Origin of the sequence: Sphingomonas sp. R86521 (genome assembly GCF_042466235.1) — a bacterium.
Lineage (GTDB): Bacteria > Pseudomonadota > Alphaproteobacteria > Sphingomonadales > Sphingomonadaceae > Sphingomonas.
The window spans coordinates 402,513-510,731 of record NZ_JAXHBY010000001.1 but is presented as its reverse complement, the minus strand read 5'-3'; the positions used below and the strand labels follow the sequence as shown (position 1 = coordinate 510,731).

Genomic DNA, 108,219 nt, shown 5'->3' with positions numbered 1-108,219 from the left:
CGTATAGCGAGGCACTGGCCGCCATCGGGCGCGTCGACGAAGCGTTTGTCGTGGCGCAGGACATGGTAACGCGAGATCCGCACCTTGCGCCGCTGCATCACTGGGCCGGGCACCTTCATTGGTGCCAAGGTCGGCGACCCGAGGCGCAGTATCATGCCGCGACCGCATGCACGCTGGCACCCACCAATACATTCTATGCCAGTAGCCTCGCGCAATATCACGCTCCGGTCCGATGGGCGATCGCCCGCAACGCTCGCTGGGTCGGGCGCCGCATCAGCCGATGGTTGCCCCGCGCCTAGCGCACGACGTCGCCGGTCACGATGCGATTCCAATTGTGATCGACCGAGAGACCAAGGCGTCTGTGCAGTTGTCCGCGACTGATACGCGCGTCGACGAAAGTAGCTCGCCTGCCACTAGGTTCGACGGGCATACGATCGAAGTGCTTGCGGAAGCATCTACGTCCGACATCTGCAATTTTTAGGTGCTTACGGCCGCGCGTCGACCACATCCTCGACGCGTGGCGCGACGCGGTCGAAGACGGCGCTGACCAGGGCTTCGGCGATCCAGCCTACTGCGGCGCCGGCGACGAGGTCGGTGAGGTAGTGCTTGCCGTTGACGGGCTGGGCGGCGGCGATGCCGGTGGCGAGGAGGGCGGCGGGGACTGCGGCGCCGTCGACGTCGCGCGAGACCGCGATGGCGACGGCGACCGCGCCGGCGGTGTGGCCCGAGGGGAAGGAGGTGAGGTCGTGGTCGCGGCTTTCGCCGGGTTCGAACACCGTCTTGCCGTCGTCGATCGCCTTTTCGGGGCGGGCGCGGTCGACCGAGCGCTTGACGGCGGTCTTGACCGCGGTGGCGACGACGTGCGCGGCGAGCATCCGGACGCCGCCGCGGACGAGGTCGGGACGCTTCAGCGCGAGCCCGACCACCGCGGTGCCGACCGAGGTTGCGATCATCTGGGGCTGGTCGCCGAGCTCGGCCAGGAAGCCGGTTGCCTTCACCAGCGGCGTGTCGCGGTGGCGGGCGGCCTTGTGGGTGGCGCGCTCGTCCGCCGCGACGACGGTCTTCACGGCCTGTTTCGCTGTGGTCATTCCTTGCCTTCCTTCATTTCGCCGCGGACCTGCCCGTGCGCGAGCAGCGCGAATATGCCAGCGCCGCCTAGCAGATTGCCGAGGATCGCCGGCAGCACCAGCCCGGCGAGCGTCTGTACGACGCCGGTGTGGCCGGAGAACAGCAGCAGGAACGCCTCGACCGACCCGACGATCGAATGGCTGAACCCGGCAACCGCGACGACATAGGTGATGGCGACGATGACCTGGAACGCCTGGTCGCGCGCATTCGGCAGCGACCAGGCGAGGATCGCGATCATGAAGCCTGCGGGGATCGCGTTGACGAACGTCGCCATCGGCGAGAGTTCGGTGATGCCGGTCGACACCGCGATCATCGCGTCGCGCAGGTCGGCGTTGCCGAGCAGCCCCGCGGCGATCGCGCCGCCGGTGATCGCGGTGCCGGCGAGGTTGGCGGCCAGCACCACCGCCCACAGCCTTAGCGTGCGCCTGAGCGCCCAGCCCGATGGCTTGGTGACCAGCGGCAGCATCGCGGTGATCGTGCTTTCGGTGAACAGCTGCATCCGGCCGAGGATGACGATCAGGAAGCCGATCGGATAGCCGAGCGACACCACCAGCTCGCGCCACGGCGTGTCGGGAAGCGCGGCGTGCAGCGCGCCCTCTGCGACCAGCGAGCTCGAGATCGCGAGACCCGCCGCGAGGCCCGAAAACGCGAGCGACGCCAGCGGGCGGTCGAGTTCCTCCTCGCCCGCTTCGCGTACCGCCTGGTGGAGGTCCTTGGCGTCGGCTGCTTTCAGCGAGTCGACGTCGTCTTCGGGGGGGTGATCGGCCATTCGGTCATGCAACGGACGGCGCGGCGCTTTGCTCCGGGGCGTGATGCCGTTAGAGCGCGCGGCGATGAACGATCCCGCCACCATTCGCCGCCTGTATGGCCGTCGCCAGGGCCACAAGCTGCGCGCCGGCCAGTCCGCGCTCGTCGAGACGACGCTGGCCGAGCTGTCCGTGCCCGAGACCGGGGCGCTTGATGCGGAGACCCTGTTCGGAGATTCGCGGCCCTTGCAGCTCGAGATCGGGTTTGGCGCGGGCGAGCATCTGGCGGGACAGGCGGCGGCGCATCCCGAGACCGGGTTCATCGGCTGCGAACCGTTCCTCAACGGCGTGGTGGGCGCGCTGGGGCATATCCGCGATGGTGGGCTTGAGAATGTCCGGCTGCACATGGGCGATGCGCTGGAGGTGATCGAGCGGTTGCCCGATGCGAGCCTGTCGCGGGTGTATCTGCTCCATCCCGATCCGTGGCCGAAGGCGCGGCATGCCAAACGACGCATGGTCAACCATGGGCCGCTGGACGCGATCGCCGCCAAGCTGATGCCGGGCGCCGAATTCCGGCTGGGGACCGACGACCCGACCTATTGCCGCTGGGCGATGATGATCATGAACCAGCGCAGCGATTTCGAATGGCAGGCGAAGACCCCGCAGGACTTCCTGGTGCGCCCCGACGACTGGCCCGAGACTCGGTATGAGCGCAAGGCGCGGCGGCACGGGCACGAGGTCTGGTATTTCCGCTACATCCGTCGTTGACTGCTGCGACGCCATAGCCAGCCGAGCACCCGGCCGGCGAGCGCGGGGAGGCCGGGGCGGAGCAGCAGCCAGTCGCGGATCGGGGCGCCTTCGGTGGCGCCGATGACCTGTTTATAGCCGCTGTCGCCGGAACCCCAGTCGACCCGCCGCGCGCCGCGGGCCATCGCCGCGACGAGGTTGCGCCAGTAGAGCAGCTTGCCCGGCGAGTGTTTCGCGAAGGCAGGGTCGTAGCTGTTGGCGACGGCGTAGAGCAGGTCGCCGGTGTCGATGTCGAACGAGAACGCCGCGGGTGCGCCGTCGATGGTCAGCAGCGCGGCGCGGAGCATGTCGGCGAGCACCGGATCGGCGACCGCCGCGCGCCAGAATGCGCCGTGGCTGTCGGTGAACTTCATGTCGCTGCGGTCGGTTGCGGCGAGCCAGCTCTTTTGCTCGATCGCGGCGAGTGCGTCGAAGCCGGCGGGCCAGTCGGTGCCGGACAGGAATCGCCAGTCGGGTAACCCATGCGCGGCGAGGTGCTTTTCGTGGAAGCGATTTTTCCGGAGCGTCGAGGCGCGTGGCCAGGGATGGCCATCGACGACGGGGTCGAGGTCGAGCGTCCAGCTGGTTCCGAGCTGCCGGTCGATCGCGGTCCAGCCGGCAGCGCGCGCGGCGGCGATCAGTGGGGTCGCCGCCGGGTCGCCGTCGAGAACCGGGCCGATGCGCAGACCGTTGACCGAGCTCGCCAGCGTCGCGAGCGCGACCTTCAGGACGGCGTCGCCGGTGCCGAGCGCGAGGCCGAAGCTGCGGAACGGCCAGTAGCAGCCGGGGACCGTGGCGAGCCTTAGCCAGCGCGGACCCGCCGCGGTGAACGGCAGCGCCAGCACGGGCGCGTCGTGCTCGCCGACGAGCAGCGTGCGCGCCTGGCCTCCGTAGGCTGCCAGTGCGGCGGCATACCAGCCGTAGCGCAGGAAGGCATGGCTGGGCGCCGCGCGATCGGCGACGGTGTCGATCGCGGCGGACAGCCCGACCACCACTTCCGCGACAATCGCCGGCGGCAGGCGCACGAAATCGGCCAGGAGGATGGGCTTCGTCACCCCTGCCCCTTAGCCGATGCGGGTTACCAAGTCGTGGAAAGCAACCGGCGGCCCTACTAACCGGACCGACTTCCTTCGTGCCGCGTTTGCCCGCATGATGGACTCCATGCTCGAAATCCCCGCAATCTCTACGATCGCCCAGACCATCCAGCTGTCGCTGGCGCCGGTGTTCATGCTGGCCGGCATCGGCCAGTTGCTCAACGTGCTGGCCGGGCGGCTGTCGCGGGTGATCGATCGCGCGCGGGCGCTGGAGCAGCTGCACCCGAGCAGTTCGGGGCCCGAGCATGACCGCCACGTGTCGGAGCTGCGGCTGCTCGACCGCCGCATGACGATCATCAACGCCGCGCTGTTCCTGTCGGTGACCAGCGCGATCATGACCTGCCTGCTGATTGCGTTGCTGTTCGTCGGCAGCCTCGCGAAGCTGCATCTCGGCCGCTATGTCGCGGTGTCGTTCATCGCCGCGATGATCCTGCTGATCGCCGCGCTGGTCGGGTTCATGGTCGAGGTGCGGATTTCGCTGCGCGCGTTCCGGATCCGGCCGGAACTGCTGGAGAAGATGCGGTGACCCCTGCGCGGACCATGATCGAGAAGCGGTTGCTGCAGGCGGTGATCGCGGTGGCGTGCCTGTTGCCGTTGATCGTCGGTGGCCAGGGCATCCTGCACGGCCCGGCGCCGTTCGGGCACCTGGCCGAGGTGCCGCGCGATCTCGACAGCCATTTCCGGTATATCTCGGGCATCTTCTTCGCCACCGGGCTGGGGTTCGTCAGCTGCATCCCCGATATCGCGCGCAAGGGTCCGCGGTTCCGGTTGCTGGGCGGGCTTATCTTCGTCGGCGGATGCGCGCGGCTGGTGTCGTTGCTGGCGGTCGGCGTGCCCTCCAAGGGGCATGTGCTCGGGCTGGGGATGGAGACGATCGTCGTGCCGCTGCTGATGCTGTGGCAGTGGAATTTCGCCCGGCGCGCGACCGCCAACCTATAGCGCGAGGCGGCTGCGCTTGAGGCGCAGGGTGACGATCAGACCTTCGGGTGACCAGTCATGGTCGATCGCGCCGCCGAGGCCGCCGATCACGCTGCGCCGGACCAGCTGGCTGCCGAACCCGGCCGGTTCCGCAGGCTTCACCACCGGCGGGCCGCCGCGTTCCAGCCAGGTCAGCACGATATGGTCGGCCTCCGACGTGCTGGCGATATCGAGCGTGCCGGTGGGTTCGGACAGCGCGCCGTATTTCATCGAATTGGTGGCGAGTTCGTGGACCACCAGCGCGATGCCGGTCGCTGCGGACTCGCCGACGCCCGAACGCTCGACAGCGACGCGTATCCGGCCCTTGAAGGCGCCGAGGTCGTCATAGGGCGCGAGCAGGATCGACAGCAGGTCGCCGAGCAGCGCCGCGGCACCCTGCTTGGCGGCCAGCGGCCGGACCAGATCGTGCGCCCGCCCCAGCGCAGTCAGCCGACCGGTGAGTTCGCGCGCCATGTCCTCAGTCGTGGTGGTCGACCGCGAGGTGATGTTGGTCAGCCCCGATGCGATCGCGAGCAGGTTCTTGACGCGGTGGCTCATCTCGCCGGCGAGCAGTTCGCTGCCTTCCTCCGCCTGTTTCCGACCGGTGACGTCGAGGAAGATGCCGTACATCGTCCGACCGACGATCCCGGCATCCTCGCCCTGGCCGCGCGCCGCGATCCAGCGGACTTCCTCGTCGATCACGATGCGGAAATCGGTCTCGTAGGGGCCAAGCACGGCGCGGGTCGCGGCGAACGCGGAGCGCACGCGGTCGCGGTCCGCGGGATGGATGTGCGACGACAGTTCCTCGAACGTGACCGCCTCGCTCCACGGCATGCCCCAGAGTTCAAAGCCGTGCGCATCCATCGTCAGCAGGTCGGTATCGACATTCCAGGACCACAAAGCGACCCCCGCAGCGTCGACCGCCAGACGCAGATGGTGCGGCTTCCACTCATAGGTGGTTGATCCAGATGCCACGGCGTCCCCTTTTCAATTTCATCCTCTCTACAGACGCACGTCGGCCGGTAACAAGTTATTACCGGCCGGGGGGGGCGCGTGATCGCTAGTCGATGGTGCCGGTCTCGATCAGGTGGCGCACGTCGTCCGCGACCTGGTTGTTGGCGCCGAGGCGTTCGATCAGCTGGGCTGCACGGCTGCCGCGGAGGCCTGCCGTCGTCAGTTGGCCAACGCGGACATAGGTGTAGACGCCGCTGACCGCGAATGCCGATGCGTGCGCGATATGCGGCTTCTGTGCGGCGTAGGCGGCGAGGAACGCGTCCGATTCGAGGAACGCGCGTCGAGCAAGCGGGGTTTCGAAACCGAGGTCGAGCACGGCGATCAGTGCGCGCTCGGCGGGGACCAGATGGTCGACATTGGGCGCCGGTGGTGCCGGGTCGGCATTGTCATAGCGGTCGGGCAGATGCAGCCGGAGCCGCACCACCGCCGGGTCGGCGGCAAGCGTCTCGGCGAAGCGGGTCACGGCATCGCCGAACGCCGCCGTATCGGTACCACGTGCGCCGAGATGGACATGGATGCGATCGATGCCGTCGTCGCTGTTGGGGATCGGATCGGGGATGCGGTCGACCAGCGTGCGCGAGCCGTTCGGCAGCGCGTAGGCGACGGTGGCGGCGAACATGTTCTGTTCGTCGGCGAACAGGATGTGGCTGGCGGCGTTGAAAGTCTCCTGGTCCGCCTTCGATGCGAACCCGATCTCTACGCCGCCATCGAGTTCATAGTTGGGGAACGCCGCGATGCCGTCGATCGCGGGCCACAGATGCGCGTCCTGTTCGCGGTCCAGATGCATCTGGACGTACCAGCCGAGCCCGGGGATGCGCGAGCACAGCGGACCATGGACGTCGCGCCAATAGGTCGCGAACACGTCGTGCGGCACGCGGGGGCGGCGCAGCACGGTGGTGTAGCTGTTGATCGCGATGCTCGCGTCGCGCGCGGCGTAATCGGTGTCGGTCGATACCTTCGACATGGCGGTTCCTTCGGGATTGGGCAGAATGGACAGCGTCTCAGACCGCGCTGCGGGTCCGGAGCCGGGCGACCAGCAACGTGAAGACCGCCGCGAGGATGGCGATTCCGGCGGCGACGTAGCCTACGCTGGCGAGACCCCAATGCTGGATCACCGACCCGCCGATGATTGCGCCGAGGCCGATGCCGGCATTGGCCATCGAGACGTTGAGCGTGCCGGCCAACGCCTGCGCATGGCTGGCCGACTGCATCACGCGGACCTGGCAGATTGGGTAGAGCGCGGTGTTGGCGATGCCCCAGACCGCCAGTGCGACCGCGAGCCAGGCATGCGAGCCGGCGACCAGGGTCGTCGCGGCCATCCCGATCGCGAGCACCAAGGATGCGATCGCGGTGACCATCAGCGGTCCGCGCCCGACGAACTGGCCGCCCAGCCAGTTGCCGCCCAATCCGACGATGCCGAACCCCATCAGCCACCAGCCGACCTGTCCGACCGGGATCCCGGCGATCTTTTCCAGCGTGTCGGCGAGATAGGTGTAGGCGGTGAACATCGCGGTGAACACGATCACCGACAGCACGACGTTGCCGAGGAAATACGGGTCCTTGAGGATCCGCGCCTGCTCGGCGAGCTTTACGCGGGCCGGGCGCGCGAGCGTCGGCATCACCACCAGCAGCAGCACCGCCATCAGCAGCGACAGCCCCGACAGGCCCCAGAACGTGCCGCGCCAGCCGAACGCGGTCGACGCGAGCGTACCGAGCGGGATGCCGAGCACCATTGCGCCGGAAATCCCGAGATAGACGTTGGCGACCGCCTTGCCCGATTTCTCAGGCCCGGCGAGCTCGCCGGCGGTCTCGCTCGCGGTGCCCCAGAACACCGGCAGCGCCAGCGCGGGCAGGAAGCGTGCGAAGCCGAGGATCCAGATATCGGGCGCGGCGGCGGCGAGCGCGTTCGCGCCCGCGAAGATCAGCAGGATCGCGACGAACAGCCGCTTGCGTTCGAAATGCGACAGCATCGCGGTGAGGAACGGTCCCGCCAGCATGACGGTGAACGCGAACAGCGTGACCAGCTGGCCCGCGGTCGAGATCGAGATGTTCAGATCGCGCGACAGGCTGGGCAGCAGGCCGACGATGATGAACTCGGTCGTGACGATCACGAACGCGGAGATCGCGAGTAGCAGCACGGCGAGGCCGTGGCCTGCGGTCTTCTGACCGGGGGGCGCGGTGGTATTGGGCATGGTCGAAACGGGGGGCATTCGTAAACTCCTGCAATGCCCCCCTCTACGCGCGACAAAATCCTGGGTTTCACGGTGTTATTTCTCGTCTATCGAGACATAAATTCCAGAGTGGAGCGCGGCATGATTCCTTCCGAGCGACTGAAGGGCATCGAGGCCTTTGTCTGCACCGCGGATGCCGGCAGCTTCACCGCGGCGGGGGCGCGGCTGAACCTGACCAATTCGGCGGTGAGCAAGAGCGTCGCGCGGCTGGAAGCGCGGCTTGGCAGCCGGCTGTTCGAGCGGACCACGCGGCGGCTGACGCTGACCGATGTCGGCGCCGCGTTCTACGACACCTGCGTCCGCGTGCTCGGCGATCTGGCGGATGCCGAGGCGGTGCTGGCGGCGCATCGATCGGAGATCGTCGGGCGGCTGAAAGTCGACGTGCCGGTCGCGTTCGGACGGATGCACGCGATGCCGCTGCTGCTCGCCTTTGCCGAGCGCCATCCCAATTTGCGGCCGAGCATCACCTTCACCGACCGGAAGGTCGACATCGTCGAGGAGGGGATCGACGTCGCGATCCGGATCGGCGCGTCGGATGCGAGGGGAGAGACGCTGGGCCACCGTCACCTGGGCAACGAACGCGTGATCTTCTGCGCCGCGCCCGCCTATCTCGAGCGCCGCGGGCGGCCGCAGTCGGGCGACGACCTTTCGAACTTCGACTGCGTGCTCTACGGCCGCGCCGATGGCAGCACGATTCCGTGGCGCTTTGCCAACGGTACCGGCGGTGTCGAGGAGCGGACGATGACGCCGCGGATCGTGCTGGGGAGTGCCGAGGCGCAGGTCGGCGCGGTCAAGGCGGGGTTCGGGATCGCGCAGCTGGCGACCTGGCTGATCAAGGATGACCTCGCGCGCGGCGATTTGGTCGAGATTTTGCCCGAGGCCGCGACCGTCGGGCTGCCACTGCATCTGGTCTGGCCGCGCAACCGGCAGCTGACGCCCAAGGTCGACGCGTTGCTGGAAGTCCTGACGGCGGGGTTGCAGATCGCCTGATTTAAACGCTGGCCTCGCTGCGAAACGATCGCGATACCGGTCGTCGACTTCGATGATCTCGCCGTCGTCATTCAACTGCCCGGGAAGGTATCGCGTTGAAGAAATTGATCGTGTCGGTGTTGCCGATCGTCGTTGTTCTGGCCGGATGCAGCAAAGCGCCGGATGCGGGCAACGGCTTGCCGGTTCGGGGCGGCGACGCGGCGCAGATGTCCTATGGCTACACCTATCGTTTCGCGTTGCCCGGCGATGTCGTCACCCAGGCACAGGACCGCCATATCGCACTGTGCGACCAGCTGGGGACCGCGCGGTGCCGGATGCAGGAGATGCACCGCAACGCAGGGACCGGAAGCTCCGCGGGATCGACGCGCTTCGTCGTCGCGAGCGGCGATGCGCGCCGGTTCGGGCAGGCGCTGATCGCCCCGGTGACCGCGCTGCAGGGAAGCTTGACCTCTCGCGAGTTCGAGGCCGAGGACGTTTCGAAGCAGATCGCCGATGCGCAGGCCAAGGCGGGGGCGAAGGACAGCGTCGCCAACCGCACCGCGGTCGCCGAGGTGCAGGACCGCGTCGCGACGTCGTCGATCTGGGCGTATTACGACGGCAAGACGAGCTTTGGCGAACAGCTGGGCGGTGCATTCGGCGAAGCCGGCGAGACGATGCGGTCGAGCATCATCGCGCTGATCTATGTCCTGTCGGCGGTGCTGCCCTGGGCGCTGGTGCTCGGCGTGTTGTTCTTCGTGATGCGGGCAGCGTTCCGGCGGGTCCGGATGCTTTTCCCGCGGGCGTACGACAGCCGGTCGCGGCGCCCAGTCACCGAGGCCGATCTGCCGCGGGACGACCGGGTATCGTGATGGTCGCGCTGGCGGTCGCGCTGCTGGCGGCGGCGAGCCCGGTCGAAGCGCGGGCATCCTATCCGCTCGACTGCAGCTATGTCGCGCGGGACGGCGAACTCCAGTCGCATGGGCCGTGCGCGCGGATCGAGGACGATCTTCCGCGGATCGACCCGGCGCATCTGGCGCGGATGGCGTTCGAGCATGGCCTGGCGGAAGTTCGCATCGACGGGTTCGGGATCGCGTATGTCCGGCGGGACGGACGCGCCGTCCGCGTCTTCATGCTCGACAACGGCGGCGATTATTTCCGGGAGGGGCTGGTGCGCGGGCTGCGGCATGGCAAGCTGACCTATTACGATCATGACCTGCGGCCGGTCATCGCGACGCAATATGACTGGGGCTATCCGTTCGATCACGGTCGCGCGGAGGTCTGCACCGGATGCAAGGCGGTGCAGGTCGATGCCGAGCATCAGGCGATGGCCGGCGGGCGCTGGGCGGTGATCGACCGCACCGGTCGCGTGATTGCCACCAAGACCGATCCCTCCCCTCTTCCGTTGGCGAAATAGACGATGATGGTCCTGTTCGCTGCGGCGGCGATCTGTGCCGCGACCGCGCCGGCCGCGGCGTCCGACGACCCGCTCGAAATTCCGGCGATGACGATGCCGGCGCTGCCGAAGCCGGGTCGCGTCGCGGCGTCCGCTGCCGGGTTCGCGCCGGCGGGATGGAAGGTCGAGCGATCGGTGCGCGCCGACCTGAACAGCGATGGCCACGGCGATTTGGTCGCGGTGTTGCGGGGTGCGGACGCGCACTGCGTGGTCGGCGCGGATCGTGGCGGCGGGCCGCTTAACACCAATCCCCGAGTGCTGATCGTGGCGTTCGGGGGCGCCGCGGGATACAGCCTGCGCGTGGTCAATGCCGCGGTGATACCGCGCCTTGAGGACCCGTACAGCGACGATCCGTTCGACGACGGCCTGGCGGTCCGCGGCGGCGTGATCCGGCTGACGCTGGGGGTGTGGCGCAGCATGGGCGGCTGGGGGACGAGCACGAACACCCTGTCGTTCCGCTGGGACGGCGCGCGGTTTGCGCTGATCGGGTTCGACCGCGACTATACGCATCGCGGCAGCGGCGAGACCGAGGTGTTCAGCGCGAACTACCTGACGCGGCGGGCCAAGGTCACCACCGGCACGATCGAGGACGAGGGGCCGGGAAAAGTCCGCTGGAAGACGCTGCCCGCACGCGCGCTGCCGACGCTGGACACGATCGGCGACGGGCTGGAGTTTGCGGAATCGAATCACTGAGCGGCCGTGCGTAAGGCGTGATTTTGCGATAGCCGGCGACCAAATCCCTATCCGAGGAGGCCTCCATGGGCCGGATCATCAAGTTCGTCGTGATCGTCATGCTGGTATCCGGGGTGACGTCGTTCCTGCTGACCGCGCTCGCCGCGGGTGGGCAGCGGCATCAGGCGGATCCAAGCTTCATCTCCGTGGTGTTCGGGATGACGGCCGGTATTGTCTTCCTGTTGTTCAGCGGTACCCGCCGCGTGCCGCTGGCCGACGAGGCGACACGCCGTGCGGTGTTGGCAGAACCGACCGCCGCCGCGGGGACGGCGCGACTGTTGGTGGTGCGGGAAAGCAAGATGGGGATGATGATCGGGGTCGATGTCGAGGTCGACGGCGCGGTCGTCACGCAGCTGAAGAGTCCGCGCTTCGCCGCGATCACGATATCGCCCGGACGCCGGGTCTGCGTCGCGATCGCTCAGGGCAAGCGGACCGCGCCGCTGGTCGTCGACGTCGCCGACGGCGAGACCGCGGTGGTGCGGATCACCGCGGGTCTGATGGGCATGAAACTGGCGCGCGAGGACGATACCCCGGCGTTGCGTGCCACGCTCGCCAAGGTCGCGATGGTCGCGCCGGCGTAGCGGGATGCGCTAGGCGGCGCGGGCTTCCAGCGCGCTGGCGGCCTCGGCCATCAGCGTCGCGATGATGTCGGCGACCGGCTCTTCCTTCTTGACCATGCCGACCGACTGGCCGGCCATCACCGAGCCGTGTTCGATATCGCCGTCGATCACCGCGCGGCGCAGCGCGCCCGCCCAGTAATGTTCGATCTGCAGCTGCGCCTCCATCATCTCGACGCGACCGGCGTCGAGATGCCCGGCGACCTCGCGCTGCTTGGCGGTGAAGAGTTCGCCGCCGGCGTTCTTCAGCGCACGTACCGGGATGACGGGCAGGCGCGGGTCGAGCTGGACGCTGGCGACCGCGTCGCGCGCCGAGGCGCGGATGAACGCCTTCTTGAAGTTCGGATGCGCGATCGATTCGGTGCCGCAGACGAAGCGCGTGCCGAGCTGTACGCCCGCCGCGCCCTGGTCGAGATAGCCGGCGATCGCCTCGCCGCGGCCGATGCCACCGGCGACGAACACCGGAATCTGGTCGGCGATCTCGGGCAGCATCTCTTGTGCCAACACGCTGGTCGAGACCGGGCCGATATGGCCGCCGGCCTCCATCCCCTCGATCACCAGCGCGTCGACGCCGCTGCGGATGAGCTTCTTGGCGAGCGACAGCGCGGGGGCGAACGCAATGAGCTTGGCACCGGTGGCCTTGATCGCCTCGATGCTGCCCTTTGGCGGCAGGCCGCCGGCGAGGACGACGTGCGTGACCTGGTGCTTCGCGCAAACCTCGATCAGCGCGAACAGATCGGGGTGCATGGTGATCAGGTTGACGCCGAACGGCTTGGTCGTGAGCGCCTTGGTCGCGGCGATCTCGGTATCGAGCAGCGCCGGGGTCATCGCGCCGCACGCGATCACGCCGAAGCCGCCGGCGTTGGAGATCGCGGAGACGAGGTTGCGCTCGCTGACCCACGACATCGCGCCGCCGAGGATCGCGACCTGGGACCCGAGGAACGCCGCGCCGCGCGCCATGCGGCGGGCGAGTCTGTCTTCCCCGACGGTGTTGCTGGGGCGGGCGGTCGTGTGCGTATCGGTCATTGCCGCCACATGCCCTCCCCTAGCCCCTCCCGCAAGCGGGAGGGGGACTTAGTTCACGCCCCTCCCGCAAGCGGGAGGGGAAAAGTGATTCAGGCCGCGTCTTCGGCGTCGAGGCCGTAGGCGGTGTGGAGTACGCGGACGGCGAGTTCGGTGTAGTCCTCCTCGATCAGCACGCTGACCTTGATCTCGGACGTCGCGATCGCCTGGATGTTGATGCCGCGTTCGCCGAGCGTGGTGAACATAGTCGCGGCGACGCCGGCGTGGCTGCGCATGCCGACGCCGACCACCGAGACCTTCGCGACGCGGGTGTCGTGGACCACGGTGGCGTAGCCGATCGCGTCCTTGGCCTTGTCGAGAACGTCGAGCGAGCGCGCGAGGTCGGCGGCGGGGACGGTGAAGGTGACGTCGGTCGACTTGGTCCCGCCGTTGGCGTGCGCGACGTTCTGCACGATCATGTCGACGTTGATCCCGGCGTCGGCGAGCGGCGCGAAGATCGCGGCGACCGAGCCCGGCCGGTCGCTGACCTGCGTCAGGGTGATCTTCGCCTCGTTCTTGTCGTGCGCGATGCCGGTGATGAGCTGGCGTTCCATGTCGTCGATTTCCTCTTCGCCCACGATGAGCGTGCCACGATGTCCGTCGTTGGTATCGCCGTCCTCGAACGAGGACAGCACGCGCACGCGCACGTTTTCCTTCATCGCCAGGCCGACAGAGCGAGTCTGCAGAACCTTGGCGCCGACGCTGGCGAGTTCCAGCATCTCTTCGTAGGTGACTTTGCTCAGCTTCCGCGCGCGGGGCACGATCCTGGGGTCGGTGGTGTAGACGCCGTCGACGTCGGTATAGATGTCGCAGCGATCGGCCTTCATCGCCGCGGCCATCGCCACCGCCGAGGTGTCCGAACCGCCACGGCCGAGCGTCGTCACGCGCTGCCCGGCGGCGACGCCCTGGAAACCGGGGATCACCGCGACCACGCCGTTCGCGAGGCTGGCGTCGAGCGCGGCGGTGTCGATCTCGCCGATGCGCGCGGAGGCGTGCGCGTCGGAGGTGTTGATCGGGAGCTGCCAGCCGAGCCAGCTGCGCGCGGGGACGCCGGCGGCCTGCAAGGCGATCGCGAGCAGGCCACTCGTAATCTGTTCGCCGGCCGAGACGACGACGTCGTATTCGCGGGCGTCGTAGAGCGACGAGGCTTCGCGGCAGAAGTTGACGAGGCGGTCGGTCTCGCCCGCCATCGCGGACACGACGACGGCGACCTGGTTGCCGGCATCGACCTCGCGCTTGACGCGCTGGGCGACGTTTCGGATCCGTTCGATCCCGGCCATCGACGTGCCGCCGAACTTCATCACGATACGGGCCAAATGCGCAAATCCCTTTGGGTCGAAGCGGCGGCCCTGATAGGTAGCGCGCATGATACTGGCAAGCGACACCCGCGCGAACGCAACAATCGATCCGAAGGAAGCCGCGCATTTCGGGGCGATGGCGCAGGACTGGTGGGACCCCAAGGGTTCGTCGGCGATGCTCCACAAGCTGAATCCGGCGCGGTTGCGGTATATCCGCACGCAGGTCGATGCGCATTGGGGCGGTGATGCGACAAGCTTCGCGCCACTGGATGGGCGCAGCGCGCTGGATGTCGGGTGCGGTGCGGGGCTGCTGTGCGAGCCGCTGGCGCGCCTGGGGGCGGCGGTGACGGGGATCGATGCCGCGCCCGAGAACATCGCGGTGGCCGAGGCGCATGCGGCGCAGAGCGGGCTGGCGATCGACTACCGTGCGTGCGGGGTCGAGACGATGACCGGGCAGTTCGACCTGGTCACCAGCCTGGAGGTGATCGAGCATGTTACCGATCCGGCGGGGTTCGTGCGCGGGCTGGCGGGGGCGATCGCGGAGGGGGGGCTGCTGATCCTGTCGACGCCGAACCGGACGCCGTTGTCGCGGCTGGCGCTGATTTCGGTGGCGGAGGGGACCGGCCGGATCCCGCGCGGGACGCATGACTGGAACCGGTTTTTGACGCCCGAGGAACTGACCGCGCTGCTGGTCGCGGCGGGGTTGCGGGTGGTGGATACGCAGGGGCTGGTGTTCTCGCCGGGGACCGGGTTTGCGCTGGGAGATTCGGTGGCGCTGGATTATTTCCTGACGGCTGTGAAGGGTTGAGGCCCTTCCCCGCGGGGGCTGCCGGTGAGGGGTAGCGCTTCCCAAGCGTGTTCCTCCGCGAAGGCGGGGGCCCAGGCTGTTCCCCCGCCTTCGCGGGGGAACACGTTGGTGTGGGTGACGCTGGCCGTTCTGTTCGTGGCGCTGGCCTTGCTGCGTCCGGTGGATCACGACGAGAGCCAGTATGTCGCAGCCACCGTACTGACCGCGCATGGGCTGCTGCCGTACCGTGATTTCGCGTATCTGCAGACGCCGTTGCAGCCGTTCCTGTTCGCGCCGATCGCATGGATCGCGGGGCCGTGGACGTGGCCGGCGCTGCGGATCGCCAATGCGCTGCTGGGGATGGTGGCGGTCGGGTTTGCGCATGCCGCGATGCGCGCATCCGGAGTGCGGCCGCGGGTTGCGCTGGGTGTCGCGGCGCTGTTCGCGAGCTGCGATATCCTGCTGTTCGGGATCGGGACCGCACGCAACGACGCGGTGCCGGTCGCGTTGCTCGCGGCGGCGATCTGGGGCTACGCGCGCGGCGGTATGCCGGTGCTGGTCGGGGCTCTGCTGGCGGGGGCTGCTGCGGCGAAGATCTCCTATGCGCTGCCGGCTGCGGCGTATGGGCTCTATGCGCTGACGCACCGCGGGCATCGGCCGGCGCTGGTCGCGCTGGGGGCGGCGCCGGTGCTGGCGTTGGTCGGCTGGACGTTTGCGCTGAGCCCCGAGGGTTTTTTGTTCGGGACGCTGCATTTCCCCGCCTTGGCGCCGGCGGAATTTTACGCCGCGCGGCCTTGGAAGCTGTCCTGGGCGGGCAAGGCGGTCGATACGCTGAAGTTCCTCGCGTTGGGGGCCGCGCTGCCCGCTTTGGTCGTGGTGGCGCGCGATGCGTGGGCGAGGCGGCGGCTCGGGTTGCTCGACTGGCTGATCGTCGCGGGGTTGGTCGCGGCGCTGCTGCCGTTTCCGACGTGGCGGCAATATCTGCTGCCGGTGCTGCCGCCGCTGTTCGTGCGGCTTGCGATCGCCTGGCCGGCTGGTCGCCGGTCGGCGGTGATTTTCGCGGGGTTTGCGTGCATCGGGATCCTGCCGACGATCTTTGCGATTGCCGAGCCGGGCCGATTGTCGCTCGCGCAGGGCCTGCGCGATGGTGCGGCGCTGGGACGGGTGCTCGACGCGCAGCATCTCACCGGGCCGATCGCGACGCTGTCGCCGGAGATTTTGCCGATGGCGGAGCGGCTGCCCGATCCGCGGTTCGCCGCGGGGCCGTTCTATTTCCGCAGCCATACGCTGCTCGATGCCGCCGCCGAGCGCCGGCTGCGGCTGATGTCGCGTGATCGTGCCGCGTTCGAGGGCGGCGGCGTGATCCTGACCGGGGGCGAATCGGAGGCTACCGCGGGCGACCCGGCGCTCGACGCCGCGATGGTACGGGGTCGCCGGATCGGCGGCGCGGGACGGTTCAGCCTGTACGCGACGCCCGCTTCGCCACCACCAGTCCGGCGTAATAGTCCATGAGCTCGACGGCGTGTTCGCGGTCGCTGCGGACGCGACCCGCGGCGACGCGGGCGGCGCGGCGCAGCATCACCGCATCGCGGGCGTGGAGCCGAGCGATCGCGTCCGCCGCGGCGCCGGCGTCGCGCGCCGCGTAGAGTTCGCTGGTCAGCGGATCGGCGACTTCGGCACAGCCGCCGGTGTCGGGGACGATCAGCGGCAGGCCCGACGCCATCGCCTCGGACGCGACCAGCCCGAACGGTTCGGCTTCGGAGCCGTGGATCAGCGCGTCGCAACTGGCCATGATCCGCGCGAGGCGTTCGCGGTCATAGACCGGCGCGAACATGCGGATGTGCGGCGATCCGCCGATCCGCCGCTCGATCGCGCGGCTCTGCGCGCCGGTGCCGATCAGGATCAGCCCGATCGGCAGCGTCGTCCCCGCGCGGGTCGCGGCGTCGACCACCAGCGGCCAGCGCTTCTCGCCGTGATGGCGGCCGAGCCCGAGCAGCAGCATCGCATCCTCGGGCAGGCCGCATTGCGCGAGCAGCGAGCGGCGCAGGCGGGGATCGCGCAGGGTCGGCGAGAAATGCCCGCGATCGATCCCGAGCGGCATCGCGGCATCGATCCGCAAGCCCCGTGCGCGCAGCCGTTTTTCCAGCGCCGGGCCGTTGGTGACGACGGCGTCGTACTTGACCAGGAACTTGCGCATGTAACGGCTGTACCAGGCGAAGCCCTGTTCGATGCGGTCGTGGCTGGCGACGCCCGAGAACCAGCGCTGCGCATAGGCGGCGATGTTGTCGTTGTGCATGAAGAACACCTTCACCGCCCTGCGGTCCCAACCGCCGGGCCAGTCGCCGACGAACCAGGCCGGTCGCCACGGCGAGCAGCTTTCGACGACATCGGGGTCGAGATCGTCGAGCAGGTCGTGGATGACGCGTTCGTCCCAGAACAGCCCGTAGTTGCTGTCGAACGGCATCGGCGGGGATTTGAGATAGATCACCCGGCCGCCGCCCGGGCGCTCCTCGATGCGGTCCTCGCGGCCCGGCGCGACGACGATCAGTTCGTGGCCGAGATCGGCGAGGATGCCCATCTTGCGGTCGACATAGGTGCGCACGCCGCCCCCGGCGGGCGAATAGAATTCGTTGACGTCGACGATCCGCATCGCCGACTCAGCCCGGATCGACCGGGCCGAAGCCGCTGAGGCCGCGGAGATATTGCAGGCGGATGTGCGTGACGGTGATCCCGGTGCCGACATCGATCAGCGCCTGTTCGACCTTCGGACGCGAACGGCCGAGTTTCACATTGCTGGGGAAGCCGGCGCCGTCGCTCCAGAAGCTGAACTTGTTCTTGCCGTCGCGGTTGTGGACCAGCAGCAGCGCGTAGCGGCCGGGGCGGGCGACGCGCATGCACAGCGCGATCGCGCCGGCGGCGGGCGTCGGCACGCTGATCCGGCGGAAGGTCTTGCCGGCGGCGACCAGGTCCTTGTCGGGCTTGAGGAAATCGGCTTCGTCGGCGGGGTAGAGTTCGAGCTTCAAGTCGCCGGTACGGTCCTTGAGGCCGGTCGCATCGACCTGGATCGCGGGGCCTTCGCTGGCGCGGCAGGCGGCGGCATCGGGACCGAGAACCTGTGCCGCGGCCGGGGACGACGAGATTAGCAGCGCCAGAAGCAGCGACTTCATGCGGGCTTCCGGGTGGCGAGCGCATGGAGGCTGAACAGCGCGAGCAGCACGACGTGGACGAGCAGCGTCAGCGCGGCGGTGAACGCGATCAGTTCGGACAGCGTGCGGTCCTGCCCGATCAGCAGGATCGCGAAATTGGCGAACAACAGGTCCTTGTTGGGGACCAGCGGCAGCCGCGACACCAGCAGGCGCCCCGCGGCGAGGAACAGCCACATCCCCACAGAGACTCCCGGCAGCGCGTAATGCCAGGCGAGCGCGATCAGCACCGACCCCGTCAGCAATCGCACGCAGTGGACCCCGAACACCCACCACAAAGCGCGCTCCGGTAGCGAGAATATCCGCGTCGAGAAGATCAGGAACGGCAGCGACATCGCCAGCGTGATCGCCGCGGAGCCGAGCACGATGCGGAACTGTTCGGGGTTGAGCAGGCTGCGCCCGAGCGGCAGCGCGACCGCGATCATCGCCAGCGTGATCGCATTGCCGGCGATCGCCGACAGGATGCTGACGTCCTTCACCGCACCGAACGGTGCCGCCACCATCTTCGCATGGCTCCGTGCCCAGGCGTAGAAATAGGCTTCGCCCGAATAGCCGATCACGACCTCGTTCGCGATCCGCTTCTTGACCAGCGCGACCAGCCCGCCGAGCGGGATGCCCCAGAGCCGGCGGAAGATGAGATAATCGGCGGTCGGCAGCGACATGTAGAGCGCGGCGAAGCAGAGGTAGAACCGTGGGTCATGCGGCAGCGAACGGCCGAGTCCCGCCAGCCCCTGCCCCAGCAGTTCGCGCAGCAGCCCGGCGATCATCGCGAGCGTCAGCACCCCGCCAATGATCGCGGGCCAGCGCAGCCGCACCGTCTTCAGCGGTTCGAGCCCGGCGATGTCCGCCGGACCGCCAACCGCCGGTGCCATCCGTGTGTCCGACATGCGAGTCGCCAATCGATCGTCCTCGGATACGCAAGCCACCACGCCTGCAGAACGCTTAGAGCCGAGTTTCGTGGCAAGCCCGTGAACATGGTTTCATTCGGTCGCGATTCCCGCTCTAGCCAGCGGCCATGCCTTCGTCCGCACGCCATATCCTGACCTATGCCCGCGACCTGCGCGGCGGCGGGGTCGAGCGTGCGCAGCTGCGGCTGGTGCGCGGGTGGATCGCCGCGGGGCGCCGCGTGACGCTGTTGCTGGGGTCCGATGCGGGGCCGCTGGCGCACGAACTGCCGGCGGGGGTCGAGATCGTTACCGGGATGACGTGGCGGACGCTGTCCGGACTGGTACGCGCGGCCGCGCCCGACATCATATTCTGCCCGGGCAATTTCTACACCGGGCTGGCGGCGTGGCTGCGGTTGCGGCTGGGGCGGGAGTGCCCGCCGATCGTCGCAAAGATGTCGAACGCTGTAGTCCGTGCCGATCACGGCGCGGCGATGCGGGTGGTGCATGCCGGCTGGCTGGGGACGCACGGCGGGTTTCTCGACCATCTGGTGGCGATGACTCCGGCGACGGCGGCGGAGGCGGCGGAGGCGTTGCACATGGCAGGGCGGGTCAGCGTCATTCCCAATCCGCCGGTCGCTGCGACGGACAGCGCGGGCGTGCTGCCGGGGATGCCGGCGCGCTATGTCCTCGGCGTCGGGCGGTTGGAACCGCAGAAGCGGTGGGACCGGTTGATTGCCGCGATGGCGGTGCTGCCCGACGACGTCGATCTCGTCATTCTCGGCGAGGGGACCGAACGAGGTGCGCTAACCGCGCAGATCGCCCGGTTGGGTTTGGCCGGTCGCGTGCATCTGGCCGGGCATGCCGCCGATCCGCTGCCGGCGATGGCGGGTGCGGCGGTGCTAGCGCTGACCTCCGACTATGAGGGGGTGCCGGGTGTGCTGCGGGAGGCGTTGTCGGTGGGCACGCCAGTGGTCGCGACCGAGTCGAGCCGGGCGGTGGCGGAGATTGTGTGCGACCCGGCGTTCGGGACAATCGTTGGGCTTGATGACCGCGCCGGGCTGATATCGGCGCTGCGCCATTGGTTGACCACGGACCGGCCAGCTCCCGTCGCGCAGCCGGGGGGGGATTCGGTGGATCGCTACCTTGCGCTGTTCGACCAGTTGGTCAGTCGCTAGCCCCCCGTCATCCCCGCGGAGGCGGGGACCCATATCCTTCAAGGTTAGCCAATATGGGTCCCCGCCTCCGCGGGGATGACGGAAGGGGGGTTATGCCGCCGCCTCGCCTGCGGCGTCCGCCTTCTCTTCTTCACGCTCGGAACGCCGCTCGAGCGCGGTCTTGATCATCGCGGTCATCGGGTCGGCGAGGGCCAGGCCGAGGATGCCGAACAGCGCGCTCGCCATGATCTGCGCCCCGAGCGTGAGTGCGGGCGGCAGGTCGACGGTGCGCTTGGCGACCATCGGCACGATCACGTAGCCGTCGATCGTCTGCACCACGAGATACGTGCCGATCGCCCAATAGCCGGTGTCGACGCCCGCGCTGAACCCGACCGCGACCATCAGCACGCCGGTGACGATCGCGCCGACATTGGGGATGAACGCCAGGATGCCCGCGATGATGCCGAGCAGCATCGCCATCGGCACGCCGCCGACCGCCAGCGCGATGCCGCTCGCGACACCCTCGACCGCCATCCCGAGCAGGCGCCCGGCGAGCAGTTTCCGCAGCGTGACGCCCATCTTGTCGAGCGTCCGGGCGAATTCGGGACGCAGATCGGTCGGCACCATCCACGCCAGTCCGCGCGCATAGGTGCCCGGATCCATCGCGATGAACAGCCCGAGGATGAGGATCATGAACATGCTGGTGATCGCACCGATCGCGGTGCCGACCCACGACGTCACCCGCCCTACCGAGCCGAGCGCCTGCTTGACGATGCCGTTGACGTCCGATGCACCCGGCATCAGCCCCTTCGAGGACAGATAACTGGTGAAATGATTGGCCTGCGATTCGAGCGTCGAGCGCAGCTGCGTGACCTGTTCGGTGACCTGCACGCCGGTCAGGACGAACGTGCCGACCAGGAACGCGAAGGTCAGCAGCACCACGATCAGCAACCGCCAGCCGCGCCCGATCGGCAGGACCCGCCCGAGCAACCGCACGCCGCCATCGAGCAGCGCGGCGAAGACGATGCCGGCGAAGATGATCAGCAACGGCTGGACGAGCACGATCGACAACGCGATCGTGCAGGCGAGCCCGAGCCAGATGATCGCGCGCTTCAGTTCCTTGCGCAGGAACGGATCGCGCATCTCGACCGGGCTGAGTTCGGTGCCGGCTTTGTCGTCAGCCATCCTAGTTGGCCGTCGCGGGGTGGAGCGAGGTGCCGGCGCGGTTCGACCGGAGCGATCCCCACCAGGTCAGCGGGTTGAAGTTCGCATCGCCGTCGAGGCTGAAGGTGATGAATTCCGCGCGACCGCCGAGGTTTTCGTAGGGCACCGGACCGCCAAGCCCGAGCTGCGACAGTTCGAACCGGCTGTCGGCGCTGCGATCGCGGTTGTCGCCCATCAGGAAGACGTGGTTGGCGGGGATCGTCACCGGGCCGTAATCGTCGCCCTGGCTGTAGCCGAGCTCGATCGTCTCGTAATGGCGACCGTTCGGCAGCGTCTCGGTGATCGTCGGCAGGCGGCACATCATCCGGCCGTCGGCGAGCGTCTCGCGCGCGCCGGGATAGTCGATCTCGGCGCACGGGCTGTTGGTGTCGACCGGGATCAGGGTGTCGTGGATCGGGCCGCGCTTCACCGGCACCCCGTTGAGGATGACGACGCCGCCGCGGACTTCGAGGCGGTCGCCCGGCAGGCCGATGACGCGCTTGATATAGTCGTTGTGCGTGCCCGGCGGGGTGACGATGACGACGTCGCCGCGGGTCGGCAGCGATCCGAACAGACGCCCCTTCATGAACGGCACCGCGACGCTCCAGCTGTCCTCGGGCTGGTGCAGCACCACGCCCCTGAAGATCGCGACCGGGTTGGGGATCGTCGGCGAGACGAACGACCAGCCATAGGCGAACTTCGTCACCACCAGGCGGTCGCCGATGCGCAGGCCCGGCAGCATCGATTCGGACGGAATGTAGAACGGCTTGGCGATGAAGCTGTGGAAGCCGAGCACGACCAGGATAAGCCAGAAGATACCCTTGACCTCGCCCCACCAGTCGGTGCCGCGGCGTCTCGTCTCTACCGGCGTTTCCACCGGTGGCGGCTGCAAGTCCGTCGTTCCGGGCGTTTCGCTGCCGTCCAACACCGCTTCCTTCATCGATTCGCATCCGGGTCGAGGGGTATCGCTTCGATGATCACAAAGGCCTGCGCCCAGGGATGATCGTCGGTCATGGTCAAATGTACGCGGGCGCCGTGGCCTTGCGGCACCAACGCGTCAAGCCTCGCCTTGGCCCCGCCGGTCAGCACGAGCGTCGGTGCGCCACTGCGGGCGTTGACGACGCCGATATCCTTCATGAACACGCCGTCGCGAAACCCGGTGCCGACCGCTTTCGAAAAGGCTTCCTTGGCGGCGAATCGCTTGGCCAGCGTGCCGGCCTTGGTGAAGGGGCGGCGGGCGGCTTTCGCCTGTTCGACGGCGGTGAAGACGCGGGTTTCGAAACGGGCGCCGAAGCGGTCGAGCGACGCCTGGATACGGTCGATGTTGCAGAGGTCCGAGCCGAGACCGAGGATCATGGCTGCCCCGACAGGCCGTCAACGTAGCCCCCCCGTCACCCCAGCGAAGGCTGGGGTCTCGCGCGGCAAGCGTGCGGGCCGTTGCCGGGAGACCCCAGCCTGCGCTGGGGTGACGGGTTTGGCGGGTCACCGCGCCGCGTCCATCGCGTCGCGCATTTGGCGGACCGCGTCGCCGAGGCCGACGAAGAGGGCTTCGCCGACCAGGAAATGGCCGATGTTGAGTTCGCGGACCTGGGGGATCGCGGCGATCGGTGCGACGTTGGCGTAGGTCAGGCCGTGGCCGGCGTGGACTTCGATGTCGTTCTTTGCCGCCAGCGCGGCGGCGTCGGTGAGGCGGCGGAGTTCGGCGGTCTGCGCGTCGCCGTCGAGTTCGGCGTAGCGTCCGGTGTGGAGTTCGACGACCGGCGCGCCGAGTCGGATCGCGGCGTCGATCTGGCGTGCGTCGGGTTCGATGAACAGCGACACGCGGATCCCCGCATCACGGAGCGCGGCGACCAGCGGCGCGAGCCGGTCATACTGGCCGGCGGCGTCGAGCCCGCCCTCGGTGGTGAGTTCCTCCCGCTTTTCGGGGACGATGCACGCCGCGTGCGGGCGATGGCGGAGCGCGATCGCGAGCATCTCATCTGTCGCGGCCATTTCGAGGTTGAGCGGGATCGTCAGCTGGTCCGACAGCCGCGCGATATCGTCGTCGGTGATGTGGCGGCGATCCTCGCGGAGATGCGCGGTGATGCCGTCGGCGCCCGCTGCTGCGGCAACCAGCGCGGCGCGGACCGGGTCGGGATAGCCCGCGCCGCGCGCGTTGCGGACGGTCGCGACGTGGTCGATGTTGACCCCGAGCCGGAGCGAACTGGTCATGCCGCCCGGCTCCCCGGCTTGATCGCGGGGATCGCCTTCAGTTCAGCCGGCAACATGTCCGCGGGATAGGTCGGCACGTCGAGGCGGATCAGCGGGAAGAACGGCACGCCCAGATCGGCGGCACCGTTCGAGCGATCGACCAGCGCGCCGGCGGCGACCGTGACGCCGCCGGCGCGGCCGATCGCGGCGATCGCCTCGCGCGAGCTGAGCCCCGTGGTGACGACATCCTCCATCATCAGCACCTGCTGGCCGGGTTCGAGCCGGAAGCCGCGACGCAGTTCGAACACGCCGTCGGGACGTTCGAGGAACATCGCCTCGACGCCGAGCGCACGCGCCATCTCGTGCCCCGCGATCACCCCGCCCATCGCCGGCGACACCACCGCGGCGATCCGGGCGCGGAGGTCCGCCGGGATGCGCTCGACCAGCGCCTGCGCCAGCCGGGCGCCGCGCGCGGGGTCCATCAGGACGCGAGCGCATTGCAGGTAGCGCGACGATCGCAGCCCCGACGACAGGATGAAATGCCCCTCCAGCAGCGCATCCGCGGCGCGGAATTCGGCCAGGACCGCGTCTTCGTCCATCATCGTCTGGGTCATGGTTTCGGTCATGGAAGCTCCTGCGCGCAACGTCCCCGCTGATACGAGCCGCCCGCCGGCCGCGCAACGCAAGCCACGGGGCTTCGGCAAAATTCGTCTGCAACGGCGCTTGAGGCCGATGCCGCCGCCGCGTATAGGCCTTTGGCAAAAGGGGCAGGTGCGTGCCCGCAGACCCATCGCAATTGGGTTTTCAGCCATCGCAACAGGGGTCTAGGATAACGATGCGCAAAATGGGGATCAGAGGCATTGCGATGGCAGCGGGGCTCGCATTGGCGAGCCTTGGCGGCGTCGGACAGGCGGCCACCACCGCACCCAACCCAGCGCCCCAGGCCGCCGCAGCGCCGGCCGGCGTCTCCAATACCGCCCCGACCACGGCAGCCGCGCCCGCCACCGCCAAGCCCGCCAGCCCCGAGCTGGCGCTGGACGGCGCACCGGCGATGTCCGTCCTGCCGCATATCGGCCAGCCGACCAACGGCGTGTTCGGGTTGCAGACCCAGGTCACCAAGAACGGCGTGTTTGCGCACTGGATGCACGATTCGATCCTGATGCCGACGATCACCGCGGTCTGCGTGCTGGTGCTCGCGCTGCTGTTCTGGGTGATCTTCCGGTTTCGCCGCAGCGCCAACCCGGTGCCGTCGAAGACCAGCCACAACACCTTCATCGAGATCATCTGGACGCTGGCCCCGGTCGTCATCCTGGTGCTGATCGCGGTGCCGTCGATCGGGTTGTTGCAGGCGCAGTTCAAGCCGGCGCCGTCAGGTGCCGTGACGCTGAAGGCGATCGGCAACCAATGGTACTGGACCTATCAGTATCCGGACAATGGCGGCTTCGAGATCACCGCCAACATGCTGAAGGAAAAGGACCAGGTCGCCCCCGGTGAGCGCGCGCGCACCGACGCCGACGGTCCCCGCCTGCTTGCCGCGGACAACCGCATCGTGCTGCCGGTGGGCGTGCCGATCCGGCTGATCACGACCGCGAACGACGTGATCCACAGCTGGGCGGTCCCGGCGTTCTGGATCAAGCTGGACGCGATCCCCGGTCGCCTGAACGAGACCAGCTTCACGATCGACAAGCCCGGCGTCTATTTCGGCCAGTGCAGCGAATTGTGCGGGGCGCGCCACGCGTTCATGCCTATCGCGGTCGAAGCCGTCCCGCCGGCGCAGTTCGCCGCCTGGGTCAAGGCCAAGGGCGGGACGATGCCGACCCCGGGCAAGGCTTCCGACAAGGTCATCCCGCAGCCCGGCGCCGATGGCTCCGCGGCCAAGGCCGGCGAGGCGGCTGCCGCTTCGAACACCACAGGGCCGGTCGAGAATGCGACCGTTGCTGCCCCCGCCACCACGCAGGGTGCGACCTCCAACCCGGCCGGTGCCGGCAACGCTGGACAGTGATATGACCGACACCGCGCTCCACCCCAACGCGTTCGTAGCGCATGACGCGCACGGGCATCACGACGCCGATCACAAGCCCGCGTTCTTCGCGCGCTGGTTCATGTCGACCAACCACAAGGACATCGGCACGCTGTACCTGATCTTCGCGATCGTCGCGGGGATCATCGGGGGCGGCATTTCCGGCCTGATGCGTGCCGAGCTCGCGCAGCCGGGCATCCAGTATCTCGGCACCTGGGCATCGCTGCTCCACGGCGGGCCGCAGAGCCTCGACCAGTCGCTCCATCTGTGGAACGTGCTGATCACCGCGCACGGCCTGATCATGGTGTTCTTCATGGTGATGCCGGCGATGGTCGGCGGGTTCGGCAACTGGTTCGTGCCGCTGATGATCGGATCGCCCGACATGGCGTTCCCGCGGATGAACAACGTGTCGTTCTGGCTGCTGGTGCCGGCCTTCACGCTGCTGCTCGCCTCGCCGTTCTTCGGTGGTGCGGGTAACGGCTGGACGCTGTACGCGCCGCTGTCGACGTACGGCGAGCCCGGACCGTCGACCGACATGGCGATCCTCGCGCTCCATCTGGCCGGCGCGTCGTCGATCCTGGGGGCGATCAACTTCATCACCACGATCTTCAACATGCGCGCGCCGGGCATGACGCTGCACAAGATGCCGCTGTTCGTGTGGTCGATGCTCGTCACCGCGTTCCTGCTGCTGCTGGCGCTGCCGGTGCTCGCGGCCGCGATCACGATGCTGCTGACTGATCGCAATTTCGGCACGACCTTCTTCGACCCCGCAGGCGGCGGCGACCCCGTCCTTTACCAGCATCTGTTCTGGTTCTTCGGCCATCCCGAAGTCTACATCATGATCCTGCCGGGCTTCGGCATCGTCAGCCAGATCATCTCGACCTTCAGCCGCAAGCCGGTGTTCGGCTATCTCGGCATGGCCTACGCGATGGTCGCGATCGGCGTCGTCGGGTTCGTGGTGTGGGCGCACCACATGTTCACCACCGGGCTGAGCGTGAACACCAAGATGTACTTCACCGCCGCGACGATGATCATCGCGGTGCCGACCGGCATCAAGATCTTCTCGTGGATCGCGACGATGTGGGGCGGTTCGCTGACCTTCAAGACCCCGATGGTCTGGGCGATCGGCTTCATCTTCATGTTCACGGTCGGCGGCGTGACCGGCGTGGTGCTCGCCAATGGCGGCATCGACGACTACATGCAGGACACCTATTACGTGGTGGCGCATTTCCACTACGTGCTGTCGCTGGGTGCGGTGTTCTCGCTGTTCGCCGGGTTCTATTACTGGTTCCCGAAGATGTCGGGCAAGATGTACAACGAGTTCCTCGGGCAGCTGCACTTCTGGATCTTCTTCATCGGCGTGAACGTGATGTTCTTCCCGATGCACTTCCTGGGGCTGCAGGGCATGCCGCGGCGCTACCCGGACTACCCCGACGCGTACGCGATGTGGAACGGCGTCGCGACGCATGGCTATGAGATCATGGCGGCATCGATGGTGGTGTTCTTCGTCAACCTGATCTGGAGCCTGGCTGCGGGCAAGCCGGCTGGCGACAGCCCCTGGGGCGAGGGTGCGACGACGCTGGAATGGACGCTGTCCTCGCCGCCGCCGTATCACCAGTTCGAGACCCTGCCGAAGATCGACTGAGGCGGACAAGGGCCCTCAGGCCCCCGCCCGGCCGGCGGGCAACGCCCCGTCCGACGACATGGGATCTACTCCCATGTCGGGCCAGCCGAGAACGAGACGCCCCGGGGAGACCCGGGGCGTTTTTCGTTTCGCGCTTCGTCATCCCGGGCTCGTCCCGGGATCCAGGGTAACGGGCGGTACCCCCGGAACTCTGGATGCCGGGACGAGCCCGGCATGACGGAGTGGGTGGGGACTGGCGCTCAGCCGGACCCGGGTCAGATGCGGCGTGTCGCGAACCAAAGCGTGCGGGGTTCGCGGCGCCATGGATGCCGGAACAGGTCCGGCATGACGGGCGGAGCGACCGGCGAAACCGCGCCTTCCCCCAGACCCTTACGCAGCGTATAGCTCCCCGATCATGACCCCTGCCGTCCCCCTGCTGCCGCCGGCCGAATGGCGCGATTTTCTGGCTTTGACCAAGCCGCGGGTGATGACGCTGGTCGTCTTTACCGGGTTGTGCGGGATGCTGGCGGCGCCGGTCCCGATCCATCCGGTGATCGGCTTCGCGGCGATCCTGTGCATCGCGCTGGGCGCAGGTGCCGCGGGGGCGCTCAATCAGTGGTACGAGGCGGATATCGACGCGATCATGCGGCGGACGCAGAAACGCCCCCTGCCCGGTGGCCGGATGGATCGCCAGTCGGCGTTGCATTTCGGCGTGGGGCTCAGCGCATTCTCTGTGCTGTTCATGGGGTTCGCGGTGAACATGGTCGCCGCGGCGATCCTCGCGGTGTCGATCCTGTTCTACGTCTTCATCTACACCGTGTGGCTGAAGCGCCGGACGCCGCAGAACATCGTCATCGGTGGCGCTGCCGGCGCATTCCCGCCGCTGATCGGCTGGGCCGCGGCGACCGGCGACATCGCGCTGCTGCCAGTGCTGCTGTTCCTGCTGGTGTTCCTGTGGACGCCGCCGCATTTCTGGGCGCTCGCGCTGTTCGTGAAGACCGATTACGCCAATGCCGGCGTGCCGATGCTGCCAGTGGTCGCGGGCGAGCGGGTGACGCGGACGCAGATCGGGCTCTACACGATCCCGATGGCGGCGGTGGCGATCCTGCCCTGGCCGCTGGGGCTGACGGGGCCGATCTATGGTATCGCAGCCATCCTGCTGACCGGATGGTTCGCGCTGCTCGCGGTGCGCGTGGCCAGCCGCACAACCCATGTCGATGACGCGATGAAGCCGGAGAAGGCCTTGTTCAAATATTCGATCCTGTATCTGTTCGCGACGTTCGGTGCGCTCGTGATCGACCGGTGGTTCGCATGACCCCCGACGAACCGCGCGGCTTGCCGCCAATCACCGAGGAAGTTATCCGCCGCCGCCAGCGTGGCCGGGCACGGGTGATGGCGTTGCTGCTCGGCGCGTTCGTGATCCTCGTCTTCGCGATCTCGATCGCCAAGATCCAGGCGGGGATGCCGCACGGATGAGCATCTCGCGGACCAACCGGACCGCGTTGTTCGCCGTCCTCTTCGTGTGCTTCATGACCGGGCTCGCCTGGGCCAGCGTGCCGCTGTACCGGCTGTTCTGCCAGGCGACCGGGCTGAACGGCACCACCGGGCGCGGGCTCGAAGCGCCGGGGGCGGTCGATCGCCAGGTCCGGGTCGACTTCGACACCAATGTGAAGCCCGGCATGCCGTGGAAGTTCGTGCCCGAGAACCGGTCCGATACCGTCGCGATCGGCGCCCGCGACATGGCGTTCTTCCTGGCGACCAACACCTCGTCCGCGCCCGTAACCGGCACCGCGACCTTCAACGTACAGCCGGCACAGGCCGGCAAGTATTTCCGCAAGATCCAGTGTTTCTGCTTCACGCAACAGACGCTGAAACCCGGCGAGACCGCGCGGATGCCGGTGATCTTCTATGTCGACCCCGCGATCCTCACCGATCCCGACGCCGCCGACATCCAGACGATCACGCTGAGCTATACGTTTTACCCGGTGGATTCATCGAAGGTCGCAAGCTAGAACGACCACAGGGATAGAGGAACAGGGACACACGATGGCCGGCGCGAAGAACCACGACTATCATATTCTCCCCCCCAGCATCTGGCCGCTGGTCGGATCGATGTCGGCACTGGCGATGGCATCGGGCGGGATCATGTGGATGCACGAGGCCGCGCATGGTGGCTGGCTGTTCCTGGCGGGCCTCGCGGGTGTGCTGTTCACGATGTACAGCTGGTGGGCCGATGTCGTGCGCGAGGCGCATCACGGCGATCATACGCCCGTCGTGCAGCTCCATTTCCGCTATGGCATGATCCTGTTCATCGCGTCCGAAGTGATGTTCTTCGTCGGCTGGTTCTGGGCGTTCTTCGACTTCTCGCTGTTCCCGACCGCGATGACGTTCGCCGACGGCACCGTGACCCGCGCCGTCGAGGGCGGTGCCGCGGTCGTCGCGCAGTGGCCCCCCAAGGGGCTGGAAGTCATCGATCCGTTCGAATTCCCGCTGCTCAACACGCTGATCCTGCTGACCAGCGGCACCACGGTGACGTGGGCGCACCATGCGCTGATCCACGACCAGCGCGGCGGCGAGAAGACCGGGCTGTGGGGCCTGATCGGCGTCGGCAACCGCGACGGCGTGCTCAAGGGGCTGTGGCTGACCGTGATCCTGGGGCTGCTGTTCAGCTCGATCCAGGCGTACGAGTATGTCCACGCGCCGTTCCCGTTCAAGGGGATCAACTACGGCGCTTCGTTCTTCATGGCGACCGGCTTCCACGGCTTCCACGTGCTGATCGGGACGATCTTCCTGATCGTCTGCCTGGTGCGCGCGTACAAGGGCGACTTCACCCCGCGCCAGCATTTCGGGTTCGAGGCGGCGGCGTGGTACTGGCACTTCGTCGACGTGGTGTGGCTGTTCCTGTTCGTGACCGTCTATGTCTGGGGCGGCTGGGGCGCGCCCATCCACGCGGGCTAGGTACATATGCTCCCCTCCTGAAAGGGAGGGGCCGGGGGTGGGTGGATCCTTGGCGCAACCGTCGCGAGCCTCAGGACCCACCCCCAACCCCTCCCTTTCAGGGAGGGGAGAAAGTCGCGACATGACTGACACCCCCGATACCCCCGACCCGCTTGCGAACGCGCCGTCGATCGTCGACGTCGCGCTGAAGGGCCTCTGCCCGCGGTGCGGCAAGAAGACGCTGTTCGCCGGGTATGCGCGGTTCGCCGACCGGTGTTCGAACTGCGCGCTCGATTTCAACGGCTTCAACGTCGGCGACGGGCCGGCGGCGTTCCTCACGCTGATCCTCGGTGCGATCGTCGTGGCGATGGCGATCACGCTGGAGCTGACGCTGCATCCGCCGTTGTGGCTGCACATGCTGATCTGGATTCCGGTGACCGCGGGCGGCGTCGTGCTGTCGTTGCGGGCTGCCAAGGGCGCGCTGATCGCCGCCGAATTCCGCAACGCCGCGCGCGAAGGACGGATCCAGCCGTGAAGCGCGTGCCCGTCGTACCGACGATCCTGGTCGCGCTCGCGGTGGCGGCGATGATCGCGCTCGGGGTGTGGCAGCTGGTCGACCGGCTGCCGAAGAAGGAGGCGTTCCTGGCGCAGCTGGCCGCCAACCCGGCGCGGCCGCCGATCGCGTTCCCGCGGTTTCCCGACGATACGCTACTGTTCCGCCGCGCGAGCGGGTTCTGCCTGCAGCCGACGAGCATCAAACTCGCGGGCGCCGGTGCATCGGGCTACCGCGCGATCGCGCAGTGCCGCACCGGTGCCGAAGGGCCCGGGATGATCGTCCAGCTCGGCACCACACGCGACCCCAACGCCAAGGTTGCGTGGACCGGCGGCGCGGTCAGCGGGTTCGTCAGCCATGCGCCCGATGGCCGGTCGCTGATCGGATCGCTGTTCGATCGCCACCCGCAGGCGATGATGCTGATCGCCACTACCCCGCCCCCGGGCCTTACCCCGAACGGTCGACCCGACATCGCCTCGGTTCCGAACAACCACCTGGCGTACGGCGTGCAATGGTTCCTGTTCGCGGGGATCGCGACCGTGATCTATGTCCTCGCGGTTGTGCGGCGGGCGCCGCGCCGCTAACCGCAACACCATGCGCTATGTCAGTACCCGCGGGAACGCGCCCGTCCTCGGTTTCGAAGCGGTAACGCTCGCCGGCCTCGCCTCCGATGGCGGGCTGTATTTGCCCGAGACCTGGCCGACACTGTCGCGCGACGAGATCGCGGGTCTTGCTGGACTCTCCTATGTCGATACCGCGGTCGCAGTGATGATGCCGTTCGTCGGCGATGCGATGACCCGCGACGAGCTGCGCACGCTGTGCGAGCAGGCGTATGGGCGGTTCGCGCATGCCGCGGTGACGCCGCTGGTGCAGCTCGACCACGACCAGTGGCTGCTGGAGCTGTTCCACGGCCCGACGCTGGCCTTCAAGGACGTCGCGCTGCAGCTGCTGGGGTTGCTGTTCGAACGCTTCCTGACCGGCAGCACCAAGCATGTCACGATCGTCGGTGCGACCAGCGGCGATACCGGGTCCGCGGCGATCGACGCGCTGGCGGGACGCGCCGGGATCGACGTGTTCATGCTGCATCCGGCGGGGCGCATCTCCGAGGTGCAGCGCCGGCAGATGACGACGGTACTGAGCCCGAACATCCACAACATCGCGATCGAGGGCAGTTTCGACCATGCCCAGGCGCTGGTGAAGGCGATGTTCAACGACCGCGATTTCTCGACGCGGTTCACCTTGTCCGCAGTCAACTCGATCAACTGGGCGCGGTTGATGGCGCAGGTGGTGTATTTCTTCTACGCCGCGGTCCGCCTGGGCGCGCCCGATCGCGCGGTCGCGTTCTCGGTCCCGACCGGCAATTTCGGCGATGTGTTCGCAGGCTATGTCGCGGCGAAGATGGGGCTGCCGGTCGCCAAGCTGGTGGTCGCGACCAACGTCAACGACATCCTCCACCGCGCGCTGTCGAACGGCGATTATTCGCAGACCGGCGTGACGCACACCCCGACGCCGTCGATGGACATCCAGGTCAGCTCCAACTTCGAGCGACTGCTGTTCGATCTGGGCGGTCGCGACGGCGCGGCGCAGGCGGCGCAGATGACGGGGTTCGAGGCATCGGGCGCGATGCGGTTGAGCAATGCGCAGTCGCAGGGTGCCGCCGCACTGTTCGCGAGCGACCGGGTCGATTTCGACGACATGGCGCTGGCGATGCGCTGGGCGTACGAGCGAGCGGGCCAGGTGATCGATCCGCATACCGCGATCGGGCTGGCCGCGGCGCGCCGGTTCGACGGCGACGTGCCGATGGTGACGCTGGCGACCGCGCATCCGGCGAAGTTCGGGGACGCGGTGGAGCGTGCGATCGGGCTGCGGCCGCCGCTGCCGTCGCGGCTGGGCGACCTGTTCGAGCGCGAGGAGCGGCTGGCCACCCTGCCCGCGACGTTCGAGGCGGTGACCGCGTATATCGCCGACCGCGCGACGCCGGCGAGTTGAGGGCATGAAGCTCGACACGCTGATCGGCGAACCCTGGGCGGATTACGGCCTGGTCGATTCGGGGCATGGCAAGAAGCTGGAGCGCTATGGCCGGTTCCGCTTCATCCGCCCCGAACCGCAGGCGATGTGGGCCCCTGCCGCCGACGACTGGCAGGCGCACGGCGAGTTCGTGCCCGGGTCGGACGAGGATGGCGGCGGGCGCTGGGAGTTCCGCGAGCCGGTGCCGCGCGAAGGCTGGCCGCTGCACTGGAACGAGGTGGCGTTCACCGCGCTGACGACGCCGTTCCGGCATCTCGGCTTCTTCCCCGACATGGCGCCGGTGTGGAGCTGGATGCGCGAGCGCACCGCCGGGATGGCGGCGCCCGACTGCATGAACCTGTTCGGCTATACCGGCGTGGGGACGCTGGCGATGGCGGCGAGCGGCGCGAAGATGGTGCATGTCGATGCGTCGAAGAAGTCGGTCGAGGCGGCCAAGGCGAACGCCAAGCTGTCGGGGATGACGGATGCGCCGGTGCGCTGGATCGTCGACGATGCAGCGAAGTTCGTCGGGCGCGAGGTGCGGCGCGGGCGGCGGTATGACGGCATCCTGCTCGACCCGCCGAAATACGGGCGTGGGCCGGAGGGCGAGGTGTGGCGGCTCGAGGAGGATCTGCCCAAGCTGATCGCCAATTGCCGGCAGCTGTTGGACGCCGAATCGCGGTTCCTGTTTCTGACGGTGTATGCGGTTCGGATGTCGGCGCTGGCGATCGGGGAGATGCTGCGCCAGCTGTTTGCGGATTTGCCGGGGACCGTCGAGGCGGGCGAACTGGGTGTGCGCGAGGAAGCGCGGGGGCTGGTGCTGCCGACGGCGATCTGGGCACGGTGGAGTAGGTAACCGTCATCCCGGGCTCGACCCTGGACCCAGGGTAACTAGAGCTGGCGTTTGGGGCTCTGGGTCCTGACTTTCGTCAGGATGACGGAGGGGGAGCGAGCGCTAGATCCGGTCTACCGAATGCACCGCGTCTGCTGCGCGGAGGGCGGCCATCAGGCGCATCAGTTGCTGGATGTCGTGGACCTCGACGTCGATCTCGTTGGTGTGGAAATTGGTGTCGCGGGTGTCGAGGCGCAGGTTGATGATGTTGGCCTTGTGGCCGCCGATGATCGTCGAGACCACGCCCAGCGAACCCGGCTCGTTCTTCACCATCACCGAGATCCGCGCGACCGCGCCTTCGGTCTTGTCGCCCCAGGCGACATCGACCCAGTCGGTCTCGTTCTCCGAGCGCTCAGCGAGGTCGGTCAGCACGCGGCAGTCGATCGCGTGAACCTCGATCCCGGCATCCGGACGGCGCAGGCCGACGATGCGGTCGCCGGGCACCGGGTGGCAGCAGGTCGCGAGGTCGTAGGCGACGCCGGGGGTCAGCCCGCGGATCGAGATCGCGCTCGATTGCGGCGCCAGCGCGTGAACCTCTTCGGTGCCGGCCGAGCCGGGCATCAACGCTTCCATCACCGCGTTGTCCGACAGCGTCCGCCGCGCGATCGCGACCATCAGTGCCGATTCGTCGGACAGTTTGAGGCGTTTCAACGCCTGCGGCAGCGCCTCGCCACCGATCGGCGCAGGCAGACGCGTGAGGATGTCGTCGTAGAGCTTGCGGCCCAGCGTCTCCTGCTCGACGCGTTCGGTGTGGCGGAGATGGCGGCGGATCGCGGCGAGCGCCTTGCCGGTGGTCGCGACGTTGAGCCACTGCGCCTGCGGGGTCTGGCCCTTCGAGCGCAGGATCTGCACCTGGTCGCCATTCTCGATTACGGTCGACAGCGGCACGACGCGACCGTTGACCTTCGCGCCGACCGCCTGGTCGCCGAGATCGGTGTGGACCGCATAGGCGAAGTCGATCGGCGTCGCGCCCTTGGGCAGCTGGATCAGCTCGCCCTTTGGCGTAAAGGCGAAGATGCGATCGGCGTACATCGCCATGCGGGTGTGCTCAAGCAGCTCCTCGGGGCTCTCCGCGGTGTCGAGGATCTCGACCAGGTCGCGGATCCAGCTGACCTGATGGTCGCCACCGGAGATCTGCTGCTTGTAGGCCCAATGCGCGGCGAGGCCGTATTCGGCCTGCGCGTGCATCGCCTCGGTGCGGATCTGGATCTCGATCCGCATGTTCTCGGCATGGATCACCGAGGTGTGCAGCGAGCGATAGCCGTTGCGCTTCGGCGTCGAGATGTAATCCTTGAACCGCCCCGGCACCATCGGCCAGCGGCGGTGGATGATGCCGAGCGCGCGGTAGCAATCCTCCTCGGTCGGGACGATCGCGCGGAACGCCATCACGTCGGACAGCTGTTCGAAGCTGATGTGCCGTTCGGACATCTTGCGGAAGATCGAATAGGGATGCTTCTCGCGCCCCGAAATCTCCGCCTCGACACCGGCGCGCGACAGCGCGAGCTTCAGCCCCGTCGCGATCTTGTCGATGCGGTCGCCATCGCCGCTCTTCAGCTGTTCGAGGCGGCGGCCGATCGATTCCGCGGCTTCGGGCTCGAGCTGTTCGAACGCCAGCGTCTGCATCTCGCGCATGAACTCGTACATGCCGATCCGCTCGGCGAGCGGCGCGTAGATGTCCATCGTCTCCTTGGCGATGCGACGGCGCTTCTCGGGCTTGGCGATGTGGTGCAGCGTCCGCATGTTGTGCAGCCGGTCGGCAAGCTTGACCAGCAGCACGCGGATGTCGTCGGACATCGCGAGAAGGAATTTGCGCAGGTTCTCGGCGGCGCGCTCGTTCTCGGTCTGCGCCTCGATCTTGCTGAGCTTGGTGACGCCGTCGACCAGCCGCGCGACCGACGGTCCGAACAGCCGCTCGATTTCCTCCGGGGTGGCGACGGTATCCTCGATGGTGTCGTGGAGGATCGCGGTCGCGATCGTCTCTGCATCGAGGTGGAGATCGGTGAGGATGCCCGCGACTTCGATCGGATGGCTGAAATAGGGATCGCCGCTCGCGCGCTTCTGCGAGCCGTGCGCCTGCATCGAAAAGACATAGGCGCGATTGAGCAAAGCCTCGTCGGCATCGGGATCGTAATCTAGGACGCGATCGACAAGTTCATACTGGCGCAGCACGCGACCCTGATGGGGCCGCGTGCCGCCAGATTGCAATAGTTTGTTGGGATTCAGCGCGATGCGGTTGTCGATGCGGTTGTCGCAGGCGCGGCGGCATGGGCGTTGCACTGGGCGAGAGCGCTCGCGTCATAGGCCTCGCCGCGGACCGTGAAGCTGCCGAGCTGGCCGACCTGTGCGGCGAGCTGGCGGCAAAGCAGCTGGTGCCGGTCGGCGGAGCGCGCTGCGACATAGCTAGTGCCGTCGAGCCGCCAGGTGGTGAGATGCGTGACGTAGCTGGGGGCGGTCGGCTGGGCGACGGGGACGGCGACATAATAGCCGCTCTGCGCGGTGGCGGCGGTCGCCAGTGCGAGGCCGAACGTCGCCAAAGTCATACGAAAGACGCGAATCATGGTCGGCTCCTCATCAAGTTTCAAATTGATACTGACCTTGTTCATTCTAAGTTGCAACTGGAAACGTATAATCCGTTATCGGCTCGCAGGAATGTGCGATAGGTTCGGCGTAAGAGGATGCGACAATGGAAAAATTGTGGGAACCGTCGATGGAGTGCAGCCTGCCCGCGGCGCTGGCGGCGATGGGCGAGCGCTGGTCGTTCCTGATCCTGCGCGGGTCGTTCTACGGACTTCGCCATTTCGAGGAATTTCAGAGCCAGCTGGGGATCGCGCGCAACATCCTCGCCAACCGCCTGGCGCGGCTGGTCGAGCACGGCATCCTGGCCCGGCACTCGATCCCCGAGGACCGCCGCAAGATCGCCTATCGCCTGACCGAAAAGGGCGATGCGCTGCTGCCGACGATGATCGCGTTGCGGCAATGGGGCGAGCGGTGGGAGACGGGCGTGCAGGCGCACCCGATCCTGATAGATGCGCGCGACCGGCGGCCGCTGCTGCCGGTGTCGGTGCAGGCGCAGGACGGGCGGGTGCTCGCCAAGCGCGACCTGATCTGGGCGCGACCGGGCGAACTGGACGAGGACCCGGCGAAGGATCAGGCCGCGGCTTGACAGCCAAAGCCGGTCGGTCGAGGTGATTTTCACGGGGTCGGTAGCGGCGCCAATCAATTCAGGAGAGATATGATGGCAAACATCGATGGTAGCTGGGATTGCGTGGTCAAGTCGCCGCTGGGTGACCAGAAGACCGTCCTGACGGTCAAGACCGACGGCGCGACGTTCACCGGGTCCAATTCGGGCGCGATGGGGTCGATGGACGTCGAGGGCGAGGTCGACGGCGAGACCATCACCTGGAAGCAGAGCATGACCGTGCCGATGCCGATGACGCTCGACTGCAAGGCGAGTGCCGAGGGCGACGTGCTGACCGGGACCGTCGGCGCAGGCGCGTTCGGCAGCTTCCCGATGTCGGGTACGCGCAAGGCCTGAGTGTCGCCGGCGTATTGCCGACAGCCTATTACTTACAAAAAGGGCTCGTCCTCTCCCGGAGGGCGGGCCTTTTTCGGTTTGATCGCAACCGTAACGGGTTTTTAGGGTGGATTGACTTAGATCGACGCGAACAAGATCTGGATCGCTCCATGAACCGTCTTCCCCTGATAGCCCCCAACCCGCCGCGATTGAGCGAGCATCTGGCTGCGCTGCGTCGGCTCGAGGCGTCGGGGGTGTTCAGCAACAACGGACCGGAGGTCCAGCGGTTCGAGGCGGATGCGACGCGCGATCTGTTCGGCGGGCATGGAGCGAGCCTGGCGGTCGGCAGTGCGACGCTGGGGCTGATGATCGCGATCCGGGCCGCGGCGGGGATGAACCCGAAGCCAGGCACGCTGGCGCTGATGCCCGCGCTGACCTTTGCGGCGACCGCGCATGCCGCGGCGTGGGCGGGGCTGACGCCGTTGATCTGCGACGTCGATGCCAACGACTGGAGCGCCTGTGCCGCCGCGGAGGAGCGTGCGCTGGCGGCGTATGGCGACCGGATCGGCGTGGTGGTGCCGTATGCGACGTTCGGCAACGCGATCGATCTCGACCGCTACCAGGAATACCGGCGGCGCTTCGGGGTCGGCGTGGTGGTCGACGCAGCCTCGTCGCTGGGGACGCGCGACGCGACGGGCGAAGGGTTCGGCGCACGCGCGCCGTTCGCGATCGTCCATTCGATGCACGCGACCAAGACCTTTGCGGTGGCCGAGGGCGGGTTGATCCATAGCGGTGATCCGGCGCTGATCGCGACGTTGCGGGTGATGGCGAATTTCGGCCTCGACGGCAGCCGCAGCGCGACGCTGCCGGGGATTAACGCCAAGCTGCCCGAGATCCTGGCCGTGATGGCGCAGGCCAAGCTTGCCGAGATCGAGCGCGTTGCGGATCATCGTGCGGCGCTGGAGGCGGCGTACCGGGACGCGCTGACGGGGCTGCAGCTGCAGCGGGTGTCGGGGATGCGGCGGGCATCGCAGTTCATGCCGGTGCTGTTGCCCGCACATCTGGCTTCGGCGCGCGATGCGATCTCGGCGCGGGTCGCGGAGGACGGGGTCGCGACCGGACGCTATTTCAGCCCGCACTTGGGCGAGCAGCCGTGGTTCCAGGCGACCGCGACGATCGAGCCGACGCCGGTGGCGGATGCGTTGAGTGCGCGGATGCTGTCGCTGCCGCTGACCGATGCGATGACGGTCGAGGACGCGGTGCGCGCGGCCGAGACGCTGCAGCGGGCGTGTCGCGAGGCCGACCGGATCGCACCGACGGCGAGCGCGGCGCCGCGGATCGCGTCGATCGTCGTCATCGGTGGCGGGCCGGCGGGGACCGCGATGCTGACCGCGGCGACCAAGCGGGGACAATTGCCGGCGCTGGCGGCGTCGGGGCTGGTGGTGGTCGAGCGCAGCGACGCGATCGGCGGCGGGCAACTCGGCCGCTATGCGATCACGTCGGATTCGACCGCGCAGACATTCCTGACCGCGGTTCGCGACAACGCGCATCCCGAGCTTGCGCAACTGGTCGATCATCCGGCCGGGCGGGCGGTGGCGGCGCATGCGGGTGCGCTGGGCGTGCCGCTGACCGAGGTCGGACCGTTGCTGCGCGCGACCGGCGACCGGCTGGCCGATATCGTTCGTGCCAATGGCGGCAGCGTGCTGACCGGACACGAGGCGATCGAGGCGCGGCGGGTCGGCGCGCTGTGGAGCGTGACGCTGCGAAGGCTGTCCGACGGGCATGTCTTCGAGCAGCTGGCGCACAATGTCGTGATCGCGACCGGGGGGCACCAGCCGATCGACCGGCTCGCGTTGCAACGGGTCGGGGGAGCGTCGCTGGCCGATCTGGCGGACGGGCGGCTGGTGCAATCGGACGAGGTGCTGACGCTGGGCGGGTTCGAGCGCGTCGCCGATATCCTGTCGAGCAGGCGCGCGCCGCGGATCGCGGTGGTGGGGGGATCGACCAGCGCGCTGACGACGATCGCGCTGTTGCTGAAGGGCCGCCCTGCCCTGCCGCTGGGCGCGGGCGCGATCACGCTGCTGCACCGGCGGCCGCTGCGGCCGTTCTATCCGTCCGCCGAGGCCGCGCTGGCCGAGGGGTTCGCCGATTTCGGACCCGAGGATATCTGCCCGGTATCAGGGTTCGTGTACCGGCTGGCGGGGTTCCGGCTCGAGGCCCGCGACCTGGTCGTGCGGATGCTGGGGATCGATGGCCGCGCGCCCGATCCGCGGGTCGCGCTGCACCGGATCGCCGAAGACGACGACGCGGCGGCGCAGGCGATCATCCGCGACGCCGACCTGGTGGTCGCCGCACTCGGCTATCGTCCGCGGGCGATGCCGATCGTCGACGACAGCGGCACGATCGCGCTGGCGGCGCATGACGGACGGCCGATGGTCGACAGGCATTGCCGGATCGTCGATTCGGCGGACCAACCGATCCCCGGACTGTTCGGCATCGGGCTCGCGGCGGGCTTCGTACCCTGGGGCGCGCTTGGCGGCGAATCGAGTTTTTCGGGGCAGGCCAACGGCTTGTGGCTGTGGCAGAACGATGTCGGGCAGATGATCGTTGACCAGGTGCTGGCGGACGAGGCACGAGCCGCGGCGTGACCGCCCCCACCATCAGCGTCATCATGGCGGCCTATAACGGTGCCGCGCTGCTGCCCGAGACGCTGGCGACGCTCGACGCGCAGACGTTCGGCGATTTCGAGGTGATCGTGGTCGACGATCGGTCGACCGATTCGACGCGCGAGGTGATCGCGGGCTGGCCTGATCCGCGGGTGCGGCTGATCGCGCTGGAGCAGAATGGCGGCCCGGTTCGGGCGCGCAACCGGGCGTTCGCCGAGGCCCGCGGGCGCTATATCGCCGCGCTGGATCATGACGATCTGTGCCATCCGGAACGGTTCGCCCGCCAAGTCGCGTATCTGGATGCGCACCCCGATATCGTCCTGCTCGGCACCGCGGCGAATATACTGGAGGACGGCGTCGTCAGCGCGTCGCGCTATGCGCCGGTCACCACGCCGCATCTGGTCGCGTGGTTGAGCCGGATCGAGAACCCGCTGGTGTGGTCGTCGGTGATGATCCGCGCCGACGCCGCGCGTAGACTCGATCCGTTCACGCGGCCCGACATCCTCTATGCCGAGGATTTCGACCTGTATCACCGGATCCAGCCGCTGGGCCGGATCGCGCGGCTCGACACCCCGTTGATGGTGTATCGCAGCCATCCCGGTGGGATATCGAAGCGCTTCACCGACACGATGGAGGCGAATACGCGGCGGGTGCTGGCGGGGGCCTATGCGCCGGTGTTCGGCGATCGCGCCGAGGCTGTTGCGGGGCTGGTCGCGGAGCATCTGATGGCGAAGCGGCCGGTGCCCGATCGCGCGGCGCTGGCGATGCTGGGCGAGGCGCTGGCGGCGTTGCAAGCCGACTATCTGGCGAACCACGACTGCGATGCGCAGGATCGCCGGCTGATCAAATGGGAGACCGCGCTACGCTGGGCGCAGGTCGGTCGCACTGCCTTGCGTGCCGGGACGATCACGGTCGCCGATGTGATCGCGGTGCGGCCCGAGCATCTCGGGCTCGGCTATGCCGGGGTCGAGGCGCTGATGTGGTCGGGCCTGGTCGGCGGCGCGAGGCGGATCGGCGTTCAGACCTTGGCGGCGAAGATCATCCGGCCGGGTCCGAGCCGCGCGAAGACCTGATCGAGGTCACGCTCGCCGACCGCGAAACAGCCCTGGCTGCGGCCGAGCATGCCGTGCGACGCGATCATGTCCTTGTTCGCGTACCAGGCCGAATGGACCACGATCGCGCGGCCGAGCGCGTTGTCGTTGGTCGGATCGAGCCCGATCAGACGCTGCGACCGGCCATGCTTGCCGACATAATAATCGTCGGTGACGAACGCGCCCTGCGACGAGGCGTTGGAGCCGAAATCGTTCGAGAAACGGCGCAGGAAGCCGCTGTGATCGGGGTCCGAGCCGCTGCCGTGCGAGACCAGCAGCGACGAGCTGCGGCCGCTGGCGAGATCGACGAGGTGGAAGCGCGGCTGCGACGAGGGCGCGGCGAAATCGGCGATCGCGATGCGGTCGTGACGCTCGACCCGGCTGCCGTGGCGACCGAGCGCGGCAAGCGCCTGGCGGAGCAGTTCGGGGCGGACGACGCGCGACGAGGTGATCGGCGCGGCGGGGACGCTCGGCAGCGGTGGCTGGCTCATCGGGCGCAGATCGCGCGACGTCAGCGCCTGGCCGAACCGGGGAGTCGCGGACACCGCACCCGGCAGCGCGAAGGCGCCTGCGAGGACCAGTCCGTTCTTCAGCAGCGCGCGTCGGTCGCGCACCGGATCATGCTCGTCGTGCATTGAAACTCCCGAAAAGCCCCGTACCCATGACGACCGATATAGCGCATTTTTCCTGAAAATTCCGCAACCATATCCGCCGGTTGCATGGTCCGAGGCTCGTTCTGGCGCGAGTCCGGCCCGGTTGGTCGAGACTCGACAGTCGCGGCACATTTGCCGATGTTGTGCGTTCCGGGCGCCGGAAACGGAGATATCATGGTTCGCACATCGCTATTCGCCGTCGCATTGCTGCTCTCGGCGGCGTCCCCGGCGGGCGCGGCGGGGACGATCGAAGAGGCCGCGACGTCGCTGTCGCCGAACCGGTTCGTCTGGAACGATCCCGGTGGCGTCGAGCCGCTGACCATCGTCATCAGCCTGTCGGCGCAGCGCGCGTTCGTCTATCGCGGCGCGCAGATGGTCGCGGCAACGGCGATCTCGAGCGGCCGCGACGGCAAGGTCACGCCCCCCGGTACCTATCCGATCCTGCAAAAGGCCGCGGTGCACCGATCGACGATCTACGGTGCGTCGATGCCGTACATGCAGCGGCTGACCTGGGACGGCATCGCGCTCCATGCCGGCAACAATCCGGGCTTTCCCGCTTCGCATGGCTGCATCCGGGTGCCGGTAGAGTTCGCGAAGAAGCTGTTCGCGGTGACGTCGCTGGGGACCACGGTGACCGTGACGAACGATTTCGAGGATCGCGCGGCCGGCTCGGCGATGCCGTGGGTCGGGCCGTCAGGCTGAGGCCAGCGCGCCGATCGGCAGACCGAGTTCGACCAGGCGCGCGCGGAATGCGGCGGCGTCGGTGAAGAGGACGGCGTGCATGCCGACTGCTTCGGCGCCGGCGACATTGGCCGCGTTGTCGTCGACGAACACCGCCTGCTCGGGTCGCAATCCGAATCGGTCGAGCGCGAGGTGGTAGATCGCCGCGTCGGGCTTCACCAACTTCTCCTCGCCCGACACCACGACATCGCGGAAGCGGTCGAACAGCGCCGATTCGCGCGCGCGGAACGGCGGCCAGAATTCGTGGCTGAAATTGGTGATCGCGAACAGCGGTACGCCGGCCTCGTCCAGCTCGTGGACGATCTCGTGCATGCCGGGCACCGCCCCGCCGATGCTGTCGACGAAGCGTGGGCCCCACAGGGCGATCAGGTCGGCATGCTGCGGATACAGCGCTGCCAGCTCCGCCGAGGTATCGGCGAAGTCGCGGCCGGCATCATGCTGGAAATGCCAGTCGGTGGTGACGACATCGCGCAGGAACGCATCGAGCGCCCGATCGTCATCGATCAGGCGCTCGTAGAGAATCCGCGGATCCCAGTCGTACAGGACGCGACCGACATCGAAGACGACGGCGGTCGGAGCCGGGCTGATCAGCCCTGGCGCGCCTTGAAGCGACGGTTCGTCTTGTTGATGACGTAGGTACGGCCACGACGACGGATCACGCGGTTGTCCCGGTGGCGATCCTTGAGCGACTTCAGGGAATTGCGGATCTTCATGATCGATTCGCTTCTTTTCAATTCTAGGTGTGCGGAAAGACGGGATCGCCTAATGGCGGGGGGTGTTCAAGTCAAGCAAACGGACGCCCGAAGCCGCCGCCGGAACCCGCCGGGACGATTCGCGCGTTACGAATGCACAACAGTAGAATGGGAACCGCCCGATGACCATGCGTTCAATCCTCGCTCTGGCCCTGACCGGAGCCGGTCTGGCGGCGTGCACCACCGTATCGCTGCCGCCGACCGAGGTGCTGCGCTATCATCTGGGCGAACCGATCGACCGCGGCACCGTGGCAGTCCAGCCGCTGTCGACGGGTCCGGCCAGCCTGGAGTTCAAGAGCTATGCCGCCGCAGTGCAGGGCGAGTTGCTGAAGTCCGGCTACGGCGTGCCGGCGACCGGTGCCAAGCCGCAGTTCATCGCGACCGTCGGCTTCACCCGCACCACGCAGGCAGGACCGCCGCGCCAGTCGCCGATCAGCATCGGGCTGGGCGGTGGCGGCTTCAGCGGCGGCGGGCGTCGTGGCGGTGGCGGCGTCGGCCTGGGCGGCGGAGTCGGCTTCCCGATCGGCGGCGGCGGGCGCAGCGCGATCCTGGTCACCGAACTGTCGGTCACGATCAAGCGCAGCGCCGACCAGTCGCCGGTGTGGGAAGGCCGCGCGCAGAGCTTCGCCGATGCGCGCAAGGCCGATGCGACGACCGATATCCAGGCCGGAAAGCTGGCCCGCGCGCTGTTCACGGGGTTCCCCGGCGAGTCCGGGCGCACTATCCAGGTCAAATGACCATCACGCTCAACGCCGCGTTCGACAGCGGCAACATCCGCCTCAACCAGATCGACGGCGACGTCGTCGATCTGGAGATCGTCCGCGACCGCGATTCCGACTTCTACCAGTGGTTCTATTTCCGCGTCGCCGGCGCTGCGGGACGGACGCTGACATACCGGATCGTCAATGCGGGGGCGTCGGCGTATCCGTTCGGCTGGCCGGGCTACAAGGTGCGCGCCAGCACCGACCGGGTCGCGTGGCGGATGATCGAGACGCGCTATGCCGACGGCGTGCTCGAATTCGACTGGAGCGGCGACAGCAGTCTCGTCTGGTTCGCCTATTTCGCGCCGTACACGATGGAGATGCACGAGGCGCTGGTCGCGCGCACCGCGCTGTCGCCGGTCGCGACGCACCGCGAACTGGGCGTGTCGCTCGACGGGCAAGCGATCGATTGTTTCACGATCGGGTCGGGGCCGAAGCAGGTCTGGATCTATGGCCGCCAGCACCCCGGCGAATCGATGACCGAGTGGTGGATGGAGGGCGCGCTGGAGCGGCTGACCGACACCTCGGATGCGATCACCGCGGCGCTGCTCGACAAGGCGACGTTCCACGTGGTGCCGAACATGAACCCCGACGGCACCCGGCGCGGGCATCTGCGCACCAATGCGGCGGGGGTGAACCTCAACCGCGAATGGCATACGCCGACGCCCGAGCGCAGCCCCGAAGTGCTGTGCGTGCGCGATGCGATGGACGCGACCGGCGTGGCGGTGGCGATGGACATCCACGGCGACGAGGCGATCCCGGCGAACTTTCTCGCGGGGTTCGAGGGAATCCCGTCCTGGACCGATGCGCACGGCGCGAAATACTATGAATACGGCCGGCGGCTGGCGGCGCACACGCCCGATTTCCAGACCGAGAAGGGCTATCCGAAGTCAGCGCCCGGCACCGCCAATCTGTCGATGTCGACCAACCAGCTCGCGGAACGGTTCGGCGCGGTGTCGATGACGCTGGAAATGCCGTTCAAGGATCATGATCCGAACCCGGATGCCGCGTTCGGCTGGTCGCCCGAGCGATCGAAGCAGCTCGCGCATGCGATGCTCGAGACGCTCGCCGACATGATCGTCGAGATCTGAGCGTCGTCCCCGAGCTGCCGTCATCCTGACGAAAGTCAGGACGCAGGGTAACAGGGCGCGGTCCTTCGTGGCTCTGGGTCCTGACTTTCGTCAGGATGACGGTTAGATTCGAACCGCCCCCTTTTACCGACATCGCAGGAGCTCGAATGCCGAAACTCGTCCTGATCCGCCACGGCCAGTCCAGCTGGAACCTCGAAAACCGTTTCACCGGATGGTGGGACGTCGACATGACCGCCAAGGGCGAGGCCGAGGCCAAGGCGGCGGGGGAGCTGATGGCTGCCAAAGGGCTTGATTTCGACCAGACCTTCGTCAGCCTGCAGACCCGCGCGATCAAGACGCTCAACATCGCGCTGGAGGCGATGGGGCGGCTGTGGCTGCCGGTCGAGAAGGACTGGCGGCTGAACGAACGGCATTATGGCGGGCTGACCGGGCTCGACAAGGCCGAGACCGCGGCCAAGCACGGCGCCGAGCAGGTCCATGTCTGGCGGCGCAGCTTCGACATCCCGCCGCCGGTGATGGAGGACGGGTCGGAATTCGATCTGTCGAACGACCGTCGCTATGCCGGGATCGCGATTCCGAAGACCGAGAGCCTGAAGGACACCATCGCGCGCGTGCTGCCGTATTGGGACGAGCGGATCGCGCCGGCGTTGAAGGACGGCCAGCGGGTGCTGATCTCGGCGCACGGCAATTCGCTGCGCGCGCTGGTCAAGCATCTGTCGGGGATTCCGGATGATGAGATCACGGGGTTGGAAATCCCGACCGGGCAGCCGATCGTGTATGAGCTGGATGACGCGCTGAAGGCGCTCGATCGCTATTATCTGAGCGAGCGCTGAAACCTTCGTCATCCTGACGAACGTCAGGACCCAGGGTTACCGAGCGCCGCTCTTGTGACCCTGGGTCCCGGGTCGAGCCCGGGATGACGATCCTGGATAGGTTGCCCCTGCCCCACCGCGGCGCTAGGCACGGGCGCTTCTCGGCATTGGGGGCGAAATGGCGCTGGTCGGCATCATCATGGGTAGCACCTCCGATTGGGAGACGATGCGCCACGCCGCGGAGACGCTCGACGCACTGGGCGTGGCGTACGAAACCAAAGTGGTTTCCGCGCACCGCACCCCCCAGCGGCTCTATGATTACGCAAAATCGGCGGCCGATCGCGGGTTGAAGGTGGTTATCGCCGGCGCAGGCGGCGCGGCGCACTTGCCCGGCATGGCGGCGGCGATGACGCATTTGCCGGTGCTGGGCGTACCCGTCGAATCGAAGGCGCTGAAGGGCATGGATAGCCTCCTCTCGATCGTGCAGATGCCCGGCGGGATCCCGGTGGGGACGCTCGCCATCGGCAAGCCTGGTGCGATCAACGCGGGGCTGCTCGCCGCGGCGATCCTCGCGACCTCCGACGATGCGCTGGCCACACGGTTGAAGGCATGGCGCGCGGCGCAGACCGACGCGGTCGCGGAAGACCCGGCGTGATGCTGCGCCCCGGCTCGACGATCGGCATCTTGGGCGGCGGACAGCTCGGGCGGATGCTCGCGATCGCGGCGGCACATCTCGGCTATCGCAGCCATGTCTACGCGCCCGAGGCGACTGGCCCCGCGACCGAAGTCGCCGCCGAATGGACGCAGGGACGGTTCGAGGATGCCGACGCGATGCGCGGCTTTGCCGCGCGCGTCGATATCGCGACGTACGAGTTCGAGAATATCGACCCGCAGGCGGTCGCGTCGTTGTCGGAACGGGTTGCTGTGCACCCGCCGGTCCGGGCGCTGGATGTCGCGCGCTATCGCCCGCATGAAAAGGCGCTAGTGACCGAGCTTGGCGGGCGCACCGCGCCGTACCGCGAGGTCGCGTCCGCCGCCGATCTGGCGCGGGCGCTGGGCGAGATCGGCGCGCCGGCGATCCTGAAGACGACGTTGTTCGGCTACGACGGCAAGGGCCAGGTCCGGATCGACGACGTCGGCGAGGCCGAGGCGGCATGGGCGGCGCTGGGCAGCCCCCCTGCCCTGCCGGCAGGCGTGCCCGCGATCGTCGAGGGCCGGATCGATTTCCTCGCCGAATTCTCCGTGGTGCTGGCGCGCGGCCGCGACGGGCAGGTCGTCACGTACGATACGCCGGAGAACGTCCATCACGACGGTATCCTGGCGACGTCGTCGGTGCCAGCGCGGCAGGCGATCCTCGACCAGGCCGCCGAGGCGATCGGCGTCGCGCGGAAAATCGCCGAGCGGCTGGACTATGTGGGCGTGATGGCGGCCGAGTTCTTCGCGACCGCGGACGGCCCGGTGTTCAACGAGATGGCCCCGCGGGTGCACAATTCGGGGCATTGGACGATCGAGGGCGCGGTGTGCTCGCAGTTCGAGAACCACATCCGCGCGATCTGCGGCCTGCCACTGGGGTCGACCGCGCTGACCGGGCGCCGCGTGACGATGGAGAATTTGATCGGCGACGAGGCCGACCGGTGGCCGGAGTTGCTGGCCGAACCCGGCGCGCACCTCCACCTCTACGGCAAGGGCGATTCTCGGCCCGGGCGCAAGATGGGCCATGTCACGCGCGTGGTGATCTAGCGTCCGTCACCCTTGCGACGCTAGCGCGTCAGCGTTCCCGCGACCTGCCGACGGACCATCTCGCTCACGCCACCGAACACCAGGTGCGAGGCGTAGGCATACGCATTGCCGGCAATGCCCGCATTCCAGGGCGCCTCGCCGAGCCCAAGTGCCGGCACCGCGGCCTCATCGAGCAAGGTCGCCGTTCCGAGCCCAAAGCCAGTGCCGTACCCCGCGGTGATCGCAGGCCGGAATTCGGCGGCGACGCCGTAGGCCGCCCCGAGCGCGATCCCCAGCGCATAATGGATCGCTTGCCCCGCCAGCGGCTTGTCGGCTTCGGGCATGGCGTTCCCGGTCATCGTCGTGGCGACCGCGTCCGCAGCCTTCTCGGTCGCCGGCTCGGACTCGTCGCCGCTGGAAGGCATCAGCGGCGATACGAGCGCCTGGAACCGGTCCATCGCGAATGATGCGACGGCGCCGGCGATGACCCCGGCAACGACCCCCCGCGCAAGTTTCGCCGTTACGGACGAATCCGGTGTGCTGCGGGTTTCGGTCAACGCGTCTCTCCTGATGTCCGTGCAGAGAACGGTCGAACGGCTGACGGGTTTCCCCCGCCGCGCGGAGGCGAACGCAGATAGAGACCGCGATTCTGCACCGGGTCGCTTAATCGGGTGACTGCCGCCGCATCTGTCTGGAAAATGGTGCCCGGAGACGGGGTCGAACCGCCGACACTGCGATTTTCAGTCGCATGCTCTACCAACTGAGCTATCCGGGCATCGCCGATCGGGATCGGACAAGGCACCGATCTTTCGACCGGAAGGGCGCGTTTAGTCGGGGTCCTCGCCGGTGTCTAGCCCATCCGTGCCGATCGGGCGGCCGGGAATGCGATAGCCTTCGCCGAGCCATTGCAGCAGGTCGCGGTCGCGGTGGCGGCTGCAGCAGAACGGCGTGGTTTCGGCGGCGGCGGGCTTGCCGCAGATCGGGCATTCGATAGGCTTGGCGGCAGGCATCAGGCGCTCTCCAGTTCGTGGACGACGCCGGTGCGGCGGGCGAGCTCGGCCAGCCAGCCCGGTTCGGCGATCAGCCGGGCATGGACCGCGGCCGGCAGGCGGTGACGGCGCGACGCGGTGGGGGGCGTGCGTTCGAGGCTGCGGAGCGCGGCGCGGGCGGCGGCACCGACCGGATCGGCGCGGAGCAGTTCGGGAAGCGAGGCGCGCGGGCGCGGGCGGACGATCTGGAGGAAGCCGAAGCCGTTGACCGCGGTGCGCTCGAACGGGGCGGGCAGCGACTCGTCGATGGCGGTGGCGACGGCCTGGCGCTGCGCCTTGCCCTGCAGCGTGGGGAAGTCGATGCCGATCGAGCCGCCGATGCCGTGGCGGCGGATCGCGGCGGCGACTTCGTAGGCGGCGGCGATGGCAAGTGCGTCGAGCGGGGGCGCGCCGTCGACGTCGAACAGCGTCATCGCGGGGGTCGGCGACAGGCGAAGCGCGCCGGTCGGGAACAGGATCTCGCCGGTCAGCGCCTCATCGAGCAGTTCGGACCAGCCTGCGGCTTCGAGCGCGTCGGGTTCGTGGGCGCGGAGCTGGCGGACCGGGTGGCCGGTGGCGGCTAGGCGGGCCAGCAGGTCGGGGGCGGCGCTTGGCGGGGCGTCGGTGGCGACCGCCTTGGCGAGTTTCGCGCGGCCGGACTCGGGGATGGCTTCGCGGACAATCTCGACGGTCAGCGCGGCGCCTTCGGTGATTCCTGGCGGGAGCGCGTTGATCAGCGCTTCGCTGCCGTCCAGCGCGACGCGGCCGCGGCGGCCGGGGAGCAGCGCCACCAGGCGGGCGGTGGCGATGGTGCCGACGCGGAGGGTGTCGTCGTCGCGTTCGATCGCGGCCTCGACGATGCGATCGTCGTCGACCAGCGCCGCTCTAGCCTCGCCGATGCCGGCTTCGTAGAGCCATTCAGGCAAGCGCGACGCCGGCGGTCTTCAGCAGCGCGCGCGTTTCGAACAGGGGCAAGCCGACGACGCCCGAATGCGAGCCCGACAGGAAGCGGACGAACGCCTCGGCGCGGCCCTGGATCGCGTAGCCGCCGGCCTTGCCTAGGCCCTCGCCGCAATCGATGTACGCGTCGATCTCGGCCTGCGACAACGGCTTGAACGCGACGATGGTGTCGGCGATGCGCGTGCGCACTTTGCCGGCGGCGTCGATCACGCAGACCGCGCTCAGCGCATGGTGGCGGCGGCCAGACAGTTTCGCCAGCAGGTCGCGCTGCACCGCCTCGGTATCGGCGGGGGGCAGGATGCGGCGGCCGAGTGCGATCGTGGTGTCGCCGGCAAGCACGATCTCGCCATCTGCACGGTCCACCGCTTGGGCCTTTTCGACGGCGAGGCGCAGCGCATAGTCCCGCGGTGGCTCGGCTTTGCGCGGGGTCTCGTCGATCGCGGGCGCGGCCACGCGGGCCGGCACCACCCCGAGCCGGGCTAGCAGGTCGCGGCGGCGGGGCGAGGAGGAGGCCAAGACCACTTGGGGTACGAGCATGACGGCCTCGATAACGGAACGGATTACTTGAAGCGGTAGGTGATGCGACCCTTGGTCAGGTCGTAGGGCGTGAGTTCGCACAGCACTTCGTCGCCGACCAGCACGCGGATGCGGTTCTTGCGCATCTTGCCGGCGGTGTGGCCTAGGATCTCGTGGTCGTTTTCGAGCTGGACCCGGAACATCGCGTTGGGGAGCAATTCCACCACGCGGCCGCGCATCTCGAGCAGTTCTTCCTTGGCCAAACAAAACCTCTGATATCTGGGGGTATGCGAACGCGGGCCCTTAGCGGCAAAGCCGATAAAAGGGAAGCGCTGTAGGGATATGGGGGTGAAGGGGACGGGTTTCCAGCGGGGTGGAAGGTCGCAAAGGTCATGGGGGAGAGGGTGTTTTTGGGGCGGGGTGGTTCGGCGAATGTTGAGAGTGTTGAGACGATGAGTGGGTTTCTGTGGGGGTCTCAACTTTCAGCGGTGGCGGGTGTGGCGGGTGTCGCGCGATCGCGAGGGGGCTTGGACGGTTCAAAGAGCGAGTCAGGTAAACGCTAGCGCCGTCCGAGTGTGTAGGACAGCGGTGTTTCAAGGCAACCGAATGGCGGCTCAACTAATGCGGCGCAGCATGAAGCGGGCGTCCCTAGGTGACGATGCCCGCTCGGCGACGATATGGTCTCACGACGTTGACACCTGGGCAAGAGCACATTCTAAGGATGATAGAGTTGAGTAAGGCCATGCAAGGCGTGGTAAAAAATGGGGAATGTCGCCGGGTGCATGGTCCAGCAATACTGGTACGCACGCTGTCGCAGCCGACCAGGCGAGACAAGGCGGGCAACGCTTGGCAGTATCATTCACGCAGCGACCATCACTCCAAGGTCGCCTGTTGGGGAGTGATATTCGACCTTTTGTCGGCAGCCCCGCTGTTGCGGCGGCATGTCGAAGCGGGGGTCGTGAGTTTCGGCATCAACCACGAGATGCGGGATTTCGTTCACGATCGTAAGAAGAACCTGGACCTCGTACTGTGTACACCCGGCGGTGCAGTCACGGGGGGAAATCTTTCCGATCTTGCGACGGATTACGAGATCGTTCTGACGGATGAGGAACGGGTGATTCTTGATGGTCTGCCGCCGTTGGTTCGCACCCCGGTCGGCGCCGTCGTCATGGCGCTAGAAGCCAAGGCATGCATGACGGCGCATCAACGCGCGCTACCCCGCCTCTATGACGAGTTGAACTCTTCGCACCTCACCGTCCACGGAGCGAGCGAGCAGGCCATTGCGGTCGGTTTCACCATGATCAATGCCGCCGAACGTTATCTCAGCCCCGATCTGAACAAGAAGAACCGGGCCACCGATCCGGATTGGAGCACACATCGGCAGCCCCGCGACGCTCAACTTGCGATCGACAAGATTCGGCAGCTGCCACGCCGCGCGAAGGTTGGCGACGTCGGATACGACGCCCTATCGATCGTTGTGATCGACATGCAGAACGACGGCACACCGGTAGCGCTGGTGGAGGGACCACCGGCGCGCCAGCCAGGCGACATCTACCATTACGATACGATGATCGCCAGACTATCCGGCATCTACGCCACGCGGTTCAAGGATCTTGGCTAGCCTTTCAACGATCCGGTCCTTCTCGCATTCCCAAATCATGACGACTGCATAGCCCCGTCGGCGTAGAGCTCGAACGGCCCGCGCGTCCCGATCACGGTTCGCCGCGAACTTCGTCGTCCAAAAATCAGTATTGGTCTTGGGAATTGTCGCCTTCCGACAATTGGTATGATGGTGCCAAAAGCAACCGTTGACGAATATTGCCCAACAGCGCGATTTGTTCGCGAAGTCCGGACTACCCGGCAGCGACCTAACGTTCCTGCGGTATCGCAGACCCTCATGCCGCAGGACAGTGCCTACCGTCTCTTCGATCTTGGTCCCCTTCTGCCGTTGACCGGCCATACGACGTGATGTCGCCGCATCGTGCGCAGTCGGCTTCACTCAGCAGCGACCGCGTACCTGGCGCCTGCCGTCTCGGGGTTCTCCATCCTATAGAGATGGTCGCGCAGTCGATCCTGAAAGCCGTCGGTGAAACGCAACGTGGCCCGTTCCGTCCGAAGCAGAAACCCCCGCGTTGCGCGAACCGACAGCGGTTTACCTGGATATCTTAAGAAATCGATCAGCGCGGGTCGCTCGTCCCAACGTGGATATGCCGAGATCGCGACCGCCGTCCGAGCGTCGCCATTCGACCGTGCGGCCTTGGGCCAGCGCCCGTCAGCGGGAAGTGCGACGTCGCGGGACCGATCGTAGAAGCCAGGCCGTGCCAGCCGTTCGCCGAGCCAACGAGCGACCGGCACGGTGACCGCGTTGCCGACAAGCGACCATCTGACGGACGCACGCCCCACGTCAGCCGCGGGCGCCGTCCAATCTTCGGGAAAACCCTGAAAGCGTTCGGCGTCCCGAATGTCCGGCGTGATCACGTCGCCCGATGGAAGCAGGATCGCGGGCGGCGATGCAATGCCGACCGTGGAACCGTTCTTCAGCGTTGGAATAGCATCAGCGGCCCAACCCAGCCCTCTGACTCCCTCGGTCCAGTAAAAGCCGTGGGCGCGAGCATCGAGATCCGTATCCGCCAAACGCGGCTGCGCCTCGTCAGCGAACAGCACCGACGCAGGATCGACGTCGGTATTGGTAGCGACGAAAAGGACGCGCTCGCGCCGTTGAGGGACGAAAGACAGGCTATTCACGACGCGATAGGCCCATCGGTAGCCACGCGCTTCGAACTCTTCGATCAAAGTTCGCATGGCGCGCCCACGTTCCAGCTGGAGCATGAAAGACACGTTTTCGAGCACGATCCAGGGCACGCGACGCTCGTCGAGCAGGCGAAAGACATGACCCACCAAGCTGGACCTCTTGCCGCCGATACCGGCGGTCAGTCCTGCCTGGCTGAGATCCTGACAAGGGAACCCGCCGACGAGCAATTCGACTTCGTCAGGCAACGCTGCCAGATGCCGGACATCTGGCTCACACGGCACATCGGGCATCCGAGCGCCCAGCACCGCGCGTGCCGGCTCCCATATTTCACACGTTAGGCTCGTTTGGTGACCCGCAGCAGAAAGGCCCCGCTCCAATCCTCCGATGCCGGCAAACAGCCCTGCCACTTTCACACCTGGACTCCCCGTCGCCGCCACAGCCAATTGCAGATGGCTTAAACGCGCCGGACGCAAAGTTCCAGCTCTGTTCCGCTTTGCCTGAGTAACGACGTCGGAGCTTCCGAGTTCGAGAAGGGGCGTCGTGGCGGAGCCACGCCGTCGGTCGGGGGCGTTTGGGCGCCCCCGCCGGCCGGTCGCGCTTGCTGCGCTCTGCTCAGCCTGCGCTCGCAGCCAGGGCTGCGAGCAGCAGCAGCGCGACGATGTTGGTGATCTTGATCATCGGGTTGACCGCTGGCCCCGCGGTGTCCTTGTACGGGTCTCCCACGGTGTCGCCGGTGACCGCGGCCTTGTGGGCTTCGGACCCCTTGCCGCCGTGGTTGCCGTCCTCGATGTACTTCTTGGCATTGTCCCAGGCGCCGCCGCCGCTGGTCATCGAGATCGCGACGAACAGCCCGGAGACGATCACGCCGAGCAGCATCGCGCCCAGGCTGGCGAAGCCGCTCGCCTGGCCGGCGACCGCGGTGATGATGAAATAGACCGCGATCGGGCTGAGCACCGGGAGCAGGCTGGGCACGATCATCTCGCGGATCGCGGCCTTGGTGACGAGGTCGACGGTGCGGGCATAGTCGGGGCGGCTGGTGCCGAGCATGATCCCGGGATTGTCGCGGAACTGCGCGCGGACTTCCTCGACCACCGCGCCCGCAGCCCGACCGACCGCGGTCATGCCGAACGCGCCGAACAGATAGGGGAGCAAGGCGCCGAGCAGCAGCCCGACGATGACGTAGGGGTTGCTGAGACTGAAATCGACCGTGACGTCGGGGAAATAGGTCGCGAGATCGGTGGTGTAGGCGCCGAACAGCACCAAGGCGGCGAGCCCCGCCGAGCCGATCGCATAGCCCTTGGTCACCGCCTTGGTGGTGTTGCCGACCGCGTCCAAGGCGTCGGTACGCTGGCGGACGTCGTCGGGCATCCCTGCCATCTCGGCGATGCCGCCGGCATTGTCGGTGACCGGGCCGTAGGCGTCCAGTGCGACCACCATGCCGGCCTGCGCGAGCATCGCGGTGGCGGCGAACGCGATGCCGATGATCCCGGCGAGCTGGTACGCGACGATCACCGCGACGACGATGACGAGGGTCGGCAGCGCGGTCGATTCGAGGCTGATCGCGAGGCCCTGGATGACGTTGGTGCCGTGGCCGGTCTCCGACGCCTTCGCGATCGAGCGCACCGGGCGGTGGTTGGTGCCGGTGTAATATTCGGTGATCCACACCAGCAACGCGGTGACGACCAGGCCGATCATCATCGCCCAGAACAGGTCCATGCCGGTGAAGCTCTGCGTCAGCGAGGGCGCGGCCTGCGTGGTCAGGTCGTCGGTGGCGGGATCGAGGAAGCCGGCGCCGCCGATCGTCGCGTGGAGATCGCCGAGGACGTATCTGGTGGCGAAATAGATGCCCGGGATCGACAGGATCGCGGAGGTGAAGAAGCCCTTGTAGAGCGCGCCCATGATCGAGCCGCGCCCCAAGCGGACCATGTAGGTGCCGATGATGCTGGTGACGATGCAGACGCCGCCGACCAGCAGCGGCAGGGTCATCAGCCGCATCAGGTCGGCCGCGCTCGCCTGGATCAGCAGCGCGATCGAGATCATCGTCACGCCGAGGGTGACGACATAGGTCTCGAACAGATCGGCGGCCATCCCTGCGCAGTCGCCGACGTTATCGCCGACGTTGTCCGCGATCACGGCGGGGTTGCGGGGGTCGTCCTCGGGGATGCCGGCCTCGACCTTGCCGACCAGGTCGGCGCCGACGTCGGCGGCCTTGGTGAAGATGCCGCCGCCCAATCGCGCGAAGATCGAGATCAGCGAGGCGCCGAACGCGAGCGCGGTGAGCGCCTCGACGATGATGCGGTCGTTGGGGGCGTGGCCGGCGGGACCGGTGAGGTACCAGAAGAAACTGCTGATCGCGAGCAGGCCCAGGCCCGCGACGAGCATGCCGGTGACGGCGCCCGAGCGGAACGCCATCGTCAGGCCAGCCTGGAGCGAGGTGCGCGCGGCCTCTGCGGTGCGGACGTTGGCGCGCACGGAAATGTTCATGCCGACATAGCCGGCGACACCCGACAGCACCGCACCGATGACGAAGCCGATCGTCGAGGTAAGGCCGAGGGTGAGGCCGAGGATCGCGGCGACGATCACGCCGACCACCGCGATGGTGGTGTACTGGCGGCCGAGATAGGCTTTCGCGCCTTCTTGAATCGCGGCGGCGATGTCCTGCATCTTTTCGTTGCCGGGACTGGCGGCGAGGACCTGCCTGCTGGTGATGAAGCCGTACAATACGGCGATGACGCCGCAGATCATCGATAGATAGACGGTCGTCATAGGCCCGCAGTCCCTTTCCGTGTCCTCGCCAACGCCCGTGCTTTGCCGGGTCGCAGGGGTCAGCGTACCAGTGTGCGACCAATGCGCAAGTTATCGCGCGTGGGCGTAGCCTAGGCGGGTCGGGAGCGGGACGGCGATGCCGCCCTGGGTTAAGGTCAGGCCGGCGCCGGGCGCGAAATTTCCGATGCGGGTTGCGGGGAATTCGCTGTCGGCAGGGGCGGCGAAGAGGAGTTCGTAATCGTCGCCTGCGGTGACTGCGGCGAAGATGTCGCCCGAATAGGCGCGATAGGCCGGCGACAGCGGGACCCGGTCGAGATCGATCGCGACCGCGAGGCCACTTGCGGCCGCCATCCGCTGCGCGTCGATCAGCACGCCGTCGGAGACGTCCATCATTGCGTGCGCGCGGGGGGCGATCAGGCGGCCTTCGGTCAGGCGCGGGTGGGGGCGGCGATAGGCGGCCAGGAGGTCGGCCGGGCCTTCGCCCTTGAGGGCGATCGCGAGCCCGGCGCCGGCGTCGCCGATCGTGCCGGTGACCCAGAGCGCGTCCCCTGCCCTGGCGCCGCTGCGGGGGGGCGCCGCGGCGTCGGTGCCGAACGCGGTGACGGTGAGGATGCGCGGGGCATTCGGGGGGAGCGTGACGGTGTCGCCGCCGATGAGGGGCGTGGCGAATGCCACGAGCACCGCTGCCAGCCCGCGCAGGAACGCCTGATCCCACGCGTCGTCGCCGAGCGGGTAATTGAGCAGGATGCCCTCTACCGCGGCACCCTTGGCGGCGAGATCGGACAGATTGGTCGCGACCAGCTTCCACGCGACGTCCTGCGGCGGGTCGGTGGCTAGGAAGTGGACGCCCTCGACCAGCGTGTCGGTCGTGACGACATAGCCGCCGATGATCGCGGTATCGTCGCGCAACCCGTGCGCACCGGGATGGAGCGGCAGGGTGCGCAGCGCGTCGAGGAAGTCGTCTTCGGTCACGCGCCGGGGGTAGCGGGTGGCGCGGATCGTGTCTCGCCTAGTCGATCGCGCGCCAGACGTCGGGTGCAGGCGCGGCATCGGCTTTCCGCAGATGCTCGAGCCCGGCGTAATTCTGGCGGACCACAGCGAGCGGATTGACCGCGTGGCTGAACCGCACGCCGGTGCCACGCGTCGCGGCGCGGACGACGATCACGACGACATCGAGCGAACGCGCCTGGACGACGAACTGCTGCCCGGTCGCGACCGCCGGCAGCCCGCGGATCATCGCGCCGTCGGCGGAGATATCGGCGATCACGACCGGGTAGCGCATCCCGTGGATGATCGCGGTGCCGTCGATATGCGTCGGATAGCGCTGCGACTTGCGCAGATCGATCGGCGATGGCGCGGGCGCACCCATAAGGGGGGTTTCCTGAGGACGGTTCGATCAAGGACGTCCGGTGCCGACGATCGTTCCGCGGTCGCTGCGTTATGCTGGTTAACGCGGTACCGGCGCGCGTTCAGGGTTCGCGGCGGGCGCGGTCCAGCGTGCGGTCGATCCGCGCGACTTCGGCCTCGGCGGCGTCCTTGTCGGCCTTGGTCCGGCCGAACGCGGCGCGGTTGGCGGCGGCGGTGGTTTCCGCGCTGGCGCGGGCGCGCGCCTTGCGGGCGCGGCGGAGGTTGATGATCTCCGCCACCCGGGTCAGCCCCTGACGTCCTTGGCGATGGCGTCGAGCAGGCCGTTGACGAAGCCCGATTCGCGCTTGTCGTAGAAGGCGTGCGCGACATCGACATATTCGCTGATCACGGCGCCGACGGGGACGTCGGCACGCGCGAGCAGTTCGTAGGTGCCGACGCGGAGGATCGCCTTCATCGGCTTGTCGAGGCGCGCGAGGCTCCAGCCCTTGGCGAGCTTGGCGGCGACCAGCGTGTCGATCTCGGCGGCGCGGGCATGCGCGCCGCTGACCAGGTCGTCGAAGAAATCGACATCGGCCTCGGCATATTCGACGTCCTCGATGGTCGCGCCGAGGCGGTGCTGGTGGAATTCGTTGAGCAGCACGGGGACGGCGGTGCCCTCCATCTCGTGCTGGTACATCGCCTGGACGGCGGCGAGTCGGGCGGCGGCGCGCGCCTTGGTGCGGGGGGCTGTTCGGGACATAAGCGGTTGCCCTTAGGGCTCGGGGGCGTTCGTGTCAGCCCTTGGCGGTTTAGAAGGGTTTGTTCACGCTAAGCCACGAAGGCGCGAAGAGAAGGAGAAGGGTGGTTTCGCGCAGAGGCGCAGAGGACGCAGAGGTGTTGCACGCGGCGCAGCCGCTTTGGCTCAAACTTGGTGAGATGGAGGGCCGCTGCGCGGCAAGGGCTTCGCTATTCCTCCGCGTCTCCGCGCCTCCGCGTGAAACCACCTTCTTCTCTTCGCGCCTTCGTGCTTTTGCGTGAAAACACCTTCTGCTCAGCGTCCTCTGCGCCTCTGCGCGAAAAAATCAGTGATTGAGGCGAAGGCGGAGCGCGACCGAGCGGGCGTGGGCGGGGAGGCCTTCGGCCTTGGCCAAGGCGACGGTCGCGGGGCCGAGTTCGCGTAGGGACTCCTCGTCGAGTTGCAGGAAGCTGGTGCGCTTCATGAAGTCGAGGACCGACAGGCCGCTGGCAAACCGCGCGCGGCGGCCGGTGGGGAGGACGTGGTTGGGCCCCGCCACGTAATCGCCGATCGCCTCTGGCGTGTAGCGGCCGAGGAAGACCGAGCCGGCGTGGCGGATGCGGTCGAAGAAGGCTTGCGGGTCGTCGATCGCGAGCTGGAGATGCTCGGGCGCCAGGCGATCCACGAGCGGCGCTGCGTCGTCGAGCGATTCGACCACGATGATCGCGCCGTTGGTGTCCCAGGCGACCCGCGCGACGGCTTCGGTCGCGAGCGTCGACAGCTGGCGCTCGACCGCGGCGGCGACGGCGTCGGCATAGGCGGCATCGTCGGTGAACAGGATCGATTGCGTCGTGGTGTCGTGCTCGGCCTGGCTGAGCAGGTCGGCGGCGGTCCATTCGGGGTCGTTAAGGGCATCGGCGACGACGACGATTTCGGACGGGCCGGCGACCATGTCGATGCCGACCACGCCGAACAGCTGGCGCTTGGCCTCCGCGACCCAGGCGTTGCCGGGGCCGGTGATGACGTCGACCGGGGCGATCCGCCCGGCGCCGTAGGCCAGCGCCGCGACACCCTGCGCGCCGCCGATGCGCCAGATCTCGTCGATTCCTGCGAGGTGCGCGGCGGCGAGGACAAGGTCGTTGATCGCGCCGTCGGGGGTCGGGGTGACCATCGCGAGGCGCTTCACGCCCGCGACCTTGGCGGGAATCGCGTTCATCAGCAGCGACGACGGGTACGCCGCACGTCCGCCGGGGACGTAGAGACCGGCGGCATCGACCGGGGTCCAGCGCGCGCCGAGGCGGACGCCGGCCGAGTCGACGGAGTCGGTGTCGGTGGGGCGCTGCTTCTCGTGATAGGCGCGGATGCGGGCGGCGGCGAGTTCGAGCGCGGTGCGGAGGTCGGGGTCGAGCGCATCGAACGCGGCGGCGCAGGTGGCGGGGTCGATCCGCCAGCCGGTCTGGTCGAGGTCGTGGCGGTCGAGGCGCTGGGTGAGGTCGCGCAAGGCCCCTTCGCCGCGGGTGCGGACGTCGGCGATGATCGCCGCGACGTCGCGGGTGACGTCGGCGGAGGATTCGCGACGGGCGTTGACGAGGGTTTCGAAGGCGGACGCGAAGGATGCGTCGATGGTTGAGAGGCGGATCATGCCTTGCCCCCCTCCCGCTTGCGGGAGGGGTTGGGGGTGGGCTCGCGCTCACCACACCCGTTGCGCTTGGTTTGACCGGGAGCCCACCCCCCGGCCCCCTCCCGCTTGCGGGAGGGGGGCAGAAGAAAGCGGTCATGCCGATTGCTCCACGGCGCGGCGGAAGGCTTCGACCAGCGGCACGACCTGCGGGCGCGTCTTCATCGCGGCGCGGTTGACGATCAGGCGGCTGGTGACCTGCATGATCTCCTCGACCTCGACGAGGCCGTTTTCCTTGAGCGTGCGGCCCGACGAGACCAGGTCGACGATGCGCGGCGCGAGGCCGAGCGTCGGCGCCAGCTCCATCGCGCCGTTCAACTTGACGCATTCGGCCTGGACCCCGCGGGCGGCGAAATGCGCGGCGGTGACGTGGGGGTATTTGGTGGCGACGCGGACATGGCTCCAGCCGCGCGGATCGTCGTGCTCGGCCATCGCGACCGGCTCGGCGACCGACAGCCGGCAATGGCCGATGCCGAGATCGACCGGCGCGTAGAGTTCGGAATAGCCGAATTCGGCGATCACGTCGGAGCCGACGATGCCGAGTTGCGCGGCGCCGTGCGCGACGAAGGTGGCGACGTCGAACGCGCGGACGCGGATCAGCGAAATGCCGGGGTCGTCGGTGGCGAAGCGCAGCGCGCGGCTGTCCGGGTCGGAGAATGCCGCCTCGGGGACGATGCCGGCGCGGGCGAGGAGCGGCAGGGCCTCGGCGAGGATGCGTCCCTTGGGGACGGCGATGATGAGGGGTTGGGGCACGCGCGCGCTTTACGAGGCGCGTACGGCAGGCGCAACGGGGCCCGCAACCTCGTTCTCCTGCGTAGGCAGGAGCCCAGGGTTGCGGGCGTCGCATCCTGTTACCCTGGACTCCTGCTTTCGCAGGAGAACGGGTCAGTAGAAGAAGCTGTTGTAGACCTGGACGGTGCGGCCACTCCGCGTGTCGACCAGCACGACGTCGCGGCCGTAGCGGACCCAGCGCTGATAGCCGTAGCCCGGGCGCGGCAGGCGATAGGTCTGGTAGTCGTTGATCCAGTAGTTGCGGCCGTAATATTCGGGCGCGAAGCGGTAGCCGACGCTGACAGGGCGATAGCGATAGCCGCGCGGGCCGGTGTAATTGCCGCGGCGATAGACGTTCTGGTGCGACTGGCGATAATCGCGCCAGTCCTCGCGGCGCTCCTGACGATCCTCGCGCAGTTCGCGGCGCGCATCGCGGACGTCGCCACGATCACCGCGGTACTGGGCATCGCGCAGGTCGCGCTGGTCGCGGCGGATCTCGTGGCTGTCCTGGCGGACTTCGCGGGCGCTCTGCGCCTGAACGGCGACGGGGGTCAGGACGGTGGCGGCGAGGGCCGCGATGATCATCTTGTGCATGACGTCTCTCCTTGTTCGGCACCGCGGTTAGGCGGCATGAGAGAGGAAATACCCCTGCCCCGCTGAACGATCCCGGAATGCCGCGGTCAGGAATCCGACAGGTTTCGTCTCAGCGCTGCGATCACCGCCTGCGGGTTCTGCCAGGGCACGAAATGCCCGGCATCGACCCGCTCTATGGTGAGGTCGGGGACGTAGTCGGCGAGTCCGTCGAGCTGGCACGGCAGCAGTGCGGTGTCGTGCAGCCCCCAGATCACCAGCACCGGCATCCGCGTCGGCGGGAATGGAGCGTCGAGAAAGGCGGGGCGATCGGGTGTCGCCTCCATCGAGGGCACGACGATGGCGCTGGCACGGTACCAGTTGAGCATCGCGGTCAGCGCACCGGGCTGGCGCCATTGGTCGAGATAGACCGGCTTTTCGTCGGCGATCCGCTCGGGCGCGATGTGTGGCGCGAAGCTGGCGTCGAAGAAGGCGGACAGTCCGATCGATTCGACATGCTGCTCGAAATTCGGGTTGCGGAAGGCGGTGATGTACTGGCTGGCGGCGCGCTGCGCGGGGTCGTCGAACAGGCTGCGCTGGAAGACCAGGGGGTGCGGCGCGTTGATGATGACCAGCCGCGCGATGCGGTCGGGATGTTTCAGCGCCGCCATCCACGCGACCGCCCCGCCCCAGTCGTGGCCGACCAGCGTAAAGCGGTCGATCCCGAAATGATCGGCGAGCGCTAGCAGGTCGGCGACGATCTTCTCCGGCGTGTAGTCGGAAATGCCGTCGGGTTTCGACGAGCGGGCGAAGCCGCGCTGATCGGGGGCGAGGACGAAATGGTCCCGGGCGAGATCGGGAACGATGTCGCGCCAGGTGCGGTGCGATTCGGGGAAGCCGTGGAGGAGGATTATTGGGGGGTCGGCGGGGCTGCCGGCAACCTGCACGTCCAGGGTTACGCCGGTGGCGAGGCGGATGCTCTGCAGGTCGTCCATATCTTCTTCTCCCCTCCCGCTTGCGGGAGGGGTCGGGGGAGGGCCTGCCCGTTCCGCGCGGTATCGTTCGAGGACATGCCCTCCCCCAGCCCCTCCCGCAAGCGGGAGGGGGGTTACGGATAGCTTACGGTCTTCGGGATCGCGGGGATCTCGATCCATTCCTTGTCGTCGCCCGGCACTTTCGGGAATTCCCCCGCGGTCCAGGCGCGCTTGGCTTCGTCGATGCGGTCGCGGCGTGAGCTGACGAAGTTCCACCAGACGTGGCGCGGGGTGGTGAAGGCGTCGCCGCCGCACAGCATCGCGCGGCCGCCGCTCGCCGAGCGCAGCGTCGCGGCGATGCCGGGGCGCAGCACGTACAGCACCTGCGGTTCCAGGCTGACGCCCTCCAGCGTCGCCTCACCCATCGCGAGATAGATCGCGCGTTCCTCGGCGGCGGCGTCGATCGGGACGCTGGCGCCGGGGTCGAGCGCGATGTCGGCATAGATCGTGCCCGAATAGGTCGTGGTCGGCGCGGTCTGGCCCCAGAGCGACCCCATGATGATCCGCGAGCGCGCGCCGTGCGCCTCGATCATCGGCAGCTGCGCCTTGGTGACGTGTTCGAACGCCGGGTCGATCTCCTCGTGCGATTCGGGCAGCGCTAGCCAGGTCTGGATGCCCGACAGATCGGGGCCGTGCGCGCGCTCGTCGCCGGGCGAGCGTTCGGAATGGACGATGCCGTGGCCCGCGGTCATCAGGTTGACCGCGCCGGGCTCGATCCGCGCCTGCGTGCCGAGCGAATCGCGGTGATCGATCGCGCCGTCGAACAGATAGGTCACGGTCGACAGGTTGATGTGCGGATGCGGCCGCACGTCGATGCCGCCGCCGACCGGCAAGTGGGCGGGCCCCATCTGGTCGAAGAACAGAAACGGGCCGACCATCGTGCGATCCTTGTTGGGGAGCGTGCGGTGGACCTTGAAGCCGCCGAGGTCGTGCGTGGAGGGCAGGATGGTCTGCAGGACGAAATCATCGAGCATCAGTGCGGCTCCGTGGCGTCGAGGAGTTCGACGATGTCCGCGGGATAGATCACTTCGTCATGCGCCGCGATGTCGGATCTGGAAAACCAGCGGTGACCGACGAGCAGCACCTGCTCCTGTTCGGTGAGCCCGCCCGCCGCGACCTCGATCGTGTCGACGTCGACGCGGAAATAGCGTTCGTCGGCGGTTACTTCGGTGCCCTCGAAGGTACGGAAGTCGACGACGCGGCGCGCCACTTCCGGGCCGCAATCGATGTCGAGGCCGACTTCTTCCCACAATTCGCGGCGCGCGGCGGCGGCATAGCTCTCGCCGGGGTCGACCGCGCCGCCGGGGGTGCACCACAAGGGCGGGCGATCGTCGGGGGTGAAGCGGAACAGCAGCGCCCGGTTCTGGGAGTCGACGAGGAGGATGCGGGCGGCGGGGCGTGGGGTTCTCATGGTCGAACCACCCCGGCGGAGGCCGGGGCCCAATTGGGGGACGTTGGTAACGACGGACCGACCTCTCCAACCGGGACTTTCCCAATTGGGCCCCGGCCTCCGCCGGGGTGGTAATGTTCGACCGGGCGCGTCCTCATTCGGCGTCGAGTTCGGGATAATGGCGGAAGATGCCGTCGGTGTTGAACGGCAGCCGGCGATCGCTTTTCAGATAGGCGCGGATGCCGGGGAGGTTGGCGACCTGGTCGTGGATGCGGACCAGGTTCGGATAGTCGGGTTCGAGCGTCTTCATCCGGCGCGGGAACATGTAGCGCAGGCCTTCGATGAGCTGGAACAGCGAGGTGTCGCAATAGGTCCAGCGGTGGTCGATCAGCCATTCGCCGGGATTGGCCTGAGTCGCATCCTCCAGATAACCGAGGAATTTGGGCAGCCGTTCGTCGCGGAACTGCCTGGCGGCGCGCGCCGCCTCGGGCTTCTGGTCGTCGTAATAGTCCATCATCGCGACCGGGTGATGGACGTTGTGGACCTCCGAAACCAAGTCGGCGATGGTCAGCTGCAACTGGTTGAGCCAGAGCCGGTCGGCCATGTTCGACGGCGCGATGTCGTGGCGCTCGCCGAGATACATCAGGATGTTGGCGACCTGCGCGATGACGATGCCGTCGAGGTCGAGATAGGGCGGCGCGAACGGCGTGCGCCCGGCGCGCGCGTTCAGATCGGCCATCAGCCCTTCCTCGCCGACCTCGCGGGCGCGGTCGACATAGGCGATCTCAGCAGCTTCGAGCGGCAACCGGACGAATTCGCCGCGACCCTGGATCGAGGGCCAGTACCAGAGCGTGTACGCCATGCATCAATCTCCCGGAGCGCTGGCCTTGATGGCGAGGGCGTGGATTCTTTCGCTCAACAGATCGGCGAGCGCTTGGTTCACCAGCCGCTGGCGCGCGACGCGATTGAGCCCGGCGAACGCGGCACTCTCGACCTCGACGCGGAAATGCGATTCGCCGGTGCCGTCGTCGCCCATATGGCCGGCATGGGACGCGCTTTCGTTGAGCACGACGAGGCGGGTGGGTGCGAGCGCCGCGGTCAGGCGGGCGGTGATCTGGTCCTGGACGGAGCCGGTGGCGAGCATGGTCATCCTTCCTATATAGCCCGTTTGGCAAGCGCGGGGAGCCGGTGGCGAACGAACGTAAGGAAAGACCGAGCCCGAGGTTTCACGGGCGAGTCGAGAATACCGGGCGGAGCTGCATGTGGGGCGGCTGCGACGAGCCGGGCGAATTCCGTGCGCCCCCGCTGGAAGGCGCGAGCGAGGGCGGACCGCCGCAGTTCCGCTGGTTCTGCCTCAACCACGTCCGCGCGTTCAATTCGGGGTATAATTTCTTCGACGGAATGACCGCGGACGAGATTCACCATGCGCAGCGGCCGATGGCGGGATGGGAACGCGAGACGCGCGCGTTCGCGCATGCCGGTGGCGACACCCCGCCGAAATGGGCGGACTTTTCAGATCCGATCGATGCGATCGGGGCGCGGTTTGGGGACCGCGTGGGTGCCGCGCGGAAGGATGGCCGCGTGCTGAGCGATGGCGAGCGGCGGGCGCTGCGCGTCCTGGGGCTCGGGACCGATGTCGACCGGACGGGGTTGCGGAAACGCTACAGCGAGCTGGTGCGGCGGTTTCATCCGGATCGCAACGGTGGTGACCGGGCGCATGAGGGGGATTTGCAGAAGGTGATTGCGGCGTATCAGCAGCTGAAGGGCGCGAAGGCGTTCGCCTGACCCTCCGTCACCCTGAACTCGTTTCAGGGTCCATCTGTCCGCGGGCGCTGGCGTGTGTTGCGGGGTGGATGCTGAAACAAGTTCAGCATGACGGAGAGGTTACCGCAGGACTTGCGACAACCCGTCGATCACGAACTGCACCGCGAGCGCCGCTAGCAGCACGCCAAGAAGCCGCGTGATCACCGCCTCGATCTTGGCGCCCAGGATGCGCATGATCGGACCGGCCGCGAGCAGCGAAACCAAAGTCAGCAGCAGAATCGTGCCCATCGCGGCCAGCACCACCAGCGTGCGTTCGATGCCGTCGTTGCGGCTCATCAGCAGCATCACCGACGCGATCGAGCCCGGCCCGGCGATCATCGGCATCGCCATCGGGAAGATCGAGACGTCGTCGGCCTCGGGATCCTCGGCGACCTTGGCGGCGCGGTCCTCGCGGCGCTGGGTGCGCTTTTCGAAGACCATTTCGAGCGCGATCAGGAACAGCATGATGCCGCCCGCGATCCGGAAGCTGGCCAGGCTGATGCCGAGGCCGCGGAGCAGATCCTCGCCGAACAGCGCGAACACGAGAAGGATCGCGGTGGCGACGCCGACCGCGCGGAGGGCCATCGCGCGCTTCTGCGCCGCGGGCGCGGCGGCGGACAGTCCGGCATAGATCGGCGCGCAGCCCGGCGGATCGATGACGACGAAGAACGTGATCAGCGACGAGACGAAGAGTTCTAGCACGCGGCCGAGTCCTTGGGGGCGTCCAGCGCGTCGAGGTCGATCGCGACGTTTTCGCGGCGGCCGGCTGAGACCAGCGTGTTGCGCAGCAGGCAGGCGATCGTCATCGGCCCGACGCCGCCCGGCACCGGCGTGATCGCGCCCGCGACCTGCGACGCGCTGGCGAAGTCGACGTCGCCGACCAGCCCCGCCTCGGTACGGTTGATGCCGACGTCGATCACGGTCGCGCCGGGCTTGATCCAGTCGCCGGTGATCATCCCGGGAATGCCGACCGCGGCGACGACGATGTCGGCCTGGCGGACGTGCGCGAAGGCGTCGCGGGTGCGGCTGTGGACGATCGTGACGGTGCAGCTCTCGGCGAGCAGCAACTGCGCCATCGGCTTGCCGACGATGTTGGAGCGGCCGACGACGACGGCTTCGAGCCCGGCGAGATGCGAGTGGATGCTTTTCAGCAGCATCACGCAGCCGAGCGGGGTGCAGGGCACGAAGCCGGGCAGCCCGGTGGCGAGCCGGCCGGCGTTGATCGGATGGAAGCCGTCGACGTCCTTGTCGGGATCGATCGCGGCGATCACCGCTTGCGCATCGATATGCGGCGGCAGCGGAAGCTGGACGAGGATGCCGTCGATCCCGGGATCGGCGTTGAGATCGGCGACCAGCGCGAGCAGCACATCGGGCGCGACGTCGGCGGGCAGGCGATGCTCGATGCTCTGCATCCCCGCCTCCCGCGTCGCCTTCCCCTTCGACCGGACATAGACCGCGGAGGCGGGGTCCTCGCCGACCAGCACGACGGCGAGGCCGGGCGCGCGGCCCGCCTTCGCGCGGAAATCGGAGACGCCGCCGGCGATGCGGGCGCGGAGATTGGCGGCGAAAGCCTTGCCGTCGATGATGGTCGCACTCATGGCCGCGACGCATACCCGCCGGCGGTCATTTCCGCCAGCGCAGCGTCAATAGCCCGAGGTGATGTAGCTCGCCGCGAGGTTGGGGATGACGATGTTGCTGAGGATGTAGACGATCAGCAGCACGACCATCGGCGACAGGTCGAGCGCGCCGAAATCGGGGAGGATGCGGCGGATCGGCCGATACAGCGGCTCGGTCATGCGCTGCAGCGCGGTCCAGACGGTGCGGACGATGTCGGTGTGGGTGTTGATGATGTTGAAGGCGATCAGCCAGGACAGGATCGCCTGGACGACGATGATCCACCACACGACGTTGAGGAGGACCTGGAAGATCTGGAGGATGGTGAGCAACGATGATCTCCGCGGGGTGTCACCCGAGTATAGGGGGCGGCGGGGGTTGGGAGAAGGGGGCCGTCACGGTACACGTCCGTCATGCCAGCGCAGGCGGGCATCTCATGCGGCGGGCGCGGGGCGTTTCAACGGGAGACCCCAGCCTTCGCTGGGGTGACGGCGGGGGGGAACGCCCTGAATCTTCTCCCCTCCCTGGAAGGGAGGGGTTGGGGGTGGGTTGCTGTCGTGGGACCGCCGCGCCTGCCCCGAGCCGACCCACCCCCGACCCCTCCCTTCCAGGGAGGGGAGCGCGCTACGTTCGGGGTCGTCATCCCGGACTCGTCCCGGGATGACGGGGGTGGGGCCGCGTGCCGCAACGGGAGACCCCAGCCTTCGCCGGGGTGACGGCGTACGCCTACCGCGTGCCGAGCTTTGCGCTGACCAGCGTGCCCGCACCCTGTTTGGTGAAGATCTCCAGCAGCATCGCGTGGGGGACGCGGCCGTCTATGATGACGGCGGCGTCGACGCCGGATTCGACCGCGGCGACGCAGGTTTCGAGTTTGGGGATCATGCCGCCGGTGATGGTGCCGTCGGCACGCAGTTCGGCGACGCGGGCGGGGTCGAGGTCGGTCAGCAGTTCGCCCTGCTTGTCGAGCACGCCGACGATGTCGGTCAGCAGGAAGAACCGTGCCGCGCCCATCGCCGAGGCGATCGCGCCGGCCATGGTGTCGGCGTTGATGTTGTAGGTGTGGCCATCGGCGCCGATCCCGATCGGCGCGACCACTGGGATGATGCCGGCGGTCAGCAGCGTGTCGAGAATCTTGCGGTCGACTGCGATCGGCTCGCCGACGAAGCCGAGGTCGACATGGCGTTCGATGCCCTGCAACCGGTCGGGTTCACGCGCGGAACCGACTTTTTGCGCGAGGACCAGCCCGGCGTCCTTGCCCGAGATGCCGACGGCGCGGCCGCCGGCCTGGCCGATCCAGCCGACGATTTCCTTGTTGATCGATCCGGCCAAGACCATTTCGGCGATCTGCGCGGTTTCCGCATCGGTCACGCGCAGGCCGTCGACGAAGCGCGATTCGACGCCGAGGCGCTTCAGCATCGCGCCGATCTGCGGGCCGCCGCCGTGCACCACGACGACGTTGATGCCGACCGCCTTGAGCAGCACCATGTCCTCGGCGAAGTCGCGCTGCAGCTCTGGGTCGCCCATCGCGTGGCCGCCATATTTCACGACGAAGGTCTTGCCGGCATAGCGCTGGAGATACGGCAGCGCTTCGGTCAGCGTTTCCGCCTTGGCGAGCAGGGCGGGATCGGGCGTGTGATCGGTCATGCCGGCGCTTTAGCGGCGCGCGGCGCGCGCGTCATCAACCGCTGTTGCGCAGACCGGTGGCGATCGCGTTGATCGACAGCAGGATGCCTTCGCCGATCCGCGGATCGTCCTCGCCGGCGCGGCGGCGCTTGATCAGTTCGATCTGGAGCAGGTTGAGCGGCTCGATATACGGCAGGCGCAGGCGGATCGAGGCTTCCAGCGCGGAGTGCTTTTCGAGCAGTCGCGACTGACCGGTGATCTCCAGCAGGCCGTCATGGGTCTGGTGCCAGCCGTCGCGGATCGTCGAGAAGATGCCGCGCAGAGCGTCGTCCTCGACCAGCTCGGCGTAGCGCGCGGCGATGCCCATATCCGACTTCGCGAGCACCATCTCGAGGTTGGCGAGCGCGGAGGCGAACAGCGGCCAGCCCTGCGCCATCTCGGCGAGCAGCGCCTTGTCGGGGTGCGCGGCGATCGCCTGGCCGACGCCGTACCAGCCCGGCAGCATCACGCGCGCCTGCGCCCAGCTGAACACCCAGGGAATTGCGCGCAAATCCTCGATGCGGTCGGACTTGGTGCGGCTGGCGGGGCGGCTGCCGATTTTCAGCCCGGCGATCTCGGCGATCGGCGTCATCTGGCGGAAGAAGGTGCGGAAGCCTTCCGTGCCGTAGACTAGGTCGCGGTAGCTGCGGAACGCCGTGTCGCTGAGCGCATCCATCGCGCCGGAGAATTGCGCGTTGTCGGCGTTCGAGAGGCGCTCGGGTTCGAGGCTGGCGAGCAGGGTCGCCGACGCGATTGCCTCCAGGTTGGACATCGCGGCATCTCTCGTACCGTATTTGGCGGCGATGACCTCGCCCTGTTCGGTGATGCGGATACGGCCCTGGACGGTGCCGGGCGGCTGCGCGCGGATCGCCGCGAACGCCGAGCCGCCGCCGCGCCCGACCGCACCGCCGCGACCGTGGAACAGCTGCATGCCGACACCGGCCGCCGCGAACACGGGTTTCAGCGCGGTCGACGCCTTCGACAGCTGCCAGGTCGAGGTCAGGTAGCCGCCGTCCTTGTTGCTGTCCGAATAGCCGATCATCACCTCCTGATGACCGCGTTTGCGCGCGATCACGGCGATTTCGGGGAGCGCGAACCAGGCGGTCATGACGCCGGGCGCGGCCTCCAGATCGCCGATCGTCTCGAACAGCGGGACCGCCATGATCGCAGCGGTCGGCGTGTCGCCGGGGCGGTAGAGCCCGGCCTCCTTGAGCAGCAGGTTCACTTCGAGGAGGTCGCTGACCGACTGCGCCATCGAGACGATGTAGTTGACGATGCAGGCCGGGCCGTAGGTCGCATGCGCGTCGGCCGCGGCCTGAACGATCGCGAGTTCGCCCGCGGTTTCCTCGCTATAGTCCGAGAAGCGCGAGGTGAGCGGGCGGGCATTGGCGAGCTCGCGGCGCAGCAGCGCGATCCGGGCGTCCTCGTCGAGCGACAGATAGTCGTCCTCGACGCCGGCGACCTTCAGCAGTTCGGCGACGACGCGTTCGTGGACCGCGCTGTTCTGGCGCATGTCGAGCGTCGCGAGGTGGAAGCCGAACGTCTCGACCGCGCGGATCAGCCGGCCGAGCGCGCCGCCGCTGGCGAGCGTGCCGCTGCCGACCGCGGCCAGCCCGTGCGCGATCGCGACGAGGTCGGCGCGCAGGGCCTGCGGATCGGGATAGGGCTCGCCGATCAGCCGTCCGGGGCGCGGCGCGGGCTTGCCGGTCAAGGCGAGATGCGTCGCGGCGAGGCGGGCGTAGATGCCCGTCAGCGCGCGGCGATAGGGCTCGTCGCTGCGGCTCTGCGCGGTGTCGCCGCTTGCCTCCGCCAGCGCGTCGACCGCGGGGTCGGCGGCGGCGTGTTCGGTCGAGATCGAGAGTTCGGCGCCGAGCGCGTGGATCGCGTCGAGATAATAATCGAGCACCGCTTCGCTGGCTTTTGCGAGTGCGGCCTTGAGCGAGTCGGCGGTGACATAGGGGTTGCCGTCGCGGTCGCCGCCGATCCAGCTGCCGGGCTTGAGGAAGCTCGGCACCCGGGCGCCGAGTGCGCGGTCCCAGCGCTGGTAGAGCGCGGGCAGCGCGGGGAGGAAGACGTCGCGCAGGTAACTGAGCGCGGTGCTGACCTCGTCGGTGACGTAAAGCCGGTCGCGGCGCAGCACGCGAGTCTGCCACAGCAGCGCGATCTGGCGGCGGATGCCGTCCTCGACGCCGTCGCCGTCAGGCGTGGTCTCGCGGCCGGCGTCGCGCAGCAGCATCAGGTCGGCGATGCGGTTGCGGTGATCGATCATGCTCTTGCGCCGCACTTCAGTGGGGTGCGCGGTGAGCACGGGGGCGATCAGCGCGTGATCGAGCAGCGCGCGGACCTGGGTGCGGTCGATACCCGCCGCCTCCAGCTGGGCGAGCGCGGAAGCGAGGTCGGCGCCCTGTTCCGCCGCGATGCCCTGGCGATCCTCGGCAAGGTTGGCGAGCATGCTGAACAGCATGAATCCGCGGACGAAATCGAGCGTCTCGTCGAGATCGAGCTTTTCGAGGCTGAGGTCGACTGCATCGTCGGCGCCGTTGCCGCGGTGGCGCTCGACCGATGCCTTGCGGATCGCCTCGGTCGCTTCGAACAATCGCTCGCCGCCATAGGCGCGGATGACGTCGCCGAGCAGCGTGCCGAGGAAGCGGATGTCGGAATTGTTCGCGATCGGGGGGAGATTGGCCATGGCGATATGCTGCGCTGCGGTGCGGATCAGGTCAACCGGGGCGATTCTATGGTGCCCGTCGATCTGACTGCGACCGTCACTCCAGCGCAGGCTGGGGTCTCCCGTTGCAGTGTCCCACCCTCACCGCTTGAGGTGCCAGCCTACGCTGGCATGACGGCGGCGGGGTGAGCGTCTCGGAGCAGGAGCGTCAGCGGCCGCGGGAAGCCACGCGTTCCTCGGTGGTGACGGTGCCGTCGTGGTTCAGGTCCATCGCGTCGAACCGCGCAAGGCTGCCTTCGCTGAATTCGATCGCGGAGATCGAACCGTCCTTGTTGCGGTCGTACGCCAGCAGCCGCGACGCGTTGCGGACGGGCAGTTCGTCCTTGCTGATCTTGTCGTCGCCGTTGCGATCGAGCGCGCGGAACCGGCGCTCCATTGCGCTGCCGTAATCGAGCCGCGAGGTCACCGAGGGCGGCACGAAGCCCGCCGCCTTGGCATCCGCCTGCGCGTTCGCGGCCTTCTTGTCGCTGCACCCAGACAGTATCAGCCCCGCGGCAAACGCCGCTCCGATCATCACGCGCATATCTATTCTCCCGGAGCACCGGCGGCGCTCACGCCTCCAGTTCGACGTCCCAATAGAGCCAGTCGTGCCAGGTTTGGTGCAAATAATTGGGCGGGAAGCGCCGGCCATGTTCCTGCAGGTGCCAGTTGGTCGGCCGGATCGGTTCGATATGCAGCGGCATCGCCGCCTGCCGAGGCGTGCGCCCGCCCTTTTTCAGGTTGCACGGCGCACACGCGGTGACGACGTTTTCCCACGTCGTGCGGCCACCCTGCGCGCGCGGAATGACATGATCGAAGGTCAGGTCCTTCGGCTTGCCGCAATATTGGCAGGCGAACTTGTCGCGCAGGAACAGGTTGAACCGGGTGAAGGCGGGAAATTGCGACGGACGCACGAATTGCTTCAGCGCGATCACCGAGGGCAGCTTCAGCGCGAAACTGGCGCTGCGCACTTCGCGTTCGTAGTTGGCGACAATGTCGACGCGATCGAGGAACACCGCCTTGACCGCGGTCTGCCACGGCCACACGCTGAGCGGATAATAGGAGAGCGGCGTATAATCGGCATTGAGCACGAGCGCCGGACACCCATCCGGATGGCGCATCAGATCGGGGTGAAACACGGCTCCTCCCACACAGGCTTCGCTGAGGACGCCAATGACGCACCGCGATGACAAAGGCATGACAGCACGGAGCGAAGGCCGGGGTCAAGTCGTGACGCGGTTCGCGCCGAGCCCGACCGGGCGGCTGCACCTGGGTCATGCGGCGTCGGCGATCCGCGCGCACGACTTCGCACGCGCGCGCGGCGGGCGGTTCGTGCTGCGGATCGAGGATATCGACGGGACGCGGAGCCGGCTCGAGCATGTCGCTGCGATCCTTGAGGACCTGCGCTGGCTGGGGCTGGAATGGGACGAACTGGTGGTGCAGTCGGATCGGCTGGCGACCTATGCCGCGGGGCTGGAGCGGTTGAAGGCGATGGCGCTGGTCTATCCGTGCGTGTGCACGCGCGCCGAGATCGCGGCCAGCGCGTCGGCGCCGCAGGGCGAGATGGCGCCCGCCTATCCGGGGACGTGCCGGCTGCATCCGCCGGTGCTCGACGTCCCGCATTGCTGGCGGCTGGACATGGCGAAGGCGCTGGAGGTGACGGGGCCGCTGACCTGGCATGATGCGTCCGCGGGGACCGTCGTGGCCGATCCGCTACCGCAGGGGGATGTCGTGCTGGCGCGGAAGGATGCGCCGTCGAGCTATCATCTCGCGGTGACGCTGGACGATGCGGCGCAGGGCGTGACCGACGTGGTGCGCGGGGTCGACCTGTTCGAGGCGACGCATGTCCACCGCGTGCTGCAGGCGCTGCTGGGGTTGCCGGTGCCGGCGTATCGCCATCATCCGCTGGTGGTGGATGCGGACGGGCGGCGGCTGGCGAAGCGGGATGGCGCGCCGACGTTGGAGGCGCGACGGCTAGCGGGGGAGGATGGTGCGGGTTTGGCCGAGCGATTGCGATCTTCACTTCCGTCATCCTGACGAACGTCAGGACCCAGGGTTACGGGCGGTCGCGTTCGGGGCTCTGGGTCCTGACTTTCGTCAGGATGACGAGCGGGGGTATGGCGGGGGTGGTGGTATGATCCGTCCCCGATTGCACCGCCCTCGCCAGTCGCTACATACCCCCCATGCGCATCCTGATCCTCTGCCCGCTCTTGTGCCTGTTCGGATGCGGGCAGCCGGGCGTCGACGACGCGATCGACGCGGTGCGCGGCGAGGTGATCGAATCCCCCTCCGCGAAGTTCCGCGACGTGGTGCCGTGTCCGTCAGGCAATGGCTATTACGGGATGGTCAACAGCAAGAACGTCAAGCGCGAGTATATGGGGTTCCAGCCGTTCGTGTATGCCGAGGGCAATGCCGCGCTGTACGAGAGCCAGGTTGAATACCAGCAGCTGCGCAAGCTGTGTGCGGTGCAGAAGTAGCGGCCTCTTCCTGTTCTCCCGCGAACGCGGGAGCCCAGGAGTCTCGAACGATACCGTTTGTAACCCTGGACCCCCGCGTTCGCGGGGGAACGGTTGTTGTGCGGACGTGGCCGCCCCCATTGCTACCCCACCCCCTCGCGCCTAGATTAGTGTCATGAACACTTTCCTCGTCATCCTTCTGGTCGCGGCGATGATCGCGACGCTCGTTGCCCTCGTGCGCGGGATCATTTCGTTCCTGCAGGAGGGGACGCAGGCGGTGAAGGACGGCAATGGTCCGAGCGCGGCGTCGCTGAAATCGAACCGGATGATGCAGCAGCGGATCTTCTTCCAAGCGATCGCGATCCTGATCGTCGTGGTGATCCTGTTCGCCGCCGGCCGCACCTGAATTGGTCAAGCTCAACAGCATCTACACGCGCACCGGCGACGACGGCACCACCGGGCTCGTCGACGGATCGCGGGTGTCGAAGGCCGATCCGCGGATGCAGGCGATCGGCGATGTCGACGAAGCGAACAGCGCGCTGGGGATCGCCGCGGTAGCACTGGCCGACCATCCGATCGCGGCCGAACTGGCGCGGATCCAGAACGACCTGTTCGACCTGGGCGCCGATCTGGCCACGCCGGGCGCCGATTTCGCGCCGTCCGAGATGGTGCTGCGGATCGTGCCCGCGCAGGTCGAGCGGATCGAGCGCGCGATCGATGCGATGAACGACAGCCTGTCGCCGCTGCGCAGCTTCATCCTGCCGGGCGGATCGGCGGGTGCCGCGGCGCTGCACCTGGCGCGCGCGATCACGCGGCGCGCGGAGCGATCCGCGGTAGCGATCGTCGAGCCGGTCAACCCGGCGGCACTCGCGTATATCAACCGGCTTTCGGACTTCCTGTTCGTCGCATCACGCCACGTGAACCAAAACGGGGCCGGGGACGTTCTGTGGCAGCCGGGAGCAACCCGGGGCTAGATCGGCGTCCGGTCCAGCTGAAGGAGCCTGGATGTCCGACCACCCCCGCCTAGCGCCAGATCGCTCGTCCGATCTGGCCGATCGTTTCACTGCAGTCCGCGACCTGTCGCTGGCACTGGCCGCACCATTGTCGGATGCCGACGCGACGGTGCAGTCGATGCCCGACGCATCGCCGACCAAATGGCATCTGGCGCACACGACCTGGTTCTTCGAGACGTTCGTGCTGCGCGATCACGTGCCTGGTTATAAGCTGCATGACGCGCGCTTCCCGTTCCTGTTCAACAGCTATTATGAGGCGGAAGGCCGCCGTCATGCGCGCGATCGTCGCGGGATGATCACGCGTCCCAACCTCGACGAGGTCCGCGCCTATCGTGCCGCGGTGGATAGCGCATTGGTCGCGGCGCTGCCGTCGCTGGCGCCCGAGGTGCAGGCGCTGGTCGTGCTCGGCTGTCATCACGAGGAGCAGCACCAGGAGCTGTTGATCACCGACATCTGCCATCTGCTGTCGGAGAATCCGCTGGAGCCGGCGATGTGGCCGGCGCCGCGGAAGGTGCCGGTGGAAATGCCGGGGCCGGTCGGCTGGATCGAGCGCGCGGGCGGAATCGTGCAGGTCGGACATGGCGGAGAGGAATTCGCGTTCGACTGCGAAGGGCCGCGCCACGACACCCTGCTGGTGCCGCATGCGATCGCCGACCGCACCGTGACCAACGGCGAATGGGCGGCGTTCATCGCCGATGGCGGCTACCGCGAGGCACGCCACTGGCTCGCCGATGGCTGGGCCTGGGTGAAGGCCGAGGGCATCGTCGCGCCGCTCTATTGGGAAGAGCGCGATGGCGGCTGGACCCGGTTCGGGCTCGATGGCCGCCGCGCGATCGACCCGGCCGCTCCGGTCACGCATGTCAGCTTCTTCGAGGCCGATGCCTATGCCAGCTGGGCCGGCGCGCGACTGCCGACCGAGTTCGAATGGGAGGCGGCCGCATCCTCTTACTACGCGGACGGTGGCAACCAGCTCGACGTCGCAGGCCCGTGCGAACCGCGCCCCGCGACCGATGACCCGGCGTTTTTCGGCGACGTCTGGGAATGGACCGGCAGCGCGTACCGCCCCTACCCCGGGTTCAAGCCGGTCGAGGGCGCGGTCGGCGAGTATAACGGCAAGTTCATGAGCGGGCAGTTCGTGCTGCGCGGCGGCAGTTGCGCCACCCCGCGGGGGCATGCCCGCCCGAGCTATCGCAATTTCTTCTACCCGCACCAGCGCTGGCAGTTCACCGGCGTGCGGCTCGCAAAGGACCTTTGATGTTGAAGCCCGAAATCGAGGACGGCGAGCAGTCCCTCGCCGACCCGGCGTTTCGCGCCGACGTGCTGGCCGGCTTCGCGCGTCGCCCGCGGGCGATCCCGGCGCGCTGGTTCTATGACCGGCGCGGGTCGGAATTGTTCGAGGCGATCACCGACCTGCCCGAATATTATCCGACCCGGACCGAGGCGGGCATTTTGCGCACCGCGTCGCCCGAGGTTGCGACGATCGCGGGCGAGGGTCGTGCGGTGGTGGAATTCGGATCGGGATCGTCGACCAAGACGCCGATCCTGCTCGAGGCTGTCGCGCCATTGGTCTATGTCCCGATCGACATTTCGGGCGATTTCCTGCGTGAATCGTCGCGGGTGCTGTCGAACCAGTTCCCCGAGCTGCTGGTGTTGCCGTTCGAGGCGGATTTCATGCGGCCGCTGAGCCTGCCGCAGACCATCGCCGAGACGCCCAAGCTGGGCTTCTTTCCGGGGTCGACAATCGGCAACATGATTCCGCTGATGGCGGTCGACCTGTTGCGGACGATGCGCACGTCGCTGGGTCTGGGCGCGATGCTGCTGGTCGGGATGGATCGGATCAAGGATCCCGAGATCCTGGTGCCGGCCTATGACGATGCGGCGGGGGTGACCGCAGCGTTCAACCTCAACCTGCTCGAGCGGATCAACCGCGAGCTGGGCGGCACGATCCCGGTCGACGCTTTCCATCACCGTGCGATCTGGAACGACGATCGCGCGCGGATCGAGATGCACCTGGAAGCGACGCGCGACGTCGACTTCACGATCGACGGGCAGGCGTTTGCGATGACGGCGGGCGAGACGATTCACACCGAGAACAGCCATAAATACGGGCTGCGCGATGCGAAGATTTTGCTGCGGTCGGGCGGGTGGACGCCGATCGCCGAGTGGAGCGATCCCGACGGGTTGTTCTCGTTGTACCTGGCCGAGGCGCAGGCGGAGCGGCCTGCGCCTTGACGTCATCCCGGGCTCGTCCCGGGATCCAGAGTTACGATCGATGTCGCTTGGGGCTCTGGATCCCGGGACGAGCCCGGGATGACGGAGAGGTCAGCGACGGATCACCTTTGCGCGCCAGGTCGTCATGTAGTTGGGGTTGCCGCGGCATTCGCTCATTGCGCTCTGTTCGGTGAGGCGCAGGCGGGTGCCGTCCCAGACATAGCTTTGCTGGACGCCGCAATCGCCGATCCCGCGGCCCTTGGCATAGCTCGTCAGCAAACCATCGTCGAAGGCGCCGTTGACGACACTGCGCACCGGCGTCTGCGAATCGGCACCGGTCTCGTCGAAGCCCGAGGGCGAATCGACGTCTGCGGGCGTCACCGTCGTGCCGTCGATCACGAACAGCGCACCGATCAGGTTATACGCGCCACTGGAGCAGGGCAGGATGACCAGCGTCTTGCCGCCGCCGATCGCGTGCGCCTCGGGTGACATCACGCCGGTCTTGTTGTCGACGATGTCGCATTTCGCCTGTTTGCGCATCGTCGCCAGTTGCGCCGCGGTCGGCGTTGCGGCCTCCCCCGTGATCGACGGTGCGACGATGATAGGCAGCGCAGGCGCCTCGACGACCTTGGTCGCCTTGCCCTTGGCGGCCAGCGCATCGGGGGTGCCGGCGCGACCCTGCACCGCGTCGGCATAGCGCATCGCCGCCGCCGCGCCCTTCAGCGACACCGTCGCGACCGCCTCGTCCTTGCGGTTGCGGAGTTCGAGGTGGCGGCCCGCGGGTAGTGCCTCGGCGATATCGAGCGACGATTCGGGGCTGAGTTTGGTGGCGATCTTGCGGCCGTCGACCCACAGGCTGGCGGGGCGAATCGCCTCGTCGCGCGAATCGATATAGGTCTTGGTCTCGCCGTCGCCCTCGCGGACGATGTTGAGCGTGACGTTGTCGCCCCCGCCCACTTCGGGCAGCAGCGAGGCGAGCGTGCAGCGCAGGCCGTTGTCGCAGCCCACCGCCCAGTCGCCGAACGTCTTCAAAACGCCCTGTTTCGGTACCGCCTTCGCGTCCGCGATCGCGACCGGCGCCGTCGGCGCCGCTGCCGTCGGAGTCGGCGCAGGGAGCGGCTCGACCGGTGCGGCGTTGTGGGTCGGAACGGGGTCGGGCGCGATGTCCGCGCTCGGCGGCGAACAGGCGGCGAGCGCGATCGACGGGGCGAGCAGCAGGGGCAGGACGAAACGGGTCATGACCCCCGTTTAGCGGACTGCACAGCCGCGCCAAACCCGCTATCGGAGCGGCAGAGAAGAATCGAGAGGATCGTGATGCAGACCATAGGCGTGATCGGGGCGGGACAGATGGGCGCGGGGATCGCGCAGGTATCGGCGCAGGCGGGCTACCGCGTGCTGCTCGCCGACGTCTCGCGTGAGCGCGCCGAGGCGGGCAAGGCGGGGATCGCCAAGGCGCTGGCGCGGCTGGTCGAGAAGGAGAAGATCGACGCCGAGTCGCGCGATGCGACGCTGGCCAATATCGAGCCGGTCGACGGCGTGGCGGCGATGGGCGACTGCGCAATCGTGGTCGAGGCAGCGACCGAGCGCGAGGCGATCAAGCGCGCGATCTTTGCCGAAGTCGCCAAGGTGATGGGGCCCGATGCGATCCTGGCGTCGAACACCTCGTCGATCCCGATCACCCGGCTGGCGCAGGCCGCGCATGACCCGGCGCGGTTCATGGGGGTGCATTTCTTCAACCCGGTCCCGGTGATGCGGCCGATCGAGCTGATCCGCGGCCTGGCCACGTCGGACGCGACGGTGGCGGCGGTCGAGGCGTATGCGGAAACGCTCGGCAAGCAGGTGGTGCACGCCAACGACGCGCCGGGGTTCATCGTCAACCGCGTGCTGATGCCGATGATCAACGAGGCGTGCTTCGCGCTCGGCGAAGGCGTCGCGAGCGTGCAGGACATCGACCTCGCCTGCCAGTTGGGGCTCAACCATCCGATGGGGCCGCTGACGCTGGCGGACTTCATCGGGCTCGACACGTGCCTGGAGATCACGCGCGTGCTGTTCGAGGGGACCGGCGATCCCAAATTCCGGCCGGCGCCGCTGCTGGTGAAATATGTCGATGCCGGCTGGTTCGGGCGGAAAACCAAGCGCGGCTTCTATGATTATTCGGGCGCCGAGCCCGTGCCGACGCGCTGAGCCGGCTGTCATGACCGATTCGCGAGGCTGGCCGTCGTTGCTGGGGGGCACCCTGCCCCCCGCCACCGGCCGCACCGAACGCGCGCGCCTGCGGGAGGCGGCGCGGGCCGAAAGCGCGCAGGCGCGGTCGGAGGCGGCGCTTGCTCGCGTCGAGGAGCGTGCGGTGCAACGGCAGGTGGAAACCGAGGCGCGTGAACGGGCGCGGCAGGAGCGCGCGCAGGCCGAGACCGCGGTGCTGGGGCTGCGCGCGTCGCAGCTCGGGATCGATACCGGCGTCAAGCTGACCACCGGGCGGCGGCGGCGGACCGGCAAGCAGGAGCCGGGTACGGGGCGGCACGAGGAGCGCGATACGTCGTCGTTCAAGACCGTCGTCGAGCCCGACCGCATCCGCGCATTTGCCGGGCGCGGTGTTTCGGTCGCGGGAATCGCGGCGGCGTTCGGGGTGTCCGAGGCGGAGGTCGAGGCGGCTTTGGACTATCGGGAGGGGGACGACGGGTAGCCCCTCGTTGAGGAGTGCCGCGCATCCCAGCCCCCCGCCGTCATCCTGACGAAAGTCAGGACCCAGGGTCGCGCACGCTGCGCCCCGTAACTCTGGGTCCTGACTTTCGTCAGGATGACGGGCTAATAGGGCTTACGGTTTGCGGAACTTGTAGACGAACTGGTCGGTCTTGCCGCGGATCGAAGGGTCGAACACCACCTTGCTGTGGTCGTCGGCGGGATTGGCGAGCACGCGGGACTGGCCGACGAAGCGGAAGCCGGCGGCCTCGACCTGCGTCTTCACCGCTGCGGGATCGATCCGGTGCCGTTTCTCGGTGCCGGCCAGGCCGGTGCCGGGCGCGTCGGCGTGGTCGATCACGACATAGGTGCCGCCCTTTTTCAGCAGCTTGAATACCGCGGCATCGAACGCGCGCAGCGCCGGTTCACCAGCACCGTTGTTGGGGATGTCGTGATAATTCTGCACGGTCCAGAACAGGTCGACCGGGCGGGTCGAGGTCGGCAGGTTGGTCGGCGACGCGACGAGGGTCGCGTTGGTCGCGCCGATCGCGGTGAAATCCGGCCGGGTCTTGTCGACGCGCGCGCTCATCGCGGCGGGCCACATTGCGTCGACGTGGCCCTTGGGGCCGACGATCTCTGTGAAGATGCGGGTCCAGTAATACCGCGCGCCGGGCAGGAAATCGATCACGGTGTCGCCGGGCTTCACGCCGGAAAAGGCGAGGACTTCGGCGGCCTTGCGCTTCGCGTCGTCGACCTGCTGGTCGGCACGCGCGGGGTTCGCCAATGCCTTGGTCACCGCCGGCGACGCGGTCTGCGCGCTGGCGATACCGCCGCTGGTGACGAGCGCCACCGCGATCAGACTCGAGAATGCCTTCATCGTCCGTCTCCAATGCGGCCTTGGGCGCGTGCCGGGCCGTGACCGATGATCGCCCGGCGGGGCGTCGGCGTCGAGCGATATTCACCCGTCATCCTGACGAACGTCAGGACCCAGGGTTACGGGCGGCAGCGCTGCTTGGCTCTGGGTCCTGACTTTCGTCAGGATGACGGGTTTGGGTGTTGGGAAGACGGGCATACCTGGACCTAATCCAGGTCGTTCTCGCTGATCACGATCATCTCCTGGTCGGGGTCGCGGGCGAGCGCGGTGACGCCGAGCGTCGCGATCGCGTCGGCATGCTGGTGGAACAGCGCGACCGCGTCCGAATCGGGGACCTTGGTGCTCAGCGCCTCGAGCACGTCGTACTGCACCGCGAACGGATAGCGGGTGCCGCTGACGTCGCCCTCGAACTCGACCTGCCGCTGGTCGACATTGTCGTCGATGGTCCGGGTGTCGATCGTCACGCTGTCTTCGGCCATGGTCATGCTCCTTGTGTCGGGGCGTCAAGCGCGGGGGCGCCCGCGATGTTCCCTCGCGCATCACCGGCGCAGCGCGGTGGAATGGCCGCCGCCGATCTGGCAGGACCGCAGGATGACTTATGCAGACCGCCTCGCCGCCTTTCGTGCCCAGCTTGCGTCGCAGCGCCTCGACGGCTTCGTCGTGCCGCTGACCGACGAACATATGAGCGAATATGTCGGCGCCTATGCGCAGCGACTCGGCTGGCTGACCGGGTTCCAGGGGTCGGCCGGCAGCGCGGCGGTGCTGGCCGACCGCGCGGCGATCTTCACCGATGGGCGCTACACGCTGCAGGTCCGCGAACAGGTCGATGGCGCGCTGTGGGAGTATGCGCCGGTGCCGCAGACCAGCGTCTCGGCCTGGCTCGGCACGCATGCGCCCGGGGGCGGGCGGATCGGCTACGATCCGTGGCTGCACACCGGCGCCTGGGTCGCGGAGACGAGCGCGGCGCTGGCCGATCGCGGGGCGACGCTGGTCGCAGTGCAGGCCAATCCGGTCGATGCGACCTGGACCGATCGCCCGGCGCCGTCCGATGCCCGGATGACGGTGCAGGACGATGCGCTGGCGGGGGCATCGTCGGCCGCCAAGCGCGCCGACATCGCCGAATGGCTCGCCGGGCAGCGCGCCGATGCGGTGGTGCTGTCCGCGCTCGATTCGATCGCCTGGGCGCTGAACGTGCGCGGCGGCGACGTCGCGCATACCCCGGTCGCGCTGGCGTATGCGATCGTCGATGCCGACGGCACCACCGACCTGTTCGTCGCCCCCGACAAGCTCGACGATGCGGTCCGCCAGCATCTCGGCAACGCGGTGCGTATCCACGATCGGGCCGCGTTTGCAGAGGCGCTCGGGCGCTATGCCGGCAAGCGGATCGCCGCCGATCCGGAACGTGCTGTCGCCGCGATCACCCAGGCGCTGGAAGCGGGCGGTGCGAAAGTGCTGGCGCTGCGCGACCCGGTGGTGATCGCCAAGGCGCTGAAGAACCCGGTCGAGGTCGCCGGCCACCGTGCCGCGTCCGCGCGCGACGGTGCCGCGCTCGCGCGCTTCCTGCGCTGGGTCGAGCACGAATGCGTGAAGGGCGGACAGACCGAATTGTCGGCCGCGGCGAAGCTGCTCGAATTCCGCCAGGCGACCGGGCTGCTCAAGGACACCTCGTTCGACACCATCTCGGCGACCGGCGCGCACGGGGCCAGCCCGCATTACCACTGCACCGAAGAGTCGAACGTGCCGATCGAGGTCGGCCAGCTGTATCTGGTCGATTCGGGCGGGCAATATGCCGACGGCACCACCGACGTGACCCGGGTGATGCCGATCGGCGAGCCCACGCCCGAAATGCGCGACCGCTTCACCCGCGTGCTGAAGGGCCATATCGCGATCGCCACCGCGGTGTTCCCGGACGGCACGATGGGCGGCCAGATCGATGCGTTCGCCAGGCGACCGTTATGGGAGGCGGGGCTCGATTTCGCGCATGGCACTGGGCACGGCGTCGGCGCCTATCTGTCGGTGCACGAGGGGCCACAGCGGATCGCCGCGCCCAACTATCCCGGCGGCGCGGCGATGGAGCCGTTGCGCGCGGGCATGATGGTCTCGAACGAGCCGGGCTATTACAAGGCCGGCGAATACGGCATCCGGATCGAGAATTTGCTGCTCATCGAGCCGCGCGAGATCGCCGGGGCGGACCGGGAAATGCTCGGGTTCGAGACGCTGACCTTCTGTCCAATCGAGCGGATGCTGATTGAGCCTTCGCTGCTCACCGCGCCCGAACTGGCGTGGCTGAACGGGTATCACGCGCAGGTGCTCGCGGTGCTGGGGCCGCAGATGGACGGCGACGACCTCGCCTGGCTGCGCGGGAAATGCGCGCCGATCGGCTAGGCGTCGGGCGTCGGTTCCAATGGCACGGACGGGGTCTCGCCGCGCGCCTGCGTCTTCCGCTTGCGGAGGTTGGTGCGCAGCGCGGCGGCCATGCGCTCAGCCTTTGCGGCGGCCTTTTTGTCTGCGTCGGTCATGCCGATCGGCCTACCAGCCGCCGACATCGCTTGACAACCGCGCCGCCCTCGTCTCTTAGCCCCACTCCGCCGGCAGCGATGCCGACGAGTGCTGCCGTAGCTCAGTGGTAGAGCGCATCCTTGGTAAGGCTGAGGTCGTGAGTTCAATCCTCACCGGCAGCACCATTTTCCCGACTTCGCCGAGGCGACGACGTCGGCGGGCTTCGGGCCCGACGGCTATTTCATCTTCATAACGACCGGACCAGCCGGATCGCGCGCGCGATCCAGGCGGGGTCTGCGATCGTCGATGGTTCGCTGCCGCTGCCCGGTGGCATGATCCTGACGGTGGCGCCGTTCAGTTCGACCAGGCGGCCGAAAACGAAGCGTCCTGCCGGGCGCGGGACCAGGACGTCGCGGTTCAGCGCGCTGGTGAACGCATCGGGGGCGAGCGTGTCGCACCAGATCTCGTCGCCGCTGCGATAGTCGCCGACGCCGCCGGTGACCGTGACCGCGATTTGCCCCGGGGCCGGCTGGGGCGGGGTCGCCGTCGTCGCACGGCGCGGCGCGTGGGCACCGGCGGCGTCGAGTAATGCGGCGACGGGCAGATCGGCGCGGCCGGGGAGCTTGACCAGGTCCGCCGCCGCGACGCCGAGCGCGTCGGCGATGCGGTTTAGCCAGCCGACCGACACGGTGCGCGTGCCGGTTTCTAGCCGGCCGATGGTCTGCGCGGTGGTCGGCGGTACGCAGGCGCGGCCGACATCCCCGAGCGTCATGCCCTTGGCGCGGCGGACTTCGCGGATCGCGGTGATCATCTCGGACTCCAAACCAGATAGGTTCGCCTCTGTCCTACAAAGGCGACCATATGGCAAGACGCATGCGACTCGGACGAGAGGGGTCGGACGAGATGGGTCGGGGGAGATGGGCATGCGCGAGCTGGTGGAACGGTCGATGGGTGGAGGGGTGGGCCGCGGCCGGACGGTCACGGTCAATCTGGCGGAGTCGCCGCTCGGGTGGCTGCGGTCGCGCGGGTTGGTCGACCTGCGGCAGTTCGAGGCGGGCGAGCGGCTGCGCGCGGATTACGAGACCGCGTCGCTGGGCCCGCGCGTGACGATGCGCTGGGCGGCGCGGGTCGATGGCGGCGGGGGCGAGGGACTGGACCCGACCATGGCGCAGATCGCGGCGAAGCGGCGGTTCGATGCGGCGACCGCCGCGGCGGGCGCGGGTCTGGCCGATATCCTGTGGCGTGTGGTCTGCGCGGGCGAGGGCATGCCGGTGGCCGAGAAGGCGCTCGGCTGGCCGGCGCGGGCCGGACGGCTGGTGCTGACGTTCGCGCTGGACCGGATCGCCGACCATTACGGCCTGCCGTAAGCAGCGTTGCAGCCGGCCACGCCGGCCCCTAGACCGCGGCAATGCGGTTCGACATCACCAAATGCCATGGCTCGGGCAACGACTTCCCGTTGATCGACGCGCGCGCGCTGTCGCTGGACGATGCGGCCTGGGCGGCGGTCGCGCGCGCACTCGCCGATCGCGCGGGGCCGGTCGGGGGAGATGGCCTGTTGCTGCTGACCGCCGGCGATGACGACCATGCGTTCGGGATGCGGATGTTCAATTCGGACGGGAGCGAATCGGAAACCTGTCTCAACGGGCTGCGCTGCACCGCGCGGTCGGGCTTTGCCGCGCTTGGCGTCGAGAGCGCGCGGGTGCGCCTGAAGACCAGCGGCGCGTTCGTGGTGCGCGACCCGGATCTTGCACCGGGCGTGTTCACCGTACGTGAGACCGCGGGGCCTGCGTCGCGCGACGTCGCCGCCTGGCCGATGACGATCGGGCGCGCGGAGAATATCGATGCGCCGATCGAGGGGCTGCCGAGCGACCGCGCGTTCACCGCGGTCGCGATGCCCAACCCGCATCTGGTGACGTTCGTCGACCGGATCGACGAGGCCGAACTGGTGCGCGTCGGCACGGTCTGCGAATCGGCGCCCGACTGGCTGCCGAACCGCGCGAACGTCAGCTTCGTCGAAGTGCGTGGGCGTGACCTGTTCGTGCGGACGTTCGAGCGCGGGGTCGGGCTGACCGACAGTTGCGGCAGCGCGATGGGCGCGTCGACCTATGCCGCGTGCCTGACCGGGCGGATCGCGTTCGATGTGCCGACGACGGTGTTCAACAAGGGCGGGCGGATCCGTGCCGAGGCGAGCGCGGACGGCATGGTGACGCTGTCGGGCAACGCCACGGTCGAGTGGATCGGCAGCGTCGATGTCGACCTGGCGGCGGGAGCGGCCAGCGACCTGACGATCGCGGCGCGGTATCCCGACGAGATCGCCGCCTGGGCCGCGGTACGGGACGCCGCCGTCTGACCCTTGCGTCAATCGGACGCCCGCCTGCGTATCTCCGCCGCATCCGAACCGGGGTGCGCAAGGAGAACCCCATGAACCACATCATCCGCACCGCCATCGTCGCGACCGCCCTCGTCGCCAGCGGTTCCGCCATCGCCAAGACCAACCCCCGCGTCGGCGGCGCTGCGATGTACCCGACCAAGACCATCGTCGAGAACGCGGTCAATTCAAAGGATCACACCACGCTGGTCGCCGCGGTGAAGGCTGCAGGCCTGGTCGAAACGCTGTCGGGCCCGGGTCCGTTCACGGTGTTCGCACCGACCAACGCCGCGTTCGCCAAGCTGCCCGCAGGGACCGTCGACACGCTGGTGAAGCCCGAGAACAAGGCGCAGCTGACCAGCATCCTGACCTATCACGTGGTGCCCGGCACGATCAGCGCCGCCGATATCGCGGCAAAGGCGAAGGCCAATGGCGGCACCGCGACCTACACCACGGTGCAGGGCGGCACGCTGAGCTTCATGAAGGCCGGCAGCGGCTGGATGATCATGGACGGCAAGGGCGACAAGGGTCGCATCACGATCGCCAACGTCTATCAGTCGAACGGCGTGATCCACGTCATCGACACGGTGATGATGCCCTGAATTGGTCCTCCGCGCAGGTGGGGGTTCGGATCACGAGCGGTAGCGTTCGTGACCCTGGGCTCCCGCCTTCGCGGGAGAACTAGGAGATCAGCAGGCCTGCGAGTGCTGCGGACATCAGGTTGGCGAGGCTACCCGCCGCCAGCGCGCGCAGGCCGAGCTTCGCGATCATCGGGCGCTGGTTGGGGGCGAGGCTGCCGGTCACCGCCATCTGGATCGCGATCGACGAGAAGTTCGCGAACCCGCACAGCGAGAAGGTGATCACCGCGATCGTCCGCGGGCTGAGACCCTGTTGCGTGCCGAGCGAGATATACGCGACGAATTCGTTCAGCACGATCTTTTGCCCGAACAGCCCGCCGGCGATCTGTGCCTCGCTCCACGGCACGTTGAGCAGGACCATGATCGGCGCGAACACATAGCCGAGCAGCCCCTGGAAGCTCAGCCCCGGCAAGCCGATGATGTTGCCGAGCCCGCCGAGCAGGCCGTTCGCCAGCGCGACCAAGGCGACGAACGCGAGCACCATCGCGCCGACCGCGACGGCCAGGCGCACGCCGGTCTGGGCACCCTGTGCCGCCGCCATGATCAGGTTGGCGGGCTTTTCCTCGTCATGCGTGGCCTGGGGGAGCGGCTCGCCTGCGATGCTTTCGGGCACGTCGCCGAGCGCCAGTTCGCCGTCGGGCGTCGCGCGGCTGTCGGGCATGATGATCTTGGCCATCAGGATACCGCCCGGCGCCGCCATGAAGCTGGCCGCGAGCAGATAGTCGATGCTGATGCCCATCGAGGCGTACGCGGCGAGGATGGTGCCGGCAACGCCCGCCATCCCGCTGGTCATCACCGTGAACAGCTGCGGGGCGGTCAGTCCGGCGAGATAGGGGCGGATGACGAGCGGCGATTCGCTCTGGCCGACGAAGATGTTCGCCGCCGCGCACAGCGATTCGACCTTCGATACGCCGATGACCTTCTCGATCGCGCCGCCGACCCAGCGCACGATCAGCTGCATGACGCCGAGATAATAGAGGATCGAGACCAGGCTGGCGAAGAAGATGATCACCGGCAGCGCGGCGATCGCGAAGCTCTGTCCGCCGATCTCGGGCGTCGCCATCTTGCCGAACAGGAATTCGGTACCCTTTTGCGAATAGCCGAGCAGGTTGGCGACCCCGCCCGACATCGAGCCGAGGACCAGCTTGCCGAAACTGGAATAGAGCACCAGCACCGCGATTCCGGCCTGCAGCGCGAACGCCGCGCCGACGATGCGCAACCGGATCGCGCGGCGGTCGGTCGACAGCAGCACCGCGATACCCAGGATCACGGCGATACCGCAAAGGCCGATGAGAAGTCTGTTCATGCCTGGACTGACGCTTCCTGAAGATCGTGACGCGGCCCCCCGGGCGCGCAGGGCCGACATGACACGCGGGGGCGGGGCTCGCCAGTCATTTGACGCTGCAATGTCACGGGGCGAATTGACGGGAAGGCGAAACGCGGTAGCGTCGCGGCGATGGATCACACCCCCCCTGCGATTACGCGCTCGCTCTTCGTCTTTTCGGTTCTGTACGGCGGGATGGTCTGTATCGCAGGCGTGCTGGGCGTGAAGCAGGTGGCGCTGGGACCGCTCGCGGTCGAGGCGGGGATCTTCGCGTTCCTGCTGCTGGTCGCGCTCAGCAGCGCGGTCGCCGAACTCCACGGACAAAAGATCGCGACCTCGCTGGTACGCTTCGGGTTCATTCCGTTGATCGTGTCGGCGGTGCTGATCCAGCTGGTGCTGGCCCTGCCGCACGACCCGGGCATGTACCCGCCGGCAATCGATGCGTTTCCGGTGGTGGTCGGACAGGGCGCGCGGATGATGATCGCGGGGCTGATCAGCTACGGCATCTCGCAGACGCTCAACGTGCTGATCTTCGCCAAGCTGTCGCGCCCGATCGGCGGGGGCGAGGGCAAGCTGGTGTGGCTGCGCGGGATGATCGCCAGCGTCGTCTCGCAGATCATCGACACGTTGCTGTTCATCACCATCTCGTTCCTCGGCGAGCGCCCGATCCTGGCGCTGATGGAGGGGCAGATGCTGACCAAGATCGTGCTGTCGATCATTCTGGTGCCGGTGCTGATCACGTTCTTCGTGCGGCTGGGGCGGCGGTTGGATCAGGTCTGAGGGTCTGTCCTCAATGGAAGCTTGAGACGATCTAGCCTGCGACGGTTCTCCTGCGAACGCAGGAGCCCAGGGTTACGGAAGACGGGGCTCGAGCCTCCTGGGCTCCTGCTTTCGCAGGAGAACCGCGTGTGTATGCCGGTCCTGCCCGCCAGCGCGTTATTTCCCCTGTGCGCGCCAGCGTTGGATGGTGCGGGCGATGATCTGATCCTCGCCGCCGACGTCGCGCCATAGCTGCGAGAATAGTGGGTCGCCCGAAGCCGGGCGCTTGGCTTCGTCGAGGCCGTCGAACGACACGCGGACCGGGATGGTGACGCCTTCGCCGCAGATGATGCATTCGCGGTTGCGCAGCGCGGGGATCGAATCGAGGAAGCCGCGCGCACCTTCGGGCATCGCGGCGCGGACGAAGGCCTGGTCGCGGTCGTTGTTGAGGCGCATCGCGATGATCGTGCCGCACTGCGAGAGGACGCCCTCCGCGAGATCGGACGGGCGCTGCGTGATCAGCCCGAGCGAGACGCCGTATTTGCGGCCCTCCTTGGCGATGCGGCCGAGGATGCGGCCGACCGAATTGGAGGTTTCCTGCCCGGCGGGGATGTAGCGATGCGCTTCCTCGCAGACCAGCAGGATCGGCCGCGGCTCTTCGTTGCGCGACCAGATCGCATAGTCGAAGGTCATCCGCGCCAGCACGGCGACCACCACCGAGGTGATGTCCGACGGCACGCCAGACACATCGATGATCGAGATCGGCTTGCCCTCGCCCGGCATGCGGAAGATGCGCTGCAGGAAGCTCGCCATGGTGTCGGCGACCAGCATGCCCGAAAACATGAAGCCATAGCGTGGGTCGGACTTGATCTCGTCGATCTTGGTCTTCAGCCGCAGATAGGGCGCGGTGTCGCCGGCGCGGTCCATCTTGCCCATTTCGAGGCCGACGATGTTGGTCAGGTCGCTGAGCAGATAGGGGATCGGGGCGTCGACGGTCAGTTTCGCGATCTCCTGCCCCAGTCGGCTTTTCGCCTTCGCCATCAACAGGCATTTGGCGAGGATGTCGGCGTCGAACTGGCGATCCGACCCGCTGCTGGTCAGGAACACCTCGCAGTGCTCCTCGAAGTTCATCAGCCAGTACGGCATCTGCAAATTGGTGACGTCGTAGATCGCGCCATTACCGCGGAACGCCGCGCCATATTCGCCGTGCGGATCGATCATCACGATGTGACCCTGCGGCGCGAGTTCGCAGATCCGGTGCAGGATCAGCGCGGCGCTGGTCGACTTGCCGGTGCCGGTCGATCCGACCAGCGCGAAATGCTTGCCGAGCATCGCATCGACATAGAGCGCGGCGCGGATGTCCTTGGTCGGATAGACCGTGCCGACCTCGATGTTCGCGCGATCCTCGGCGGCGTAGATCTGCTTCAGGTCGGCGGTGGTGATCGGATAGACCTCGCACCCCGGCATCGGATAGCGCGTGACGCCGCGGCGGAAGCGATAGAGCTTGCCGGTCAGGCGCTCCTCGTCGCCTTCGCCGAGAAAGTCGATCTCGGCGATCACGCGCGTGCCCGCCGCGTCGTCGAGCTTCAGCGAGCGGACGTTGGCGACCAGCCAGGTCGATCCGACACGCATCTTGATCTGGCTGCCAACCGAGCCCGCCGACGCGACCACAGGATCGGTATCGTCGATCAGCGTCTCGATCGAGGCGCGGTCGATGACGATGCGGCTGCTGGCACCGGCGATCGCGAAGACATAGCCGATCGGCACCGTCGCCTGACCGGCCAGGCCGCCGGCCGGAGTGGCACGCTGGAACGCATCGGCTCCCAACATCTCGGTCATCGTCGCTACGCCTCTGCTCATACAGCCCGATGCTATGCGGGTGGAGGCGTAAAGATCACGTTATCCAGGGCCTAGACCCGGCGCGCGATCCAGCCGGCGCCCCAGCCGAGCAGCATCGACAAGGCGACCGCGGTGAGGCCGTAGAGGATCGACGAGCGATCCGCGGCGCGCGCGACATAGCGTTCGAACCCGGATTTGCGGATGTCGATGTCGCGCACCGCCGCCGCCAGCACGCGGCCGTCGCGAATCAGGAAGGTTTCCGCGGTGAACCGCCCGACGGGAACGCGGGCGGGAATCGTCACGCGGGCGCGGTAGAGCACGCCGTCGGTGATCTCGACCGCATGCGGGGCGGCGTAATACAGGCCGGCGCGGCGCTTGAGGTCGACGAGGCCACGCTGGAAACGGTCCTGCGTCTCGGCGGGGGCGCTGGACGCTGGGGACAGTTGCAGGCTGTCGAGGCCGAGTTCGTAGATCGCGCGCGTGCGGTCGTCGACGATCCGGTCGATTGGGCGCGATGATGCGATCGCGTAGAAGCTGGGCGCCGAGCGATAGCGCAGCCGTGCGGCGTTGACCCAGATCCCGGCGACCTTTTCCTTCTCGCGGATCAGGACGGACTGGGTCGGCCCCTTCACGACGACGACGATGTCGGTCGGCTGCGCGGCGCCCGGCACGCGGCCACCGGGATAGAGGATCGCGCCGAACAGCAGCAGTTCGGCCCCGGTAAAGCTGTAGGCGATCTCGATATTGCGCTGGCTGACGTCGGGGACGAGCACGGGCTTCGCCTGTGCCATCAGCAGCGGCGTCAGGAGGAGCAGGCGCCTCACGACCCCGTCCTCACGACAGCGTGACCGAGAAGATCTCTTCCGGGCGCCAGACGAGGCCGAGCAGCACGCGGACGCCGATCGCCAGCACCATGAGCGCCAGCGCGAGCCGGAGGTACTCGGGCTTCACCTTGGTCGCGAGGCGGGCGCCGACCTGCGCACCGACCACCGATCCGAGCAGCAACAGCGCGGCGAGCACGATGTCGACCGCCTTGGTGGTGGTGGCGTGGACCATCGTCGCGACCGCGGTGACGAACAGCGTCTGGAACAGCGACGTGCCGACGACGACGTTGGTCGCCATCCCGAGCAGATAGATCATCGCCGGCACCAGGATGAAGCCGCCGCCGATGCCGAGCAGGATCGTCAGGATGCCGGTGCCGAAGCCGAGCAGCAGCGGCGCGAGCGGCGAGATATAGAGGCCCGAGGCGTAGAACCGCGTGCGCAGCGGCAGCGCCGCGACCAGCGGATGGTGGCGGCGTTTCCGCGCACGCGGCGGTCGGCCGCTGCGTTGCCGGCGGATTGTGCCGAACGATTCGCGGGCCATCAGGCTGCCGATCGACCCGAGCATGACGACGTAGACGATCGCGATCACGGTATCGATCTGCCCGCTTTCCTGGAGCAGGCGGAACAGCCACGCGCCGAAGAACGCGCCGAGGATGCCGCCCGCGACCAGCACGCCGCCCATCTTGGTATCGACCCCGCCGCGCCGGAAATGCGCGAACACGCCCGATACGCTGGCGCCGGTGACCTGGCTGGCGGCGGACGCGGCGGCGACGGTCGGCGGGATGCCATAGACGATCAGCAACGGCGTGGTCAGGAACCCGCCACCGATCCCGAACATCCCCGACAACAGCCCGACCCCGCCCCCGAGCAGGATGATGACGAGCGCATTGACCGACAGGTTGGCGATGGGGAGGTACAGATCCACGGGGGCGTTATAGCCGATCGCGCCCCCGCGGCTAGAAGTCGCTGCCGATCGAAAGCGCGGGGCCCGAGCCGGGTCGCGCGGTGCCGCCGATGCGCTGGCGCCAGTCGAGCGGTATTATGTAGCAGATGCACCAACGCGGGGACAGACGTAACCGCCTGTGAGTTGTAATGCCATCATATGCAGGACGGATACGATCAGACCCTTAGCGGTCTCCTTCGCAAGCGCGCCGAACTGGCGGGCCAGGTTGAAACCCACAGGATCGCTTGGGAGGATGCCGGATCGGCGCTTACCGCGATCGACGCGGCGATAATGGTGTTCGACCCCGGCATACGGCCGAGCGAGCTACCCGCGTGCAAATCGGCGCCTATCGCGCTGTCAGGGGCTACGCCGATACAGCGGCGGCTTCTCGACATGATGCGGCGCGCTGGTGGCCCGTTGCGGACGCTAGACGCCGCCAAGGAGATCATGGTGGAGCGCGGCATTGACCCGCGTAACCGTGTGGCCGCAACGGCGATACGGAAGGCGGTTGGGGATGCCTTCGGGCGGCTTCGTAAGGCGGGCCACGCAACCGGCGCTAAATACGGGAGTGGATCAGAACTAGAGTGGCGGCTGATATAAAGACTTGTTTATATCTACATGTCTCAGCGATGTTTTTGCGCCACACTTCACGAAATGTTCACGCTTCGTCGCAGCTAGAACAAAAATGATTCGACTCGGGGGCTCGGCTTCGCGAATAGTGTCCGTGACGGCCCGCCGTCATTCTTCTGTCTGCCCCTAGGCGCTCTTTAGCGGCGGGGCGTATGGGGCGTCCCGGAGCCCGGGGCTCACACCCCGGACCCCAAGGAGAATGACATGCGTGTCGCTTGCTCTTGGCCGAAGGCTGTGTCTGTGGTGGACTACTGGCGCTTTCGGTTCGGTCGCTTTGAGTACGTTCGTACTCATTGCAGGTCTTACCCTAGCTAAACACTAGGGTGACCACACCGTGCGGCGGGTCGTCACCGTTAAAGTCCCAAACATGCCAACTTGGCAAGTGAAAAGTTAGCCTGACTAACGTCAAGCGGCTCGCTGCCAGTATCCAGCCCACTTACGCGATACCGGCGACACCATCGCGGACCGAACTACCATCGCGGCCTGCGAACCGTTGGCAACGCGGCGGTTGTCCTCGCGCCATGCCATCTCGCCAGCGTAGGCGTTCAGGTATTCGCCAGCGATCCGGTGATGTACGCCAGCCTCGGCGCGGCGAAGGCGGCTGAAAAAGCTTTCCGCCTGATTGGTGCAAGCGCCGTTGGCCGAGTACGCTTCGCTGTGGTTGATACGGAACGTCTCGTAGCGGGCATGTAGCTTATCCCAGTGCGAAGCTTCGTCAGCATGAACGACGGTGCCGGGTGCGACATTGGCGGCGACCAGGGCCACGCCAACGGCTTCCGACTTGCCGACGAACGTCAGGGTATCGCCACCGCGCTCGCGCATCACGACGACCGACTGACGCTTGCCGTTCTGTGCAAGCAGGGTGCGGCGATCGACACGCTCGTTCTTGCGGTTGGCTGGCTTCACATAGCCGCCGAAATAGGCGCCATCGACCTCGACAACACCGTCCAGAACGCGGCCCTGTGCTTCAATCGCCATCGCTTCGCGCAGCTTGTGCGAGAGGACGAACGCGGTCTTGTACTGCACGTCCAGGTCGCGGCTGACCTGCAACGCCGAAACGCCCTTGGCACCGTTCACGAAAATGACGATTGCGGCGAGCAAGTCGGTGAACGATAGCTTGCGGCTGGCAAAGATCGTGCCGCTGGTCACCGAGAACTGGTGGTAGCAGGCAACGCACTTGAAGCGACGGCGCGACGTGATGTTGTACGTGTCCGGGCAACCGCACGACGGACACACAGCCTCGCCTTCCGTCTCAGGCCAGCGCATGCGGCGGAATGCCTCGTAGGCTGCATCCTCGCCCATCTTGAAAACAGCCTTGAGGCTGAGGGTGCGGGCCGCTGCGGTAAGGAGAAAGTGCTGTGCCATGTCATCGTATCCAGTGCTTATGCATCGGATATAGTGGCAACGCCACACTCTATGCAAGGGCAAATGCATCGCGTATGATGCTATTTGCGGTTATTTGGAGCGCGGGATGGTTGAGGCGAAGGAATGGGAGGATCGCGTAAAGGCGATGCTCAAGGCGGAGTTAAAGCGGAAGGGCGTTACCTACGCCCAGCTTGTCGGCAAGCTGGCAGATATCGGCGTGATGGACAGCGAGCCGAACATCAGGAACAAGCTGGCGCGGGGAAAATTTACAGCGGTGTTCATGATCCAATGCCTAGAGGCTATCGGTACTTCGTCCTTGCGGCTGTCGGATTAACTCTGGGAGCGTCACCAGACCGACAGGCCGCAACCAAGCAACAGGCACAAGCTCAAGAGTCCATAGCGCGAAGCCTGCGAGAGATTAATACGCGCTTCAAGCAAGCGGACCAACGCATAGACCCCAATAAGCCATGCGCTAAGGGTGGCAACGATCACAAGTCCGACCTTTGCGCCCAGTGGAAGGCGGCAGACGCCGCGTATGATTCCGCCCTCTGGACAAGGCGGTCCTTCTATCTGTCGGTAGCTGGATTCGGAATTGGTCTCCTCACGCTTTTGGCGGCCGGGGCCGCGGCCTATTTTGCTTGGGTTGCTGCGGCGCAAGCTCGCCGGAGTAACACTCTCAACATGCGTGAAAATGCTCGCAGCAGTCGGCGAGCGCTCCAAGGGGCGCGCGAGACCGAAGCCGCTTTGGTAATCGCCGGACAGAATGCCGATGCCGCAACCAGCATGGTCAAGGTCTCCGAGGAGAACGCTGAGAAAGGCCTTAGGGCTTACGTGAGTTTTGGAAAGGTGAAGATCGTTGACGGTCCAGCGCATGAAGATCCGGCGAAGGTAAAAAAATCCTTCCAAGTCGAAGTATGGAATAAAGGCGCAACCCCGGCCTATCAGACTAGAATAGCCTATTCCGTTCTTATAGATGGCGAAGATTGTAGTCCCGTTGATAGCATTTTTGAGAATGCAGTAATCGCCGCCAACGATTTTATTAAATACGATGCGCTGGTGATCACGGGAACGGACGTCTGGCCTAAGATAGAATCGGGCGGAGCAATAATCGATATTACGGTGTTCGTTAATTATATGGACGTGTTCAAGTGCTTCCGGAGAACCAACATAAATTTGCGAGCTGAAAGCGACCGGAAGGTCGCCAAAGGCGGGTGCTACATGGACTAGCGATGCGAGGCTCAAGAACGTCGCAAAAAAAATAGACACGCTATTTCGCTCCTAGACGAACGGTATCGTGCAGGGTGTCACTGTCTGCGATACGTTCGCCGCCGTAGGGCGTGACTTCCGCAATCGCGTTGGTGCACTTGCTACATAATACCGCAGTCGAGGTTGAGGCGGATCGCCTTGCCCGCGACCGGGACCGCGATGCCGACGGTCGGGCCGATATCGAATCGCCGTGCGCCACGTTGCGCGCTGCCCCAGGCGCCCAGCCCGAGATCGACCCGCATGCCGGCGAGGTGCGCGACCGGATGGGTCAAACGTGCGGCGGTGTCGACGAAGGTCTCGACGCCGTCGCGCGCGATCGCACCGGCCTGCCCGTACGCCTCGAGCCGGATGCCGGGCGCGATATCGGCGGGGCCATAGCCTCCGATGATGCCGAGCATCGGGCCTCCGCGACCGCCGTCGAGCGAGATCCTGTGTTCGGCGAGCAATCGGACCGGGATGCGGGTCGGCTGCCATTCGACGCCCAACGATGCTTCGCGTCCGCGGCCCCTGATCGGGGCGGATACGCGTGCGGCGAGCGCGATCCGCCGGGCGCTGCCGAGTGCGTAGGTGACGCGCAGACCCGCCTGCGACGCGCCGAGCTGGCCGCCGTCGAGCGAGCCCGAGGGTCCGCCCCGCGCGAGCAGCCAAGTGCTGCCGGCGAGACGGCTGCGGCCCTGCGCGATCGGCGTCAGCGCGAGCGAGGATGGGAGGGAACTCCTGGGCCGCTCCGATCGGGGTTCGACGAGGATCGGCGCGGCGACTGCGACGAGCAGCAACGGCGGGGAAGCATGCGTTCCAGGCGGCGGGAGCGGCGCCGGGACGGTAGGGGGACTGGCGACCGGGGGCTGGATGGACGGGACGAACGCCTTCGCCAACGCCGGAATCAGCCGCTCTGCGACCGCGCGCGGAACGATCGCCTCGACCAGCGCGGGCAGCGGTGCCGTGGTCGGGAGCAGCGCCAGAGTCCGAATCGCGATCCAGCCGCCGAGCGTCAGCAGGAGGAAGCGAAGCGGGCGGCCGCCGGTCACGGCAAATCGGTGCTTACGATCGCCGGACTCGTCGCGGGACCCATCGCAGGAGCATCCGGGAATTCGTGGCTGGTCTTGTCCCACACCGGCGCCGCGCCGCGGAGCATGCGGATATAGCGCACCAGCGCGCGCGGCGCGGCGTTGAGCGCGACGAAGTTCCCGACGACGAACCGCGGCAACGACCAGAAGGCTTCGCGAAGACCATAGCTGCGGCCGGTGAAGATCATCCGGGTGCCAAGCCGCCAGAGCAGCAGCACGGTGTTGACCGCCAGCAGCCACAGGCCCGGCCAGCCACCGGGCGCCGGGCTGGACCCGATATACCAGTGCAGCACCGCGGCCAGCGCCCAGACCGGCAGCGCGCAATAGGCCATCGCCAGCACGACGACGGCCAGCGGACCGCGCCGGTCGCGCATCCGCATCCAGTGATCGGCGAACGCCAGCGGACGGGCCCAGCCGGTGCGATCCCATCCGGCGAGCGCGATGCCGGTCATCCAGCGCGTCTTCTGCCGCACCGCCGCATCGATCGTACCGGGGAAGAAGGCGCGGACCGCGACGATGCCGCCGCGGGCATCGTCGATCCGCGCGAACAGCCCGCGCGCGCCGAGATCCGCCATCCGCAGCCCGAGCTCGTAATCTTCGGTGAGGCTGGTCGCATCGAACGGATCGCCGCCCCGCTCGGCAGCGATGACCGCGAGGATGTCCGGGGTGATCGCGCAGCCGGTGCCGGCCAGCGGCATGCCGGCGCCGAGCGCGGTGCGGACCACGAGCTGCTTGGCGTGCGCTTCGGCGAATTCGTCGGCGTAATGGCCCGACACCAGCTGCGCGCGGCGGTTGACGAGCGGGAGGACGGGCAACTGCACATAATCGTGCTGTTCGATCAGCGCGTCGAAGATACGCAGTTCGTCGGCGTGGACGACATCCTCCGCATCGTGCAGCACGATCGCCTTGGTCGCGACGCCGGTGCGCGCATCGTCGCGCTGCAGCGCGTGCCACAAGGTGTTGAGGCAATCCGCCTTGGTGGTCGGGCCGTCGCGCGTGCCGATGACGAGGCGGATTCGCGGATCGCGCTCGGCAACCGCCGACGCCGCGCGGATGGTGCCGCGATCGTTCGGATACAGCCCGACATAGATCCGGTAGTCGGGATGATCGAAGCGCTGCACTGCGGTCGTCAGCATGTTGCCGATCACCGCAACCTCGTCCCACGCCGCCACAAACACCACGATCCGCCCAGACCGATGCGGCGGGGGCAGCGTCGCGAGCGTCAGGCGAGGCCGTCCGCCGCGGCGCCATCGCCCGATGAGGAAGACCAGATCGACCAGGAAATCGTCGACGCCGCCGATCAGCAACCCGACCGCGGCGAACAGCGTCGTCTCGCGCGCGACCGCATCAATGAACCAGATCGACTCGCCCATCGCGCATCCCCCGGCGCGAAATTAGCGGGCGATAGCGCCGTTTCGGCGGGAGTCAGGTTCGTTACGGATGTTTAGCGATTAATTATGGGGTTAGCGCGAATCGCAGCGAACCAACCCGGGGATGGCGCGTTAACACGACGATCCCTTTCCCCCCTTTCGGGATCGGTGCCGGTCCAGGCCCGGTCGCGCCGATGCGTAGCACGCGGCGCGACCAAACCCTTATGGCCGGTCGCGTCCGCCGCCGCCGGTGTTGCTGCCATTGTTGCCGCCGCCGGACCCAGCCGCACCGACCGTGCCGATGTTGCCGAACAGATCCTGGAAGAAGCCACGCTGGCGACCGAGCGTCGGCGTCTTCTTGCCGTACGGGGTGATCGAGGCGACCTGATCCATGCCGCCGCGGCGAATCGCGGTCACGGTACCCTTGGCGTCGAAGCTGATCTGCAGCGTGATCTGCGCGTTCGGGCGCGGATTGCGGAACGCGTAGTTGCGGCTGTCGCGGGCGAGGTAATACCAGTCGCCCTGCCCGAACTGGCCGCTGATGGTCGGCTTGCCGAGCGTCGCCTGCACCGACTGGCGGTTGTCGACGCCTGGCTGGACCGAATTGACGAGGTCGGTATCGACGACATAGCCCTGGTGCGAGCGCAGCTGGGCGCAGCCACCGGTCGCGACTGCCGCGAGCAGCGCCACAGCGGCAAGACCCGTACGGGCGGAAAACACGCTCATAGACAACTCCAGGGCGGGGTACGCGCAACAGCGGCGCCGTGCGCGATTGCATCGGCGGCCGATCGCCTCGATATGCGAGGATGCGCGGGCAGACAAGCCGCAGGCGGAAAGGCGTGTTGCTTTGGGGTGGTTCGGGCGATTGCTGGGAGAGAAGCGCGACGAGGCGCTGCCGCTGTACAACGCGGTGGTGCTGCATGCGCGCGCGGAACACTGGTACCTGGCGGGCGAGGTGCCCGACACGGTCGATGGCCGGTTCGACATGATCGCGACGATCCTGGCGCTGGTGATGCTGCGGCTGGAAGCGGAGCCGGCAGGCGGTGAGCCCGCGGCGCGCCTAGCCGAGCGATTCGTCGACGACATGGACGGGCAGCTGCGCGAATTCGGAATCGGCGATATCGTCGTCGGCAAGCATATCGGGCGGATGATGGGGATGCTGGGCGGGCGGCTCGGCGCGTATCGCGACGGGCTGGCGGCGGGCGACATCGACGGCGCGATGATCCGCAACCTGTATCGCGGCGTCCAGCCATCGGCCGCGGCGCTGGACCATATCCGCGGCGCGCTGTTCGGATTCCACGCCGTGCTGGCGGGCACGCCGATCGACACATTGCTGGCAGGAGAGTTGCCGTGAATACCGAATTCAGCCGTCTCGAACGGCTCGACACGATCGGCGAGCGCGACCGGACGGTGACGATCACCGCCAACGAAGGCGAGCGCGCGGCGGTCGCCAAGCGCTTCGGGCTGGTATCGATCGACCGGCTGGAGGCGACGATGGCGGTGCGGCGCGAGGGCGGCGGCATCGTCGCGCACGGCCGGGTGTCGGGCGATGTGGTGCAGGCGTGCTCGGTAACCGACGAGCCGTTGCCGGTGACGATCGACGAACCGGTGTCGCTGCGCTTCGTCGACGACATCGCCACCGAGGCGGACGAGATCGAGCTGTCGGAGGACGTCCTCGACACCATGCCGATCGAGGGCGGCGCGATCGACCTGGGCGAGGCGGCGGCGGAGACGCTGGCGCTGGCGCTGGATCCGTTTCCGCGCGGACCGAACGCGGCGGCGGCGCTGGCTGCGGCGGGCGTGGTGGCCGAGGAGGATTTCCAGCCGGCGAATGCGTTTGCCGGGTTGAAGGCGCTCGCGGGGAAGTGAGCGGCGGCGGGGAAGTAGTTCCGTAGTTTCGTCATCCCGGGCTTGTCCCGGGATCCAGGGTAACGGGCGGCACCGCGTGGGGCTCTGGATGCCGGGACGAGCCCGGCATGACGAAGCTCGGCGGGTCAGTCGGCGTCGGGGCCCAGCGTCGGATCGAGGTCGCGGGGGCGGACGAAGCGCGAGAAGCGCGCGCCGCCGGCCACGACGTCGGCCCAGGCGTCGACATCGAACGCCAGTTCGGCGAGGCTCGCGGTCGGATATTTGTCCTCGACCGCGTCGCGGTGCGGGTCGATCGTGTCGGGGACGAGCAGCAGGACCAGATCCTCGAGGCCGGGATTGTGGCCGACCAGCAGGACCTGATCGACGTCGGCGGACAGGCCGTGGACGATGTCGAGCAATGTCGCCGCAGACGCCAGGTACATCCGCCGATCCCAGACCGGTGCCAGCGTGCGGCCATAGCCCGACACGATCTCGTCCAGCGTCTCGGTCACGCGGAGTGCGGGGGAAGCGACGACCTGGTCGAATTCGAGACCGAGCGTGCGCATGTGCCGGCCGACCATCGCCGCGGCGCGCTTGCCCTTGCCGTTGAGCGGGCGGTCGTAATCGCGCGCGACGGGGTCGTCCCAGCCGGACTTGGCGTGGCGCAGCAGCGTCAGCGTCTTCATGCCAGCAGCGTCAGCGTTGTCATGAAAGTCCTCAGGCCGGTTCGCGCAGTCCATGCCCGACGCGCGGCGTCGAGGAAAGCCGTGTCGCGATTCGGCTCACCGCTTCGTCGAGCGTGACGCGGGCGATCGGCACACCCGGCGGGAAGGCGCTGAGCAGCCGCGAGGGCATCGCCGCGGACAGCATCACGAACGCGCCCGAATCGTCGGCGCGGCGGATCAGGCGGCCGAACGCCTGCGCCAGCCGCGCGCGGACGATGCGGTCGTCATAGGCCGAACCGCCGCCGGCAAGACGCCGCGCGGCGTGGAGGACCGAGGGTTTCGGCCAGGGCACGCCTTCCATGACGACCAGTCGCAACGACTCGCCGGGAACGTCGACGCCGTCGCGGAGCGCATCGGTACCGAGCAGGCTGGCGCTGGGATCGTCGCGAAATATGTCGACCAGCGTCCCGGTGTCGATCGGATCGACATGCTGGGCGTGGAGCGGCAGGCCTTCGCGTGCCAGCCGGTCGGCGATGCGGCCATGGACGCCGCGCAGGCGGCGGATCGCGGTGAACAGGCCCAGCGTGCCGCCGCCGCTGGCGACGATCAGCCGGGCATAGGCGTTGGCGAGCGCGGCGACGTCACCGCGTTTGACGTCGGTGACGATCAGCACCTCGGCCTGGTTGGCATAATCGAACGGGCTGACCGCCTGGAAACGGGCGGCGGGACGCGCGAGATGCGGTGCGCCGGTGCGCGCTTCGGCGACATCCCAGTCGCCGCCGCCAGTGAGCGTCGCGGAGGTGACGAGCGCGCCGTGTGCAGGCTTGAGGACGATCTCGGCGAACGGACGCGTCGGGTCGAGCCAGTGGCGGTGAAGGCCGATGTCGAATTCCCGACCATCGCCGCGGTCGACCGCGAGCCAGTCGACGAAGTCGGCATCCGCCGGGCCGCCGACGCGCGCGAGCAGCGACAGCCATGACGCCACCGTCTCGGCGCGCCAGCCGATCGACGCGATCGCACCTTCGACGCGGGCCCGGGCGGGGCCGTCGAGCCAATCGGGTGCTTCGGCGAGCACCGCCTCGAGACGCCGGCCTAGCGTGACCAGCGGCCGGACCAGCGCGTCGAGCGCAGCGGCAGCCGCCCCCGCCGTCTCGATCAGCGTCGCATCGGGTTCGGCGAGTTCGGTCTCGAGCCCGTAGCCCGCATCGCCTGGCTGTTCGGCACGGGCATAGGTGAGGCCACGGACCGCCGCGAGCAGGGTTTCGATCGGGCCGAACGGCGCGCCCTCCCCCACCCGCTGCAGCCAGCCGTCGCTGGCGAGCGCACCGGCGGCGGCGACGGCTTCGGCGATCGCGCGGGCGCCGCCCTCGTCATAGCTGGCGACGTCCGACAGCCGGGCGGCGAGACCGCGGCGGCGACCGCGACCGCTCGATTCGGGACCGAGGATCCACCGCCGCAGCTCGATCGCCTCGGCGCCGGTCAGCGCAGTCGCGAACATCGAATCGGCGGCGTCGAAGATATGGTGGCCCTCGTCGAACACGTAGCGCGTCGGCCGGGTGGCGAGTTCGCGACCGCGGGCGGCGTTGACCATGACCAGCGCGTGGTTGGCGATGACAATGTCGGCTTCGCTGCTCGCCCGCGCCGCGCGCTCGATGAAGCATTTCTTGTAGTGCGGGCAGCCGGCGTAGACGCATTCGCCGCGGCGGTCGGTGAGCGCAGTCGAGCCGTTGCGGCGGAACAGCGTCGGCAGCCAGCCGGGCAGGTCGCCGCCGACCATGTCGCCGTCCGCGCTGTACGCCGCCCAGCGCGCGACCAGATGCGCGAGGATCGCCGCGCGGCCGGCGAACCCGCCTTGCAGCGCGTCTTCCAGGTTGAGCAGGCAGAGATAATTCTCGCGGCCTTTCCGCGTCACGACCTTTGCCTTGCGGATCGTTGCGTCGGGATAGAGGCGCGCGGTTTCCTGGCCGAGCTGGCGCTGCAGCGTCTTGGTGTAGGTCGATATCCACACCGCCCCGCCCGCCTTCTCCGCCCAGAGCGAGGCGGGCGACAGATAGCCGAGCGTCTTGCCGATCCCGGTGCCGGCTTCGGCGAGCACCAGATTGGGCGAATCGCGCATCGCGCGCGGGGCGAACGCGGCGGTGGCGGCGCCGGCATAGGCGCGCTGGCCCGGGCGTTCCTCGGCGCCGTGGCCGGTGAGGTCGACGAGGCGCGCTTCGGCATCGCCCGGTTCGATCGTCACGGTGCGCGGGGCGGGACGCGGCGCGTGCTCCTCCCATTCGGGCAGGCGGCTGAACAGCCAGCGTTCGTCGACCTGCGGCTTCTTCAGGCGGTCGGCGACCACCGGCGCCCATGGCCAACGCAGCCGGTAGAGCGACTGCGCGGCGGTCCACGCGCCTTCGCGCTCGGGCCAGTCGCCATCGGTGATCGCGAGCAGCGCTTCGGCGGCGCGCAGCAGGAACGGTGCGATCTGCGCATCGTCGCCCGGCAACGGCAGGTTCGCGACGCGCGCGAGGCCCTTCGGCGTCGGCACCGCGAACTGCGCGGGGTGCAGGAACGCGTAGAGTTCGAGCAGGTCGAGCCCGGTGAGTTCGGCATAGCCGAGCCGCTGGCCGATCAACGGCGCGTTGAGCAGGATGACGGGTGTGTCCGCGGCGATCCGGATCGCCTCGCCGCGGCCGACCGCGCGGGTTTCCTCGGCGGTCGCGATCCAGATGCCGGCATGGCTGGCGTGCAGGGCTGGATAAGGGAGCATCGTAACGGATATCGCGTGTCGGGAACGAAAGGGCAACAGCTGGGTGGCGCGCAAACTCGTTTCGTCATCCCGGGCTAGTCCCGGGATCCAGGGTAACCGGCGACACCGCGCGTGGCTCTGGATGCCGGGACGAGCCCGGCATGACGGGGTTTGGGGGCCTTGGCACAAACCGGGGTGACCGCGTTCGGGCGTTCCGCATGCAACCGCTACCCGCGGTATGCGTTGCGCAGACTGAAACAACAGGGAGATATAGAATGCGGAACATGTTGATGGCGCTCAGCGCCCTGTCGCTCGCCATTCCGGTGGCGGTCGTCGTTCCGGCCAGCAAGGCCGAGGCGCGCAAGGAATATCGCGGGCACAACCAGCGCTATCGCGGCAAGCGCTGCCGCTATTCGAGCGGCACGACGGGTCTGGTCGCAGGCGGCGTCGGCGGTGCGGTCGCGGGCAATGCGCTCGGCGGCGGGCTGCTCGGCACGGTGGCGGGTGGCGCAGCAGGCGCACTCGGCGGGCGTGCGATCGACCGGTCGATGACCGCAAAGCGTCGCTGCCGCTGAGCCTCTAGGGGTGACGGAGTGTGACCGAAGCGCTAGTCGCTTCGGTCATGACCGACATCCGCACCGCCGCCCTCGAATCCAAAGCCTGGCCGTACGAGGAAGCGCGGAAACTGCTCAAGCGGTATCCGGACGGCAAGCCGGGCGGTGCGCCGATCCTGTTCGAGACCGGATACGGGCCGTCGGGCCTGCCGCATATCGGCACGTTCAACGAGGTCTTGCGGACGACGATGGTCCGGAATGCCTTCCACGCATTGTCGGATACGCCGACGCGTTTGATCGCGTTCTCGGACGACATGGACGGCCTGCGAAAAGTGCCGGACAACGTGCCGAACGGTGCGATGCTGGCCGAGCATCTCGGCAAGCCGTTGACGCAGGTGCCCGATCCGTTCGGGTGCCATGACAGCTTTGCCGCGCACAACAATGCGACGCTGCGCGACTTCCTCGACCGCTATGGCTTCGAGTATGAGTTCGCGTCGTCGACGGAATACTACACGACCGGAAAGTTCGACGCGGCGCTGAAGGGTGTGCTGCGGCACTTCCAGGGTATCCAGGACGTCATGCTGCCGACGCTGCGCGCGGAACGCCGCGCGACCTATTCCCCGGTGCTGCCGATCTCGCCGACCAGTGGCATCGTGCTGCAGGTGCCGATCGAGGTGGTCGACGCCGAAGCCGGGATCATCGCGTTCGAGGATGAGGGCCAGCGAATCGAGCAGAGCGTGCTCGGCGGCGAGGCGAAGCTGCAGTGGAAGGTCGACTGGGCGATGCGCTGGGTCGCGCTCGGTGTCGATTACGAGATGGCGGGCAAGGACCTGATCGATTCGGTGACGCAGTCGTCGAAGATCGCGCGCGTGCTTGGCGGTCGCCCGCCCGAGGGGTTCAACTACGAGATGTTCCTCGACGAGAGTGGCGAGAAGATCTCGAAGTCGAAGGGCAACGGGCTGAGCCTGGATCAGTGGCTGACCTATGGGCCGCAAGAATCGCTGGCGTTCTACGCGTATCGCGAGCCGAAAAAGGCCAAGTCGCTGCATATGGGCGTAATTCCCCGCGCGGTAGACGAGTACTGGCAGTTCCGCGGCAATTATGCGGGCCAGGATCTGAAGCAGAAGCTCGGCAATCCGGTGCATCACATCCATGACGGCAAGCTGCCGACGGGCGAGCTGCCGGTCACCTTCGGATTGCTGCTCAACCTGGTCGGCGTGATGGGCGACGCCAGCAAGGCGCAGGTCTGGGGCTATCTGGCGAACTACGTGCCCGATGCGTCGGCGGAGACCTATCCCGAGCTCGATCGGTTGATCGACCATGCGCTGGCGTACGGACGCGATTTCGTTGCGCCGACGCTGAAGCGGCGTGCGCCCGAGGGCGTCGAGGTCGCGGCGCTGGAACGGCTGGACGCCGAACTCGCGGCGTTGCCGGCCGATGCGAGCGCCGAGGATATCCAGAATATCGTCTACGAGATCGGCAAGACCGGCGGGTTCGAGACGCTGCGCGACTGGTTCAAGGCGCTGTACGAGACGCTGCTCGGGTCCGAACAGGGGCCGCGGATGGGCAGCTTCATCGCGCTGTACGGGATCGCGAACTCGAGGAAACTGATCGCCGAGGCGCTGGCGCGATAACCGCGCGGGGCCTCAGCGCGTGGTCTCGCCCGCGAAGCTGAGTTCCAGCCGCTTCGAATTCGACGGCACGTCGAGTTTCGCCGAGTTGAAGTCGATCGCGCCGCCCGGCGGCAGCGTCCGCTGCTGCGGGGTAATCGTCCAGCTATAGACGATCCGGCCCTGTGCATCGCGGAGTTCGGCGCGGATGTCGGGGACGCGCTGGCGTGAATCCGACGGGTTGGTGACTTGGCCGCTGACCGCGAACAGCTCCGACCCGTTCTCCAGCTCGCGCCGTTCGATCGGGTTGTCGCGCAGCCGCAGCGGCGTCTCGTTGGCGCCGATCCCCAGCTTGGTGCCGATCCCCGGTGCGCCGAGATACAGGATCGCGACGACCGCGAGCAGCATCAGGATCCCCGCCGCGACCGCCGCGATCGTCCAGCGCTTCGCCATGTTGACGCGCGGCCGGAAGGACGCAGCGCCGACGTTGAAGCGGCTAGCCGGATCGGCAACCGGGTCCGGTGCAAAACCAGGGAGCGGCGACGGCGCCGGCAGCGGGGCGGCGGCAGGTTCCGGGGCCGGTTCGGGTGCCGATACCAGCGGTGCGAGCGGCGCGAACGGTGCCGGCGTCTCTGCAATCGGTACGGGAGCCGGTGGCGGTGCGACCAGATCGGCCGGGGCGGCGGCCTGGAACCAGCTATGCTTGCAGTTCGCGCAACGCACGGTGCGGCCGTCGGCGCCGATCGCGCTGTCGGGCACCAGATAGCGGGTGCTGCACTCGGGGCATTGCAGGATCATGGATACGCTTCATCACCGGGCCGCAGGGACGTGGCCGTTCGCGAGAAATCTAAGCACGGCGCCCCGACCCGTGGCAACCCCCGTGCCCCCGGCGCCAACCCCGTGTCACCTCTGGGGCCGTGCGCTTGAAGCCGCGCGCGGCGCATGCGAAAGCGGTCGACGGTATTGGACTGGAAAAGAACGGGCGCGACGACACGGATGGCGAACATCGTGCAGTTCGAGAATGTCGGCCTTCGCTATGGCACCAGCGCGGAGACGTTGACCGATGTCAGCTTCACGCTGCGCAGCGGGCATTTCTACTTCGTCACCGGGGCCAGCGGTGCGGGCAAGACGTCGTTGCTGAAGCTGCTCTATCTCGCGCAACGCCCGAGCCGGGGAATCATCCGGCTGTTCGGCGAGGATGCGGTGCTGTTGCCGCGCGACCGCCTGCCCGGGTTCCGCCGGCGCATCGGCGTGGTGTTCCAGGATTTCCGCCTCGTCCCGCATCTGTCGGCGCGCGACAATATCGCGTTGCCGCTGCGGGTCGCCGGCGTCGCCGAAGTCGATATCGAACAGCCGGTGCAGGAGATGCTGGCCTGGGTCGGGCTGGCTGAGCGCGCGCACGCCCGCCCGGCGACGCTGTCGGGCGGCGAGCAGCAGCGCGTGGCGATCGCGCGCGCGGTGATCGGCCGGCCCGAGATCCTGGTCGCCGACGAGCCCACCGGCAACGTCGATCCCGACATGGCCGAGCGGCTGCTGCATTTGTTCGATTCGCTCAACAAGCTGGGCACCACCGTGGTGGTCGCGACGCACGATTTCCACCTGCTCAACCGGATCCCGAACGCGCAGATGATGCGGCTCGATCGCGGGCGGCTGCTCGATCCCAGCGGGCTGCTGCGTCATCCGCCGCATCGGCCCGATTCATGAAGCGCGTGCTCGACGAGGTCGGCGGGCTGCGCGCGATGACCTGGGTGATGGCGATCATGCTGTTCCTGACGATGCTCGCCGCCGCGCTGGGGCTGGGCACCGCGGGTGCCGCGCGGCTGCTCGACCGGCAGCTGTCGGGGCGGCTCACGGTGCAGGTCGTCCAGGGCGATCCGGTCCGCCGCGATGCCGCCGCCGCGCGCATCGTCACCGCGCTGCGCCGCCTGCCCGAGGTCGCGCGCGCCACCCCGGTCGATCGCGCGGAACTGACGCGGCTGTTGCGCCCATGGCTCGGCAGCGACGGCGCCGACCCGCAGCTGCCGGTCCCGGCGATGATCGATGTCGACCTGGCCAGCGGCGATGCGGGCGATGCGCGGATCGCCGCGGCGGTCCATGCGATCAGCCCGGCCGCGCGCGTCGACCGCCACGAACGATGGATGTCGCCGGTCAGCGGCTTCATGACGTCGCTGACCTGGCTGGCGCTGACGCTGGTGCTGCTGATGGCGGGTGCGACCGCGGCGGTGGTGGTGCTGGCGGCGCGCGCCGGACTGGAGGCGCATCGCCCGACGATCGAGGTGATGCACATGCTCGGATCGACCGACCTCCAGGTGGCGCGACTGTTCCAGCGCCGGATCGCACTGGATGCGACGTTTGGCGGGATCGTCGGCGGGATCGCCGCGCTGGGCGTGATCGCGCTGATCGGCGTGCGGCTGAGCCAACTGGGATCCGAGCTCCTTGGCGGGATCCTGCTGACCGCGGCGGACTGGCTGCTGCTGGTGTGCCTACCGATCGGCTTCGTCCTGCTGGCGACGGTGTCCGCGCGGCTGACGATCGTCCGTGCGCTGAGGCTGACGCTGTGATCGTCCGGCTGTTCGGAGTCGTCGCGCTGGCGTGGGCGCTGGGGTTCGCAGCGTTCATGTTGATGCTGCCGGTGCCGCTGGAGGGTACGACGACCGACGCCATCGTCGTGCCGACCGGGGCGGCGGGGCGGATAGACCGCGGGCTCGAGCTGCTGCGTCGCCATCAGGCGCGGCGGATGCTGGTCACCGGCGTCGCGCCCGGCGTGCGGGCGATCGACCTGGCGCGCGAATACCGCACGCCGTCGACGCTGTTCGCGTGCTGCGTCGACCTGGGCGCCGATGCGGTCGATACGCGCTCCAATGCCGAGGAGACCGCGGCCTGGGTGCGGGTCCACAAGTATCGCTCGGTACGGCTCGTCACCTCGGACTGGCACGTCCCGAGGGCGAAGATGGAGCTCGACGCGGCGCTCGATCATCACGTCACGGTGCTGGGCGACGGCGTGCCGGGCACCCCGCGGCTCGGCACCTTGGTCAACGAATACAACAAGCTGATCCTGCGGCGGATCGCGCTGTGGATCGGAATGGGATCATGATCGCCTGGTTACGCACCGCCATCTTCATGGTGGTGTTCTACAGCATCTCGCTGCCGATCGTCGCCAGCGTGCCGATCTCCGCGCTGTTCGGCGACAAGGCGGTGATCGCGCATGCCACGGTGTGGACGCGCTTCCACCGCTGGGCGACGCGCGTCATTCTCGGCATCCAGATCCGCATCGAGGGGACGCGGCCGACCGAGCCTGCTTTCTATGCGTGCAAGCACCAGGCGATGTTCGAGACGCTCGAGCTGCAGGCGTTGCTCGACGGCCCGGCGATGGTGCTGAAGCGCGAGCTCGCCGACATCCCGCTCTGGGGCTGGGCGGCGCGGCGCTACGGCGCGATCGTCGTCGACCGCGACGCATCGGCCGGCGCGATGCGGGGGATGATGCGCGAGGCGACCGCGGCAAAGGCGACCGGCCGCTCGATCCTGATCTTCCCCGAGGGCACGCGGGTATCGCCGGGCGAACAACCGCCGCTGAAGCCCGGATTTGCCGGGCTGTACCGCGCGCTGAAAATGCCGACCGTGCCGATCGCGTGCGACAGCGGCGTGGCGTGGCCGAAGAAGGGGCCGAAGGGGCCAGGGGTGATTACCTTCCGGTTCGGAGAGGTGGTGCCACCGGGCCTGCCGCGCGAGGAGGCCGAGCGCCGCGTCCATGAGGCGATGAACGCGCTGGAGACCTAGCCGTTCTTCTGCGCAGGCAGGAGTCCAGGGTTACGCACGTCGCACTCGGTTACCCTGGATTCCTGCCTGCGCAGGAACACCCTTAGTCGTGCGTGCGGCCGAAATCGGGGGCGTCGTCGTCCTGGCCCTGTTCGACGATCGAGCGGCGGACCGCACGGGTGCGGGTGAAGAGGTCGAACAGCGCGTCGCCGTCGCCCCAGCGGATCGCGCGCTGGAGGTGGCTGAGGTCCT

Annotated in this window: 122 protein-coding genes and 2 tRNA genes (2 of these 124 running past the window's edge); 57 read left to right on the top strand and 67 right to left on the bottom strand. The window is 67.8% G+C overall.

The genetic code is table 11. The features are described 5' to 3' along the window. Positions 1–299, top strand: partial view of an alpha/beta hydrolase gene (locus SJY20_RS02560; RefSeq protein WP_380788530.1) — the 3' portion only. Its footprint begins 898 nt before the window's first position; 299 of the gene's 1,197 nt are visible here — the last part of the coding sequence; the start codon falls outside the window, past its left edge; it ends in the stop codon at positions 297–299. 186 nt (positions 300–485) lie between these two features. Here SJY20_RS02560 and SJY20_RS02555 read toward each other — a convergent pair whose 3' ends face one another. Together SJY20_RS02555 and SJY20_RS02550 are read right to left on the bottom strand one after the other, a co-directional pair. Then, on the bottom strand, positions 486–1,088 hold the full coding sequence (locus tag SJY20_RS02555) for a phosphatase PAP2 family protein (RefSeq protein ID WP_380785040.1): 603 nt from the start codon (positions 1,086–1,088) through the stop codon (positions 486–488). Then, a complete protein-coding gene (locus SJY20_RS02550) occupies positions 1,085–1,897 on the bottom strand; it encodes a formate/nitrite transporter family protein (RefSeq protein WP_380785039.1) in 813 nt (270 codons plus the stop codon). The genes SJY20_RS02555 and SJY20_RS02550 overlap by 4 nt, the downstream gene beginning before the upstream one ends. 64 nt (positions 1,898–1,961) lie before the next feature. On the opposite strand from SJY20_RS02550, the gene trmB reads away from it, so the two are divergent. Next, complete coding sequence (gene trmB / locus SJY20_RS02545; RefSeq protein WP_380785038.1) at positions 1,962–2,642, top strand: tRNA (guanosine(46)-N7)-methyltransferase TrmB; 681 nt, start codon at positions 1,962–1,964, stop codon at positions 2,640–2,642. On the opposite strand, the gene SJY20_RS02540 is transcribed toward trmB, so the two are convergent. Further along, positions 2,627–3,715 (bottom strand): GNAT family N-acetyltransferase, encoded by a 1,089-nt coding sequence (locus tag SJY20_RS02540; protein WP_380785037.1) that lies wholly within the window; start codon positions 3,713–3,715, stop codon positions 2,627–2,629. The genes trmB and SJY20_RS02540 overlap by 16 nt on opposite strands. Before the next feature lie 106 nt (positions 3,716–3,821). Here SJY20_RS02540 and SJY20_RS02535 point away from each other — a divergent pair, with 106 nt between their 5' ends. Beyond that, the gene (locus SJY20_RS02535) at positions 3,822–4,280 is read left to right on the top strand and encodes a DUF2721 domain-containing protein (protein WP_380785036.1); all 459 of its coding nucleotides are present in this window, start codon (positions 3,822–3,824) and stop codon (positions 4,278–4,280) included. Further along, the gene (locus SJY20_RS02530) at positions 4,277–4,693 is read left to right on the top strand and encodes a DUF4345 domain-containing protein (RefSeq protein WP_380785035.1); all 417 of its coding nucleotides are present in this window, start codon (positions 4,277–4,279) and stop codon (positions 4,691–4,693) included. Before SJY20_RS02535 ends, SJY20_RS02530 begins: the two co-directional genes overlap by 4 nt. On the opposite strand, the gene SJY20_RS02525 is transcribed toward SJY20_RS02530, so the two are convergent. The 3 genes from SJY20_RS02525 to SJY20_RS02515 form a co-directional block, all read right to left on the bottom strand. Further along, complete coding sequence (locus SJY20_RS02525; protein ID WP_380785034.1) at positions 4,688–5,686, bottom strand: sensor histidine kinase; 999 nt, start codon at positions 5,684–5,686, stop codon at positions 4,688–4,690. The genes SJY20_RS02530 and SJY20_RS02525 overlap by 6 nt on opposite strands. Positions 5,687–5,771: 85 nt before the next feature. Further along, positions 5,772–6,689 carry a hypothetical protein gene (locus SJY20_RS02520; protein ID WP_380785033.1) on the bottom strand — a complete coding sequence of 306 codons (918 nt, stop codon included), beginning with the start codon at positions 6,687–6,689 and terminating at the stop codon, positions 5,772–5,774. A 37-nt stretch (positions 6,690–6,726) separates the two neighbouring features. Continuing rightward, on the bottom strand, positions 6,727–7,917 hold the full coding sequence (locus SJY20_RS02515) for an MFS transporter (protein WP_380785032.1): 1,191 nt from the start codon (positions 7,915–7,917) through the stop codon (positions 6,727–6,729). Positions 7,918–8,037: 120 nt separating this feature from the next. Between SJY20_RS02515 and SJY20_RS02510 the strand changes: the two genes are divergently transcribed. The 5 genes from SJY20_RS02510 to SJY20_RS02490 all read left to right on the top strand — a co-directional run bounded on the left by SJY20_RS02510 (position 8,038) and on the right by SJY20_RS02490 (position 11,691). After that, positions 8,038–8,946 carry a LysR family transcriptional regulator gene (locus SJY20_RS02510; RefSeq protein WP_380785031.1) on the top strand — a complete coding sequence of 303 codons (909 nt, stop codon included), beginning with the start codon at positions 8,038–8,040 and terminating at the stop codon, positions 8,944–8,946. Positions 8,947–9,041: 95 nt separating this feature from the next. Next, on the top strand, positions 9,042–9,794 hold the full coding sequence (locus SJY20_RS02505; protein ID WP_380785030.1) for a hypothetical protein: 753 nt from the start codon (positions 9,042–9,044) through the stop codon (positions 9,792–9,794). Beyond that, positions 9,794–10,339: a WG repeat-containing protein gene (locus SJY20_RS02500; protein WP_380785029.1), complete on the top strand. Its 546-nt coding sequence runs from the start codon at positions 9,794–9,796 to the stop codon at positions 10,337–10,339. Before SJY20_RS02505 ends, SJY20_RS02500 begins: the two co-directional genes overlap by 1 nt. Positions 10,340–10,345: 6 nt before the next feature. Then, positions 10,346–11,071, top strand: coding sequence for a hypothetical protein (locus SJY20_RS02495; protein ID WP_380785028.1), 726 nt, complete (start codon positions 10,346–10,348; stop codon positions 11,069–11,071). 65 nt (positions 11,072–11,136) lie between these two features. Beyond that, a complete protein-coding gene (locus SJY20_RS02490; RefSeq protein WP_380785027.1) occupies positions 11,137–11,691 on the top strand; it encodes a hypothetical protein in 555 nt (184 codons plus the stop codon). A 9-nt stretch (positions 11,692–11,700) separates the two neighbouring features. Here SJY20_RS02490 and SJY20_RS02485 read toward each other — a convergent pair whose 3' ends face one another. After that, positions 11,701–12,687, bottom strand: coding sequence for an NAD(P)H-dependent flavin oxidoreductase (locus tag SJY20_RS02485; RefSeq protein ID WP_380788528.1), 987 nt, complete (start codon positions 12,685–12,687; stop codon positions 11,701–11,703). 155 nt (positions 12,688–12,842) lie between these two features. After that, positions 12,843–14,105, bottom strand: coding sequence for an aspartate kinase (locus tag SJY20_RS02480; RefSeq protein ID WP_380788526.1), 1,263 nt, complete (start codon positions 14,103–14,105; stop codon positions 12,843–12,845). A 49-nt stretch (positions 14,106–14,154) separates the two neighbouring features. Between SJY20_RS02480 and ubiG the strand changes: the two genes are divergently transcribed. After that, positions 14,155–14,895, top strand: a complete 741-nt coding sequence (gene ubiG, locus SJY20_RS02475; RefSeq protein WP_380785026.1) for a bifunctional 2-polyprenyl-6-hydroxyphenol methylase/3-demethylubiquinol 3-O-methyltransferase UbiG — start codon at positions 14,155–14,157, stop codon at positions 14,893–14,895. Between the two features lie 114 nt (positions 14,896–15,009). Next, entirely contained in the window at positions 15,010–16,386 is a 1,377-nt protein-coding gene (locus tag SJY20_RS02470) for a DUF2029 domain-containing protein (RefSeq protein WP_380785025.1), read from the top strand. Here SJY20_RS02470 and SJY20_RS02465 read toward each other — a convergent pair. The 3 genes from SJY20_RS02465 to SJY20_RS02455 are packed head-to-tail and all read right to left on the bottom strand — an operon-like array spanning position 16,331 to position 18,964. Then, positions 16,331–17,524 carry a glycosyltransferase gene (locus tag SJY20_RS02465; protein ID WP_380785024.1) on the bottom strand — a complete coding sequence of 398 codons (1,194 nt, stop codon included), beginning with the start codon at positions 17,522–17,524 and terminating at the stop codon, positions 16,331–16,333. The two genes, SJY20_RS02470 and SJY20_RS02465, sit on opposite strands and share 56 nt — an antisense overlap. 7 nt (positions 17,525–17,531) lie before the next feature. Beyond that, positions 17,532–18,041, bottom strand: coding sequence for a DUF2141 domain-containing protein (locus SJY20_RS02460; RefSeq protein ID WP_380785023.1), 510 nt, complete (start codon positions 18,039–18,041; stop codon positions 17,532–17,534). Then, positions 18,038–18,964, bottom strand: coding sequence for a hypothetical protein (locus SJY20_RS02455; RefSeq protein ID WP_380785022.1), 927 nt, complete (start codon positions 18,962–18,964; stop codon positions 18,038–18,040). The genes SJY20_RS02460 and SJY20_RS02455 overlap by 4 nt, the downstream gene beginning before the upstream one ends. A gap of 128 nt (positions 18,965–19,092) precedes the next feature. Between SJY20_RS02455 and SJY20_RS02450 the strand changes: the two genes are divergently transcribed. After that, positions 19,093–20,139, top strand: a complete 1,047-nt coding sequence (locus SJY20_RS02450; RefSeq protein WP_380785021.1) for a glycosyltransferase — start codon at positions 19,093–19,095, stop codon at positions 20,137–20,139. A 90-nt stretch (positions 20,140–20,229) separates the two neighbouring features. Here SJY20_RS02450 and SJY20_RS02445 read toward each other — a convergent pair whose 3' ends face one another. The 5 genes from SJY20_RS02445 to pyrE all read right to left on the bottom strand — a co-directional run bounded on the left by SJY20_RS02445 (position 20,230) and on the right by pyrE (position 24,110). Next, the gene (locus SJY20_RS02445) at positions 20,230–21,303 is read right to left on the bottom strand and encodes an AI-2E family transporter (protein WP_380785020.1); all 1,074 of its coding nucleotides are present in this window, start codon (positions 21,301–21,303) and stop codon (positions 20,230–20,232) included. 1 nt (position 21,304) lies between these two features. After that, positions 21,305–22,261 carry a signal peptidase I gene (gene lepB / locus SJY20_RS02440; protein ID WP_380785019.1) on the bottom strand — a complete coding sequence of 319 codons (957 nt, stop codon included), beginning with the start codon at positions 22,259–22,261 and terminating at the stop codon, positions 21,305–21,307. Further along, positions 22,258–22,677 carry a holo-ACP synthase gene (gene acpS / locus SJY20_RS02435; RefSeq protein ID WP_380785018.1) on the bottom strand — a complete coding sequence of 140 codons (420 nt, stop codon included), beginning with the start codon at positions 22,675–22,677 and terminating at the stop codon, positions 22,258–22,260. The genes lepB and acpS overlap by 4 nt, the downstream gene beginning before the upstream one ends. Positions 22,678–22,803: 126 nt before the next feature. Then, positions 22,804–23,532 carry a pyridoxine 5'-phosphate synthase gene (locus SJY20_RS02430; RefSeq protein WP_380785017.1) on the bottom strand — a complete coding sequence of 243 codons (729 nt, stop codon included), beginning with the start codon at positions 23,530–23,532 and terminating at the stop codon, positions 22,804–22,806. Then, on the bottom strand, positions 23,529–24,110 hold the full coding sequence (pyrE, locus tag SJY20_RS02425; protein ID WP_380788524.1) for an orotate phosphoribosyltransferase: 582 nt from the start codon (positions 24,108–24,110) through the stop codon (positions 23,529–23,531). Before pyrE ends, SJY20_RS02430 begins: the two co-directional genes overlap by 4 nt. Before the next feature lie 266 nt (positions 24,111–24,376). On the opposite strand from pyrE, the gene coxB reads away from it, so the two are divergent. The 10 genes from coxB (at position 24,377) to SJY20_RS02375 (ending at position 33,508) form a co-directional block, all read left to right on the top strand. Next, on the top strand, positions 24,377–25,513 hold the full coding sequence (gene coxB / locus SJY20_RS02420; protein WP_380785016.1) for a cytochrome c oxidase subunit II: 1,137 nt from the start codon (positions 24,377–24,379) through the stop codon (positions 25,511–25,513). Between the two features lies 1 nt (position 25,514). Then, entirely contained in the window at positions 25,515–27,176 is a 1,662-nt protein-coding gene (gene ctaD, locus SJY20_RS02415) for a cytochrome c oxidase subunit I (RefSeq protein WP_380785015.1), read from the top strand. A 394-nt stretch (positions 27,177–27,570) separates the two neighbouring features. Continuing rightward, complete coding sequence (locus tag SJY20_RS02410) at positions 27,571–28,470, top strand: heme o synthase (protein ID WP_380785014.1); 900 nt, start codon at positions 27,571–27,573, stop codon at positions 28,468–28,470. Further along, a complete protein-coding gene (locus SJY20_RS02405; RefSeq protein ID WP_380785013.1) occupies positions 28,467–28,631 on the top strand; it encodes a hypothetical protein in 165 nt (54 codons plus the stop codon). Before SJY20_RS02410 ends, SJY20_RS02405 begins: the two co-directional genes overlap by 4 nt. Next, entirely contained in the window at positions 28,628–29,167 is a 540-nt protein-coding gene (locus SJY20_RS02400) for a cytochrome c oxidase assembly protein (protein ID WP_380785012.1), read from the top strand. The genes SJY20_RS02405 and SJY20_RS02400 overlap by 4 nt, the downstream gene beginning before the upstream one ends. 34 nt (positions 29,168–29,201) lie before the next feature. Next, positions 29,202–30,113, top strand: a complete 912-nt coding sequence (locus SJY20_RS02395) for a cytochrome c oxidase subunit 3 (protein ID WP_380785011.1) — start codon at positions 29,202–29,204, stop codon at positions 30,111–30,113. Between the two features lie 121 nt (positions 30,114–30,234). Continuing rightward, entirely contained in the window at positions 30,235–30,627 is a 393-nt protein-coding gene (locus tag SJY20_RS02390) for a DUF983 domain-containing protein (protein WP_380785010.1), read from the top strand. Continuing rightward, entirely contained in the window at positions 30,624–31,229 is a 606-nt protein-coding gene (locus SJY20_RS02385; RefSeq protein WP_380785009.1) for an SURF1 family cytochrome oxidase biogenesis protein, read from the top strand. Before SJY20_RS02390 ends, SJY20_RS02385 begins: the two co-directional genes overlap by 4 nt. 10 nt (positions 31,230–31,239) lie before the next feature. Next, the gene (gene thrC, locus SJY20_RS02380; RefSeq protein WP_380785008.1) at positions 31,240–32,634 is read left to right on the top strand and encodes a threonine synthase; all 1,395 of its coding nucleotides are present in this window, start codon (positions 31,240–31,242) and stop codon (positions 32,632–32,634) included. A gap of 4 nt (positions 32,635–32,638) precedes the next feature. Beyond that, the gene (locus SJY20_RS02375; RefSeq protein ID WP_380785007.1) at positions 32,639–33,508 is read left to right on the top strand and encodes a class I SAM-dependent methyltransferase; all 870 of its coding nucleotides are present in this window, start codon (positions 32,639–32,641) and stop codon (positions 33,506–33,508) included. 99 nt (positions 33,509–33,607) lie between these two features. On the opposite strand, the gene SJY20_RS02370 is transcribed toward SJY20_RS02375, so the two are convergent. After that, positions 33,608–35,713, bottom strand: a complete 2,106-nt coding sequence (locus SJY20_RS02370; RefSeq protein WP_380785006.1) for a RelA/SpoT family protein — start codon at positions 35,711–35,713, stop codon at positions 33,608–33,610. Positions 35,714–35,763: 50 nt separating this feature from the next. Beyond that, entirely contained in the window at positions 35,764–36,102 is a 339-nt protein-coding gene (locus SJY20_RS02365; protein WP_380785005.1) for a hypothetical protein, read from the bottom strand. Between the two features lie 125 nt (positions 36,103–36,227). Between SJY20_RS02365 and SJY20_RS02360 the strand changes: the two genes are divergently transcribed. The 4 genes from SJY20_RS02360 to SJY20_RS02345 all read left to right on the top strand — a co-directional run bounded on the left by SJY20_RS02360 (position 36,228) and on the right by SJY20_RS02345 (position 40,797). After that, entirely contained in the window at positions 36,228–36,707 is a 480-nt protein-coding gene (locus SJY20_RS02360; protein ID WP_380785004.1) for a winged helix-turn-helix transcriptional regulator, read from the top strand. Positions 36,708–36,779: 72 nt separating this feature from the next. Continuing rightward, positions 36,780–37,079: a hypothetical protein gene (locus tag SJY20_RS02355; RefSeq protein ID WP_380785003.1), complete on the top strand. Its 300-nt coding sequence runs from the start codon at positions 36,780–36,782 to the stop codon at positions 37,077–37,079. A gap of 149 nt (positions 37,080–37,228) precedes the next feature. Further along, complete coding sequence (locus tag SJY20_RS02350) at positions 37,229–39,706, top strand: DegT/DnrJ/EryC1/StrS family aminotransferase (RefSeq protein WP_380785002.1); 2,478 nt, start codon at positions 37,229–37,231, stop codon at positions 39,704–39,706. Further along, the gene (locus SJY20_RS02345; RefSeq protein ID WP_380785001.1) at positions 39,703–40,797 is read left to right on the top strand and encodes a glycosyltransferase family 2 protein; all 1,095 of its coding nucleotides are present in this window, start codon (positions 39,703–39,705) and stop codon (positions 40,795–40,797) included. The genes SJY20_RS02350 and SJY20_RS02345 overlap by 4 nt, the downstream gene beginning before the upstream one ends. On the opposite strand, the gene SJY20_RS02340 is transcribed toward SJY20_RS02345, so the two are convergent. After that, positions 40,743–41,450, bottom strand: a complete 708-nt coding sequence (locus tag SJY20_RS02340; protein ID WP_380785000.1) for a murein L,D-transpeptidase catalytic domain family protein — start codon at positions 41,448–41,450, stop codon at positions 40,743–40,745. The genes SJY20_RS02345 and SJY20_RS02340 overlap by 55 nt on opposite strands. Before the next feature lie 192 nt (positions 41,451–41,642). Here SJY20_RS02340 and SJY20_RS02335 point away from each other — a divergent pair, with 192 nt between their 5' ends. Then, the gene (locus tag SJY20_RS02335; RefSeq protein WP_380784999.1) at positions 41,643–42,170 is read left to right on the top strand and encodes a L,D-transpeptidase family protein; all 528 of its coding nucleotides are present in this window, start codon (positions 41,643–41,645) and stop codon (positions 42,168–42,170) included. On the opposite strand, the gene SJY20_RS02330 is transcribed toward SJY20_RS02335, so the two are convergent. Together SJY20_RS02330 and ykgO are read right to left on the bottom strand one after the other, a co-directional pair. Continuing rightward, on the bottom strand, positions 42,162–42,797 hold the full coding sequence (locus SJY20_RS02330; protein ID WP_380788522.1) for an HAD family hydrolase: 636 nt from the start codon (positions 42,795–42,797) through the stop codon (positions 42,162–42,164). The two genes, SJY20_RS02335 and SJY20_RS02330, sit on opposite strands and share 9 nt — an antisense overlap. Further along, positions 42,797–42,922, bottom strand: a complete 126-nt coding sequence (gene ykgO, locus SJY20_RS02325) for a type B 50S ribosomal protein L36 (RefSeq protein ID WP_003046794.1) — start codon at positions 42,920–42,922, stop codon at positions 42,797–42,799. Before ykgO ends, SJY20_RS02330 begins: the two co-directional genes overlap by 1 nt. 161 nt (positions 42,923–43,083) lie before the next feature. On the opposite strand from ykgO, the gene SJY20_RS02320 reads away from it, so the two are divergent. The 5 genes from SJY20_RS02320 (at position 43,084) to SJY20_RS02300 (ending at position 47,365) form a co-directional block, all read left to right on the top strand. Then, on the top strand, positions 43,084–43,698 hold the full coding sequence (locus SJY20_RS02320; protein ID WP_380784998.1) for a DUF4136 domain-containing protein: 615 nt from the start codon (positions 43,084–43,086) through the stop codon (positions 43,696–43,698). Next, entirely contained in the window at positions 43,695–44,813 is a 1,119-nt protein-coding gene (locus SJY20_RS02315) for a M14-type cytosolic carboxypeptidase (protein WP_380784997.1), read from the top strand. The genes SJY20_RS02320 and SJY20_RS02315 overlap by 4 nt, the downstream gene beginning before the upstream one ends. 146 nt (positions 44,814–44,959) lie before the next feature. Further along, entirely contained in the window at positions 44,960–45,646 is a 687-nt protein-coding gene (gpmA, locus tag SJY20_RS02310; RefSeq protein WP_380784996.1) for a 2,3-diphosphoglycerate-dependent phosphoglycerate mutase, read from the top strand. A gap of 178 nt (positions 45,647–45,824) precedes the next feature. Next, positions 45,825–46,280 carry a 5-(carboxyamino)imidazole ribonucleotide mutase gene (gene purE / locus SJY20_RS02305; protein ID WP_380784995.1) on the top strand — a complete coding sequence of 152 codons (456 nt, stop codon included), beginning with the start codon at positions 45,825–45,827 and terminating at the stop codon, positions 46,278–46,280. Further along, entirely contained in the window at positions 46,280–47,365 is a 1,086-nt protein-coding gene (locus SJY20_RS02300; RefSeq protein ID WP_380788520.1) for a 5-(carboxyamino)imidazole ribonucleotide synthase, read from the top strand. Before purE ends, SJY20_RS02300 begins: the two co-directional genes overlap by 1 nt. A gap of 20 nt (positions 47,366–47,385) precedes the next feature. Here SJY20_RS02300 and SJY20_RS02295 read toward each other — a convergent pair whose 3' ends face one another. The 6 genes from SJY20_RS02295 to infA form a co-directional block, all read right to left on the bottom strand. Then, the gene (locus tag SJY20_RS02295; protein WP_380784994.1) at positions 47,386–47,901 is read right to left on the bottom strand and encodes a DUF1440 domain-containing protein; all 516 of its coding nucleotides are present in this window, start codon (positions 47,899–47,901) and stop codon (positions 47,386–47,388) included. Between the two features lie 142 nt (positions 47,902–48,043). Beyond that, a tRNA-Phe gene (locus SJY20_RS02290) sits at positions 48,044–48,119 on the bottom strand. Between the two features lie 52 nt (positions 48,120–48,171). Then, positions 48,172–48,354 (bottom strand): DNA gyrase inhibitor YacG, encoded by a 183-nt coding sequence (gene yacG, locus SJY20_RS02285; protein WP_380784993.1) that lies wholly within the window; start codon positions 48,352–48,354, stop codon positions 48,172–48,174. Then, positions 48,354–49,298, bottom strand: coding sequence for a ribonuclease (locus SJY20_RS02280; protein WP_380784992.1), 945 nt, complete (start codon positions 49,296–49,298; stop codon positions 48,354–48,356). The genes yacG and SJY20_RS02280 overlap by 1 nt, the downstream gene beginning before the upstream one ends. Beyond that, entirely contained in the window at positions 49,291–49,869 is a 579-nt protein-coding gene (locus SJY20_RS02275; RefSeq protein WP_380784991.1) for a Maf family protein, read from the bottom strand. The genes SJY20_RS02280 and SJY20_RS02275 overlap by 8 nt, the downstream gene beginning before the upstream one ends. Positions 49,870–49,892: 23 nt before the next feature. Continuing rightward, positions 49,893–50,111 carry a translation initiation factor IF-1 gene (gene infA / locus SJY20_RS02270; protein WP_031441079.1) on the bottom strand — a complete coding sequence of 73 codons (219 nt, stop codon included), beginning with the start codon at positions 50,109–50,111 and terminating at the stop codon, positions 49,893–49,895. Positions 50,112–50,578: 467 nt separating this feature from the next. On the opposite strand from infA, the gene SJY20_RS02265 reads away from it, so the two are divergent. Further along, entirely contained in the window at positions 50,579–51,469 is an 891-nt protein-coding gene (locus SJY20_RS02265; RefSeq protein ID WP_380784989.1) for a hypothetical protein, read from the top strand. On the opposite strand, the gene SJY20_RS02260 is transcribed toward SJY20_RS02265, so the two are convergent. The 15 genes from SJY20_RS02260 to SJY20_RS02190 form a co-directional block, all read right to left on the bottom strand. Beyond that, positions 51,428–51,847, bottom strand: a complete 420-nt coding sequence (locus tag SJY20_RS02260) for a very short patch repair endonuclease (RefSeq protein WP_380784987.1) — start codon at positions 51,845–51,847, stop codon at positions 51,428–51,430. The genes SJY20_RS02265 and SJY20_RS02260 overlap by 42 nt on opposite strands. Continuing rightward, the gene (locus tag SJY20_RS02255; RefSeq protein ID WP_380788518.1) at positions 51,844–53,007 is read right to left on the bottom strand and encodes a DNA cytosine methyltransferase; all 1,164 of its coding nucleotides are present in this window, start codon (positions 53,005–53,007) and stop codon (positions 51,844–51,846) included. The genes SJY20_RS02260 and SJY20_RS02255 overlap by 4 nt, the downstream gene beginning before the upstream one ends. Positions 53,008–53,212: 205 nt before the next feature. Beyond that, the gene (locus SJY20_RS02250; RefSeq protein WP_380784986.1) at positions 53,213–55,366 is read right to left on the bottom strand and encodes a sodium-translocating pyrophosphatase; all 2,154 of its coding nucleotides are present in this window, start codon (positions 55,364–55,366) and stop codon (positions 53,213–53,215) included. Between the two features lie 90 nt (positions 55,367–55,456). Beyond that, positions 55,457–56,338, bottom strand: coding sequence for a thiamine-phosphate kinase (thiL, locus tag SJY20_RS02245; RefSeq protein ID WP_380784985.1), 882 nt, complete (start codon positions 56,336–56,338; stop codon positions 55,457–55,459). Between the two features lie 37 nt (positions 56,339–56,375). Further along, entirely contained in the window at positions 56,376–56,735 is a 360-nt protein-coding gene (locus SJY20_RS02240; protein ID WP_380784984.1) for a PilZ domain-containing protein, read from the bottom strand. A 100-nt stretch (positions 56,736–56,835) separates the two neighbouring features. Continuing rightward, positions 56,836–57,012 (bottom strand): DUF4169 family protein, encoded by a 177-nt coding sequence (locus SJY20_RS02235; protein WP_380784983.1) that lies wholly within the window; start codon positions 57,010–57,012, stop codon positions 56,836–56,838. Between the two features lie 5 nt (positions 57,013–57,017). Next, the gene (gene nusB / locus SJY20_RS02230) at positions 57,018–57,473 is read right to left on the bottom strand and encodes a transcription antitermination factor NusB (protein ID WP_380784982.1); all 456 of its coding nucleotides are present in this window, start codon (positions 57,471–57,473) and stop codon (positions 57,018–57,020) included. 322 nt (positions 57,474–57,795) lie between these two features. Continuing rightward, positions 57,796–59,091 carry a histidinol dehydrogenase gene (gene hisD / locus SJY20_RS02225; protein WP_380784981.1) on the bottom strand — a complete coding sequence of 432 codons (1,296 nt, stop codon included), beginning with the start codon at positions 59,089–59,091 and terminating at the stop codon, positions 57,796–57,798. A 132-nt stretch (positions 59,092–59,223) separates the two neighbouring features. Next, on the bottom strand, positions 59,224–59,880 hold the full coding sequence (gene hisG / locus SJY20_RS02220) for an ATP phosphoribosyltransferase (RefSeq protein ID WP_380784980.1): 657 nt from the start codon (positions 59,878–59,880) through the stop codon (positions 59,224–59,226). A 132-nt stretch (positions 59,881–60,012) separates the two neighbouring features. Further along, positions 60,013–60,492 carry an RcnB family protein gene (locus SJY20_RS02215; protein ID WP_380784979.1) on the bottom strand — a complete coding sequence of 160 codons (480 nt, stop codon included), beginning with the start codon at positions 60,490–60,492 and terminating at the stop codon, positions 60,013–60,015. An 86-nt stretch (positions 60,493–60,578) separates the two neighbouring features. Next, positions 60,579–61,463 carry an alpha/beta fold hydrolase gene (locus SJY20_RS02210; RefSeq protein ID WP_380784978.1) on the bottom strand — a complete coding sequence of 295 codons (885 nt, stop codon included), beginning with the start codon at positions 61,461–61,463 and terminating at the stop codon, positions 60,579–60,581. A 113-nt stretch (positions 61,464–61,576) separates the two neighbouring features. Further along, complete coding sequence (locus SJY20_RS02205; protein WP_380784977.1) at positions 61,577–62,476, bottom strand: pirin family protein; 900 nt, start codon at positions 62,474–62,476, stop codon at positions 61,577–61,579. After that, complete coding sequence (locus SJY20_RS02200; RefSeq protein WP_380784976.1) at positions 62,476–62,913, bottom strand: NUDIX hydrolase; 438 nt, start codon at positions 62,911–62,913, stop codon at positions 62,476–62,478. The genes SJY20_RS02205 and SJY20_RS02200 overlap by 1 nt, the downstream gene beginning before the upstream one ends. A 133-nt stretch (positions 62,914–63,046) precedes the next feature. Next, complete coding sequence (locus tag SJY20_RS02195; protein WP_380784975.1) at positions 63,047–63,754, bottom strand: glutathione S-transferase; 708 nt, start codon at positions 63,752–63,754, stop codon at positions 63,047–63,049. Positions 63,755–63,757: 3 nt separating this feature from the next. After that, positions 63,758–64,042 (bottom strand): BolA family protein, encoded by a 285-nt coding sequence (locus tag SJY20_RS02190; protein WP_380784974.1) that lies wholly within the window; start codon positions 64,040–64,042, stop codon positions 63,758–63,760. A 110-nt stretch (positions 64,043–64,152) separates the two neighbouring features. On the opposite strand from SJY20_RS02190, the gene SJY20_RS02185 reads away from it, so the two are divergent. Next, positions 64,153–64,677, top strand: a complete 525-nt coding sequence (locus tag SJY20_RS02185; protein ID WP_380784973.1) for a J domain-containing protein — start codon at positions 64,153–64,155, stop codon at positions 64,675–64,677. A 99-nt stretch (positions 64,678–64,776) separates the two neighbouring features. On the opposite strand, the gene SJY20_RS02180 is transcribed toward SJY20_RS02185, so the two are convergent. The 7 genes from SJY20_RS02180 to SJY20_RS02150 form a co-directional block, all read right to left on the bottom strand. Next, a complete protein-coding gene (locus SJY20_RS02180; protein ID WP_380784972.1) occupies positions 64,777–65,397 on the bottom strand; it encodes a MarC family protein in 621 nt (206 codons plus the stop codon). Next, positions 65,391–66,293, bottom strand: coding sequence for a bifunctional methylenetetrahydrofolate dehydrogenase/methenyltetrahydrofolate cyclohydrolase FolD (folD, locus tag SJY20_RS02175; RefSeq protein ID WP_380784971.1), 903 nt, complete (start codon positions 66,291–66,293; stop codon positions 65,391–65,393). Before folD ends, SJY20_RS02180 begins: the two co-directional genes overlap by 7 nt. 45 nt (positions 66,294–66,338) lie before the next feature. Further along, a complete protein-coding gene (locus SJY20_RS02170) occupies positions 66,339–66,641 on the bottom strand; it encodes a YggT family protein (RefSeq protein ID WP_380784970.1) in 303 nt (100 codons plus the stop codon). 394 nt (positions 66,642–67,035) lie between these two features. Beyond that, positions 67,036–67,953, bottom strand: a complete 918-nt coding sequence (gene argB, locus SJY20_RS02165) for an acetylglutamate kinase (protein WP_380784969.1) — start codon at positions 67,951–67,953, stop codon at positions 67,036–67,038. 34 nt (positions 67,954–67,987) lie between these two features. Then, entirely contained in the window at positions 67,988–70,660 is a 2,673-nt protein-coding gene (ppc, locus tag SJY20_RS02160; protein ID WP_380784968.1) for a phosphoenolpyruvate carboxylase, read from the bottom strand. Between the two features lie 187 nt (positions 70,661–70,847). Continuing rightward, positions 70,848–71,222, bottom strand: coding sequence for a hypothetical protein (locus SJY20_RS02155; protein ID WP_380784967.1), 375 nt, complete (start codon positions 71,220–71,222; stop codon positions 70,848–70,850). A 28-nt stretch (positions 71,223–71,250) separates the two neighbouring features. Beyond that, the gene (locus SJY20_RS02150; protein WP_380784966.1) at positions 71,251–71,817 is read right to left on the bottom strand and encodes an HNH endonuclease; all 567 of its coding nucleotides are present in this window, start codon (positions 71,815–71,817) and stop codon (positions 71,251–71,253) included. Positions 71,818–71,875: 58 nt separating this feature from the next. Between SJY20_RS02150 and gluQRS the strand changes: the two genes are divergently transcribed. The 6 genes from gluQRS to egtD all read left to right on the top strand — a co-directional run bounded on the left by gluQRS (position 71,876) and on the right by egtD (position 76,379). Next, positions 71,876–72,715, top strand: a complete 840-nt coding sequence (gene gluQRS / locus SJY20_RS02145) for a tRNA glutamyl-Q(34) synthetase GluQRS (RefSeq protein ID WP_380784965.1) — start codon at positions 71,876–71,878, stop codon at positions 72,713–72,715. Between the two features lie 146 nt (positions 72,716–72,861). Further along, positions 72,862–73,155, top strand: a complete 294-nt coding sequence (locus SJY20_RS02140; protein WP_380784964.1) for a hypothetical protein — start codon at positions 72,862–72,864, stop codon at positions 73,153–73,155. Between the two features lie 154 nt (positions 73,156–73,309). After that, entirely contained in the window at positions 73,310–73,540 is a 231-nt protein-coding gene (locus tag SJY20_RS02135) for a twin transmembrane helix small protein (protein WP_380784963.1), read from the top strand. A gap of 1 nt (position 73,541) precedes the next feature. Further along, a complete protein-coding gene (locus SJY20_RS02130; RefSeq protein WP_380784962.1) occupies positions 73,542–74,108 on the top strand; it encodes a cob(I)yrinic acid a,c-diamide adenosyltransferase in 567 nt (188 codons plus the stop codon). A gap of 31 nt (positions 74,109–74,139) precedes the next feature. Next, the gene (gene egtB, locus SJY20_RS02125; RefSeq protein WP_380784961.1) at positions 74,140–75,402 is read left to right on the top strand and encodes an ergothioneine biosynthesis protein EgtB; all 1,263 of its coding nucleotides are present in this window, start codon (positions 74,140–74,142) and stop codon (positions 75,400–75,402) included. Further along, complete coding sequence (gene egtD / locus SJY20_RS02120; protein ID WP_380784960.1) at positions 75,402–76,379, top strand: L-histidine N(alpha)-methyltransferase; 978 nt, start codon at positions 75,402–75,404, stop codon at positions 76,377–76,379. Before egtB ends, egtD begins: the two co-directional genes overlap by 1 nt. Positions 76,380–76,469: 90 nt before the next feature. Here egtD and SJY20_RS02115 read toward each other — a convergent pair whose 3' ends face one another. Continuing rightward, the gene (locus SJY20_RS02115; protein ID WP_380784959.1) at positions 76,470–77,597 is read right to left on the bottom strand and encodes a DUF1176 domain-containing protein; all 1,128 of its coding nucleotides are present in this window, start codon (positions 77,595–77,597) and stop codon (positions 76,470–76,472) included. A 75-nt stretch (positions 77,598–77,672) separates the two neighbouring features. On the opposite strand from SJY20_RS02115, the gene SJY20_RS02110 reads away from it, so the two are divergent. Both SJY20_RS02110 and SJY20_RS02105 read left to right on the top strand, forming a co-directional pair. Next, positions 77,673–78,542 carry a 3-hydroxybutyryl-CoA dehydrogenase gene (locus SJY20_RS02110; protein WP_380788517.1) on the top strand — a complete coding sequence of 290 codons (870 nt, stop codon included), beginning with the start codon at positions 77,673–77,675 and terminating at the stop codon, positions 78,540–78,542. Between the two features lie 10 nt (positions 78,543–78,552). Continuing rightward, positions 78,553–79,041: a hypothetical protein gene (locus tag SJY20_RS02105; RefSeq protein ID WP_380784958.1), complete on the top strand. Its 489-nt coding sequence runs from the start codon at positions 78,553–78,555 to the stop codon at positions 79,039–79,041. 132 nt (positions 79,042–79,173) lie between these two features. Here the strand turns inward: SJY20_RS02105 and SJY20_RS02100 are convergent, their stop codons facing one another. Beyond that, positions 79,174–79,914 (bottom strand): class I SAM-dependent methyltransferase, encoded by a 741-nt coding sequence (locus SJY20_RS02100; protein ID WP_380784957.1) that lies wholly within the window; start codon positions 79,912–79,914, stop codon positions 79,174–79,176. 203 nt (positions 79,915–80,117) lie between these two features. Further along, positions 80,118–80,390: a hypothetical protein gene (locus tag SJY20_RS02095; RefSeq protein ID WP_380784956.1), complete on the bottom strand. Its 273-nt coding sequence runs from the start codon at positions 80,388–80,390 to the stop codon at positions 80,118–80,120. A gap of 112 nt (positions 80,391–80,502) precedes the next feature. Between SJY20_RS02095 and SJY20_RS02090 the strand changes: the two genes are divergently transcribed. Beyond that, a complete protein-coding gene (locus SJY20_RS02090) occupies positions 80,503–82,296 on the top strand; it encodes an aminopeptidase P family protein (RefSeq protein ID WP_380784955.1) in 1,794 nt (597 codons plus the stop codon). Here SJY20_RS02090 and SJY20_RS02085 read toward each other — a convergent pair. Continuing rightward, a complete protein-coding gene (locus SJY20_RS02085; RefSeq protein WP_380784954.1) occupies positions 82,293–82,430 on the bottom strand; it encodes a hypothetical protein in 138 nt (45 codons plus the stop codon). The genes SJY20_RS02090 and SJY20_RS02085 overlap by 4 nt on opposite strands. A gap of 90 nt (positions 82,431–82,520) precedes the next feature. On the opposite strand from SJY20_RS02085, the gene SJY20_RS02080 reads away from it, so the two are divergent. Beyond that, a tRNA-Thr gene (locus SJY20_RS02080) sits at positions 82,521–82,595 on the top strand. Positions 82,596–82,657: 62 nt separating this feature from the next. On the opposite strand, the gene SJY20_RS02075 is transcribed toward SJY20_RS02080, so the two are convergent. Further along, positions 82,658–83,221 carry a helix-turn-helix domain-containing protein gene (locus SJY20_RS02075; RefSeq protein ID WP_380784953.1) on the bottom strand — a complete coding sequence of 188 codons (564 nt, stop codon included), beginning with the start codon at positions 83,219–83,221 and terminating at the stop codon, positions 82,658–82,660. 112 nt (positions 83,222–83,333) lie between these two features. Here SJY20_RS02075 and SJY20_RS02070 point away from each other — a divergent pair, with 112 nt between their 5' ends. From SJY20_RS02070 to SJY20_RS02060, 3 genes are all read left to right on the top strand, one after another. Continuing rightward, positions 83,334–83,777 (top strand): DUF6456 domain-containing protein, encoded by a 444-nt coding sequence (locus SJY20_RS02070; protein ID WP_380784952.1) that lies wholly within the window; start codon positions 83,334–83,336, stop codon positions 83,775–83,777. A gap of 41 nt (positions 83,778–83,818) precedes the next feature. Next, entirely contained in the window at positions 83,819–84,760 is a 942-nt protein-coding gene (gene dapF, locus SJY20_RS02065) for a diaminopimelate epimerase (protein WP_380784951.1), read from the top strand. Positions 84,761–84,831: 71 nt separating this feature from the next. Then, positions 84,832–85,380, top strand: a complete 549-nt coding sequence (locus tag SJY20_RS02060) for a fasciclin domain-containing protein (RefSeq protein ID WP_380784950.1) — start codon at positions 84,832–84,834, stop codon at positions 85,378–85,380. Positions 85,381–85,459: 79 nt separating this feature from the next. Here SJY20_RS02060 and SJY20_RS02055 read toward each other — a convergent pair whose 3' ends face one another. Then, the gene (locus SJY20_RS02055) at positions 85,460–86,722 is read right to left on the bottom strand and encodes a NupC/NupG family nucleoside CNT transporter (RefSeq protein WP_380784949.1); all 1,263 of its coding nucleotides are present in this window, start codon (positions 86,720–86,722) and stop codon (positions 85,460–85,462) included. Positions 86,723–86,872: 150 nt separating this feature from the next. On the opposite strand from SJY20_RS02055, the gene SJY20_RS02050 reads away from it, so the two are divergent. Then, positions 86,873–87,520 (top strand): queuosine precursor transporter, encoded by a 648-nt coding sequence (locus SJY20_RS02050; protein ID WP_380784948.1) that lies wholly within the window; start codon positions 86,873–86,875, stop codon positions 87,518–87,520. A 156-nt stretch (positions 87,521–87,676) separates the two neighbouring features. Here the strand turns inward: SJY20_RS02050 and SJY20_RS02045 are convergent, their stop codons facing one another. The 4 genes from SJY20_RS02045 to SJY20_RS02030 form a co-directional block, all read right to left on the bottom strand. After that, a complete protein-coding gene (locus tag SJY20_RS02045) occupies positions 87,677–89,338 on the bottom strand; it encodes an ATP-binding protein (RefSeq protein WP_380784947.1) in 1,662 nt (553 codons plus the stop codon). A 71-nt stretch (positions 89,339–89,409) separates the two neighbouring features. Further along, entirely contained in the window at positions 89,410–90,129 is a 720-nt protein-coding gene (locus SJY20_RS02040; RefSeq protein ID WP_380788515.1) for a TIGR02186 family protein, read from the bottom strand. Positions 90,130–90,172: 43 nt separating this feature from the next. Then, a complete protein-coding gene (locus SJY20_RS02035) occupies positions 90,173–91,087 on the bottom strand; it encodes a sulfite exporter TauE/SafE family protein (RefSeq protein WP_380784946.1) in 915 nt (304 codons plus the stop codon). A gap of 1,053 nt (positions 91,088–92,140) precedes the next feature. Continuing rightward, positions 92,141–93,100, bottom strand: a complete 960-nt coding sequence (locus SJY20_RS02030) for an IS1595 family transposase (RefSeq protein WP_380784945.1) — start codon at positions 93,098–93,100, stop codon at positions 92,141–92,143. Positions 93,101–93,206: 106 nt separating this feature from the next. Between SJY20_RS02030 and SJY20_RS02025 the strand changes: the two genes are divergently transcribed. Continuing rightward, the gene (locus tag SJY20_RS02025; protein WP_380784944.1) at positions 93,207–93,434 is read left to right on the top strand and encodes a DUF6471 domain-containing protein; all 228 of its coding nucleotides are present in this window, start codon (positions 93,207–93,209) and stop codon (positions 93,432–93,434) included. 11 nt (positions 93,435–93,445) lie between these two features. Here the strand turns inward: SJY20_RS02025 and SJY20_RS02020 are convergent, their stop codons facing one another. The 4 genes from SJY20_RS02020 to SJY20_RS02005 all read right to left on the bottom strand — a co-directional run bounded on the left by SJY20_RS02020 (position 93,446) and on the right by SJY20_RS02005 (position 97,529). After that, a complete protein-coding gene (locus SJY20_RS02020; RefSeq protein WP_380784943.1) occupies positions 93,446–94,366 on the bottom strand; it encodes a hypothetical protein in 921 nt (306 codons plus the stop codon). A gap of 101 nt (positions 94,367–94,467) precedes the next feature. Then, the gene (locus tag SJY20_RS02015; protein ID WP_380784942.1) at positions 94,468–95,394 is read right to left on the bottom strand and encodes a hypothetical protein; all 927 of its coding nucleotides are present in this window, start codon (positions 95,392–95,394) and stop codon (positions 94,468–94,470) included. After that, entirely contained in the window at positions 95,391–96,806 is a 1,416-nt protein-coding gene (locus tag SJY20_RS02010) for a glycosyl transferase family protein (RefSeq protein WP_380784941.1), read from the bottom strand. The genes SJY20_RS02015 and SJY20_RS02010 overlap by 4 nt, the downstream gene beginning before the upstream one ends. Before the next feature lie 219 nt (positions 96,807–97,025). Further along, complete coding sequence (locus SJY20_RS02005; protein WP_380784940.1) at positions 97,026–97,529, bottom strand: outer membrane protein assembly factor BamE; 504 nt, start codon at positions 97,527–97,529, stop codon at positions 97,026–97,028. Positions 97,530–97,668: 139 nt separating this feature from the next. On the opposite strand from SJY20_RS02005, the gene SJY20_RS02000 reads away from it, so the two are divergent. Further along, a complete protein-coding gene (locus SJY20_RS02000) occupies positions 97,669–98,157 on the top strand; it encodes a ubiquinol-cytochrome C chaperone family protein (protein WP_380784939.1) in 489 nt (162 codons plus the stop codon). Beyond that, positions 98,154–98,672: a YceD family protein gene (locus tag SJY20_RS01995; protein WP_380784938.1), complete on the top strand. Its 519-nt coding sequence runs from the start codon at positions 98,154–98,156 to the stop codon at positions 98,670–98,672. Before SJY20_RS02000 ends, SJY20_RS01995 begins: the two co-directional genes overlap by 4 nt. Positions 98,673–98,797: 125 nt before the next feature. Here the strand turns inward: SJY20_RS01995 and SJY20_RS01990 are convergent, their stop codons facing one another. Next, positions 98,798–99,337 carry a SixA phosphatase family protein gene (locus tag SJY20_RS01990; RefSeq protein WP_380784937.1) on the bottom strand — a complete coding sequence of 180 codons (540 nt, stop codon included), beginning with the start codon at positions 99,335–99,337 and terminating at the stop codon, positions 98,798–98,800. Positions 99,338–99,368: 31 nt separating this feature from the next. Further along, the gene (locus tag SJY20_RS01985; protein ID WP_380784936.1) at positions 99,369–102,068 is read right to left on the bottom strand and encodes an ATP-dependent DNA helicase; all 2,700 of its coding nucleotides are present in this window, start codon (positions 102,066–102,068) and stop codon (positions 99,369–99,371) included. A gap of 254 nt (positions 102,069–102,322) precedes the next feature. On the opposite strand from SJY20_RS01985, the gene SJY20_RS01980 reads away from it, so the two are divergent. Continuing rightward, complete coding sequence (locus SJY20_RS01980) at positions 102,323–102,622, top strand: hypothetical protein (RefSeq protein ID WP_380784935.1); 300 nt, start codon at positions 102,323–102,325, stop codon at positions 102,620–102,622. Between the two features lie 47 nt (positions 102,623–102,669). Then, positions 102,670–104,235, top strand: a complete 1,566-nt coding sequence (locus SJY20_RS01975) for a lysine--tRNA ligase (RefSeq protein WP_380784934.1) — start codon at positions 102,670–102,672, stop codon at positions 104,233–104,235. Between the two features lie 12 nt (positions 104,236–104,247). Here SJY20_RS01975 and SJY20_RS01970 read toward each other — a convergent pair whose 3' ends face one another. Continuing rightward, positions 104,248–105,009, bottom strand: a complete 762-nt coding sequence (locus SJY20_RS01970) for an MJ0042-type zinc finger domain-containing protein (RefSeq protein ID WP_380784933.1) — start codon at positions 105,007–105,009, stop codon at positions 104,248–104,250. A gap of 198 nt (positions 105,010–105,207) precedes the next feature. Between SJY20_RS01970 and ftsE the strand changes: the two genes are divergently transcribed. From ftsE to SJY20_RS01950, 4 genes are read left to right on the top strand one after another with little or no spacing between them, the layout of a single operon-like run. Next, positions 105,208–105,915 carry a cell division ATP-binding protein FtsE gene (ftsE, locus tag SJY20_RS01965; RefSeq protein ID WP_380784932.1) on the top strand — a complete coding sequence of 236 codons (708 nt, stop codon included), beginning with the start codon at positions 105,208–105,210 and terminating at the stop codon, positions 105,913–105,915. Continuing rightward, positions 105,912–106,772, top strand: a complete 861-nt coding sequence (locus tag SJY20_RS01960) for a cell division protein FtsX (protein WP_380784931.1) — start codon at positions 105,912–105,914, stop codon at positions 106,770–106,772. Before ftsE ends, SJY20_RS01960 begins: the two co-directional genes overlap by 4 nt. Beyond that, positions 106,769–107,305 carry a YdcF family protein gene (locus tag SJY20_RS01955; protein ID WP_380784930.1) on the top strand — a complete coding sequence of 179 codons (537 nt, stop codon included), beginning with the start codon at positions 106,769–106,771 and terminating at the stop codon, positions 107,303–107,305. The genes SJY20_RS01960 and SJY20_RS01955 overlap by 4 nt, the downstream gene beginning before the upstream one ends. Beyond that, the gene (locus tag SJY20_RS01950) at positions 107,302–107,988 is read left to right on the top strand and encodes a lysophospholipid acyltransferase family protein (RefSeq protein ID WP_380784929.1); all 687 of its coding nucleotides are present in this window, start codon (positions 107,302–107,304) and stop codon (positions 107,986–107,988) included. The genes SJY20_RS01955 and SJY20_RS01950 overlap by 4 nt, the downstream gene beginning before the upstream one ends. Positions 107,989–108,070: 82 nt before the next feature. Here the strand turns inward: SJY20_RS01950 and SJY20_RS01945 are convergent, their stop codons facing one another. After that, positions 108,071–108,219, bottom strand: partial view of a prephenate/arogenate dehydrogenase family protein gene (locus tag SJY20_RS01945; protein WP_380784928.1) — the final stretch only. The gene runs 760 nt beyond the window's last position; 149 of the gene's 909 nt are visible here — the last part of the coding sequence; the start codon falls outside the window, past its right edge; it ends in the stop codon at positions 108,071–108,073.

What these genes read in the sequence shown, in the direction of transcription:
- SJY20_RS02190 (WP_380784974.1), bottom strand. Translation starts at nt 64,042, where the DNA reads ATGACCATGCTCGCCACCGGCTCCGTCCAGGACCAGATCACCGCCCGC.
- folD (WP_380784971.1), bottom strand. Translation starts at nt 66,293, where the DNA reads ATGAGTGCGACCATCATCGACGGCAAGGCTTTCGCCGCCAATCTCCGC.
- SJY20_RS02300 (WP_380788520.1), top strand. Translation starts at nt 46,280, where the DNA reads ATGCTGCGCCCCGGCTCGACGATCGGCATCTTGGGCGGCGGACAGCTC.
- SJY20_RS02355 (WP_380785003.1), top strand. Translation starts at nt 36,780, where the DNA reads ATGGCAAACATCGATGGTAGCTGGGATTGCGTGGTCAAGTCGCCGCTG.
- SJY20_RS01980 (WP_380784935.1), top strand. Translation starts at nt 102,323, where the DNA reads ATGCGGAACATGTTGATGGCGCTCAGCGCCCTGTCGCTCGCCATTCCG.
- SJY20_RS02210 (WP_380784978.1), bottom strand. Translation starts at nt 61,463, where the DNA reads ATGGACGACCTGCAGAGCATCCGCCTCGCCACCGGCGTAACCCTGGAC.
- SJY20_RS02485 (WP_380788528.1), bottom strand. Translation starts at nt 12,687, where the DNA reads ATGGCGCGCGGCGCGGCGTTCCTCGGGTCCCAGGTCGCGATCCTCGGC.
- gpmA (WP_380784996.1), top strand. Translation starts at nt 44,960, where the DNA reads ATGCCGAAACTCGTCCTGATCCGCCACGGCCAGTCCAGCTGGAACCTC.
- SJY20_RS01990 (WP_380784937.1), bottom strand. Translation starts at nt 99,337, where the DNA reads ATGAAGACGCTGACGCTGCTGCGCCACGCCAAGTCCGGCTGGGACGAC.
- SJY20_RS02110 (WP_380788517.1), top strand. Translation starts at nt 77,673, where the DNA reads ATGCAGACCATAGGCGTGATCGGGGCGGGACAGATGGGCGCGGGGATC.
- argB (WP_380784969.1), bottom strand. Translation starts at nt 67,953, where the DNA reads ATGACCGATCACACGCCCGATCCCGCCCTGCTCGCCAAGGCGGAAACG.
- SJY20_RS02085 (WP_380784954.1), bottom strand. Translation starts at nt 82,430, where the DNA reads ATGACCGACGCAGACAAAAAGGCCGCCGCAAAGGCTGAGCGCATGGCC.
- SJY20_RS02400 (WP_380785012.1), top strand. Translation starts at nt 28,628, where the DNA reads ATGAGCATCTCGCGGACCAACCGGACCGCGTTGTTCGCCGTCCTCTTC.
- SJY20_RS02515 (WP_380785032.1), bottom strand. Translation starts at nt 7,917, where the DNA reads ATGCCCAATACCACCGCGCCCCCCGGTCAGAAGACCGCAGGCCACGGC.
- SJY20_RS02490 (WP_380785027.1), top strand. Translation starts at nt 11,137, where the DNA reads ATGGGCCGGATCATCAAGTTCGTCGTGATCGTCATGCTGGTATCCGGG.
- SJY20_RS02535 (WP_380785036.1), top strand. Translation starts at nt 3,822, where the DNA reads ATGCTCGAAATCCCCGCAATCTCTACGATCGCCCAGACCATCCAGCTG.
- trmB (WP_380785038.1), top strand. Translation starts at nt 1,962, where the DNA reads ATGAACGATCCCGCCACCATTCGCCGCCTGTATGGCCGTCGCCAGGGC.
- SJY20_RS02240 (WP_380784984.1), bottom strand. Translation starts at nt 56,735, where the DNA reads ATGGGTGCGCCCGCGCCATCGCCGATCGATCTGCGCAAGTCGCAGCGC.
- lepB (WP_380785019.1), bottom strand. Translation starts at nt 22,261, where the DNA reads ATGAAGGAAGCGGTGTTGGACGGCAGCGAAACGCCCGGAACGACGGAC.
- SJY20_RS02390 (WP_380785010.1), top strand. Translation starts at nt 30,235, where the DNA reads ATGACTGACACCCCCGATACCCCCGACCCGCTTGCGAACGCGCCGTCG.
- SJY20_RS02320 (WP_380784998.1), top strand. Translation starts at nt 43,084, where the DNA reads ATGACCATGCGTTCAATCCTCGCTCTGGCCCTGACCGGAGCCGGTCTG.
- ubiG (WP_380785026.1), top strand. Translation starts at nt 14,155, where the DNA reads ATGATACTGGCAAGCGACACCCGCGCGAACGCAACAATCGATCCGAAG.
- SJY20_RS02215 (WP_380784979.1), bottom strand. Translation starts at nt 60,492, where the DNA reads ATGCACAAGATGATCATCGCGGCCCTCGCCGCCACCGTCCTGACCCCC.
- SJY20_RS02140 (WP_380784964.1), top strand. Translation starts at nt 72,862, where the DNA reads ATGCGCATCCTGATCCTCTGCCCGCTCTTGTGCCTGTTCGGATGCGGG.
- SJY20_RS01960 (WP_380784931.1), top strand. Translation starts at nt 105,912, where the DNA reads ATGAAGCGCGTGCTCGACGAGGTCGGCGGGCTGCGCGCGATGACCTGG.
- SJY20_RS02135 (WP_380784963.1), top strand. Translation starts at nt 73,310, where the DNA reads ATGAACACTTTCCTCGTCATCCTTCTGGTCGCGGCGATGATCGCGACG.
- SJY20_RS02185 (WP_380784973.1), top strand. Translation starts at nt 64,153, where the DNA reads ATGTGGGGCGGCTGCGACGAGCCGGGCGAATTCCGTGCGCCCCCGCTG.
- SJY20_RS02550 (WP_380785039.1), bottom strand. Translation starts at nt 1,897, where the DNA reads ATGGCCGATCACCCCCCCGAAGACGACGTCGACTCGCTGAAAGCAGCC.
- egtD (WP_380784960.1), top strand. Translation starts at nt 75,402, where the DNA reads ATGTTGAAGCCCGAAATCGAGGACGGCGAGCAGTCCCTCGCCGACCCG.
- pyrE (WP_380788524.1), bottom strand. Translation starts at nt 24,110, where the DNA reads ATGGACGAAGACGCGGTCCTGGCCGAATTCCGCGCCGCGGATGCGCTG.
- SJY20_RS02050 (WP_380784948.1), top strand. Translation starts at nt 86,873, where the DNA reads ATGGATCACACCCCCCCTGCGATTACGCGCTCGCTCTTCGTCTTTTCG.
- SJY20_RS02040 (WP_380788515.1), bottom strand. Translation starts at nt 90,129, where the DNA reads ATGGCACAGGCGAAGCCCGTGCTCGTCCCCGACGTCAGCCAGCGCAAT.
- SJY20_RS02275 (WP_380784991.1), bottom strand. Translation starts at nt 49,869, where the DNA reads ATGCTCGTACCCCAAGTGGTCTTGGCCTCCTCCTCGCCCCGCCGCCGC.
- SJY20_RS02105 (WP_380784958.1), top strand. Translation starts at nt 78,553, where the DNA reads ATGACCGATTCGCGAGGCTGGCCGTCGTTGCTGGGGGGCACCCTGCCC.
- SJY20_RS02445 (WP_380785020.1), bottom strand. Translation starts at nt 21,303, where the DNA reads ATGGCTGACGACAAAGCCGGCACCGAACTCAGCCCGGTCGAGATGCGC.
- SJY20_RS02410 (WP_380785014.1), top strand. Translation starts at nt 27,571, where the DNA reads ATGACCCCTGCCGTCCCCCTGCTGCCGCCGGCCGAATGGCGCGATTTT.
- SJY20_RS02055 (WP_380784949.1), bottom strand. Translation starts at nt 86,722, where the DNA reads ATGAACAGACTTCTCATCGGCCTTTGCGGTATCGCCGTGATCCTGGGT.
- SJY20_RS02450 (WP_380785021.1), top strand. Translation starts at nt 19,093, where the DNA reads ATGCCTTCGTCCGCACGCCATATCCTGACCTATGCCCGCGACCTGCGC.
- gluQRS (WP_380784965.1), top strand. Translation starts at nt 71,876, where the DNA reads ATGACAGCACGGAGCGAAGGCCGGGGTCAAGTCGTGACGCGGTTCGCG.
- SJY20_RS02155 (WP_380784967.1), bottom strand. Translation starts at nt 71,222, where the DNA reads ATGCGCGTGATGATCGGAGCGGCGTTTGCCGCGGGGCTGATACTGTCT.
- acpS (WP_380785018.1), bottom strand. Translation starts at nt 22,677, where the DNA reads ATGATCCTCGGTCTCGGCTCGGACCTCTGCAACATCGACCGTATCCAG.
- SJY20_RS01970 (WP_380784933.1), bottom strand. Translation starts at nt 105,009, where the DNA reads ATGATCCTGCAATGCCCCGAGTGCAGCACCCGCTATCTGGTGCCCGAC.
- SJY20_RS02455 (WP_380785022.1), bottom strand. Translation starts at nt 18,964, where the DNA reads ATGTCGGACACACGGATGGCACCGGCGGTTGGCGGTCCGGCGGACATC.
- SJY20_RS02070 (WP_380784952.1), top strand. Translation starts at nt 83,334, where the DNA reads ATGCGCGAGCTGGTGGAACGGTCGATGGGTGGAGGGGTGGGCCGCGGC.
- ctaD (WP_380785015.1), top strand. Translation starts at nt 25,515, where the DNA reads ATGACCGACACCGCGCTCCACCCCAACGCGTTCGTAGCGCATGACGCG.
- thrC (WP_380785008.1), top strand. Translation starts at nt 31,240, where the DNA reads ATGCGCTATGTCAGTACCCGCGGGAACGCGCCCGTCCTCGGTTTCGAA.
- ppc (WP_380784968.1), bottom strand. Translation starts at nt 70,660, where the DNA reads ATGGCCAATCTCCCCCCGATCGCGAACAATTCCGACATCCGCTTCCTC.
- SJY20_RS02350 (WP_380785002.1), top strand. Translation starts at nt 37,229, where the DNA reads ATGAACCGTCTTCCCCTGATAGCCCCCAACCCGCCGCGATTGAGCGAG.
- SJY20_RS02100 (WP_380784957.1), bottom strand. Translation starts at nt 79,914, where the DNA reads ATGAAGGCATTCTCGAGTCTGATCGCGGTGGCGCTCGTCACCAGCGGC.
- SJY20_RS02430 (WP_380785017.1), bottom strand. Translation starts at nt 23,532, where the DNA reads ATGACCAGTTCGCTCCGGCTCGGGGTCAACATCGACCACGTCGCGACC.
- SJY20_RS02315 (WP_380784997.1), top strand. Translation starts at nt 43,695, where the DNA reads ATGACCATCACGCTCAACGCCGCGTTCGACAGCGGCAACATCCGCCTC.
- SJY20_RS02075 (WP_380784953.1), bottom strand. Translation starts at nt 83,221, where the DNA reads ATGATCACCGCGATCCGCGAAGTCCGCCGCGCCAAGGGCATGACGCTC.
- SJY20_RS02465 (WP_380785024.1), bottom strand. Translation starts at nt 17,524, where the DNA reads ATGCGGATCGTCGACGTCAACGAATTCTATTCGCCCGCCGGGGGCGGC.
- yacG (WP_380784993.1), bottom strand. Translation starts at nt 48,354, where the DNA reads ATGCCTGCCGCCAAGCCTATCGAATGCCCGATCTGCGGCAAGCCCGCC.
- ykgO (WP_003046794.1), bottom strand. Translation starts at nt 42,922, where the DNA reads ATGAAGATCCGCAATTCCCTGAAGTCGCTCAAGGATCGCCACCGGGAC.
- nusB (WP_380784982.1), bottom strand. Translation starts at nt 57,473, where the DNA reads ATGTCCCGAACAGCCCCCCGCACCAAGGCGCGCGCCGCCGCCCGACTC.
- SJY20_RS02250 (WP_380784986.1), bottom strand. Translation starts at nt 55,366, where the DNA reads ATGACGACCGTCTATCTATCGATGATCTGCGGCGTCATCGCCGTATTG.
- SJY20_RS02335 (WP_380784999.1), top strand. Translation starts at nt 41,643, where the DNA reads ATGGTTCGCACATCGCTATTCGCCGTCGCATTGCTGCTCTCGGCGGCG.
- SJY20_RS02460 (WP_380785023.1), bottom strand. Translation starts at nt 18,041, where the DNA reads ATGAAGTCGCTGCTTCTGGCGCTGCTAATCTCGTCGTCCCCGGCCGCG.
- SJY20_RS01985 (WP_380784936.1), bottom strand. Translation starts at nt 102,068, where the DNA reads ATGCTCCCTTATCCAGCCCTGCACGCCAGCCATGCCGGCATCTGGATC.
- SJY20_RS02115 (WP_380784959.1), bottom strand. Translation starts at nt 77,597, where the DNA reads ATGACCCGTTTCGTCCTGCCCCTGCTGCTCGCCCCGTCGATCGCGCTC.
- SJY20_RS02060 (WP_380784950.1), top strand. Translation starts at nt 84,832, where the DNA reads ATGAACCACATCATCCGCACCGCCATCGTCGCGACCGCCCTCGTCGCC.
- purE (WP_380784995.1), top strand. Translation starts at nt 45,825, where the DNA reads ATGGGTAGCACCTCCGATTGGGAGACGATGCGCCACGCCGCGGAGACG.
- SJY20_RS02395 (WP_380785011.1), top strand. Translation starts at nt 29,202, where the DNA reads ATGGCCGGCGCGAAGAACCACGACTATCATATTCTCCCCCCCAGCATC.
- SJY20_RS02095 (WP_380784956.1), bottom strand. Translation starts at nt 80,390, where the DNA reads ATGGCCGAAGACAGCGTGACGATCGACACCCGGACCATCGACGACAAT.
- SJY20_RS01950 (WP_380784929.1), top strand. Translation starts at nt 107,302, where the DNA reads ATGATCGCCTGGTTACGCACCGCCATCTTCATGGTGGTGTTCTACAGC.
- SJY20_RS02495 (WP_380785028.1), top strand. Translation starts at nt 10,346, where the DNA reads ATGGTCCTGTTCGCTGCGGCGGCGATCTGTGCCGCGACCGCGCCGGCC.
- SJY20_RS02500 (WP_380785029.1), top strand. Translation starts at nt 9,794, where the DNA reads ATGGTCGCGCTGGCGGTCGCGCTGCTGGCGGCGGCGAGCCCGGTCGAA.
- egtB (WP_380784961.1), top strand. Translation starts at nt 74,140, where the DNA reads ATGTCCGACCACCCCCGCCTAGCGCCAGATCGCTCGTCCGATCTGGCC.
- SJY20_RS02025 (WP_380784944.1), top strand. Translation starts at nt 93,207, where the DNA reads ATGGTTGAGGCGAAGGAATGGGAGGATCGCGTAAAGGCGATGCTCAAG.
- SJY20_RS02520 (WP_380785033.1), bottom strand. Translation starts at nt 6,689, where the DNA reads ATGTCGAAGGTATCGACCGACACCGATTACGCCGCGCGCGACGCGAGC.
- SJY20_RS02200 (WP_380784976.1), bottom strand. Translation starts at nt 62,913, where the DNA reads ATGAGAACCCCACGCCCCGCCGCCCGCATCCTCCTCGTCGACTCCCAG.
- SJY20_RS02365 (WP_380785005.1), bottom strand. Translation starts at nt 36,102, where the DNA reads ATGATTCGCGTCTTTCGTATGACTTTGGCGACGTTCGGCCTCGCACTG.
- SJY20_RS02340 (WP_380785000.1), bottom strand. Translation starts at nt 41,450, where the DNA reads ATGCACGACGAGCATGATCCGGTGCGCGACCGACGCGCGCTGCTGAAG.
- SJY20_RS02010 (WP_380784941.1), bottom strand. Translation starts at nt 96,806, where the DNA reads ATGGGCGAGTCGATCTGGTTCATTGATGCGGTCGCGCGCGAGACGACG.
- SJY20_RS02360 (WP_380785004.1), top strand. Translation starts at nt 36,228, where the DNA reads ATGGAAAAATTGTGGGAACCGTCGATGGAGTGCAGCCTGCCCGCGGCG.
- SJY20_RS02555 (WP_380785040.1), bottom strand. Translation starts at nt 1,088, where the DNA reads ATGACCACAGCGAAACAGGCCGTGAAGACCGTCGTCGCGGCGGACGAG.
- dapF (WP_380784951.1), top strand. Translation starts at nt 83,819, where the DNA reads ATGCGGTTCGACATCACCAAATGCCATGGCTCGGGCAACGACTTCCCG.
- SJY20_RS02195 (WP_380784975.1), bottom strand. Translation starts at nt 63,754, where the DNA reads ATGGCGTACACGCTCTGGTACTGGCCCTCGATCCAGGGTCGCGGCGAA.
- SJY20_RS02005 (WP_380784940.1), bottom strand. Translation starts at nt 97,529, where the DNA reads ATGAGCGTGTTTTCCGCCCGTACGGGTCTTGCCGCTGTGGCGCTGCTC.
- SJY20_RS02510 (WP_380785031.1), top strand. Translation starts at nt 8,038, where the DNA reads ATGATTCCTTCCGAGCGACTGAAGGGCATCGAGGCCTTTGTCTGCACC.
- SJY20_RS02045 (WP_380784947.1), bottom strand. Translation starts at nt 89,338, where the DNA reads ATGACCGAGATGTTGGGAGCCGATGCGTTCCAGCGTGCCACTCCGGCC.
- ftsE (WP_380784932.1), top strand. Translation starts at nt 105,208, where the DNA reads ATGGCGAACATCGTGCAGTTCGAGAATGTCGGCCTTCGCTATGGCACC.
- SJY20_RS01975 (WP_380784934.1), top strand. Translation starts at nt 102,670, where the DNA reads ATGACCGACATCCGCACCGCCGCCCTCGAATCCAAAGCCTGGCCGTAC.
- coxB (WP_380785016.1), top strand. Translation starts at nt 24,377, where the DNA reads ATGGCAGCGGGGCTCGCATTGGCGAGCCTTGGCGGCGTCGGACAGGCG.
- SJY20_RS02030 (WP_380784945.1), bottom strand. Translation starts at nt 93,100, where the DNA reads ATGGCACAGCACTTTCTCCTTACCGCAGCGGCCCGCACCCTCAGCCTC.
- SJY20_RS02375 (WP_380785007.1), top strand. Translation starts at nt 32,639, where the DNA reads ATGAAGCTCGACACGCTGATCGGCGAACCCTGGGCGGATTACGGCCTG.
- SJY20_RS02405 (WP_380785013.1), top strand. Translation starts at nt 28,467, where the DNA reads ATGACCCCCGACGAACCGCGCGGCTTGCCGCCAATCACCGAGGAAGTT.
- hisD (WP_380784981.1), bottom strand. Translation starts at nt 59,091, where the DNA reads ATGATCCGCCTCTCAACCATCGACGCATCCTTCGCGTCCGCCTTCGAA.
- SJY20_RS02090 (WP_380784955.1), top strand. Translation starts at nt 80,503, where the DNA reads ATGACTTATGCAGACCGCCTCGCCGCCTTTCGTGCCCAGCTTGCGTCG.
- SJY20_RS02205 (WP_380784977.1), bottom strand. Translation starts at nt 62,476, where the DNA reads ATGCTCGATGATTTCGTCCTGCAGACCATCCTGCCCTCCACGCACGAC.